The organism is Pseudomonas fluorescens group sp. (assembly GCF_020093335.1).
Lineage (GTDB): Bacteria > Pseudomonadota > Gammaproteobacteria > Pseudomonadales > Pseudomonadaceae > Aquipseudomonas > Aquipseudomonas petroselini.
In genome coordinates, this window is record NZ_JAIOKW010000005.1 from 55,696 (window position 1) to 171,038 (window position 115,343).

Sequence of the window (115,343 nt, forward strand, 5' to 3'; positions counted from 1 at the left end):
GACAGACTCTCGACATGCCTCAGCCCTCTAAAACCACATGCCCAACCCGGCATGGGTTGGCCGCTTAATCTCTCAGTCATTTGGCGCCAGGCGCCGCGTTTCTTTAGGGTCTTACCGGCTACACCTACAAGCGAAGGAACCGGGCCCCTAGAAAAGAGCGCTGCTTTATACCAGAAAGACCCCAGTGCAACAACAGCCCGCGTGTTTTTACTGGCGTAAATCTTGGCGACAGACGCCTGAACCGCTGCCAGGAGGGGCCGCTGTCATAGCCGACCGCTCGTCGCACAGAATGATTTACAGCGCGCGCGAACACCGTGAAGTGCTCGACGAAACGCGATGAGGCGCCATCAAAACAGCATTTGGGGCAAAAGCACAGCCAAAAATGGGCTAGTCATTTACCTATCAGACCACTACGGTAGGACTTTTCCAGACTGCACTCGCAGATGGGCCTTCGATCTGCAAAGGAAACCGAACATGCGCCTCGCTGCCCTACCGCTATTGCTAGCCCCTCTATTCATCGCCCCGCTGGCCTCTGCCGCCAGCAATTTGAGCGTCTGCACCGAGGCCAGCCCCGAAGGGTTCGATGTGGTGCAATACAACTCGCTGACCACCACCAACGCCTCGGCCGATGTGCTGATGAACCGCTTGGTGGACTATGACGCGACCAGCGGCAAACTGGTGCCCAGCCTGGCAGACAGTTGGGACGTCTCGCCAGATGGCCTGACCTATACCTTCAAGCTGCACCCGGATGTGAAATTCCATCGCACCGATTACTTCACCCCAAGCCGCACCCTGACCGCCGAAGACGTGCGCTTCAGCTTCGAGCGCATGCTCGACCCGGCCAACCCATGGCACAAGATCGCCCAGAGTGGCTTCCCCCACGCGCAGTCGCTGCAACTGCCGACGCTGGTGAAGAAAATCGACGCCCTCGACCCGCTCACCGTGCGCTTCACCCTGGACCATGCCGACTCCACCTTCCTCGCCGCCCTGAGCATGGGTTTTGCCTCGATCTACCCGGCGGAATACGCCGATAAACTGCTCAAGGCTGGCACGCCGGAAAAGCTCAACAGCCAACCGATCGGCACCGGTCCGTTCATCTTCAGCCGTTTCCAGAAAGACGCCGTGGTGCGTTACAGAGCCAACCCGGACTACTTCGCCGGCAAACCGGCTGTGGATAACTTGATCTTCGCCATCACCCCGGACGCCAACGTGCGCCTGCAGAAGCTGCACCGTGATGAATGCCAGATTGCCCTGTCGCCCAAGCCGCTGGACGTGGGCGAGGCCGAAAAAGACCCGGCGCTCAAGGTCGAGAAAACCGCTGCCTTCATGACCGCCTTCGTGGCCATCAACAGCCAGCACCCGCCCCTGGACAAACCTGAAGTGCGCCAGGCGATCAACCTGGCCTTCGACAAGGGCAGCTACCTCAAAGCCGTGTTTGAAGGGACCGCCGAGGCCGCCAATGGCCCTTACCCGCCCAACACCTGGAGCTACGCCAAGGACTTGCCCGGTTACCCGCAGAACCTTGCCAAGGCCAAGGCACTGCTGGACCGCGCCGGTCTGAAGGAGGGTTTCAAGACCACCCTCTGGACCCGCCCCACCGGCAGCCTGCTGAACCCCAACCCGAACCTCGGTGCCCAACTGCTGCAGGCTGACCTGGCCAAGGTCGGCATCCAGGCCGAGATCCGTGTGATCGAATGGGGCGAGCTGATCCGCCGCGCCAAAGCCGGCGAACACGACCTGCTGTTCATGGGCTGGGCCGGCGACAACGGTGACCCGGATAACTTCCTGACCCCGCAGTTCTCGTGCGCGGCAGTGAAATCCGGCACCAACTTCGCCCGCTACTGCGACCCAACGCTGGACAAGCTGATCAGCGCCGGCAAGACCACCAGCGAGCAAGGGGTGCGCAGCAAGCTCTACCACCAGGCCCAGGCGCAGATCCAGCAGCAGGCACTGTGGCTGCCGCTCGCGCACCCTACGGCGTTTGCCCTGGCCCGCAAGAATGTCGAGGGCTACCAGGTGAGCCCATTCGGGCGCCAGGATTTCTCGAAGGTCAGCGTCAAGCCCTAAGCTGCACGCTGCAAGCCCACTTGAGGCTTGCAGCTTCACCCGTTCATTTGCTGCCTCTAAAGCCACCCATATTCCGCCATCGACAACGGGTCGCCGTCCCCTACGATGATGTGATCGAGGACTCGCACATCCACCACTTCCAAGGCCTTTTGCAGCAACTTGGTCAATTTTCGATCAGCTGCGCTCGGCTCAAGGCTGCCGGAAGGATGGTTATGGCAAAGGATCAGCGCCGCCGCGTTATAGGCCAGGGCGCGCTTGACCACCTGCCGGGGATAAACCATCGCCGCGTCGATGGTGCCTTGGGACAAGGCCTCGAAACCGAGCACCCTGTGCCTTGAATCAAGGAACAGACAGCCGAAGATCTCGTGGGGCTCATGCCGCAGCATGGCCTTGAGGTAATCGCGCACGGCCTTCGGGCTCTCCAGCACCGAGTCATGTCGCAGGCGTTCGGCCATGTGCCGCTTGGCCATTTCCAGTACCGCCTGCAACTGGGCAAACTTCGCCGGCCCCAAGCCCAATTGTTGGTTGAACAGTGCCTGACTGGCCTCCAACAACGGGCGCAAGCCGCCGAATTGCGCCAACAGATGGCGCGCCAGGTCCACTGCGCTCCTGCCGGAAACCCCTGTACGCAAGAAGATCGCCAGCAGCTCGGCATCCGACAGACTCGCCGCGCCCCATTCCAACAGCTTTTCTCGCGGCCGCTCCGCCGCCGGCCAATCGCGAATACTCATCCCTGCTCCCTCTCCCTATACGCCATGTGCACCGCTGTTGACTCGCGGACGCTGTGTTATCGTAGGCCCTCTTTTTTGCATGTGATTTCCCCTGGGGAGGGGGCATCGCAGGCGTCACTGAACTGGCATCACTGAACTGGAAAGGCAAACCAATGCAGCGTCTGTATCGGAAACGCATCGTTCTCGGCGTTGGCGGCGGCATTGCCGCCTACAAGAGCGCAGAGCTGGTCCGCAGGCTCCTGGACCAGGGCGCCGAAGTGCGCGTGGTCATGACGCGCGGCGGCAGTGAGTTCATTACTCCACTGACCATGCAGGCGTTGTCCGGGCACCCGGTTCACCTGGACCTGCTGGACCCCGCGGCCGAAGCCGCCATGGGCCATATCGAGCTGGCCAAATGGGCCGACCTGGTGCTGATCGCCCCCGCCACCGCCGACCTGATCGCGCGACTGGCCCAAGGCATTGCCGATGACCTGCTGACCACCCTGGTACTGGCCACCGACGCCACCGTCGCCATCGCCCCGGCCATGAACCAGGCCATGTGGCGCGACCCGGCCACCCAGGCCAACACTCAACTCCTGCAAAGCCGTGGCCTCAAGGTGTTCGGCCCGGCATCCGGCAGCCAAGCCTGCGGCGACGTCGGCATGGGCCGGATGCTCGAAGCCACCGACCTGGCGCTGTGCGCCGCCGAGTGCTTCCAGCACCTGGCCCTGACCGGCAAGCACGTGCTGATTACGGCTGGCCCGACCCAGGAAAACATCGACCCGGTGCGCTACATCACCAACCATAGCTCAGGAAAAATGGGCTTCGCCTTGGCCGAAGCGGCGGTCGAGGCAGGCGCACGTGTCACCTTGATCACCGGCCCGGTGCATTTGCCGACCCCTGATCGGGTCACGCGAATCGACGTAGTCAGCGCCCGCGACATGCTGGCGGCCTGTGAGGCCGCTATTCCGTGCGACCTGTTTATCGCCTCGGCAGCGGTTGCGGACTACCGCCCGGAAGTCGTCGCCCCGCAAAAACTCAAGAAAGACCCTACAAGCGGTGATGGCCTGCTCCTGCAAATGGTGCGCAACCCAGACATCCTGGCCACCATCGCCACGCGTCCGGACCGTCCGTTCAGTGTCGGCTTCGCCGCCGAGACCGAGCATTTGCTGGATTACGCCGCACGCAAATTGAAAGACAAAAACCTCGACCTGATCGTGGCCAATGATGTCGCCAACCCGAGCATCGGCTTCAACAGCGAGGAAAATGCCTGCAGCGTGATCGACCGCGAGCTGCACGCCACCCTTTTCGCCCAGACCAGCAAGGGCAAGATTGCCCGCCAACTGATCTCTTTTATCGCCCAACGGCTGAACCAGGTTTAATTTCCATGCACGCTTTGCAAGCCAAGATCCTCGACCCACGCATCGGCAACGAATTCCCACTGCCGGCCTACGCCACACCGGGCTCCGCCGGCCTCGACCTGCGCGCCATGCTCAAGGAAGACACCGTGCTTGAGCCGGGCCAGACCCTGCTGATTCCGACCGGCCTGTCGATCTACGTTGGCGACCCTGGCTTGGCGGCGCTGATCCTGCCGCGCTCCGGCCTGGGCCACAAACACGGCATCGTGCTGGGCAACCTGGTGGGCCTGATCGACTCGGACTACCAAGGCGAGCTGATGGTGTCGTGCTGGAACCGTGGCCAGACCGCGTTCAACATCGCCGTCGGCGAGCGAATCGCCCAGCTGGTACTGGTACCGGTGGTGCAGGCGCACTTTGAACTGGTAGAAGAGTTTGATGAGACCCAGCGTGGCGCGGGCGGCTTTGGGCATTCCGGCAGTCACTGACTAAGCTGAATCTGGCCGGGCGTCGTTGCCCGGCCCGACGCCACCGCAAGGCTTTTCAGGACGAAGAATGCGCGGACTTTATCAGCGAGATTTCCCCATAGAAATCAATGGATTACGTAAACAGCAGGACGAAGCCAGCACGCTGCTGGCACTTTTGCACCACGAACTCTCTGCCGAAAACACCGTCATACCCTTCAGTTTGAGCCTGCCGGTCAGCCACATTAAGGCCAGCCTTGCCCCCTTCAGATGGAGTTTCCCCCCGCGATGAGTACCGCAGCCCGAGTAGCCCCGACATTCCCCGACAGCATCTTTCGCGCCTACGACATCCGTGGCGTGGTGCCTAAGACGCTGACTGCCGAAACCGCCTACTGGATTGGCCGCGCCATCGGCTCACAGAGCCTGGCCCAGGATGAGCCCAACGTGTCGGTCGGCCGTGACGGTCGCCTGTCCGGCCCGGAGTTGGTGGAACAACTGATCCAGGGCCTGGCCGACAGCGGTTGCCATGTGAGTGATGTCGGCCTGGTGCCGACCCCAGCGCTGTACTACGCAGCCAACGTACTGGCCGGCAAGTCCGGGGTGATGCTCACCGGCAGCCATAACCCGTCGGACTACAACGGTTTCAAGATCGTCATCGCTGGCGACACCCTGGCCAACGAACAGATCCAGGCCCTACACAACCGCCTGAAAACCAACGACCTGACCAGCGGTAAGGGCACCATCAGTAAAGTCGACATCTTGCAGCGCTACTCTGACGAAATCACCCGTGACGTCAAACTTGAGCGCCGTCTGAAAGTGGTGGTGGACTGCGGCAACGGCGCGGCCGGCGTGATCGCCCCGCAGCTGCTCGAAGCCCTGAACTGCGAAGTGATCCCCTTGTTCTGCGAGGTCGACGGCAACTTCCCCAACCACCACCCGGACCCGGGCAAGCCTGAAAACCTGGTTGACCTGATCGCCAAGGTCAAGGAAACCGGGGCTGACGTCGGCCTGGCCTTTGACGGCGACGGCGACCGCGTGGGGGTGGTGACTGAAACCGGTGAAATCGTATTCCCGGACCGCCTGCTGATGCTGTTCGCCCGCGACGTGGTTGCACGTAACCCAGGCGCCGAGATCATTTTCGACGTGAAGTGCACCCGCCGCCTCACGCCGCTGATCAAGGAATACGGCGGTCGCCCGCTAATGTGGAAGACCGGTCACTCGTTGATCAAAAAGAAAATGAAAGAAACCGGCGCGCTGTTGGCCGGCGAAATGAGTGGTCACGTGTTCTTCAAGGAGCGCTGGTTCGGCTTTGACGACGGCATTTACAGTGCCGCACGCCTGCTGGAGATCCTCAGCAAGGAAAAATCCACCGCCGAAGAGCTGTTCCAGACCTTCCCGAACGATATTTCTACGCCAGAGATCAATATCCATGTGACCGAGGAGAGCAAATTCAGCATCATTGACGCACTGCACGATGCGCAATGGGGCGAAGGCGCCAACCTGACCACCATTGATGGTGTGCGAGTCGATTACGCCAAAGGCTGGGGCCTGGTTCGCGCGTCCAACACCACACCGGTGCTGGTCCTGCGTTTCGAGGCGGATACCGAGGCTGAGTTGCAGCGCATCAAGGACGTGTTCCACGCCCAGTTGAAACGTGTTGCCCCTGATCTCCAATTACCGTTCTGATTTTTTACCGGAGCCCTGAATGACCCTCGAACGCGAAGCCGCTGCCAATACCGCCAAGGTCCTTTCCGAAGCGTTGCCTTACATTCGACGCTACGTCGGCAAGACGCTGGTGATCAAGTACGGCGGCAATGCCATGGAAAGCGACGAGCTGAAAACCGGCTTTGCCCGCGACATCGTGTTGATGAAAGCCGTGGGGATCAACCCAGTAGTGGTCCACGGTGGCGGCCCGCAAATCGGCGACCTGCTCAAGCGTTTGTCGATCGAGAGTCACTTCATCGATGGCATGCGCGTCACTGACGCGCAGACCATGGACGTGGTGGAGATGGTCCTCGGCGGCCAGGTCAACAAGGACATCGTCAACCTGATCAACCGCCACGGCGGCAGCGCCATCGGCCTGACCGGCAAGGATGCGGAGCTGATCCGTGCGAAAAAACTGACCGTGACCCGTCAGACGCCGGAAATGACCCAGCCGGAAATCATCGACATCGGCCAGGTAGGCGAAGTGATCGGTATCAATACCGACCTGCTGAACCTGCTGGTCAAGGGCGACTTCATTCCCGTGATCGCACCGATCGGCGTGGGCGCCAATGGCGAGTCCTACAACATTAACGCCGACTTGGTGGCCGGCAAGGTGGCTGAAGCGCTGAAGGCTGAAAAGCTGATGCTGCTGACCAACATCGCCGGCTTGATGGACAAGGAAGGCAAGGTATTGACCGGCCTGACGACCCAACAGGTCGACGAGCTGATCGCCGACGGCACCATCTACGGTGGCATGCTGCCGAAGATCCGTTGCGCGCTGGAAGCGGTGCAAGGCGGCGTGGGCAGCTCGCTGATCCTCGACGGCCGGGTGCCGAATGCGATCCTGCTGGAAATCTTCACCGATACCGGTGTGGGCACCCTGATCAGTAACCGCAAGCGTCCTTAAACGCCACACACAAAAAGGCCCTGCTCAATCTGATTGAGCGGGGCCTTTTTGTTTTTTGGCGTTTAACTTGAGCCTTGCGGTGATCCAAATGTGGGAGGGGGCTTGCTCCCTCCCACACTAGCCCTCACACACAAGGGGGCTCTGTGTCAGACGCCGAATTGCTCACGGTACGCGCGAACAGCAGGCAAATGCTGCTTGAGCTGCGGGTCATCTTCCAGGAACTGCAGCACCTGGTTCAGCGAAACGATGCTCACCACCGGAATACCGAAATCACGCTCCACTTCCTGGATCGCCGACAACTCACCGTTGCCACGCTCCTGGCGGTTCAGCGCGATCAACACGCCGGCAGCCTTGGCGCCATCCTGGGAGGCGATGATCTGCATCACCTCACGGATGGCGGTGCCAGCGGTGATCACGTCGTCGATGATCAGCACGTCGCCGGTCAGCGGTGCGCCCACCAGGCTCCCGCCTTCGCCATGGGCCTTGGCCTCCTTGCGGTTGAAGCACCACGGCAGGTCCTGCCCGTGATGTTCAGCCAGGGCCACGGCTGTCGCGGCGGCCAGGGGAATGCCCTTGTAGGCTGGGCCAAACAACACATCAAAGGAAATACCGCTTTCAACGATGGCTGCCGCATAGAAACGACCCAGCTGAGCCAGGGCCGAACCGGAGTTGAACAAGCCCGCATTGAAGAAGTACGGGCTGGTGCGCCCGGACTTGAGGGTGAACTCACCGAAGCGCAAAACGCCGCGATCGATGGCAAAACGAATGAAATCGCGTTGATACGCCTGCATGAAAAAAGCCTCAGATACCACGGATTTAGCTAATTAGGTAGACGGCGTGTATCATACACGCACGCGATTTTTGGGGCCATTTATGCGGATCATCAGTGTGAACGTTAATGGTATTCAGGCTGCAGTCGAGCGTGGTTTGCTCAGTTGGCTGCAAGCCCAGAATGCCGACGTCATCTGCCTGCAGGATACCCGCGCCTCCGCCTTTGAACTGGACGACCCAGCCTTCCAACTGGATGGCTACTTCCTTTATGCCTGCGATGCCGAAGTGCCCACCCAAGGTGGCGTGGCTTTGTATTCGCGGTTGCAACCCAAGGCGGTCATCAGCGGCCTCGGCTTCGAGACAGCCGACCGCTACGGGCGCTACCTGCAAGCCGATTTCGATAAGGTCAGCATCGCGACCTTGCTGCTCCCTTCGGGGCAGAACGGCGATGAAGACTTGAACCAGAAGTTCAAGCTAATGGACGATTTCGCCCGTTACCTGGACAAACAGCGGCGCAAACGTCGCGAGTACATTTATTGTGGCTCGCTGTACGTGGCGCAACAGAAGCTGGATATCAAGAACTGGCGCGACAGCCAGCAATCTCCAGGCTTCCTGGCGCCGGAACGCGCCTGGATGGACGAGATTGTCGGCAACATGGGCTATGTCGACGCACTGCGCGAAGTCAGCCGCGAAGGCGACCAGTACAGCTGGTGGCCGGATAACGAACAGGCTGAGATGCTCAACCTGGGCTGGCGTTTCGACTACCAGTTGCTGACCCCCGGCCTGCGCCGGTTCGTTCGCAGCGCACGCCTGCCGCGCCAGCCACGCTTCTCGCAGCACGCGCCGCTGATCGTGGACTACGACTGGACATTGACCATCTGAGGTCTTTTTCCAGGCACAAAAAAACCGACATCGCTGTCGGTTTTTTTGTGCCTGTTCATTATTTGATCACGCGCCAGGTCAGCGGATAGCGATAGGCGATCCCCTTGTTGGCCTTGATGCTACCAATGATGGTCAGCACCACCGTGGCGATCGCCAGGGCGAACATCAGGAAAAAGCCAATCACCGCGAAGGCCAGCACGATGCAAGCTATCCAGGCGATGGCCACGGTGATCTGGAAGTTCAGGGCTTCCTTGCCCTGATCATCAATGAACGGGTCCACTTCTTTCTTCATCTGCCACAGGATCAGCGGCCCCACGACACTGCCGAAGGGGAACACAAACCCCAGAAACGCCGCGAGATGGCACAACATTGCCCCCTGGCGCACTTCGTAGGAAGGCGTAGGCACTGGCGTCTGGTTGTCATTCATGGCGTTTCTCCTTGAGGCCGACTCAGTCAGCCAGGGCGGCGTTCTGCAGTTCGAAAATCTCGGTCATGCCTTTCTGGGCCAGGGCCAGCATGGCGTTCAGGTCGGCCGGCTGGAATGGCGCACCTTCGGCAGTGCCCTGCACTTCGATGAAACCACCGGTGCTGGTCATGACCACGTTCAGGTCGGTCTCGGCGGCCGAGTCTTCCAGGTAGTCCAGGTCCAGCACTGGCTCGCCCTGGTACATGCCTACCGATACGGCAGCGATCATCTGCTTGAGCGGGTCGCCCGCTTTCAGGCCGCCGCGCTTCTTGATCACTTTCAGTGCGTCGACCAAGGCCACCATGGCGCCGGTGATTGACGCGGTACGGGTGCCGCCGTCGGCCTGGATCACATCGCAGTCGACGTAGAGGGTCACGTCGCCCAGCTTGGACATGTCCAGGGCTGCGCGCAGGGAACGGCCGATCAAACGCTGGATTTCCAGGGTGCGACCGCCTTGCTTGCCACGGCTGGCTTCACGCTGGTTACGCTCGCCGGTGGCGCGCGGCAGCATGCCGTACTCGGCGGTCAACCAACCCTGGCCCTGGCCTTTAAGGAACCGCGGCACGCCGTTTTCAACGCTGACGGTGCAGATAACCTTGGTATCGCCAAACTCGACCAGTACAGACCCCTCGGCGTGTTTGGTGTAGTTGCGGGTGATGCGGATCGAGCGGAGCTGATCGGCAGCGCGACCACTTGGACGTTTCATAGGGAGACACCTGTACTGAGGACGAAAAACTGCCGAGCATTATAGAGCCGTGAACCGGTTCGGGGCACTGCTAAAAAATCCGGTTACGAATGCTCGGTTTGGGCGCGCTCCTCCCACTGCGCTACAATCCTGCGCCTTCTTAACCATCAGCCCGTGTTTGCGGGACTGCAACGCGAGGTACCTCCATGGTGCACAGCATGACCGCCTTCGCCCGCGTCGAAAAAGCCGGCGTACAAGGCACCCTGAGCTGGGAACTGCGCTCGGTCAACAGCCGCTACCTGGAGCCGCACCTGCGCCTGCCGGAGTCATTCCGCGACCTCGAAGGCGCCGTGCGTGAAGGGCTGCGCCAGGGCATTTCCCGCGGCAAGCTGGAATGCACCCTGCGCTTTACCGAAGAAACCACCGGCAAGCCGCTGCAGGTCGACCGCGACCGTGCCGCGCAACTGGTGGCCGCCGCTGAAACCATCGCTGGCCTGATCAAGCAGCCGGCCGCGCTCAACCCTCTGGAAGTGCTGGCCTGGCCCGGTGTACTGGTGGCCGACGCCACCGACCCGCAGGCCCTCAATGCCGAAGCCCTGGCCCTGTTCAACCAGGGCCTCAAGGAGCTCAAGGCCGGCCGCGAGCGCGAAGGCGCCGAGCTGGCACGCCTGATCAACGAGCGCCTGACCTCCATCGAAGAAGACGTGGTCACCCTGCGTGAGCTGGTCCCGCAGATGCTTGCCACCCAGCGCCAGAAGGTGCTCGACCGCTTCGCCGACATGAAGGCCGACCTTGACCCGACACGCCTGGAGCAGGAAATGGTCCTACTGGCGCAGAAGAGCGACGTCGCCGAAGAACTCGACCGCCTGAGCACCCACATCCTTGAAGTGCGCCGCGTGCTCAAGTCCGGCGGTGCCGCCGGTCGGCGCCTGGACTTCCTGATGCAGGAACTCAACCGCGAAGCCAATACACTGGGCTCCAAGGCTTTCGATCCGCGCAGCACCACGGCGGCGGTCAACCTCAAAGTGTTGATCGAGCAGATGCGCGAACAAGTACAGAATATTGAGTAAGGCAACCTCCATGACCCACAGCACCGGCACCCTTTACATCATTTCCGCCCCTTCGGGCGCGGGCAAGAGCAGCCTGGTCAAGGCCCTGACCGACGCTGACGAGCAGATCCGCATCTCGGTCTCCCACACCACTCGCGCCATGCGCCCGGGTGAGGTGAACGGCGTGCACTATCACTTCGTCGAGCGCACCGAGTTCGTCAAGATGATTGAACATGGCGACTTCCTCGAGCGCGCCGAAGTGTTCGGCAACCTCTACGGCACGTCGCAGAGCCACTTGCAGCAGACCCTCGACGAAGGCCACGACCTGATCCTGGAAATCGACTGGCAGGGCGCCGAGCAAGTGCGCCAGTTGATGCCCAAGGCGCGTTCGATCTTCATCCTGCCGCCGTCCCTGGAGGCGTTGCACCAGCGCTTGACCAACCGTGGCCAGGACAGTGACGAGATCATCGAAGGCCGCATGCGTGAAGCCGTCAGCGAAATGAGCCACTACGTCGACTACGACTACCTGATCATCAACGACGATTTTGCCCATGCACTGGATGATTTGAAGGCGATTTTCCGCACCAATCAGCTCCAGCAAAAACGCCAACAGCAGCGTTTCGGCAAATTACTCGCCGAATTGCTCGGCTGATTGGCTCTTCCCAAAACCGCTGCAAGGGCTTTACATTGGCGCCTGTAGCGGTTTTGCGAGGGCCTGCGAAAAATCAGCGCTTCCCTAAACGCTGGTGATTTTTTAAACTGTTTAGTCCGCTCGCCCAACCGGGCAGCGCGCATCTTGCATTCGCTCCGAGGAATACCATGGCCCGCGTAACCGTTGAAGACTGCCTAGAACACGTGGATAACCGCTTTGAGCTGGTCATGCTCTCTACCAAGCGTGCCCGTCAACTGGCCACTGGCGGCAAAGAGCCGTTGGTCCAGTGGGAAAACGACAAGCCTACCGTTGTAGCCCTGCGTGAAATCGCTGAAGGCCTGATGAGCTACGAGTTCATCGCCAACGCTGAAATCGTTGAAGACGAACCGCTGTTTGCAGCGTTCGAGGACGAGTCCAACGAGGCCGTCTAAGCCTATGCCTGGTCGACGTAGCACGGCGCGGGGTCACAGCCAACGGCAGGAGTTCATCCTTTGCCGAGCATAGACGCCCTCGCCGATCGCTTATCGACCTACCTCGGCCCAGACCAGGTCAACCTGGTCCGCCGAGCGTATTTCTACGCCGAACAAGCCCACGACGGCCAACGCCGCCGCAGTGGCGAGGCGTATGTCACCCATCCTCTTGCGGTGGCAAATATTCTGGCCGACATGCACATGGACCATCAGAGCCTGATGGCCGCGATGCTGCATGACGTGATCGAAGACACCGGCATCGCAAAGGAAGCGCTCAGCGCGCAATTTGGCGAAACCGTGGCCGAACTGGTCGACGGGGTCAGCAAACTGACCCAGATGAACTTCGAGACCAAGGCCGAAGCCCAGGCGGAAAACTTCCAGAAGATGGCCATGGCCATGGCACGCGACATCCGCGTGATCCTGGTCAAGCTGGCCGACCGGCTGCACAACATGCGCACGCTGGAAGTGCTGTCCGGCGAAAAACGTCGGCGCATCGCCAAGGAAACCCTGGAAATCTACGCGCCCATCGCCAACCGGCTGGGCATGCACGCCATTCGTATCGAATTCGAAGACCTCGGTTTCAAGGCCATGCACCCGATGCGTTCGGCGCGCATCTACCAGGCGGTCAAGCGCGCACGGGGCAACCGCAAGGAAATCGTCAACAAGATCGAAGAGTCGCTGAGCCATTGCCTGGCGATCGACGAGATCGAGGGCGAAGTCAGCGGCCGACAAAAACACATCTACGGCATCTACAAAAAGATGCGCGGCAAGCGCCGGGCCTTCAACGAGATCATGGACGTGTACGCGTTCCGGATCATCGTCGACAAGGTCGACACCTGCTACCGCGTGCTGGGCGCTGTGCATAATTTGTACAAACCCCTGCCGGGCCGCTTCAAGGACTACATCGCGATTCCCAAGGCCAACGGCTACCAATCGCTGCATACCACGCTGTTCGGTATGCACGGGGTGCCGATCGAGATCCAGATCCGCACCCGCGAAATGGAAGAGATGGCCAACAATGGCATCGCCGCCCATTGGCTGTACAAATCCAGCGGCGACGAGCAGCCCAAGGGCACTCATGCTCGCGCCCGCCAGTGGGTCAAGGGCGTGCTGGAAATGCAGCAACGTGCCGGCAACTCCCTGGAATTCATCGAAAGCGTGAAGATCGACCTGTTCCCGGACGAGGTCTACGTGTTCACGCCCAAAGGTCGGATCATGGAGCTGCCCAAAGGCTCCACCGCTGTCGACTTTGCCTACGCCGTGCACACCGACGTGGGCAACAGCTGCATCGCCTGTCGGATCAATCGCCGTCTCGCACCGCTGTCCGAACCGCTGCAAAGCGGCTCCACGGTCGAGATCGTCAGCGCTCCAGGCGCTCGCCCGAACCCGGCGTGGCTCAACTTTGTGGTTACCGGCAAGGCGCGCACGCACATCCGTCACGCCTTGAAACTGCAGCGCCGTTCCGAGTCCATCAGCCTGGGCGAACGCCTGCTGAACAAGGTGCTCAACGGTTTCGACAGTGCCTTGGACAAAATCCCGCAAGAGCGCGTGCAAGCGATGCTCCACGAGTACCGCCAGGAAACCATCGAGGACCTGCTGGAAGATATCGGCCTGGGCAACCGCATGGCTTATGTCGTCGCACGCCGCCTGCTCGGCGAAGGCGAACAGCTGCCAAGCCCGGAAGGCCCGCTGGCGATTCGCGGCACCGAGGGCCTGGTGCTCAGCTACGCCAAGTGCTGCACGCCGATCCCTGGCGACCCGATTGTCGGCCACTTGTCGGCGGGCAAAGGCATGGTGGTGCACCTGGACAACTGCCGCAACATCACCGAAATCCGTCACAACCCGGAAAAATGCATCCAGCTGTCCTGGGCCAAGGACGTCACCGGCGAATTCAACGTCGAGCTGCGGGTGGAGCTCGAACACCAGCGCGGCCTGATCGCCCTGCTCGCCAGCAGCGTCAATGCGGCCGACGGCAATATCGAGAAAATCAGCATGGACGAGCGCGATGGCCGCATCAGCGTGGTCCAACTTGTGGTCAGCGTCCACGACCGCGTGCACCTGGCCCGCGTGATCAAGAAACTGCGTGCCTTGACCGGGGTCATCCGCATCACCCGCATGCGCGCATAGCGCTTCAGCGAGCCCACTTATTACAAGGAGTCATTCATGACCAAGACTGTTATCACCAGCGACAAAGCCCCTGCTGCCATCGGCACTTACTCCCAGGCGATCAAGGCGGGCAACACCGTCTACATGTCCGGCCAGATCCCATTGGACCCAAAGACCATGGAACTGGTGGAAGGCTTCGAAGCACAGACCGTACAGGTCTTCGAAAACCTCAAGTCGGTTGCTGAAGCCGCTGGCGGTTCGTTCAAAGACATCGTCAAGCTGAACATCTTCCTCACCGACCTGAGCCACTTCGCCAAGGTCAACGAGATCATGGGCAAGTACTTCGAACAGCCCTACCCAGCCCGCGCCGCCATCGGTGTTGCCGCCCTGCCCAAGGGTGCACAGGTTGAGATGGACGCCATTCTGGTCATCGAGTAAAACACCCGGCGCAGCCCGCACAGGCTGCGCCGACTTCGTTTCGAAAGGATTTCATGATGCGCAAAGCGCTTGTAGCCTCATCAATGCTCGCCCTGTTGCTTAGCGGCTGCGCCAGCAACCCTGCGGACCTGGATGTGAGCGGCACCTGGATCAACCAGGCCGCCATCGATGCGGCAGCCAAGGGCGGCCCTTTGCGTGAAGCCTTGCAGAGCTTTGGCCCGAACCTCGAGTGGGAGGTCAATTCCAAGGCCTCGCAAGCGCGCTATTACAACGGTTTTGAAGTGGCCGAAGGCAAGTTGCTGGGTGAAAAATCCGGCGCCTGGAGCGTGGACTTCTACGGCAGTTCCGCCACCGAACTCAAGCGCAAAGGCAAGCAACTGCTGCAAGTGGCCAACGACAACGAGCCTGAACAGCTGTTTGCCCGCGCCAAAGACCCAGCTCCCGAAGGCGCGCCGCTGGGTGCCAACTTCGAGCAGGCACTGTACGCGGCCTACCTGGGCGGCGACTGGAAGATCAGCGACGGCTTCGGCAGCGGCGCCATCGTGCAGTTCCAGGCTGACGGCAAGGTCGCCGGCCTGCCTAATGTTGATCGGTACTCGCTGTGCCTGGCCGGTGATTGCGCCTCAATGAGCGGTGGCTACGACAGCATCTGGCTGCAACTCAATGGCCAGGGCAACCCGTGGATCTTTGTGCGCAAGGGCAAGCAACTGGAGATTTTCCAGGCGGTGAATACCGCGCAGGCCGACGAAGTACCGCAGTTCACCCCCGGCCCCCGTCAATGGCTGCTGGTAAAACAATAGCCGCCATGCCGCAAATCCAAATGTGGGAGGGGGCTTGCCCCCGATTGCAGTACATCAGCTAATACAACTGTGGCTGACACTCCGCTATCGGGGGCAAGCCCCCTCCCACATTTTTTGACTGCGTTTCAGCCCTTGAGGATCGCAGCATAGCCTTCGCGATAAGTCGGGTAGGTCGGCGTCCAACCCAACGCTTTCGCCCGGGCATTGCTGCACTGCTTGCTGCCCGCCCGCCGCACACTGGCGTCCTCAGCCCACTCGGTCACCCCAAGGAATTCGCGCAACCAGCCCACCACTTCGGCCAGTGGCGCGGGCGCATCGTCAACGCCGATGTAGACCTTGTCCAACGCGCCGCCGCTTTCCACGTGCCGCAACAAAAACGCCAGCAAACCCGCTGCGTCCTCCGCGTGAATGCGGTTGCCATATAAAGGTGGGTCGACTGCTACACGGTAGCCTTGGCGGACCTGGGTCAACAGCCATTCGCGGCCCGGACCGTAGATGCCGGTCAGGCGGACAATGCTGGCCGGGATGCCGCTGTTAAGCGCCACTTGCTCGGCCTCCAACATCACTTGCCCGGAATACCCCTTCGCCTGAGTCTCCGACGTTTCGTCGACCCACTCGCCATTCTGCTGCCCGTAGACGCTGCTGCTGGAGACAAACAGCAGGTGCTTGGGCTCCTGGCCATAGTCGCCCAACCACTCCAGTACATGTTTCAGCCCTTGTACGTAAGCGGCGCGATAACCGGCTTCGTCGTGATCCGTCGCGGCGGCGCAGTACACCAGGTAATCCACCCCGCCGATCGGCCAGGTGTCAGGGCAATCTTTCTTGAACAGGTCGCCGGCGATGCCGATCACGCCGTCGGGAAGCCGCGAAACATCGCGGCGCAGGCCATGCACCTCCCAGCCGGAGGCGAGCAACTGGCTGGCCAGCCGACTCCCCACATCGCCACAACCCGCAATCACAACCGAAGGCGCTGACATCACAAAACTCCCTACTGAAAGGTCTAGGTTAGCCTTCGCAGATGACCGTCGGCCAGAAAAAGGGCAAATAAAGTTACTGTATTACTTCTGTTAACAAGAATTACTTGCAATAATAACCGCCCATTTGTCCTCGACCCCTGGGTCTGGAAGGACGATCACTCATTTTTTTACTCAGGTCCGGCCAGCATGACACGTAATACAACCCCCGCTTCGCCAACCAAGCGTCACAGCCCATCCCGCGCCTGGCGCGCGATTGCTGCGCTGCTGTTCAGCGTACTGCTGGCACCGACCGCCGCCTTCGCTGATGCCACCGCACCCGCTACCCCGCCTGCAGCCGCAGCACCGGCAGCGCCTGCTACAGCGCCCGCTGCCACCGACCCGGCCCAGGCTGCTGATCCAGCCTCCACCGACGACACCGGTGTGGTGCTGGAAGAAGATAACACCCTGGGCATGGCCCACGACCTGTCGCCATGGGGCATGTACCAGAACGCTGACGTGGTGGTGAAAGCCGTCATGATCGGCCTGGCGATCGCCTCGATCATCACCTGGACCATCTGGATCGCCAAAGGCTTCGAGCTGCTGGGCGCCAAACGCCGTCTGCGTAACGAAATCGTCCATCTGAAAAAGGCCACCACCCTCAAGGAAGCCAGCGAAAGCGCGACCAAGAAAGGCACCCTGGCCAACACGCTGGTGCACGACGCGCTGGAAGAGATGCGCCTGTCGGCCAACGCCCGCGAAAAAGAAGGCATCAAGGAACGTGTGGCCTTCCGCCTGGAGCGCCTGGTGGCGGCCTGCGGTCGTAACATGAGCAGCGGCACCGGCGTGCTGGCGACCATTGGTTCCACTGCGCCCTTCGTCGGCCTGTTCGGTACCGTGTGGGGCATCATGAACAGCTTCATCGGCATCGCTAAAACCCAGACCACCAACCTCGCCGTCGTTGCCCCCGGCATCGCCGAAGCCCTGCTGGCGACCGCCCTGGGCCTGGTTGCCGCGATTCCTGCGGTGGTGATCTACAACGTCTTCGCCCGTTCGATTGCCGGCTACAAGGCTCAGGTATCGGACGCGTCGGCGGAAGTCCTGCTGCTGGTCAGCCGCGACCTCGATCACCTGCCTACCGAGCGCAGCTCGCAACCGCACATGGTGAAAGTGGGGTAATCGGCCATGGGCCTGCATTTGAATCAAGGCGACGACGAACTCGTCGAGAACCACGAAATCAACGTCACGCCGTTTATCGACGTGATGCTGGTGCTGCTGATCATCTTCATGGTGGCGGCACCGTTGGCCACCGTGGACATCAAGGTTGACCTGCCCGCGTCCAGCGCCAAGCCGGCACCGCGACCAGAGAAACCGATCTTCCTCAGCGTCAAGGCGGACCAACGCCTGTTCCTGGGCGAAGAGGAGGTCAAGGCTGAAACCTTGGGGCCGGTGCTCGACGCCAAGACCCAAGGCAAAAAAGACACGACGATCTTCTTCCAGGCCGACAAGGGCGTGGACTACGGCGACCTGATGAGCGTGATGGATGCCCTGCGGGCAGCCGGCTACCTCAAGGTAGGCCTGGTCGGACTTGAGACGGCAGCCAAGAAATGATCACGACGCGCCACAAACTGACGCGTTATGGCACCAGCCTCGCCGTCGTACTGGGCGTGCATGCCATCGCGATTGCTATCGCGCTTCATTGGTCGGCGCCGCGCACGGTGCAGTTGCCACCGGCCGCCATGGTCATCGACCTGGCCCCGATGCCAGCGCCACCACCGCCGGCACCGCCCAAAGTGGTAACGCCGCCGCAACCGCCTGCACCGGTAGAAGAGCTGCCCCTGCCGAAACTGGCCGAGGCCCCCAAGCCGACAATCCAGGTGCCCAAGCCGGTCAAGCCCAAGCCTAAACCGCAGCCGCCCAAGCCGGTGGAGAAGAAGATCGAGCCGCCCAAGGAGAAACCCTCCGAGGACCCGCCGAGCGACGCTCCGCCGACCCAAGCGCCGGCTGAAAAATCGGCCCAACCGGTACCTGGCCCGTCGCCACAACAGATCGCCGCCAAAGCGTCCTGGGAAGGCACCCTGCTGGCACACTTGCAGAAGTACAAGAAATACCCGCCAGGTGCCCAGGCCCGTGGCAAGGAAGGCTTGAACCGCCTGAAGTTCGTGGTGGATGCCGACGGTAACGTGCTGTCCTACGAGTTGGTCGGCCGCTCCGGCAACGCCGACCTGGACCGTGCCACGCTGGACATGATTCGTCGTGCCCAGCCGCTGCCCAAGCCGCCGGCGGACATGCTCAAAGGTGGCAGCATCGAGATCGTTGCACCGTTCGTGTACAACATCGAGAAACGCCGCCGCTAAAGGCACACAGGAAGCAATGTGGGAAGGGGCTTGCCCCTCCCACATTTTGGTTTCATCGCACAAGAAAATTCCCGACTACTCTCCGCTCAATCCCTACCAAACTTCTGATAACGTGCGTCTATCGATTGCAGCCGGTATGCTTGGCCCGCAACCTCATGGACGCCCGCTATGACTCTTACAGAATTACGCTACATCGTTACCCTCGCCCAAGAGCAGCATTTCGGCCACGCGGCCGAGCGTTGCCACGTCAGCCAGCCGACGCTGTCGGTGGGCGTGAAAAAGCTTGAAGACGAACTCGGTGTGCTGATTTTCGAGCGCAGCAAGAGCGCCGTGCGCCTCACCCCGGTGGGTGAAGGTATTGTGGCCCAGGCACAGAAGGTGCTGGAGCAAGCACAGAGCATTCGCGAGCTGGCCCAGGCCGGCAAGAACCAGCTGACCGCACCGTTGAAAGTCGGCGCCATCTACACCGTCGGCCCGTACCTGTTCCCGCACCTGATTCCGCAACTGCACCGCGTCGCGCCGCAGATGCCGCTGTATATCGAAGAAAACTTCACCCACGTGCTGCGCGACAAACTGCGCAACGGCGAGCTGGACGCAATCATCATCGCCCTGCCGTTCAATGAAGCCGACGTGCTGACCCTGCCGCTCTACGACGAGCCGTTCTACGTGCTGATGCCGGCCTCCCACCCGTGGACGCAGAAAGACACCATCGACGCCGGCCTGCTCAACGACAAGAGCCTGCTGCTGCTCGGCGAAGGTCATTGCTTCCGCGACCAGGTCCTCGAAGCCTGCCCGACCCTGACCAAAGGCAACGACGGCGCCAAGCACACCACCGTGGAATCCAGCTCCCTGGAAACCATTCGGCACATGGTCGCGTCGGGCCTGGGCATCTCGATCCTGCCGCTGTCGGCGGTGGACAGCCATCACTATGCCCCCGGCGTGATCGAAGTGCGCCCACTCACGCCGCCAGTGCCGTTCCGCACCGTGGCGATCGCCTGGCGCGCCAGCTTCCCACGGCCAAAAGCCATTGAGATCCTCGCCGACTCGATCCGCCTGTGTTCGGTGGCCAAGCCGCCTGCTGCGAGTTAAGCAAGGGTATGACTGAGCTGTCGCAGGTGTCGGTGACGGCACTCAAGGGTGTCGGTGAAGCCATGGCCGAGAAGCTGGCCAAGGTCGGCCTGGAGAACCTCCAGGACGTGCTGTTCCACCTGCCCTTGCGCTATCAGGACCGCACCCGCGTAGTGCCCATCGGCCAGTTACGCCCTGGGCAGGATGCGGTGGTCGAAGGCACCGTCAGCGGTGCCGACGTGGTCATGGGCAAACGCCGCAGCTTGGTCGTGCGGCTTCAGGACGGTACCGGCGGCCTCAGCCTGCGTTTCTACCATTTCAGCAACGCGCAGAAGGAAGGCCTCAAGCGCGGCACCCGTGTGCGCTGCTACGGCGAAGCGCGGCCCGGTGCGTCAGGCCTGGAGATCTATCACCCGGAATACCGCGCCATCACCGGGGATGAACCGCCTCCGGTCGACACCACGCTCACCCCGATCTACCCGCTCACCGAAGGCCTGACCCAGCAACGCCTGCGCCAGCTGTGCATGCAGACGCTGACGATGCTCGGCCCGAAAAGCCTGCCCGACTGGCTGCCTGAGGAACTGGCTCGCGACTATCAATTGGCGCCGCTGGACGATGCGATTCGCTACCTGCATCACCCGCCCGCCGACGCCGATGTCGACGAACTGGCCCTCGGTCATCACTGGGCCCAGCACCGCCTGGCCTTCGAAGAGCTGCTGACCCATCAACTGTCCCAGCAACGCCTGCGCGAAAGCATGCGTTCCCTGCGCGCGCCGGCGATGCCCAAGGCCACGCGGCTGCCCGCGCAGTACCTGGCCAACCTCGGTTTTGCCCCGACCGGCGCCCAGCAGCGCGTGGGTAACGAGATCGCCTATGACCTCAGCCAGAAAGAACCGATGCTGCGCCTGATCCAGGGCGACGTCGGCGCGGGCAAAACCGTGGTCGCCGCCCTCGCCGCGCTGCAAGCGCTGGAAGCCGGTTACCAGGTGGCGCTGATGGCGCCGACCGAGATCCTGGCCGAGCAACACTTCATCACCTTCAAGCGTTGGCTCGAGCCGCTGGGCCTGGAAGTCGCCTGGTTGGCCGGCAAGCTCAAAGGCAAGAACCGCGCATCCGCACTCGAACAGATCGCCGGCGGCGCACCGATGGTGGTGGGCACCCACGCGCTGTTCCAGGACGAGGTGCAGTTCAAGAACCTGGCCCTGGTGATCATCGACGAACAGCACCGCTTCGGCGTGCAGCAGCGCCTGGCCCTGCGCCAGAAAGGCGTGGGCGGGCGCATGAACCCGCACCAGTTGATCATGACCGCCACACCGATCCCGCGCACGCTGGCCATGAGCGCCTACGCCGACCTCGACACCTCGATCCTCGACGAACTGCCGCCTGGCCGTACGCCCGTCAACACCGTACTGGTCACCGACACCCGGCGTGTCGAAGTGATCGAACGCGTGCGCGGCGCCTGTGCCGAAGGTCGCCAGGCCTACTGGGTCTGTACGCTGATCGAAGAGTCCGAAGAGCTGACCTGCCAGGCCGCCGAAACCACCTACGAAGACCTGACCAGCGCCCTCGGCGAGCTTAAGGTCGGGCTGATCCACGGGCGCATGAAGCCTGCGGAAAAGGCCGCGGTAATGGCCGAGTTCAAGGCCGGCAATCTGCAACTGCTGGTGGCCACCACGGTGATCGAAGTAGGCGTGGACGTGCCCAACGCCAGCCTGATGATCATCGAAAACCCCGAGCGCCTCGGCCTGGCGCAGTTGCACCAGTTGCGCGGACGTGTCGGCCGGGGCAGCGCGGCCAGCCATTGTGTGCTGCTCTACCACCCGCCACTGTCGCAGATCGGTCGTCAGCGCCTGGGCATCATGCGCGAAACCAACGACGGTTTTGTCATCGCCGAAAAGGACCTCGAACTGCGCGGGCCCGGCGAAATGCTCGGCACCCGCCAGACCGGCCTGCTGCAATTCAAGGTCGCCGACCTGATGCGCGACGCCGATTTGCTGCCCGCCGTACGCGATGCCGCGCAAGCCTTGCTCGAACGTTGGCCGGAGCATGTCAGCCCGTTGCTGAATCGCTGGTTGCGCCATGGGCAGCAATACGGCCAAGTGTGACGCCTGACTCACTTAACCGACCAACATAGGTAGCAAGCTGGTTATACTCCAATGACTGTAAGAAATTGGATCAGGCCATGTCAGAAGTTGCCCTCGCCACAGCCCCACTGACCGCCCCGCCGGTCATTCGGGCTCTGCTCGCAAAACTCGCCATCCCCTATACGGAAGTCGCGGATCTACCGGGCCTGAATCCTGCGCGAAAGGTCCAGGCCGTGTTGCTGGAAGATGCGGTGGGCGCACTGATGGTGCTGTTCCCGCAGAACCAGTTGCTCGACCTCAACCGCCTCACCGAACTGACCGGTCGCCGCCTCATTGCCGTGTCGCCGGAGCGTGTCGCGCGCATGCTGGGCAAGCATGACCTGAGCCTGCTGCCAGGCCTGCCGCCCCTCACCAGCTCACCGTGCCTGTACGAAGGCAGCCTGCTCAATGAGCCGAACCTGCTGGTGCATTCGGGCGAAGCCGGGCTGCTGCTGGAAATTGCCAGCGACGACTTCAAGACCATGCTGACCAAGGCCAGCGCCGCTCAATTCGGCGAGCCGCTGAGCAACATTCGCCCGAACCTCGACCGCCCAAACGACGACCGCGAGGAAATCACCCAGGCGATGCAAGCGTTCACCGCGCGCCGCATCCAGCAACGCCTGGAAGCGACCATCGAGATTCCACCGCTGGCCGACACCGCGCAGAAGATCATCAAGTTGCGCGTCGACCCCAATGCCACCATCGATGACATCACCGGCGTGGTCGAGACCGACCCGTCCCTGGCCGCGCAAGTGGTGAGCTGGGCCGCGTCGCCCTACTACGCGTCGCCGGGCAAGATCCGCTCGGTGGAAGATGCCATCGTGCGCGTGCTGGGCTTTGACCTGGTGATCAACCTGGCGCTGGGCCTGGCCCTGGGCAAAACCCTGAGCCTGCCCAAGGACCACCCACACCAGGCCACGCCATACTGGCACCAGTCCATCTACACCGCCGCCGTGATCGAAGGCCTGACCCGCGCCATGCCCCGCGCCCAGCGCCCGGAAGCCGGCCTGACCTACCTGGCCGGTCTGCTGCACAACTTCGGTTACCTGCTGCTGGCCCACGTGTTCCCGCCGCACTTCTCGCTGATCTGCCGCCACCTGGAGGTCAACCCGCACCTGTGCCACAGCTATGTCGAGCAACACTTGCTGGGCATCAGCCGCGAGCAGATCGGTGCCTGGTTGATGCGCTACTGGGACATGCCGGACGAATTGTCCACCGCCCTGCGCTTCCAGCACGACCCGACCTACGACGGGCAATATGCTGAGTATCCGAACCTGGTGTGCTTGGCGGTGCGCTTGTTGCGCAGCCGGGGGATTGGCTCCGGGCCGGACGAGGCGATTCCGGACGCGCTGCTTGAGCGCCTGGGCTTGAGCCGTGACAAGGCTGAGGAAGTGGTGGGCAAAGTGCTGGATGCTGAAGTGCTGTTGCGCGAGTTGGCGTCCCAGTTCAGCCAGGGCTGAATCGGTAGTGTGTTAGACCACTGTCGGGGGCAAGCCCCCTCCCACAGGTTGATCTGCGAGCACAGTCAAGTGTGGGAGGGGGCTTGCCCCCGATGAATCCACCTCGGTCTACTTCTTTTTCTTCGGCTTCAAATACTTGGTCAACCCCTGGAACCAGATCACCAGCGCCGGGTTGCCCTTGATCTGGATCGACTTGTCCTGAATCCCCGTCATGAACGCCAGTTGCTTGTTCTTCGCCTGCATCGTGGCGAAGCCGTAGGCGGCGTCCTTGAACGCGATAGCAAACGCCGGCGCCGGGTGAACACCCGAGCGACTGCTGATGCGCTGGTCTTTGACGATGAAGTGACGGGCAACCTTGCCGTCGAGGGTCTGCAGCTGGAAGGCCAGGTCTTTGTCACCCAGTTGCTGCTGGAAGGCGGGATTGGTGCGGCTGGCTTTGCCCATCATCAGGCCCAGCACCCACAGGAGAAGACGAAATTTCATGCACACGGCCTCGGTGTAATTATTGAGTGGCCGCAGCAGTTTAACGATTTGCAAAAAGAACGCCACCGATCTAGCGCATTAGCGGAAGATCGGCTGGCGTTTGACGCTTATAGCAGCATTTTACTTAAACGTTTGGGCAAGGTACCGGCGCCCAGTCGGCCAGGTTCGGATCGCGGCAGCTGCCTTCGAGCTGAGCTTTACCGGCGCTGGCGACCTTCTTGCTTTCATCTTGCTTGGTTTGGGCGGTCTGGAAGGTCTTCTCGGTGCTCACCGCTTCTGTTGGTACGGTTGGAAGAACCGGCTTTTTAGGCGGTTTGGTGCCTGTGCCTTTCTTCTTGCCCGATGTCACAGCGGGTGTTACATCGGCCTTGGCCACGGTGACCACGTCGGTACGCTGTACGCCAACCTGTTGCAGGTCTTTCTCGTAGGCCTGGGTGTAGTTGTTCAGGTCTTCGGCGGCTTTACCGTTGACCGCAACGATCAGGTCATTGGATTCCTTCAGGCCCGAGACGATTTCCGCCAGGCGCTTGCGGCCTTCGGTGTCGTTGACGGTCTTGGCTTTGCGATCAGCCACCAACTTGGTGAACGCGCTCTGGTAGCACTGCTGGGACGCCTTGGCGTACGCAGTGCTGCGGTCGATGTCAGAGGCGCTTTTGTTCACGTCAGCCGCATACGAGGCAATACGCTGGTTGTCATCGGCGATCTGCTTCTGACGTTCGGTGTAGTAACCCGCCGCGCCGCCGGCCAACGCGCCGCCTGCAGCACCGATGGCGGCGTTACGGCCACGTTTTTCCTTGTCGCCTGTGAGGGCGCCCAGCAGTGCACCGCCGGCAGCGCCGATGGCCGCACCGGTCACGACCGACTTGGTCATGTCCGAATCAGTCGCGCGCAGGTGCTGCACCGGCTCGTAGCAGTTCGGGTAGTACTCGACCTTGGTGCTCGACGTGACCTTGGAGGCCGGCGACGTGGCGCAACCGGTCAGCACAGTGCTGAAACCGGCTGCGATCAGCAGCAAGTGACGCTTGGAAACCGCCTTACGGGAAAAAAGCATAAGTGTGTTCTCGTTTAAGTTTGACTTGCCCAGCACGGCTCACCGCCGCCTGAGTCCCTTCCAAGCTCGCCATACAGCCAGCGATCATCGCTGACCGCTCGCTGCGAGCAATTCCTTCAAGATCGTCGCCGGGTCGGCCCGCTGTTGCTTGCGGTAGTTGCCGACATGGCGAACGAACAGTGTTGCGCGCGTCACCAGGCTCTTGCCGAGCACGGGCTTGCGATCCAACTCTTCCTTGATCCGTTGAAACTGCGCCTGGATCACCGCATCGGTGTAACGCGTGCCGGTGGCCAGGTTGTCGATATAAATCGCCACCGCGCCATCAAGCGCACTGCGACCATTGGCGATGGCCATGTCGAACAGCTGCGCGCTGGCCTCGTCCTTGTTGTCCAGGGCCTGCTGGCGACTCTTCTGCAGGTTGGCCAGGCGGATGTTGTAGTTGGCGATGGTCTCGGCCACCAGCGCGGCCGACTGAATCAGGTTGCCCGCCGCTTCTTCACGTTGCTGGGCGATCAGCGAGACATTGCGCTTGAGCTCTTCGTTGACCAGCCCCAGCTCAGCTTGCAGCTTGGGATCGACACTGGCGGCGATGATGCTGTCCAGGCGCTTGGTCGGGTCCTGGGCGTCGTCGATGGCGTCGGTCAGCGAGGCCAGGCGGCCCTCTTTCTGCCACTGCGCGAACAGCTCCTTGTAGCGCGAACGCGGTGCCGACAGCGCACCAATCGCCACGCGGAAACCCGTGGTCTCGTTGCTTTGCTCGGTGCCGTCGGCGGCAAACAGCGGGTACTCGCGGCGCATGCCGGTGAACAGCGTGCCCTCGCCTTCCAGGTAGTTGCCGCCCTTGACCACAAAGCCGCCGTAGGTGCCCTGACGGCGCCCCGCGTGGACCAATTGGAAGGACTCCTGGACCATTTCGGCCGCGTTGCCGATCACATCGAACAGGCCGATCGGGTTGGGCAATTTGGTGCCGATGGGCATCAGGCGCGCAGCCTGGCCAGTGCCGCCGGCCACTTGGTTGAACACGGCGTAATCGCCGAGCGGGCCGTCACTGTCACTGCCTTCGACGCGGCGGGGGAACAGGCGCCCTTCCAGGTCCTGGCGGCTGACCGCATGGCCACCGCGCGCGGCGAACTCCCACTCCACTTCGGTGGGCAGGCGCACAAAGCCCAAGCCGCCGTCATCCGCCGACGAGCCACGACCGCTGACCGGCAGCAACTCACGGTGGTATTTCATCAACCAGGCGCTGTACACCGCCGAAAAGCGCTCGGCTTCAAAGCGCGACAGCTTGACCTTGGGCAAGCGCCCGGCCATGCCGGTCGGCGCATCGCACGCCGGTGCCGGTTCGCCGCTGGCCAGCGACTGTGCCTGCGACATCACTTGGGCGTACTGGCGGGCGGTCACTTCGTACTTGCCGATGAAGTACAGCATCGGCTTGAGCGGGGTCTTGGCGTCGGTCTTCGGCATCAGCGGCGCGATGACTTTGTTCCAGTCTTTGGGCAAGTCCTTGAGGGTGAACTGGCCGTTGATGAAGTCACGGCGGTAGCCGGAAATAAACGACTGCTGATAGCCCGCCTCGCCTTCGGCAAAGGGGTAGCCGAGGCTGATCTCGCGGTCATCCAGGGTGCCCTGGGCCAACACGTAGGCGTAGCGGAACACCATGTTGCCTTCGCACGGCAGCGGCAGGCTGACGTCGCCTTCCAACGGTTTGGGGTTGTCGAGCTTGTCATGCTTCTCTAATAAAGAGTCCTCATCGGCCCAGGCCATCGAGGCCAGGGTCAGCGCCACGCAGGCGCCCAGTAACTTATACATCTCTGATTCCTTCAGAAGCCTGGATCCGCGCCACTCGCCAACCACCACAGGCCGCCGCCACGGCGCTGACGCCCATGACTGCAACCAGGGCCAGGCCGTAATGACGCGCCAACAGATGGCTGGCGTATTCGCCCGGCACCTGCACAAATAACTGATTCAACGCCGCCTCGGCCACGCCATACAGGCCGGCACTGAGCACGGCAGCAAAACCTGCGCTGTACAGCGCCTGCACCACCACAAACAGCAACAGCCCACCCGTCGAGAACCCCAACAGGCGCAACACCGACAATTCCCGACGCTTGCGCGCCACAGCCGCGAGGGCCCCGGCAAAGATCGCCGCAAACGCACCCGCCACCGCCAAACCGCCAATCATCCAAAACACGATCGACAGGTTGCGGCTCAACGACTGCACCTGGGCGATGGTCTGGGCCTGGGTCGACACCAACAGGTTCTGACCGGCGAAAAACACCCGCAGCGGTTCCACATCGACGAGGCGACGGGCGTACAGGCGGAACGCCGGGTACACACGCTGCTCGGTCACACCAACCGCCTCCCCGACCCAGCCCAGCGCCGGTACTGCGCGACCATCACGGTAATCTTCTGCTGCTTCCAGCAATTTCAAATCGGCAAACAACCCGTCACGGGCGAAGGCCTCCAGCGGCAGTACCGCCAGCACCTGCAAGCGCGTGCGCTGGGCTTCCACGCGCCCCGCCACTTGCCGGGCAAAACTGGTTTCCAGCCAATCCCCGGGCCGCGCCGCCAGCTTCTCGGCGGCGGTATGACTCAGCACGATCTGGTCCAGGCCCCGAGGCAACGGCAAGCCGTTCAACAACGGATCGCCCGACGCCGTCGGCAGCATCTCCAAGCTCAACGAGCCCACCTGCGCTGTCGCCGCAATCTGCCGCGTGCGCGGTACCGCAAACGCTACATCGCTGCGCTGGCCGAGCTGCTCGATAAAGGCGCTGCTGAATCGACCACCGCCCAGCGGAATAATTTCACGGGTGGCGGGGTCAGTCTCCAAACGTTCGGTCAAACTGCTAACCAGTCCAAATTTCAGGCCGAATAACACCAGCAACGGGGCGATCACAGCGACCAATGCCAGCACCGAACAGGCCGACAGCCACGCGTCGTTGCGGTAATCCTGCCAGGCGAGCGACGCGACCAAGCCGATGCGCATCAGCACGCCTCCCCGAGGGTCGCGGTGACGCCGCCGTCGGTGTCGCGACGGCAACTGATGCGCCGCACCTGCAAGCCACTGGCGCGGGCCAATGGTTCGTCATGGGTGGCGATCACACACGCGGCGCGGTGCTCACGAGCCTGGGCCAGCAGCGCCTGCATCACGCGCTCGGCGTTCAGCGGGTCAAGGGACGCGGTGGGTTCATCCGCCAGCACCAGCTGCGGCGCATGGGCCAGGGCGCGGGCGCAGCTGACGCGCTGGCGCTGCCCCACCGACAACGCTGCCGGTTTCTTGGCCAACTGGTCACTGATTTCCAGTTGCTCGGCCAGGCGCAACACGCTGCCGTCGTCCGTCAAGCCCAGCAGTTGGCGGGACAAGGCGATGTTGTCGCGCACGTCGAGAAACCCCAGCAGGCCACCGGTCTGCAGCACATACCCCAGATGCTGGCTACGCAGCGCGGCCAACGTGGACTGCTGCTCGCCGCGCCACAACCCGGCGATGTCGTGCTGATGGAAATCGAACTGCCCGACCTGGTCCGGCGCCAAGACCAGCGCCAGCAGGTCCAGCAACGTGCTTTTGCCGCAACCGCTGGGCCCGACAATCGCCAATTGCTCACCCACGCGCAGCGTCAACGCCGGGATCACCAAGCGATAGCGCTGGCTACCGACGCCCCGGCTCTTGTGCACCGCGCTCAGGTTCAGCATCACGGCAACGTCGACAGCGGCACGCGGTACAACGCGTCGCCCGGCTCGGCATCGCCGAAACGGACCCAGTTGGCCACGTCATTGTGGAAGGTTTCATAGAGGCGGATCTTCGAATCCAGCTCGTCGATAAAGTCTTCCTGCTCGGCCACGCTCAACGACAACCACAAGTCCTGGGTCATGTTCAGCGACTTGCTGCGGTACGGCAGGCCTTCCAGGTATTCGCCAAGAATGCCGCCGTCGGCCAGGTTGCCGCCCTTGCGCAGGGCCTGCGGGTCGCGGCTCATGTAGGCAGAGGCGCTGGCGATTTCCTGGAAGAAGTCCTTGGGCGAAGTCTGGGTCTTGCGCGCCGCGTCGACGATCAGTTTCAACGACTGTTGCAGGTCGTTGAGCTGCAATTTGGTCAGCATCACGCAGACCTGGAACGCCGGCAGTGCCGGGTTGGTCAGGTCGCGGTCGGCGGTCCAGGCGCTGACCAGTTGCGGCGCCTGGCTCGCGGCTTTGCGACCGAGGAAATCCATGTGCATGGCGTAGCCGACGGCTGCGGATTTATCCGCCAAGGTTGGCGCGGAACTCAACAACGGCACTGGCTGCGGCGTATTGCTGCGTACCTGATGAACAAGGTTGGCGAACACCGTGCCGATTTCGTCCACACGCTCGCCCAATTTACGCACGTCGCCACCCGGCACCGGCGTGTAGAGGTCGCCGATCTGCGGGTTGGCGTCGGCGGTAAGGATGCGGTACTGGCTCTCGGCACCGGCATGGGTTTTCTTGCCGGCGTCGGTGCGCAGGTGCAGGGCGTAGATCTTGATCTGCTTGCCCAGCGCCGCCTGGCGCACTTCGGCTTCGTTCATCTGGGTGGCGGCAAACGGGTCGTTCTTGCGCAGCGCGCCAGCGTCGGTAACCAGCAGGATAATGCGCCCGCCGTAGCCGGACCAATCCATGCCATCCACCGCCTGCATCACCCCGGCGAACGCGTCTTCGTTGAACGAGTGGCTGGACACCGTGGACGCCTTGACCTGGCGCGCCATGTCGAGGAAGCGTTGCGGGTCGCGGCCCTGGTCGAGGCTGATCAGGGTCTTGGCCACGTACTCCAGGCCTGGGGTTTTCTTGATACTGCTGCGAAAGCCCACCATGCCGAAACTGACACTGTCCAACTCGCCACGCTCGGCGATGCGGGTTTGCAGTTCGTGCACCACGTCGCGAATCTGGTCGATGTAGGGCTGCATCGACACGGTGGTGTCGACCACCAACACCACGGCGGTACGGAAGGCATCGGCGTTGGCCTTGATCACCGGCGTCGAGGGCTTGGCGGCTGCGCTGCTGCCGGGGTCGATGGAGGCCACATTGAGCAACTGCACCGGCTGGCCGTTTTCGTCAAAGGTCTCTTTGGAATCGAAGATCGGCAACAGGTAGAACTGATTCTGCGGCACCGCGCTGGCCGTCGGTTCCAGGGCCAGTATCTGGCTGTTGTCTTCGCTGTTTTTCTGCGCCTTGGCCAGCACGCCTTTGGCGGCGGCTGGGTCGGCCAACAACTTCTCTACTTCGCCGGATTGGCGCAGGAACATCACGGGCGCCCGGCCCGAACGTTCGGTGAACTTGAGCACCAGGCTCTGTTTCCAGTCGCTGACGTGTGACGCCGGCAACCAACCGTCGCTGCGCCCATCGGTGGCGGCACCGACGCGTACCCACGGGCTGCCGTCGACGTCCTTGCGTTGGTAGACATAGAGCACGGAAAACGCCGGCAGGGCTTTGCCCGGCGCGCTGCCTGCGTCAGAGGAAAGCTTGGCGCCCGGCTTACTCAGGACGCGCTGGAACAGTGTCTTCTTACCTGCCATCAATAACGGACGCTGGCCGCCGTCGACGTCGGGAACAGGCGGCGCCACCGTCGGCACCACCGCAGCCGGCGGCTTGGCGACGGGCTTATCGCTACCGCTCAACCACCAGTAACTGGCACCACCGATGGCCAAGGCCACCGCCACCGCAACCGCCGCCAGCGCCATCACCGGCCCACGGCGCTGCTCGGACACGGCGTTGTGTTGCGTCGGTGTCACCACCGGCTGGCGCGCGACAGGTTGCGGCTGTGGTTTATCGGTCGGAATATCGATAGTGACCGGGGTCATGCCCGCCAGGTCGAAGCTCAGCGGGATGGGCAGCGGCCGCACCAAGGTGGCCTCCGGCGACTCCGCCGGCAGGTTATCCAGGGCCTGCAACAACGCCGCTGCATCCGGGAACCGTTCCGCCGGGTCCTTGGCCAACAGCTTGCGCAGCACCTCCTGGTAGCGACCGTGGTGCACCGGCAGTTCCGGCAATGGCTCAGTCAGGTGCGCCAATGCCGTGGACAGCGCGTCGGTGCCGCTATACGGCAGCTTGCCGACGAGAATTTCATACAGCACCACACCCAACGCGTACAGGTCGGCACGGCCGTCGATCTCCTGGCCCCGCGCCTGTTCCGGGCTCATGTAGCTCGGCGTGCCCACGGCAAACCCGGCCTGGGTGAACTGGGTGCGGTCGTCCAGCGACTTGGCGATACCAAAGTCGGACAGCACCGCCGTGCCATCAGCGCGAAACAGAATGTTCGCCGGTTTCACATCGCGGTGCACCAGCCCTTGGGCATGGGCATAGCCCAGCGCCGAGGCGATCTGGCGAATCAGCGTCACACCCTGCTCCGGCGTCAACCCTGCGGCGATGCGCTCCTTGAGCGTACCGTTGGGCAGGTATTCCATGGCCATGTAATACAGCTCACCGACGTTGCCGATGTCATGGATGGTCACCGTGTGCGGGTGCGACAAGCGCGCCAGGGTCTTACCCTCGCGCAGGAAGCGTTCGCAGAAGCTCGGGTCGGCCGCCAGCGCCGCCGCCATCACCTTCAACGCCACCTTGCGCTCCAGCGAGCGCTGGGTCGCCAGGTACACGCTGGCCATGGCGCCTTCGCCGATCTCGCCTTCGATGTCGTAGCCGGGGATGACGATGTTCATGGCGATACCTTCACGACGATGGCGGTGATGTTGTCCGGCGCGCCCCGGTTGAGCCCCAGGTGCACCAGGCTGCGCACGATTTCATCCGGTGCGTCATGGCTGAGCACTTCGCGGATCTCATGGTCTTCGACGGTCTTGTTCAAGCCGTCGCTGCACAGCAGGTAGCTGTCACCGGGGGCGATCAGCAGGTCGACCACCGCCAGGTCCAAGTGCGCCTCCACGCCAATGGCGCGGGTGACGATATTGGCGCGTGGGTGGACGCGGGCGTCGGCTTCGCTGAGCAGGCCGCTGTCTTGCAGGTCCTGGACGTAGCTGTGGTCGCGTGAGATGCCTTCGAGCACACCGTCGCGCAAGCGGTACAAGCGACTGTCGCCGGCCCACAGGCACACGCCGCGCAGGCCTCGGGCGGCCAACAACACTACGGTACTGCCCATCATGGACACGCCACGGTGGGCGGTTTCTTCGCGCACGGCTGCGTTGATGCGGATCAGGTCGTTGCGCAGCGCCGCCGTGTATTCATCCAGCGAGCGCCCCACCGGCACGCTGCGCAGGCTGTCGACGATCAGGCTGCTCACATAGTCCCCCGCCGCATGCCCGCCCATGCCGTCGGCCACCACCCACAGACGATTTTCCGGCAGGTCCAGGCAGGCGTCTTCGTTGACCTGGCGGACCATGCCCACATGGCTTTTGCTTGCGGATTTGTACGTCGACCCCATCTACACCACACCTTCTTGTCCGAGCAAAAACTGCGCAAAATCGCTGGCGGCGGGTAGGCCCTGACACCGCAACAAACCTGGGGAAATCGCCTGCGAGCCCCGGCCCCACCACAGGCTCGCGCCGTCGCAGGCCAGTTCGGCGAGCGCGGTCATGCGCTGGTGCGGTTCGGTGGCGGCCACCCGCTGCAGACCGGCGAAACGGCTGTCCTGCGCGCGTAGCTCGCTCGCCGGGAAACCCAGGCTATCGAGACCGTCATTGAAGCGTTCGAAGGTGGCACCGGTATCCAGGGTGCTGAGCAACAGCGCTTCGGCCTGCTCGAACCAGCTGTCCGGCCCGCCCACCAGCGAGGCCGGGTTGGTGGCGTGATCGAGCAACGCCACCACCGCCAGCGGAAAGTAGCGGCCGACCCGATCGATGCTCGGCATCACCACGCCCGCCGCCGCGTCCGGCCCACACACGCCGGGCGCCAGCACAAAGCGCCACAGCGGGCTGACCAAGTACGTGTTGAGCCAATCACCGCCGAGGCTGTTTTGGCTGGCAAGCAAACCCGCCGCCAGCCAGCTGTCCCACGGGCCGATAAAACTCTGGGGCAAGGCGCGGCTGACAAAATCACCGCGGCTGGCCAACTTGCCGTAGAAACCCAGCGCCGTCATAGCCGCTCCGGCAGGCTGAAGCCGCTGAGCACGCGGCTCTTGAACGGGTTGAAGGCACTGTTGGCGCGCAGCTCGTAGGCGATGCTCGCACCGTCGACGCGCAGGCGCAGGTTGAAACGGTCCGGCGAATTACCGGCGGTGAGGTCCGATTGCTCGAGCAAGCGGAACCAGGCCCACGGCCCGTCCAGAGTCACGCCCGAACGGCCACTGGCCGATGGCGGCATGATCGAAATGCGCACCACGCCAATACTGCCAGGGTTCGGCCATTGCATCGCCACCGGGCGGCTGGGGCCGTGGTCGTAGCTCAATTGCTGGCCGTCGAGGTCAAGCAAAAACTGCGTGATAGTCGGGTCCATCGACACCGGCTTGAGTTCGAACCGCACAATCGGCTGGGTCCCCCCGGCGCGGAAGAACGCATCGCGGATCGTCGCCGCACGCTGGAAGGTTTGCAGCACACCCGGTGCAATCCCGAGTTTCTGTGCGGCGCCCGGTTGCCAGCGCCAGGTCTGCGCGGAGGTGTCCACGTAGGGCTGCAGGTATTTGCGGAAGTAGTTGTCCATCACCCCGCCCACCCCAAAGAACTGGCCGAAGTCATCCAGGGTGGCATCCCGCGCACTGCCCGGCGACATCGGGTAACGCCCGGCCAGCGACTGGCGATACACGTTGACCACTTCACTGACCCAGGCCGCGTTCAACTGGTTACGCACGCCGCCCATCATGCTGTTGGTGGTGGAGTTGACCACCGACTTGACCATGCCCTGCACCAACGGCGGCTGGCGCTCGGCATTCAGGCTGACCCGTGTGGCCGCAGCCGCCGCCTGGTTCTTTGCTTCGCCGAGCAACGCATCGCCGCTGGCGCCTACCATGGCGCTGACCTGCACATACAGCGCATTCATGTCGGTGAGCAGGCCATCGATGGCCGCCGGCTCGCCTTCGTTCTTGCTGACGATGCTGTTGAGTTCGGCGAAGTGCGCGGTCACCGGATCATCCGCAGCGACGGGCGTATTGGCGGTCGGTTGCTCCTGGCCGAGCAGGCTGCCCAGGCGCTCCTTGAGTTTGTCGACGCCCCCTTCCACCGGCACACCTTTGGCGGCCAGCTGGCGTTCTTCGGCTTGCAGATCGGTTTCCTTGGCCACGGCCACCAGCAGTTTTTTCAGCGGCGAGGTCGGGCCGGAAATCACCCGCAGCACGTCGGCCGCCTGGGCCACGCTGGTGATCGGCACGAAGTCGATGTCCGCGAGCAAGGCATCCCACTGGCGCTGGTAATCCTGGAAATACAGGCGGCGCACGTCGGCGGCCAGGCTCACCACGTTCTGTTGGTCGGCCTGTTCGTGGCCCAACACCCACTGCTCTTCGGCGAGGGTGCCGGTCTGGTTCAGGCTGCTCAGCAGGAACGCCTGGCGATAGCCTTTGGCGGTGAAGAAACCACTCAACGGCTCGCCCAGCGGCTTGCCGCTTTTGCGGCTGAACACCAGCGCTGCGTCACGACCGGCGGCTTCGTTGATGCGAAAGTCCGGGATGCCCTCGGGCAGTTTCTGGCGCTTGACCCGGTCGTAGACGCGCTGGGCCACCGGCAGTTGTTGCAACTGGCGACGCAGGTCATCAATCAAACGTGGGTCGAGGCGTGCGCTCGGCGGATGACGTTCGAACAGCGCCTGCAAATGCCCGGCCAGGGCCTGCCGTTGGTCCGCCGGCAGATCGCGGGGCAGGTTGCGGTCCCAGTCGAGGGCGATCCAGGCCTTGATAAAGTCCGGGTCGTAATGCTCGGTGTCAGCGAGCATCAGGTAAGCCTTGAGGCCTTCGTAGAGGAAGTCGGAATTGCCACCACCGTGCAGTTGTTCTTCGATGCGCGTCACCAGGCGTGGCGCGAACACCGCGATCAACAGCTTGCGGTAAACACTGGCGGACTCGGCTTCAAGCATGTCGCCCTGGTACAGCCCGAGGCCTTCGGACCAGCTGGGCGAGTCGCCCGCCAGGTTCTTAACGGCGTTGAGCAACGGCAGCACGGCGAGGACGTCGCGCTGCGCCGGGCTCAGGTTCTGCACGGTCTGGCCCAGTGGCGCGACCTTTTGGTCGACCTGGGCGATATACGCCTGGTTGGCGCGGTAACTCACCCACCACAGGCCGCTGACCACCACGACCAGCGCCACGGTGGCGGCCAGCACACCGCGCGCAATCCATTTGCGCCGACGCTCGACCTTCGGGTTCACCCCGACCAGGCCACGCTCGGCAAACGCTACCGCAGTGAAGAGTTTTTCGATGAAATAACTGCGCCCGGTGCCACTCTGTCGCGCCAGGTGCTGGCGGTCCAGGTTCATGCTCTGGGCCATCGCACCGATCAGACGGTCAATCGGGCTGCCTTCCTGGGTACCGCTGGTAAAGTACACGCCGCGCAGCAACACGCGCTCTTCAAAGGCATTGGGTTTGAACACGCCTTCGAGGAAGCTTTGCAGGCAATCCTTCAACGCACCGAACTGCTGCGGGAAGCCGTAGATCAGGTCGCGCCGCGCGGGGTCGCGTTCCTGTTGCAGGCGCTCCACCAGGCGTTCGTTGAGGCGCTGCTCCAAGCCGGCGAACTCGCTTTGCAGATGCGCCAGCGGGCTGTCGGTGTTTTTGCCGTCGTCCAGGGCAAAGGTCATGCCCCACACCTGGGCGCGCTCTTCCTTGCTGAGGTTGTCGAAGAACTCCATGAAGCCCGGCACCAGGTCGAGCTTGGTCAGCATCAGGTAGATCGGGAAGCGCACGCCCAGTTGGGTGTACAGCTCCTGAATACGCAAGCGGATGGCGGCGGCATGGGCGGCGCGTTCGGGGTCGGTGCCCAGCAACAGGTCCGACAGGCTGATGGCGATAAAGGCGCCATCGATCGGGCGGCGCGAGCGCTGCTTTTTCAGCAGGTCGAGGAAGCCCAGCCACGCGGCTTTATCCACCGTGGAGTTGCTGTCCTGAGTGGTGTAGCGGCCGGCGGTGTCGAGCAACACGGCTTGATCGGTGAACCACCAGTCGCAGTTGCGCGTACCGCCGACGCCGCGCACGGCACCGGCGCCCAGCTGCGCAGCCAGCGGAAAATGCAGCCCGGAGTTGACCAGCGCCGTGGTCTTGCCCGAACCCGGCGGGCCGATGATCACGTACCACGGCAGCTCGTAGAGGTTGCGGCGTTCATCGCCACCCAGCTTGGCCTTTTTCAGCAGCGCCAGGGCCTCGTCCATGCGCTGGCGCAGGGTGGTGAGTTCTTCGGCGGTAGCGGTGCTGTTGGGGTCGGCCGGGGTTTGCGCGGCCAGGCTGCGCATCACTTCGGCGGCCTGGCGGCGGGCCTGGATGATGCGGAACACGCGGTAGGCAATCCATACCGCAAACACCAGAATGATCAGCGCCCAACGGCGCCCTTCCGGCACCAGCACATCGAGCAACGGCCCGACAAACCAGATGATCAGGCTCAGGGCGATCAGGCCCAGCACGGGGATCACCCAGCGAATCATGAAACTGAAAAACGCCTTCACTCGACGCCCTCCGCCAATACGGTGATTTCAACCCGACGATTGCGGGCACGGCCTTCGGCGGTGGCGTTGGTCGCCACCGGCTCGGTGTCGCTGCGGCCCTCGGCGCTGAAGCGGTCTGCCTGGCCGGTCTTGGCCGCGAGGATGTCCAGCACCGACTTGGCCCGCGCTTCGGACAGCGCCCAGTTGGACGGGAAACGCAGCGTGGCAATCGGGCGGTTGTCACTGTGCCCGGTCACCCGCACCTGGCCCTTGACCTTGCGGATGGCGTCGGCGATGCGCAGCATCAGCGGCTGGTAGTCATCGACGATGCTGGAGCTGGCGGACGCAAACAGCTCATCGCCACGGATGGTGACCACCGAACGGTCGACCGCATCTTCCACGGCAACGCGCCCCGCCTTTATGTCTTCCACCAGGAAGCCGGCCAGACGTGGGCGCTCGATGACTTTAGGCTGCGCCACCGGACGGTCGATGGCCTGCACCGGGATCTCACCCAGGGCATGGATATTCTTGAACACCGGCTCAGCATCCGACGCCAGCTTCAAACGCAAACCAAACAGCAACGCCAGCAGGAGCGCGACGCCGATGGCCACGGCGATCCACGGCGGCATGAATTGCGCCAGGCGATCACGGGCCACGGTCACGCCGCGCCAGTGCGGCGACAGCTCACGCTCGTGTTCACCACGCGCACTGCGAATGGCCGCGGCGGTGCGCTCGCGCAGGGCTTCCAAGTGGCTGCGACCGTCGTTCATCACGCGGTAGCGGCCTTCGAAACCCAGGCACATGCACAGGTACAACAACTCCAGCAGGTACAGGCGTTCCCGCGGGCTTTGCAGGCAGTGGTCGAGCAACTGGAAGACTTTTTCGCCACCCCAGGCTTCGTTGTGCACGGTGATCAGCAGGCTCTGCTTGCCCCAATCACTGGTGCTGCCCCAAGGCGTGCTCAATACCGCTTCATCCAGCGCGGTGCACAGCGCGTAACGGGCCAGCAGCACTTCGTTGCGGGCGATACCGGCCGCTTCGGCGCGCTCTTCGAACTGGCGCAAGTAAGCCAACAACTGTGCGCGCAGACTGGCCGGTGCCGGGTGGGCGATGGTGTTGCGCAGGCGCGTCAGCAGCGCCAGCAAGGGGCCGGCGGCGCTTTCCAGCGGGTTGAGGCCCTGGCTCTTGCCGGTGAGCATCGGCGCGGCCGGCATGGCCAGCGGCGAAGGTTCGGCACGCACCGGTTCCGGCGCCCGGCCACCCGGACGCGGCATGAACTGAGTGCGGTCATCATCATTGGGATGCATCGCGGATTATCCTCGGATCGCCCAGAAGGCCAGGTTCAAGCCCGGGAACTGCCCGGCGATATGGAAGGCAAAACCGCCGGAGTTGCCCAACTGTTGCCAGGCCTCGCTGCCGCGATCCAGCTCGTAATAGGTCGAGCCGGCGTGGTACGGCAGTTGGCGTGGCGCCACCGGCAGAGGCAACAGGCTGATGCCCGGCAGTTGCAGGTTGACCAGGTCGCGGATGTGCTCCACCGAGCCGACTTTGCTCTGCTGGCCGAAGCGCGCACGCAGGGTTTCACCGGGCACGTCGGCCCGCACCACGAGGATGAAGCTGGCGTTGTCGAGCAGGGTCTTGTCGGCCAGCATCGCCACGTGCACGCCGTAGGCTTTCTCGACAATCGGGATCGGCGTGGCCTTGCTGTCGATCAGCATCGACAGCGCTTCACGCAACGCCGCCATCACCGGGGCAAAGCTCAGGGCCAAGTCGTCGTGCTGGTACTGCGGGTATTCCTGCGGGCGACGGCCCGAGGTGGAGAAGGTCGAGAACTCGCCGGCCAGGCTGACCAACTCACTGAAGAAACGCTCCGGGTGCAGCGGGCTCAACTGGCTCAAATGCTGGATCAGCGGTTGGGCACGGTTGACCAGTTGCAGCAGCATGAAGTCGGCAATCTCCGACGCGCCACCGGCGCCCGAGGCAACTACGCGGCCAGCCAAGGCCTCGCCGCGCTGGTGCAGCAGGCCGAGCAGTTCACTGCGAAACGCCGTCAGCGGCTTGCTCGCGGCGACGTCCAGCACCGGCGGAATGTAAGTGTCGTCGAGCACCAGCGCACGGTCGGCGCGCTTTTCCTTGATGCGCACCAAGCCCACGGCGGCGTAATCGCTGATGCCATCCTGGGCAGTCAGCAGACGTAGGGCGCGGGAACCCACGGCCACCGGGGCGCGATTTTCGAACGGGGCGTTGTCGTCGCGCACTTCGCGGACCTGGCTCACGTAACGCGCCGCTTCCAGGGCTTCGCCTTCATCCACGGTATCGCGGGCGCCGGCACGCTTGAGCGGCAGCGCCAGGTACACCAGGCCGTCGCGCAGGTTGTCGTCAATATTCAACGGGCTCGGTGCCAGGTCGTCCTGGGGGATGTTGAACGGCGTACCGTCCGGCAGCAGGCCGCGCGCCGATACGATCGCCAGCTTGCCCTGGGCCAGCAGGCCCTGGTCGATCAGCAGCTCGGAAAACCCCCAGGCGCCGGCGGACAACGGGCGGCTGCGGGCGTCGATCAGGTTTTCCAGGTAACGGTCATGCTGCTGGAAGTGCTGCGTTCCGATGAACATGCCTTCCGACCAGACCACGCGATTGTTCCAGGACATGGGGGCTCCGATTGCTTCTTATTGGGCAGGGCTGGATGGGGTGACCACGACGTCGGCGCGCACGGCGCGTACATCGAGGCTGATCTGGTATTCGGTGTATTGGCGCGCGGGCACGTTGATCACCGTGCGCCATTGCGCACGGTCCAACTCGCGATAGCCCACCAAGAGCCCGATCTGGCGCGTGGACGGGTCGAGGTCGCGCTGGATGCTCAGTTGCTCGCCGGGTTGCACCATCACTTCGTCCTGGTCCAGCAGGTCCAGGCCCAGGGTCGATTGCGCCCGGTCAGCCAGGGCGAAGTAATCGGAACGGGCGAAGGTGGCGGCGTTTTTCAGTTCGAAGATGCGCACCCGCACCGGCGCGGCCTGGCCGTTGGCGCCGGGGTTAAGCCCGCTGATCGCGTGGAAGTGCAGCTCGACGGCGGCCGTATCCGCTTCAGCCTCGGCGGCGGTTTCGGGTTTGGCGGCGTCTTTGGCACACGCCGTCAGCAAAAGCAGTGTGGCAATTGCGAGTAAAAACCTGGGAATCATCCTGCGTCCTCAATGACGTACTTAGCTATCCGTTGATCCATGTGTCGCGGCGCGGTGTTACCGACGCTGTCGTGCGCTGTGCTCTTCGTAGGCTCGGCTGAATTCGCGGCCGAACAGGTCCTGGAAGTCTTCCTGGGCCTCGCGGGAAATATTGCTGTAGAGCTCGGTGAACTGCTGCCAGTACTGGGCCTGGCGCGAGCCATTGAAAATGCTCGACAGCCCGCCGGGCTTGCCCATGCGTTCCTCCAGCTGGGCCGGCTCAAAGCGACTGAGCAAGTGCTTGATCGCCGCTTCCACACCGGCCATCACCGCCAACTGGTGGGCACGCAGGTCGTTGAAACTGTCGCGCACGGCGAGATCCGGCGCCATAAACGCCTGGTTGCCGTGACGAAGCAAGAGCAGTAACGCTTCGTCGGCGTTCGGGGCGAATTTCAACGGGTTGTTTTCCGCTGGCTGGATCATCGTCTGCTGCATGCGGAACTCGCCCTTGAGGCTGGCGCGGGCACGCAACACGTCGATCAGGCCTTCGACCATCAGGCGGTAGCTGCGGCCGATGCTTTCCATCTGTGCCTCGGCCTGGGCTTTGTCCAGGCGCAGTTGGTCCAGGCCCGCGCCACGCAGGAAGGCTTGCAGCAGGTCGGGTTGTTGGCTGTCTGCCACGGGGAGCACGGGCTCGACCACGGGAGGCGGCTGGATGATCGGCGGTGGAGGTGGCGCCGGCGGCGCAGCGCTGGCAACAGGCGCAGGCGTATCGCCAAACAGGTCCCAGTCTTCGGGAATCACCGAGCCCGACACCGCGGGCGGCTCGGCCACGGGCACCACGACCGGCGCCGGTGGGCGAAAGTCGTGCTGCTCGGAAGGCACATGGTCCGGCACGGTCGGTGGCGGTACGGCGGTGGGGCTGAGGAAATCAAACAGGTCCGGCAGCGTGTCCATCGACGAAGCGCCCTGGAACTGCGGTGCAATCGCTGGCGTGGGGACTGGCGTGGGCTTGCTCACCACGGCGCCCATCAGCGCTTCAAAGCTGTTCGGTGAATCGCCGGCAAAGGCCTGGCTATCAACGGCTTGCACATTGAAGTCGATACGCGCCTGGATCTCGTAATCGCCGATACGGATCAGCTCGCCGTCTTGCAGTGGCTCGCTATTACCCCGGCGCATACGAATACCGGCGTTCACCAACTCCACACCGTTAGTGCTGTTATCGGTTAAATAATAACGGCCATCTTTGTATTGAATAACGCAGTGTTGCGAAGACACCAACCGCTCAGGATCAGGCAATACCCAGTCATTATCCGAGCTGCGGCCGATAGCCATCGCGCCCTGATTCATGGACTTTTCCGAGCACTGCCCAGGGGTAATCTTGTGATAACTAGTGATAGTCAAACACAGCGACATCTTGCCTCCTTGCTGATACTTCGCGCGCGGTCGACTCCCAGGACAACGGTTCCCGAGAATCCCCATCAGGTCGTGCAATCGACCCTCTACAACCTGCTTTTCCAGCATGATCGCTGATCTTAACTGGGCTCTATGACAAAAATCCTGTCCCGGTGCGTCGTTCGACCCACCAGTCGCGCAGGTTGTTAAGCACCGCACATCTGTCACAGAGGGCGAATAGCTTACCTTGACAAGGCCTAACTACTACACCAAAAATGCACAACTTCTTGAATACCAGTGATGGCACATTAGTGGCATCTTGCATATATGACCAAGAAAACATGCAAAGTTCCTCGCGCAACTAATGCATGAATTGCCCGCCATCTAACGGGCCGATAGGGAGATCGATTTCAGTGGATGTGCCGTTGCTGCTCACCGCCGTTTCCGCGACTTCGCCATGTGGCGAAGACATGGAATATGACGCGCAATTTTTGCAATTGGAGCGTGATGCCAAGGGCCAACCCGAGCGCAGCATGGGCGACGCCATCCTGCCCGCCGAGCCGCCGGAATGGCGCAGCATCCAGCAGCAAAGCCTCGATCTGCTGGCGCGCAGCAAAGACCTGCGCATCACCCATTTCCTGCTGCAAAGCGCCCTCGCCCTCCAAGGCGTGACCGGCCTGGCCGAAGCGCTGACGCTGATCGACGCCCTGCTGCGCGATTACTGGGCCGACCTGCATCCGCGCCTGGACGCCGACGACGATAACGACCCCACCGTACGTATCAACGCCCTCACCGGCCTGACCTGCGACACCAACATTCGCTTGCTGCGCGAAAGCATCCTCACCCGCTCACGCACCTTCGGCCCCGTGACCCTGCGCGCGGCGCTCAACGCCAGCGGCCTGTTGAGCTTCCCCGACGAACAACTCGGCGCCCAGCAACTCACCGCCGCGTTCCTCGACAGCGACCCCGAGCAACTGCAAGCCACCCGTGACGCCCTGATTGCGGCGCGTGCGGCGTGTGAAGCCATCGAACAACACGTCAACGACCAGGTCGGTTCCGCCCAGGGCGTGGACCTGAGTGCCTTGAAGCAACCGCTCAAGCAGGCGTTGCAGATACTCAATCAAGCGGTGCCAGGCACCGCCGGCAGCAGCGAACCCGAGGCCGTCAGTGACGACAATGCCCCCTCGGTCGACTTCGCCGCCGCCCCCGCAGCACCGCGCCCCGTTGGCGATATCGCCAGCCGCGACGATGTGCTGCGCAGCCTCGACAAGATCCTTGCGTACTACACCCGGCACGAGCCTTCGAGCCCGCTGCCGGTGCTGTTGAACCGGGCGAAGAATCTGGTGCACGCCGACTTTGCGGCCATCGTGCGCAATCTGATTCCCGACGGCATGTCCCAATTTGAAAACCTGCGTGGCCCGGACGGCGAGTAAGCCGCCCGACTGTGCAGTAACAACACCGTCGCTCAAGCGACCAGGAGCAGCAACGTGGCGAAGCAAAGTTCTCAGAAATTCATCGCGCGCAACCGCGCGCCTCGAGTGCAGATCGAGTACGACGTCGAGCTCTACGGCGCCGAGAAAAAGGTCCAGCTGCCCTTCGTGATGGGTGTGATGGCCGACCTCGCCGGCAAGCCTGCCGAGCCGTTGGCGCCGGTGGCCGACCGCAAGTTCCTTGAAGTGGACGTCGATAACTTCGACTCGCGCCTCAAGGCCATGCAGCCGCGCGTAGCGTTCCACGTACCGAACGAACTGACCGGCGAAGGCAACCTGAGCCTGGACATCACCTTCGAAAGCATGGACGACTTCAGCCCGGCCGCCGTGGCCCGCAAGGTCGATTCGCTGAACCAACTGCTCGAAGCCCGCACCCAGCTGGCCAACCTGCTGACCTACATGGACGGCAAGACGGGCGCTGAAGAAATTATCATGAAGGCGATCAAGGACCCGGCACTGCTCCAGGCACTTGCCAGCGCGCCCAAGCCTGCAGGGGACCAGTAATCATGACTGACAATACCGCCCGCGAAGGCACCCAGATCCTGGGTACCCAGACCGAAGAAGCCAGCGAGTTCGCGAACCTGCTGCTGCAAGAATTCAAGCCCAAGACCGAGCGTGCCCGCGAAGCCGTGGAAACCGCCGTGCGCACCTTGGCCGAACAGGCCCTGGCGCAAACCGACCTGGTGTCCAATGACGCGATCAAGTCGATCGAATCGATCATTGCCGCCATCGACGCCAAGCTGACCGCCCAGGTCAACCAGATCATCCACCACCCGGATTTCCAGCAGCTGGAAAGCGCCTGGCGTGGCCTGCACTACTTGGTCAACAACACCGAAAGCGATGAGCAGCTGAAGATCCGCGTGCTCAACATCTCCAAGCCGGACCTGCACAAGACCCTGAAGAAATTCAAGGGCACCGCGTGGGACCAGAGCCCGATCTTCAAGAAGATGTACGAAGAAGAATACGGCCAGTTCGGCGGCGAGCCGTACGGCTGCCTGGTGGGCGACTACTACTTCGACCAGTCGCCACCCGACGTGGAGCTGCTGGGCGAGCTGTCGAAAGTCTGCGCCGCCATGCACTCCCCGTTCATCGCTGCGGCATCGCCGACCGTGATGGGCATGGGCTCGTGGCAGGAGCTGTCGAACCCGCGCGACCTGACCAAGATCTTCACCACCCCGGAATACGCAGGCTGGCGCTCGCTGCGTGAATCGGAAGACTCGCGCTACATCGGCCTGACCATGCCGCGCTTCCTCGCGCGCCTGCCGTACGGCGCCAAGACTGACCCGGTGGAAGCCTTCGCCTTCGAAGAAAACACCGACGGTGCCGACAGCTCCAAGTACACCTGGGCCAACGCCGCGTACGCGATGGCTGTGAACATCAACCGTTCGTTCAAGCACTACGGCTGGTGCTCGCGCATCCGTGGTATCGAGTCCGGCGGCGAAGTGGAAAACCTGCCGGCGCACACGTTCCCTACCGATGACGGTGGCGTGGACATGAAGTGCCCGACCGAAATCGCCATCAGCGACCGCCGTGAAGCGGAACTGGCGAAGAACGGTTTCATGCCTCTGCTGCACAAGAAAAACACCGACTTCGCCGCGTTCATTGGCGCGCAGTCGCTGCAGAAACCGGCCGAATACGATGACCCGGACGCCACCGCCAACGCCAACCTGGCCGCGCGCCTGCCGTACCTGTTCGCCACCTGCCGTTTCGCCCACTACTTGAAGTGCATCGTGCGCGACAAGATCGGCTCCTTCAAAGAGAAGGACGAGATGCAGCGCTGGTTGCAGGACTGGATCCTCAACTACGTGGACGGTGACCCGGCGCACTCCACCGAAACCACCAAGGCCCAGCACCCATTGGCGGCTGCCGAAGTGATCGTGGAAGAAGTCGAAGGCAACCCGGGGTACTACAACTCCAAGTTCTACCTGCGCCCGCACTACCAGCTCGAAGGGCTGACCGTGTCGCTGCGCCTGGTATCGAAACTGCCTTCGGCGAAAAGCGCGTAAGTAACTCGCTCTTCTGTGGGAAGGGTCTTGCCCGCTCCCACAGAGAAGCACTGCCCTTTTGGGCATAACCAAATTCAGTGGCTGAGTCCACACAGGGAGAAAACATGGCTGTTGATATTTTCATCAAGATCGGCGACATCAAGGGCGAGTCCATGGACAAGGCCCACAAAGACGAGATCGACGTGCTGAACTGGAGCTGGGGCATGGCCCAGTCCGGCAACATGCACGTGGGCGGTGGCGGCGGCGCGGGCAAGGTGAATATCCAGGACCTGTCGCTGACCAAGTACGTCGACAAGGCTTCGCCGAACCTGATGATGCACTGCGCCAGCGGCAAGCACATCGACAAGGTCAAGCTGACCGTGCGCAAGGCCGGCGGTGAAAGCCAGGTCGAGTACATGGTGATCAACCTGGAAGAAGTGCTGGTCACCTCGCTGAGCACCGGCGGTTCGGGTGGCGATGACCGCCTGACCGAAAACGTCACCCTGAACTTTGCCCAAGTGATGGTCGACTACCAGCCGCAGAAAGCCGACGGCACCAAAGACGGCGGCGCGATCAAGTTTGGCTGGAACATCCGTTCCAACACCAAGCGCTGATAGCTCTGGTGGCCGTGGTTCCCCACCACGGCCCCAGAAACCTGCCCCGCTCAACAACTGTCCCTCTCACAACCCGTCCGTGGAGCTGCTTTGGTGGTAACTGAAATCGCTTCCCGCGACCGTCTGCAACCGTCCCTGCTGGACCGGCTGACCGACGACGACCCAACCAATCCCAAGGAAAGCGCCGACAAACGCGTGCTGTCCCTGACCCAATTGAAAGCCTCGGTGCTGCGTGACCTGGCGTGGCTGCTCAACACCACGTCGTTGCTCGATGCCGATGCCACGCTGCACACCCCGGCCGGTACGTCGGTGGTCAATTACGGCCTGCCGGCGCTGGCGGGCAACAGTGTTTCCAGTGTCGACATCAAGGCCCTGGAAGCGCTGATCTACCAGGCCATCGCCACCTTTGAACCGCGCATCCTGCGCCATACCCTGCGGGTCAAAGCCCGTGTCGGCCATGGCGAGATGAATCACAACGCCCTGAGCTTCGAGATCGAAGGCGACCTGTGGGCGCAGCCGGTGCCGTTGCGCCTATTGCTGCAAACCGACCTCGACCTGGAATCCGGCCATGTGCGTGTGGTGAATGCCGACCAGCGGAGGCGCCCATGAACCCGCGCCTGCTGGAGCTGTACAACCAGGAACTGCACCACGTGCGCGAAAGCGCCGCCGAGTTCGCCAAGGAATACCCGAAGATCGCCAGTCGGCTGACCCTGTCCGGTATGGACTGCGCCGACCCGTACGTCGAACGCCTGCTTGAAGGGTTTGCCTACCTCACGGCCCGCGTGCAGCTCAAGCTCGATGCCGAGTACCCGACCTTCACCCATAACCTGCTGGAAATCGCCTACCCGCACTACCTGGCGCCGACGCCGTCGATGACCGTGGTGCAATTGCAGACCGACCCGGATGAAGGCTCCCTGGCCAGCGGTTTCCCGCTGCCCCGCGACACGGTATTGCGTGCCGCCCTCGGTCGTGAAACCCAGACCTGCTGCGAGTACCGCACCGCGCACCCGGTGACGTTGTGGCCGTTGCAGGTCAGCAGCGCCGAGTATTTCGGCAACCCCGCCGCCGTGCTGGGCCGCCTGGCCGCCAGTGAACCGAAAGCCAAGGCCGGCCTGCGCCTGACCCTGCGCACCGGCGCCGAATTGCCTTTCAACAGCCTCGACCTGGATAACCTGCCGCTGTACCTCAGCGGTGCCGACGAGCAACCGTTCCGCCTTTACGAGCAGTTGTTGGGCAACGCCTGCGCGGTGTTTGCACGCAAGCCCGGCGGTGACTGGGTAGAACGCCTGCCGCAGGACGCATTGCGCTCCCGTGGTTTTGACGATGCCGACGCCGCCATGCCGGTTGTCGCGCGGGCCTTCCAGGGCTATCGCCTGTTGCAGGAATACTTCGCCCTGCCCCACCGCTACCTGTTCGTCGAGTTCGCCGAGCTGAGCCGTGCGGTCAAGCGTTGCGACGGTCAGGAGTTGGAACTGATCGTGTTGTTCGACCGCCACGAACCGAGCTTGGAAGGCAGCGTCGGCGCCGCGCAGTTCCTGCCGTTCTGCACGCCGGCGATCAACCTGTTTCCCAAGCGCGTAGACCGTATTCACCTGTCCGACCGGGTCAGCGAGCACCATGTGATCGCCGACCGCACGCGGCCGATGGATTTCGAGATTCATTCGTTGAGCGGCATCACGGGCCATGGCACCGGGCCGGAACAACCCTTTTTACCGTTTTATGCGGTGCGCGACCCGTCGCGCTATGGCCGCGACCAGGCCTATTACACCGTGCGCCGTGAACCACGCGTGCTGTCCAGCGACCAGCGCCGCAACGGCCCGCGCTCCACGTACGTGGGCAGTGAAACCTTTGTCAACCTGGTGGACAGCGGGCAAGCGCCCTACCGCCACGACCTGCGCCAGCTCGGCGTGACCGCGCTGTGCACCAACCGCGACCTGCCCTTGTTCATGAGCGTGGGCAACGGCAAGACCGACTTCACCCTGGCCGACAGCGCGCCGGTATTGGCCGTGCGCTGCGTCGCCGGCCCGAGTCGCCCGCGCCCCAGCCATGCCCATGACGCCAAGGCGTGGCGCTTGATCAGCCAACTGTCGCTCAACTACCTGTCGTTGAGCGAACAGGGCCAGGGCGCCGGCGCCTTGCGTGAATTGCTGCGCCTGTACGGCGACAGCAACGACGCGGCGCTGCAATTGCAGATCGAAGGCTTGCGCGAGGTCAGCAGCAAAGCGGTGACCCGCCGCCTGCCGATGCCCGGCCCGATCGTGTTTGGGCGCGGCCTGGAGATCACACTGGAATTCGATGAAAACGCGTTTCGCGGCACCGGCGTATTCCTGCTCGGTGCGGTGCTGGAACGCTTCCTGGCACGCTACGTGTCGATCAACAGTTTTACCGAGACGGTGATCCGTACCACCGAACGCGGCGAGATCATGCGATGGAAAGCCAAGCCCGGACGTCGTCCGACCCTGTGAGTACCCTGGATGCGATGCATCAGGCACCCTGGGAATACGATTTCTTCCAGGCGTTGCGGCGTATCGAGTGCGAATCGCCGGAACTGCCGCGCCTGGGCCATTCCCTGCGCCTGGCGGATGACCCGCTGCGCCTGGGTCAGCAGGCGGATTGCACCTTTGCCCCGGCCACGTTGGCGTCGGTCGACCCCGGTGGCGACGGCAAGCCGGCGCGGCTGGAGCAGTTCTTCTTCGGCCTTGGCGGCCCCAACGGCCCGCTGCCGCTGCATATCACCGAATATGTACGCGAGCGCCAGCGCAACAATGCCGACAGCACCAGCAAACACTTCCTGGATGTGTTCCACCATCGCCTACTGAGCCTGTTTTACCGAGCCTGGGCCGAGGCGCGGCCGACGGTCAGCCATGACCGCCCGGACGATGACTATTGGTCTGCGCGCCTCGCCGCACTGAGTGGTCGCGGCATGCCGAGCCTGCTGAATCAGGGGCTCATCCCGGATGCCGCGAAGCTGCATTACAGCGGCCACCTCTCGGCGCAAACCCGCTACCCGGACGGCTTGAAAGCCATTCTCGGCGAGTACTTCGGCCTGCCGGTGGCGATCGAAGAGTACGTCGGCCAATGGCTCGGGCTGCCCGAACGCAGCCGCGTGGGCGTGAGCGCCAACCGCCTCGGCGTGGACTTTTGCCTGGGCAGCTTCGTGTGGGATCGCCAGCACAAATTCCGTATCCGCCTGGGCCCCCTCACGCTGGATGACTACATGGGCATGCTGCCCGGCCACCAACCGTTCAACGAGCTGGTGGCGTGGGTGGCCGAGTACCTGGGCCATGAACTGGACTGGGACTTGAACCTGGTTCTGCAACAAGCCGAAGTGCCAGCGCTGCAACTCAACGGCCAGTTCCGCCTGGGCTTCAACACCTGGCTCGGTAAACCCGAGCATGACGCCAACGACCTAATCCTGGCCCGGCACTACGCCGACCACGCCACCACCTCAAGGAATCCAGAGCATGGGTGAAATCAGTCGCGCCGCACTGTTCGGCAAACTCAACAGCGTGGCCTACAAGGCCATCGAAGCCGCCACGGTGTTCTGCAAACTGCGGGGCAACCCGTATGTGGAGCTTGCCCACTGGTTTCACCAGTTGCTGCAACTGCAGGACTCGGACCTGCACCGCATCATCCGCCAGTTCAACGTCGAGCCGGCGCGCCTGGCCCGCGACCTGACTGAAGCCCTGGACCGCCTGCCACGCGGCTCGACCTCGATCACCGACCTGTCCTCCCATGTGGAAGAAGCGGTGGAGCGCGGCTGGGTCTACGGCAGCCTGATGTTCGGCGAAAGCCAAGTACGCACCGGTTATCTGGTGCTCGGCATTCTCAAGACCCCGAGCCTGCGCCATGCGCTGCTGGGCTTGTCTTCCGAGTTCGACAAGATCAAGGCCGAGGCCCTGAGCGAGCGCTTTGATGAATACGTGGGCGACTCGCCGGAAAACGCGCTGAGCGCCAGCGACGGTTTCAACGCCGGCGCCGTGCCGGGCGAAGCCAGCGGTGCCATGGCGCCCAGTGCGATGGGCAAACAGGAAGCGCTCAAGCGCTTCACCGTTGACCTGACCGAACAGGCCCGCAGCGGCAAGCTCGACCCGATCGTGGGTCGTGATGAGGAGATCCGCCAACTGGTCGACATCCTCATGCGCCGCCGCCAGAACAACCCGATCCTCACCGGTGAAGCCGGGGTGGGCAAGACCGCCGTGGTCGAAGGTTTCGCCCTGCGTATCGTCGCCGGTGACGTGCCACCCGCGCTCAAAGATGTGGAACTGCGCAGCCTCGACGTGGGCCTGCTGCAAGCCGGCGCCAGCATGAAAGGCGAATTCGAACAGCGCCTGCGCCAGGTCATTGAAGACGTCCAGGCCTCACCCAAGCCGATCATCCTGTTTATCGACGAAGCCCACACCCTGGTGGGTGCCGGTGGCGCCGCCGGCACCGGTGACGCAGCCAACCTGCTCAAGCCTGCATTGGCGCGTGGCACCCTGCGTACTGTGGCCGCCACCACCTGGGCCGAGTACAAGAAGCACATCGAGAAAGACCCGGCCCTGACGCGCCGTTTCCAGGTGGTGCAAGTCGCCGAACCGTCGGAAGACAAAGCGCTGCTGATGATGCGTGGCGTGGCGTCGACCATGGAAAAACACCACCAGGTGCAGATCCTCGACGAAGCCCTGGAAGCCTCGGTGAAGCTGTCCCACCGCTACATCCCGGCGCGCCAGTTGCCGGACAAATCCGTAAGCCTGCTGGACACCGCTTGCGCCCGCGTCGCCATCAGCCTGCACGCGGTGCCGGCCGAAGTGGACGACAGCCGCCGCCGCATCGAAGCCCTGGAAACCGAGCTGCAGATCATCGCTCGCGAGCATGCCATTGGTATCGCGATTGGCGCGCGTCAAACCAATAGCGAAGCACTGTTGAGCGCTGAACGTGAGCGCCTGGCGACGCTGGAAAGCCGCTGGGCCGAAGAGAAAGCGCTGGTGGACGAACTGCTCGCTACCCGCGCGACCTTGCGCGAAAAAGCCGGCGCCGTAGACAGTGGCGACGACGCTTTGCGCGAGCAACTGGTCGACCTGCAACAACGCCTCAGCGCGCTGCAAGGTGAAACCCCGCTGATCCTGCCGACGGTGGACTACCAGGCCGTGGCCTCGGTGGTCGCCGACTGGACCGGCATCCCGGTGGGCCGCATGGCGCGCAATGAGCTGGAGACGGTGCTCAACCTCGACCAGCACCTGAAGAAACGCATCATCGGCCAGGACCACGCCCTGCAGATGATCGCCAAGCGCATCCAGACGTCCCGCGCCGGTCTCGACAACCCGAGCAAGCCGATTGGCGTGTTCATGCTGGCCGGCACCTCGGGCGTGGGCAAGACCGAAACCGCCCTGGCCCTGGCCGAAGCCATGTACGGCGGCGAGCAGAACGTCATCACCATCAACATGAGCGAATTCCAGGAAGCCCACACGGTGTCGACCCTCAAGGGCGCGCCTCCGGGCTATATCGGCTACGGCGAAGGCGGCGTGCTGACCGAAGCCGTGCGGCGCAAACCCTACAGCGTGGTACTGCTGGACGAGGTGGAGAAAGCCCACCCGGACGTGCATGAAATCTTCTTCCAGGTGTTCGACAAGGGCGTGATGGAAGACGGCGAAGGCCGGGTGATCGACTTCAAGAACACCCTGATCCTGCTGACCACCAACGCCGGTACCGAGCTGATTTCCCAGGTGTGCAAAGACCCGGCGAACATCCCTGAGCCGGAAGAAATCGCCAAGGCCCTGCGCCAGCCGCTGCTGGAGATCTTTCCGCCGGCACTGCTCGGCCGCCTAGTGACCATTCCGTACTACCCGCTGAGCGATGAGATGCTCAAGGCGATCACCCGCCTGCAACTGGGTCGCATCAAGAAGCGCGTGGAGACGACCCACAAGGTTGCCTTCGACTACGACGACGCGGTGGTCGACCTGATCGTCTCGCGTTGCACCGAAACCGAAAGCGGCGGGCGCATGATCGACACCATTCTTACCAACAGCCTGCTGCCGGACATGAGCCGTGAGTTCCTCACGCGCATGCTCGAAGGCAAGGCGATGGCGGGTGTACGCATCAGCAGCCGGGATAATGAATTGCACTACGACTTCAGCGACGCAGATTGACCTGACGGAACACAATCAAAATGTGGGAGGGGGCTTGCCCCCGATAGCAGTGTGTCAGTTGATGCATTCGGTGACTGATTCACCGCCATCGGGGGCAAGTCCCCTCCCACACTTGAACCGGTTCCTTCAGTTACTTAGTCATTTACGGGACAACCGATGCTTTTTAACCAAGCCTCACGCCTGGCCAAGATCACCAGCCCCCTGGGGCCGGATGTGCTGCTGCTCAATGAAATGGGCGGCGGCGAAGAGCTGGGGCGGCTGTTCAACTATGAGCTGCAACTGACGTCCCTGGACGCCAACATCGACCTCAACCAGTTGCTCGGCAAACCCATGAGCGTGGGCCTGCAACTGGCGGACGGCGGTGAGCGGCACTTCCACGGTATCGTCGCGCGCTGCAGCCAGAACATCGACCAGGGCCAGTTCGCCAGTTACCAGGTGACGTTGCGCCCGTGGCTGTGGCTGCTCAGCCGTACCTCGGACTGCCGGATTTTCCAGAACCTGAGCATCCCGCAGATCATCAAGCAGGTGTTCCGCGACCTGGGGTTTTCCGACTTCGAAGACGCCCTGAGCCGGCCGTACCGCGAGTGGGAATACTGCGTGCAGTACCGCGAGACCAGTTTCGACTTCGTCAGCCGCTTGATGGAACAGGAAGGCATCTACTACTTCTTCCGCCATGAACAGGACCGCCATGTGCTGGTGCTGGCTGACGCCTACGGTGCCCACACCACCGTGCCGGGCTACGCATCCATCCCGTATTACCCCAAGGACGAGCAGCAGCGCGAACGCGACCACATGCACAACTGGCACCTGGCGCAAGAGGTGCAGCCCGGCTCGCTGGAGCTCAACGACTACGACTTCCAGCGCCCCAGCGCGAGCATCGACGTGCGCTCGGCCATGCCGCGCCCGCACACCGCCGGCGACTACCCGCTGTACGACTACCCCGGCACCTACGTGCAAAGCGCCGACGGCGAACACTACGCCCGCACCCGCATCGAAGCCCTGCAGACCCTGCATGAACAGATCGAGTTCAGCGGCAACGCGCGTGGCCTGGGTTCGGGGCATTTGTTCAGCCTCACCGGCTTCAGCCGCCAGGACCAGAACCGCGAATACCTGATCGTCGGCATTCGCTATTACATCGTCCAGGAAAGCCTGGAAAGCGGCGGCGGTTCGGGCGGCGCGCAGTTCGAAAGCAGCCTGACCTGCATCGACGCCCAGCAGAGCTTCCGCCCGTTGGCCAGCACCCACCGCCCTATCGTCAAAGGCCCGCAGACCGCGCTGGTGGTCGGGCCCAAGGGCGAGGAAATCTGGACCGACCAGTATGGCCGCGTGAAGGTGCACTTCTACTGGGACCGCCACGACCAATCCAACGAGAACAGCTCCTGCTGGATTCGTGTGTCGCAATCCTGGGCCGGCAAGAACTGGGGCTCGATGCAGATTCCCCGGATCGGCCAGGAAGTGATTGTGAGCTTCCTTGAAGGTGACCCCGACCGGCCGATCGTCACCGGGCGGGTCTACAACGCCGAGCAGACGGTGCCCTACGACCTGCCGGAGAACGCTACCCAGAGCGGTATGAAGAGTCGATCCAGCAAGGGCGGCACGCCGGCCAACTTCAATGAAATCCGCATGGAGGACAAGAAGGGGTTGGAGCAGTTGTATATCCATGCTGAGCGGAATCAGGACATTGTCGTCGAAGTCGACGAAAGCCATTCCGTGGGGCATGACCGGAATAAGAGCATTGGGCATGACGAGACGGTGACCATCGGCAATAACCGTACGCGCATCGTCAAACAGGAGGATGTGCTCGTAGTAGGCCAGCGCAAGACCGACAGCATCAGCCAGAGCTATGTGATCGAAGTGGGTGAAAACCTGCGACTGGTGTGCGGCGAAAGCATCCTGGAGTTGAACGCCAGCGGGCAGATCAACCTCACCGGGGTGAACATCAGTTTTTATGCCAGCGGTGATGCCGAGTTCAACACCAAGGGCGTACTGCATCTGAACAATGGCAACGGCCCGGGTGCCAGCCCCGAGGGCCAAGGCATCAAAAAAAGCATCGACGCGAATGTCAAAGCCTCCTTCCCCCCGCCTAAAAGCTCCTGACGAGACCTGTTTGCCATGACGTACCGGATCAACGAATTCCAGTTTCAACTGCCGGCCGGCGAGTTGCAGGACGCAACGATCAATATCCTCAAGTTCCCTGAATTGGGCACGTCCCTGATCGTCAGCCGCAGCCTGCTCGCCGAGGGTGAAACCCTGCACAGCAACTTCAATGACCAACTCCAGCGCCTGGAAAAACAGGTGCAGGATTTGCGCTATCAACCGGGTGTGGACGTGCGCCTAGGCGCGGCTCAAGAAGTGGAAGGCATTGAGCTGCGCAGCCAGTTCAACAAGGGCAATGACAAGGTGTTCCAGTATCAATTGGCGCTGGTGCTGCCGGGTACGCGCAAGATGCTTGCGTTGAGTTATGTGAAGGCTGACAAGCTTGGGGACGCCGAGGCGGCGCACTGGTCGACGATCAAGAGCTCGCTCGTGTTCGACGTCCTCCAGTGAAGCGGCCTTTGCATGTCTGACGCACTGCTCTGGGCCGCGCGCCTGGGCGATGGGCTGTCCCACACCTCTGTCATGGCGGACATCCTCGGCGGCGTGCTGGAAGTGGCGGCTAACGTGGCGATTACCGCGCTGGCAACCGCCGCGGTGGTGGCGGCTACCGGCATTACCGTCGCGACTGGTGGACTGGGGGCCTGCGTGCTGGGGGCGGTAGTCGGCGTTATCGTCGGCATCGCCATGAGCAAGACCGGGGCCGACAAGGGGTTGAGCGCCATGTGCGAGGGAATCGGCAACGCGCTGTTCCCTCCCTCGGTCATGGCCACAATCCTCAGCGGGTCCACCGACACACTGATCAACGCCTTGCCCGCTGCGCGCGCGGCCGGCGTCGTGCCCTCCCACGTTGCACCTGCGGGCACCGAAACCGAAACAACGCCGCCAGCACCGGAACACAGCGAAGAGCCCGGCTACCTGGACATGGCCAAAGGGTTCTTTACGCAAATGTGGCGCCCCACCGTCGCCACGCCAGCGCCCGGTGCAGTCCCTAAACCGCTGGACGTGGTGACCTGCACAAAACACCCGCCGATGCCGCCGCAGTTTCTGGCCGAAGGCTCGGAAAAGGTCACGGTCAACGGTCAACCGGCGGTACGCAGCGGTGACCGGAGCACCTGCGACGCCACCGTGGTGTCGTCGGGGCTGATTTCGCCCAATGTGACGATCGGCGGGGGCTCAGTGGTGGTGCGCGAGATCCGCAGCGGCAAGACGCCGGGCGTTGGCCTGGCCGTCACCGCGCTGATGATGCTCAAGGGGGGTAAAGGCAAGTTCCTCAGCAACCTTCCCTGCATGCTGCTGGCAGGCGTCAATTCGTTTGTGGTCAGTCAGGCCATGGGCGCGCTGGCCAACGCCGCCATGGGCTCTTCCAACCCGGTGCACGCGAGCACGGGGGCCAAAGTGCTGGGCGGCCCCGAGGAGCTGGATTTCGCCTTGCCCGGGATCATGCCCATCGACTGGCAGCGCTTCTACAACAGCCGGGACGAACGCCGCGATGGCTTGTTTGGTGCCGGCTGGAGTGTGCCCTATGAAGTCAGCGTGCAGCTGCTGCCTCACCCTGAAGGGGGCGACTACGCGTTGTACACCGACGAGCAGGGTCGACGTATCGACATGGGTTCGATCCCTTTGGGGGGTGCCGTGTTCAGCGCTGGCGAAGGCCTCAGCGTCAAGCGTCATTTGAGTGGCCAGTGGCTGATCGAAAGCGCAGACGGCTTGTACCGGCTATTCGATCCGGCGCCACAGGACGCATCGTTGCTACGCCTGAGCCAACTGGGAGATCGCAACGACAACCGAATCCACCTCGACTATGACGACGATGGTCGCCTGCTGGGCCTGCGTGACACCTTTGGCCTGGTCAGGGTCGAGCTGACGTACGACAACACTTGGCCCCATCGCATCAGCCGAATCGAACGCCTGTACCCCGACCAACACCGTGAAGTCCTGATGCATTACGCCTACGACGCCCGTGGCGACCTGGCCTCTGTACGCCAGTCCGACGGGCACGTGAAGCGCCGTTTTGCCTATGATGCCGGGCAGCGCATGGTCGAGCATCAATTGCCCACCGGCCTGCGTTGCTTCTATCAGTGGGCCAAGGTTGACGACCTTGAATGGCGTGTTGTCCGGCATTGGACGGAGGCCGGGGACACCTACACATTCGACTATGCGTTGGATACAGGCATCACCCGTATCACCGACGGGCTGGCGCGCGTCAGCATTCGACACTGGGATGAGCGACACCAGATCATCGCGTCCACCGATGCACTGGGGCGAACCTGGGCCTTCCGGTGGAATGATGATAGCCAACTGCTGGGCGCAACCGACCCTCTCGGTGGGCATTATCAGTTCAGCTACGACGATGCCGGCAACCTGACTGAGACCCTCGACCCCCTGGGGCGCAGTGAATCGACCTTGTGGCTGGAGCACTGGGCGCTGCCACTGGCGGAGACCGATGCCGCTGGCAATACCTGGCAGTACGATTACGACTCGCGGGGCAACTGCATTCGCGAAACCGACCCACTGGGCAACCGCACGGTCTATCACTATGACGGACACGGCCAAGTCAGGGAGATCATCGACGCCAGCGGCAAGCGCAAGACCTTGCGCTGGTCCCCACTGGGTCAATTGAGCGAGCACACCGACTGTACGGGCCTTATCACCCGTTTGAGCTACTGCAAGCGAGGCTTGCTGCTGGTCAGTACCGACGCGCTCGGGGAACGCACCACCTTCAAGTATGACGACCAGGGCCGACTGATCAGCAAGCAGTTGCCCGATGGGCGCAGCGAGCACTATCAGCGTGACGCCAGCGGCCAGTTGATCGGCTACAGCGACCCTGCCGGCCACACCACGCGCTTCGAGCATTCGTCGAACGGCCAGTTGCGCCAGCGCATCGACGCCCATGGCCGCCGTGTGGAGCTGAGCCATGACGTCTATGGCCGCCTGCACAGCCTGACCAACGAAAATGGTGAGCACTACCGATTCGACTGGGACGACGGTGATCGCCTGACCCTCGAACAGCGCCTGGACGGCTGTCGAAAACGGTACACGTACGACCCGCTGGACAATGTCACACAGGTAGAAACCCTCGCATCGTCCGACGCCGAGCCCGCCATCATTCATGATCTGGAGCGGGATGCAGCAGGCCGGCTGATCGCCAAGCGCACCGTAGATGGTTGCACGACGTACCGCTACGATGAACTCGACCAAGTCACAGCCATCACCTTTACAGGGCACGATGGCGAGCAGCAAACCCTGGGCTTCGGTTATGACGCCCTCGGTCAGCTGACCCTCGAACAAAGCGCCGCCGGTTGCCTGGAGCATCTCTACGACGAATTGGGCAACCTGACCCAGACCCGACTTCCCGACGGCCGCTGGCTCAACCGCCTGCGCTACGGTAGCGGGCACTTGCATCAGGTCAACCTGGATGGGCAGGTCATCAGTGACTTCGAGCGGGACCGTCTGCACCGCGAAGTGCTGCGCACCCAGGGCCGTATCAGTACGCGTAGCGAATATGACCGCAGTGGACGTCTGCGTGCCCGCCAGCGCCGCCAACCGGACCACTCGCTGTTACATCCGCCGGCGCAGACACGCTTGGGCTATGACGACAGCGACCAACTGGTCGAACGCTACGACAGCCAGCCCGGCGCGGCACACCGCCAACTGCTGCATTACGACGCTACCGGCCGCATTCTGGCTAGCCAGGACAACCTCCTGGGCCAACGGGAAGTCTTCCGCTACGACCCGGCGGCTAACCTGCTGGACGGCTCAGGACAGGTCGCCAACAACCGATTGCTGACCTACCAGGACAAACATTACCGCTATGACGGTTTTGGCCGGATGGTTGAAAAGCGCAGCCTTCGGCGCGGCACCCAACGCTTCAGCTACGACGCGGAGCAACGGCTGGCACAGGTGCACAACGATGACGGTTCCTGGGTCATCATGACCTATGACCCGCTGGGCCGGCGCACCGCCAAGACCACCTACGACCGCAACGGTGTGCAGCGGAGCCAGACACGTTTCACTTGGGACGCGCTGCAACTCGTGCAGGAGCACTGCAATCAGCAGACCAGCCTCTATATCTATGCCGACGAGGGCTACGAACCACTGGCCCGTATCGATGGCACAGGTGACCTGCAAAAAATCCGCTACTACCACAACGACCTCAACGGTTTGCCCGAACGCCTCACCGAGAGCGACGGCCATACGGTATGGCAAGCGCGCTATGAAGTCTGGGGCAATACCGTCGAGGAAAGCCGAGAACCCTATTTCATCGAAGAACAGAACCTGCGCTTCCAGGGCCAGTATCTGGACCGGGAAACGGGGCTGCACTACAACACTCTGCGCTTTTATGACCCGGATATCGGGCGCTTCACCACACCCGACCCCATCGGTCTGGCCGGCGGCCTGAATCTCTATCAATATGCGCCCAACCCGCTGAGCTGGATTGACCCGCTGGGCCTGATGAAATGCTCCAGCCCACCCAAGGGGCGCAAAGTCAGTCGCACCGTGTATCGGTTCGAGGAACCGGGGCGCATCGGGACCACTTGGCAGGCGCACAAGTGGAATGTGGAGTCCACACACCGCTACACCACCAAAGGCGTCGGTGGGGTGTATGGCGCGAACTCACGGAAAACCGCGCTGGGCGAGGTCACGCACTGGAAGGTCGACCTGTCCAAACGGGTGTTGGTCAGCAAGAAAGTGCAGCTCAATAATGTCTTGGACCTGACCCGCGCCGATGTGCGCAAACAGCTAGGGGTCAGCCTTAAAAGCATCACCGGCTCGAAGTACACCGAGACCCATCAGATCGGCAACTGGGCCAAGGCCAACGGCTATGATGGAATCCTGGCGCCATCGGCACGCAACCCGACCGGCAGCAACTTGATCTCCTTTGCAGGTTTTTGAACATGGAACGACTGGAAAACGAATACCCGGGTGACGCGGACTGGCAGAGCACAGTGGCCTTGTATGAAGAAGACTACCTTGACGACGATGCGCGTGAACTGGCCAAGGCCTTGGGCGGCCATCTCGACATGGCAGTGATACTGCGCGGGAAACGGGGTCTTGAGGAAGGGTTGTGGTGGATCGGGCAAAAGGTTCCGGCACTGGACAACATCACCCCGCTGGAATGCCTGGAAAGTCCCACGCTGATAAAACGGTTGAAGACAGCACTGATGCGTATGCCATGACACTCAAGGACACGGCGACTATGGAAAGTTGTGCGTTCAATTCAATCAGGCACGGAAGTGCAGTCCTTGTCTGATGCACTCTGGGCTGCCCGGATGGGCGATGCGCTCTCCCACACCTCGATGATGGCGGACATCCTTGGCGGGGTGCTGGAGGTGGCGGCCAATATCGCGATCACCGCCGTGGCAACCGCTGCGGTGGTTGCCGCCACTGGCATTACCGTTGCGACCGGTGGGCTTGGCTGTTTCCTGCTGGGTGCCGTGGTGGGCACGATTGTCGGCTTGGCCATGAGCAAGACCGGGGCCGACAAAGGCCTGACGAATTTATGCGACACGTTCGCCAACGCGCTGTTTCCGCCCACGGTGCAGGCCAATATTCTTACCGGCTCCACCAACACCCTGACCAACAACATCCCCGCCGCCCGCGCCGCCGGGGCGATCAGTTCCCATGTCGCACCGGCTGGGACCGAGTTGGAGGAACCTGCGCCCGAGCCAGAAGCCAGTTACCTGGACATGGCCGAGAGCTTCTTCTCGCAGATGTGGCGCCCTACGGTTGCAACGCCCGCCCCCGGCGCCGTGCCCAAGCCGCTGGATCTGGTGGTGTGCATGAAGCACCCGCCGATGCCGCCGCAGTTTCTAGCCGAAGGGTCGGAAAAGGTCACAGTCAACGGCCAGCCGGCGGTGCGCAGTGGTGATCGCAGTACCTGCGATGCAACCGTGGTGTCGTCGGGACTGATTTCTTCCAACGTGACCATTGGCGGTGGTTCGGTGGTGGTGCGGGAAATTCGCAGCGGCAAGACCCCGGGTGTGGGGTTGGCGGTCACGGCGTTGTTGATGCTCAAGGGTGGCAAGGGCAAGTTCTTCAGCAAGTTGCCGTGCATGCTGATCGGCGGAGCCACTTCGATGGCGGTCAGCAGTGCGATGGGGGCGATGGCCAACGCGGCGATGGGTTCGTCGAATCCGGTGCATGCGGCGACAGGCGCAAAGGTACTGGGCGATGTCGAGGAGCTGGATTTTGTGTTGCCCGGTATCCTGCCGATTGAGTGGCAGCGCTTCTACAACAGCCGCGACGAACGCTCGGGGAGCCTGTTCGGCTCAGGCTGGAGCGTGCAGTATGAAGTGTGCGTAGAGATCCGTCCGCATCCCGAAGGCGGCGAGACGCTGATCTATACCGACGAGCAGGGACGCCCGATTGACATGGGTTCGATCCCGTTGGGCGGCGCAGTATTCAGCGCCGGTGAAGGGCTCGCCGTGCGTCGACACCTCAATGGGCAGTTGTTGATTGAAAGCGACGACGGCCTATACCGCTTGTTCGAACCCACTCCGGCCAATCCCTCACTGCTGCGTCTGAGCCAACTGGGCGATCGCAACGACAACCGCATCCATATTGACTATGACGAAGTAGGGCGCCTGGTACGTCTGCGCGATACTTTCGACTTGGTGCAGGTTGAGCTGATACGTGACCAAGACCATCTGACCCAAATTGAGCGCCTGTACCCCGACCAACGCCGCGAAGTGCTCGTCAGTTACGGCTACGACGCGGCCGGCAATCTGGCTGAGGTGCGTGACGCAACCGGCCAGGTGCAACGGCGTTTTGCCTACGACACGGGGCGTCGAATGGTGGAGCATCAACTGCCCACCGGACTGCGCTGCTTCTATGAATGGGCCTTGATTGAGGACTTGGAATGGCGTGTGGTCCGGCACTGGACCGATGAGGGTGACACTTACCAGTTCGACTATGACTTGAAGGTCGGCCTCACTCGTATCACCGATGGTTTGCAGCGCGTCAGCACTCGCCATTGGAACACTCAGCACCAGATCATTCAGTACAGCGATAACCTCGGTCAGACATGGCGGTTCGAGTGGAACGACGAACGCCAATTGCTCAGCGCCACCGACCCCCTGGGTGGACGCTATGAATACAGCTACGATGAGAGCGGCAACCTGATCGGCGAGACCGACCCGCTGGGCCGCAGCGACTCGACCTTGTGGCTTGAGCACTGGGCACTGCCGCTGGTGGAGACCGACGCCGCCGACAATAGCTGGGCGTACCGCTACGATCAGCGCGGCAACTGCATCGCCGAAACCGATCCGCTGGGCTATGTCACCCGGTATCGCTATGACGACCACGGCCAGGTCGTGGAAATCATCGATGCCACCGGTAAAAGCAAGAAACTACGCTGGAATCCGTTCGGGCAACTGGCCGAGCACATCGACTGCTCAGGTTATCCAACGCGCTTCAGCTACGACAAGCGAGGGTATTTGCAGGTCATCACCGACGCCCTTGGCGAGCGCACTCAATTTAGCTACGACGCTCAGGGGCGCTTGCTCAGTACCCAACTGCCGGACGGCCGCACCGAGCACTATCAGCGCGATGTCAGCGGTCAGCTGGCGGGTTACACCGACCCAGCCGGACACACCACGCTTTACCAACACAACCGCCGTGGCCAAGTGCGCCAACGCACCGACGCACATGGGCGGCAGGTGCAGTTCGGCTATGACAGCTATGGACGGCTGCAAGCGCTGATCAACGAGAACGGCGAACGCTATCGCTTTGCGTGGGACGCCGGGGATCGGCTGACTGAACAGCAAGACCTCGACGGCAGCGCCAAGCACTACAGCTATGACCCGCTGGATAATGTCACGGCGGTGACTACTGTGCCGGCGCCTTACGGAAACGGTTTGGCCCTGGTGCCCGAAACACCGCCCGCGCCCATCATTCATCGGCTGGAACGTGATGCGGTTGGCCGGCTCGTCGCCAAGACCACCGACGATGGCCGTACCGATTACAGCTACGATGCGGTGGACCAGCTCACGACTGTCACCTTCACCGATTCGCAGGGCAACGCCCAAGCCCTGGGCTTTGCTTACGACGCCCTCGGCCAACTGCTTTGCGAGCAGAGTTCGGCGGGTAACCTGCAACACCACTACGACGAACTCGGCAACCTGATCCAAACCCAACTGCCGGACGGCCGCTGGCTCAACCGCCTGTACTACGGCAGCGGCCACCTGCACCAGGTCAACCTGGACGGCCAGGTCATCAGCGACTTCGAGCGTGACCGCCTGCACCGCGAAGTGCTGCGCACTCAAGGCCAGCTCAGCACCCGCAGCGAATACGACCGCAGCGGCCGCCTGCGTTCACGCCAGCGCCGTCACGCCAGTCAGTCAACCTTGCTGCCCGCTGCGGCGCAAAAACAGTTTGAATACGACCCCGCCGACAACTTGATCGGCAAACTCGACCAACAACCCGCTGCGCAACACCGCCAGCTGCTGCACTACGACGCCACCGGCCGCATCATCGCCAGCCAGGACAGCCTGCACGGCCAGCGTGAAACCTTCGCCTACGACGCCGCCGCCAACCTGCTGGATGGCCCGCAGGCGGGTGCCGGATTGGTGGTGCATAACAAGCTGTTGACCTATCAGGACAAGCGTTATCGCTACGATGCGTTTGGACGGATGATTGAAAAGCGCAGTGCCAAACGGGGCGTGCAGCGGTTTGCCTACGACGCTGAAAGTCGGTTGGTTGAAGTGCGCAGTGACAACGGCAGCGTGGTCAGGATGGTCTATGACCCGCTGGGGCGGCGAATTGAAAAGACCGAGCATGGCAGTGACGGGTATCCGCTGGGAGAAACGCGGTTTGTGTGGGACGGACTGCGGTTGTTGCAGGAGCATAAACACAGCCAGACCAGCCTCTATGTTTACGACGATGACGGCTATGAACCGCTGGCCCGCGTCGACGGCCTTGGCCCGTTGCAGAAGATTCGCTACTACCACAACGACCTGAACGGGTTGCCGGAACAGCTCACCGAAGCGGATGGGCACGCGGTTTGGCAAGCAACGTATCGGGTGTGGGGCAACACGCTGGAGGAAGTGCGCGAGCCTTATTACATTGAGGAGCAGAACCTGCGGTTCCAGGGGCAGTACCTGGATCGGGAGACGGGGCTGCATTTCAATACGTTCAGGTTTTATGATCCAGATGTGGGGCGGTTTACTACGCCGGATCCGATTGGGTTGGATGGAGAGCTCAACCTCTACCAATACGCACCAAATCCGATTGCATGGATAGACCCATGGGGGTGGAAAACCTGCGGCGCTGCAAACGGAAACTCCAAACAAAATAACAAGATGAACCACGTCTACGTTATTCGTAATAAAACGACTGGCCAAGTATACAAGTACGGTATCAGCGGTGGGAAAATTTCAAAAGCCGGGAAGTCTTATCGAGCCCAGTCTCAAGTACGCTGGCTCAACAGGAAAGGCTCTGATAAGTACGAGTCCGCCATAATCAGAAAAAATGTCACAAGGTCTAAGGCTCTCAAAGTAGAACAGGGTAGAGTCAATGGCTATTCAGTGGCCGCTCAGAGAGCCGGTCAGACTCCTTCGTTTCCAAAAGTCGGGATTAACCCAGTGGGCAATTCACTGCCAAACGCGACGAGATAGAGATTCTAATGAGCAAATATCTGACAACACTGGAAATCGTGCCCTCCACGGAAAGCCTACAGGCTCACCGCGTTCGAGAGGCCGCGGTACTTTACATTTATCTGCTTACCACCAAGTGCAAGCTGCTTACCGGTGGAATTGCCAAAGTGATTCTCCAGCAAGCGCCCTTGGAAGCAGAGCAAACACACACAAATGTTTGCTCCTACGCTCATCCGTTCAAGCGCTTGCAGAGCCTTCCTGCGGGGGCCACAGACGCCACTATCCGCGAGTGCTTAATCGATGACATCAATGAATCGCTCATATCACTGGCGACGCTCAAGGGTTGGGATACCGATCCAATACATAAGCTTCACGCAGAAATCGTCAAACGTGAGTATCAGTTTTCAGGTACGTCAGGACGCCCACTGAAAAACCCGTCTAACACGCTCACCGCGTCGGCAGCCTGGAACACCGACCAATACATCAATATAGGCGTGCTGGTCCAACGCTCCAAAGACACCCCTCACGAATTTTTCACTGCTACACGCATCGGCATCTCCCTCGGACTTTTCGAGTCCCTGTTAGGCCCAGTTGAATGGGTCAACGAAAAAACTGTCCGTCTCTATCAGACAAACAAGCGCGACTACTGGGAAATTGATACAAGCTCTCGAGAAGTGATATTTCACTATCCTAGAGCTGAGTCCAATGACGCTCATGGTCAGTTTGATTTGGCAAAAATGTACATTGATGGATGGATAGTCGAGCAAGACTTTGAACAAGCCCGACTGTGGCTGGAGCGCGCTGCCGCTCAAGGCTTCTCGCGGGCGGTCAAGCTTTTGCAACGTATGATTAACGGTGATGAAAACCTGGCTGATCCTGTTATGAACAGCAAGAAATAGCAAAAAGATGAGCTTTCCAGCAAGTTCGTGAAGCTACTCAACAAGGAAGTCAGCCCGTTGTTGGGCGCGGAAAGTTACGAACGCTTTTTTGACTATTTCTACGGCTGAGACCCAAGCCCGTGGTCAGCTCCAACAAAAATGGGCACCCGATCTAATCGGCGTGCCCATTTTCCTACCACCCCGCCCCCTTCGAGACGGTAACGCCATTACGCGTTGACAGTGTCTTTCAGCGATTTGCCTGGCTTGAACGCAACCGTGTTGCTGGCCTTGATTTTCACCGGCTCACCGGTTTGAGGGTTTTTGCCAGTGCGGGCGCCGCGGTGGCGTTGCAGGAAGGTGCCGAAGCCGACCAGGGTGACGCTGTCCTTGCGGTGCAGGGCGCCGGTGATTTCTTCGAGAACGGCGTTGAGGACGCGGTTGGCCTGTTCTTTGGTGAGATCCGCTTTTTCAGCGATGGCGGCTGCGAGTTCTGGTTTACGCATAAGTGAAGCCTCTTTGACGGTTTTTTGTTGTTATGTCCGTGCTGCTCTCTTCTGGAGCAGCGCCCAAAGCGCCGCAGGCTCTACTCTGCGGCAGACGGGAGTGAGGATGGCATGCCCTCGCACGCTCCGCCAGTCTCGCGACGACCTTTCTAAGGGGAAAAACGTGCTTATTCCGACAGAACGACCGGTATTTACGCCAGCAATGGCGGAAGTTCTTTATTGAGGGCCAGTTTTTCCATCACCGCAGTGCCGGTCAGTGCATACCCCAGCAGGCGGCCACTGGCGTCGCGGCACAGGGCCTTGATGTCGGCGCCCTCACCTTCCACGCTCCACACGCCTTCGGTGCCGCGTGGCGGGGGCGAGACCACCAACGGGCAGACCGGCGTCTTGACGGTCACCGGCATCGGCCCGTAGCTGACCGCCGTGGCGTTGCCGGCCAGGGTCTGGGCCAGGGCGCGGGCGCAGCTCATCAGTGGCATCACGTACAGCAGGTTCAAGCCGTCGACCTCGGCGCAGTCGCCCAGGGCGTAGATGTTGGCGTGGGAGGTCTTGAGGTGGCGGTCCACCATGATCCCCCGGTTGGTCTGCAGGCCTGCAGCAGCGGCCAAGTCGACACGTGGACGCAGGCCGATGGCGGAGACCACCAGGTCGCAGGCGATCACTTCACCGTCCGACAGATGCGCTTCCAGGCCGTCATCGGTGCGCTGTAGCCGATTGAGCACCGGGCCCAGGTGGAAGCGCGCGCCGAGGCCTTCCAGACCGGCCTGTACTGCGGCGGCGGCCGCCGGGTGCAGCAGGGTCGGCATGACCTGCTCGCACGGCGCCACCAGGTCGATTTCATAACCGCCAAGGATCAGGTCGTTGGCGAACTCGCAGCCGATCAGGCCGGCACCGAGCAGCAGCACGCGGCGCTTACCGGCAGCGGCGGCACGAAAGCGGGCGTAGTCTTCGAGGTCGTTGATCGGGAAAATCAGTTCAGCCGCATCGCCTTCAACCGGCACGCGCACGGTTTCTGCGCCCCAGGCCAGGATCAGGTCACGGTAAACCACCGCCTCCTCGCCGATCCACAGGCGCTTATGGCCGGGGTCGATGCCGCTGACGCGGGTGTGAGTACGCACTTCGGCCTTGAGTTGCTCAGCCATGGCGCCGGGTTCAGCCATGCTCAGGCCATCGGCTTCCTTGTTCTTGCCAAAGCCGGTGGAGAGCATGGGCTTGGAGTAGGAGCGCCCGTCATCCGCGGTGATCAGCAGCAATGGGGTCTCGCTGTCGAGCTTGCGAAACTCCCGGGCCACGTTGTAACCGGCCAATCCTGTGCCGATGATCACGACAGGTGCGTTCATTCCTTTCTCCTTGTAGTACTTATCTGAAAACCAAAATTAGCCGATTTCGATCATTTCGAAATCCATTTTGCCCACGCCGCAGTCCGGGCACAGCCAGTCTTCCGGGACGTCCTCCCAACGAGTACCAGGCAGAATTCCGTCATCCGGCCAGCCGTCTTTTTCGTCATAGATCAGGCCACAGACTACACATTGCCACTTCTTCATTACTTGCTTCCTCAGGGTCCAGGCATCTTGGCCGACGGTCGATAGACACGCGTTGCCGTACGGCTCAGGGCGTTTTGTACTGATCAGGGCCGGCAGATGCAAGCACGATCGACGCAAGCAGCCGGTTCAGTCCGGCAAACACCCAGGACGCCATGGTAAGCTCGCCGCCTCTTTTGCTGCCAATACTGACTCACCGTGCCGCACTCAATCGTCCCTCCCGATGCTTGCCAATGGCTGATCCAGAGCCTTCTGACCCCTGCGCCCGCGCCGTTGACCCTCAATTGGCTGTTCAACGAAGACTCGCTGACGCGGCGGCTGACGTGGCTGTCCAACGACGGTTTCAGCGTGACGCCACTGTTCGAAGGCTGGCAGCCGCTGCGCGATGACGAATGTGCTGCCCTGGCACTGGCGCCGTCCAGCATCGGTTGGGTGCGCGAGGTGTATTTGCGCGGCAATGGCCAACCGTGGGTGTTCGCGCGCAGTGTCGCGGCGCGCAGCGCCTTGCAGGGCGACGGCTTGCATATGGATGAACTGGGCAGCCGCTCGCTGGGCGAGTTGCTGTTCTGCGACCAAGCCTTCACGCGCCAGGCCATCGAGGTGTGCCATTACCCACGGCACTGGTTGCCCACGGCCGATCAGGTCGACGGGCTGTGGGGGCGCCGCTCACGCTTCGATCGCGGGCCGCTGAGCGTGCTGGTCGCGGAGATCTTTTTGCCCAGCTTCTGGCACGCACTGCACGCCCATCCGGAGAACTGCTGATGTACCAACGTCTGCTCAAATCCCTTAACCACCTGAACCCCAGGGCCTGGGATTTCGTTCAGTTGACCCGCATGGACAAGCCCATCGGCATCTACCTGCTGCTGTGGCCGACGCTGTGGGCGCTGTGGATCGCGGGCAAGGGGTCGCCCTCTTTAATCAATATCGTGATTTTTGTGCTGGGCGTGGTGCTGACCCGGGCCGGCGGCTGCGTGATCAATGACTGGGCCGACCGTAAGGTCGACGGCCACGTAAAACGCACCGAACAGCGCCCGCTGGTGAGCGGCAAGATCAGTTCGAAAGAGGCGCTGGTGTTTTTCGCAGTGCTGATGGGCATCAGCTTCCTGCTGGTATTGTTGACCAACGCCACGACTATCCTGCTGTCCCTCGGTGGTCTGGCCCTGGCGGCAAGCTACCCGTTCATGAAGCGCTACACCTATTACCCGCAGGTGGTGTTGGGGGCGGCATTCTCGTGGGGCATGCCGATGGCGTTCACCGCCGAGACCGGTGATTTGCCCGCGACCGCATGGCTGCTATACATCGCCAACCTGCTGTGGACGGTGGGCTACGACACCTATTACGCCATGACCGACCGCGATGACGACTTGAAGATCGGCGTGAAGTCCACGGCCATTCTGTTTGGCGATGCCGATCGCGTGATCATTCTTACCCTGCAAGGCCTGTCGCTGGTGTGCCTGCTATTGGCGGGGGCGCGATTTGAGCTGGGCGGGTGGTTCCACCTGGGGTTGCTGGCGGCGGCGGGCTGTTTTGCCTGGGAGTTCTGGTACACCCGGGACAAGGATCGGATGAAGTGCTTCAAGGCGTTTTTGCACAACCACTGGGCCGGGTTGGCGATATTTGTCGGGATTGTGGCGGATTACGCATTTCGCTAGGTGCCGTTATTTGGGGTGACTGGGCTGACGCCATCGGGGGCAAGCCCCCTCCCACATTTGGAATGCATTCAAATGTGGGCGCGGGCTTGCTCGCCAGGATCTCAGCGGCGCCGCAGGCTCAAGGCTTGATCACATGCCAAACGCCACCCTTGCCATCACCGGTCTTGTCACCGGCCTTTTTATCATCCTTGTAGGTGTAGACCGGCTTGCCGCCATAGGCCCACTGACTGGTCTGGTCGTCGCGGGTGATAACCGTCCATTTGCCCATCGACTTGTCGGTGGACTCCGCCTTCAACGGCGGCCAGTTGGTCGCGCACTGGTCCTTGCACACTGACTTGCCGTCGGCATCCTTATCGAAGGTATAAAGGGTCATGCCCTTGTGGTCGACCAGCATCCCGTCTTGAGTCATCGCCGGCTCTGCCGCGAACGCCAGGGTCGGCAGCGTCAACGCCGCCGTTACCAGCAGGGCTTTCCAGGAAATTGTGCTGTACGTCATCGGAACCTTCCTTTTGTGGTTGTCAGGATTCGGACCCAAAGCGTAGCCCAGAGAGGCGCAAATTGCCCGAGCGACTAAATTACTGTCACACGACTGCAATAATTCCGTTATCTAATGCGGCGCAAGACAGTTAAATGACAAGAGGATTTTTGAGCATGGTTGGCAGGAGCATTCTGATTGTTGACGACGAAGCGCCCATCCGCGAGATGATCGCCGTTGCGTTGGAAATGGCCGGCTATGACTGCCTGGAGGCGGAGAACTCCCAGCAGGCCCATGCCATTATCGTCGACCGCAAGCCGGACCTGATCCTGCTGGACTGGATGCTGCCCGGCACCTCCGGCATCGAGCTGGCCCGCCGTCTCAAGCGGGACGAGCTGACGGGGGACATCCCGATCATCATGCTCACCGCCAAGGGCGAAGAGGACAACAAGATCCAGGGCCTGGAAGTCGGCGCGGATGACTACATCACCAAGCCGTTTTCCCCACGGGAGCTGGTTGCGCGTCTGAAGGCCGTACTGCGCCGTGCCGGGCCGACCGATGGCGAAGCCCCCATCGAAGTCGGCGGCCTGCTGCTGGACCCGATCAGCCACCGCGTGACCATCGATGGCAAGCCGGCCGAGATGGGCCCGACCGAATACCGCCTGCTGCAATTCTTCATGACCCACCAAGAGCGCGCCTATACCCGCGGCCAATTGCTGGACCAGGTGTGGGGCGGCAACGTGTATGTGGAAGAACGCACCGTCGACGTGCATATCCGTCGTCTGCGCAAAGCCTTGGGCGATGCCTACGAGAATCTGGTACAAACCGTGCGCGGCACTGGCTACCGCTTCTCCACCAAAGGCTGAGAGCCTGACTTAAACGCTGACAAGGACGCATGTTCAAGTGAATCAAAACTGGCATGGCACCCTGATCCGCCACATGCTTTTGCTGATCACCGGCTGCTTGTTGGTCGGCTTGGTAAGTGGTTACTACGGCTGGAGCCTGGCCGTCGGTATCGCCGTGTACCTGGGCTGGACCCTCAAGCAATTGCTGCGCCTGCATGAATGGCTGCGCCAGCACAAACCCGACGAAGCACCTCCCGACGGCTACGGCCTGTGGGGCGAGGTGTTCGACAGCATCTACCACCTGCAACGCCGCGACCAACGGGTGCGCGGGCGCCTGCAAGCGGTGATCGACCGGGTGCAGGAGTCGACCGCCGCGCTCAAGGACGCGGTGATCATGCTCGACAGCGACGGCAACCTGGAATGGTGGAACCGCGCCGCCGAGACCCTGCTGGGCCTCAAGACGCCCCAGGACAGCGGCCAGCCGGTGACCAACCTGGTGCGCCACCCACGCTTCAAGGAGTACTTCGAACAGGAGAACTACGAAGAGGCCCTGGAAATCCCCTCGCCCACCAATGACCGCGTACGCATCCAGCTGTACCTGACGCGCTACGGCAACAATGAACACCTGATGCTGGTACGCGACGTCACCCGCATTCACCAGCTGGAACAGATGCGCAAGGACTTCGTCGCCAACGTTTCCCACGAACTGCGTACGCCCTTGACGGTGATCTGCGGTTACCTGGAGACGCTGCTGGACAACGTCGACGAGATCAACCCGCGCTGGAGCCGCGCCCTGCAGCAAATGCAGCAGCAAGGCTCACGCATGCAGACACTGCTCAACGACCTGCTGTTGCTGGCCAAGCTGGAGGCCACCGACTACCCGTCGGATAACCATCCGGTGGCGGTGCAGAGCCTGTTGCAGACGATCAAGAACGACGCCCAGGCCCTCTCCGGCCAACGTGGGCAGCAGATCACCCTGGAAGCCGACCCGACCGTCCTGCTCAAAGGCAGCGAAGGTGAGTTGCGCAGCGCGTTTTCCAACCTGGTGTTCAACGCGGTCAAGTACACCCAGGACAAAGGCAATATCCGCATCCGCTGGTGGGCCGATGAACAGGGCGCACACTTGAGCGTGCAAGACTCCGGCATCGGCATCGACGCCAAGCACCTGCCGCGCCTGACCGAGCGGTTCTACCGCGTCGACTCCAGCCGCAACTCCAACACCGGCGGCACCGGGCTTGGCCTGGCGATCGTCAAGCATGTGCTGCTACGCCACCGTGCACGCCTGGAAATCAGCAGCGTGCTGGGGCATGGCAGTACGTTCACCTGCCATTTTCCTCCGGGGCAGATGACGCGTTCGCGGGTGATCGGAAATGATGAATAACCCGACGTCGATACAAATCTAATGTGGCAGGGGGCTTGCCTCCGATAGCGGCGGGTCAGTGATAGATGAATCAACTGACACACCGTCATCGGGGGCAAGCCCCCTCCCACATTGGATTTGTATGGTTTTGAAGTAGGCATTCCAGGCCCCACCCGGCAGTGGGCACTAGGCAAGCGCCCCGTCAGCCGCTACATTGGCCGACTTGCGCCTGTCTTTCAGGCCCTTTCGTCACCTCTTATTGAACACACGGAACCTGCAAAACCCCATCATGGACCCTTCCCCTGGCATCACCCTCGCTACACTCTTCGCCGACTTCGGCATGATTCTTTTTGCACTGGTCCTGGTACTGCTCAACGGTTTCTTCGTTGCGGCGGAATTTGCCATGGTCAAACTGCGTTCCACGCGGGTCGAGGCCATCGCCCATACCAACGGCTGGCGCGGGCAGATCCTGCGCACCGTGCACAGCCAGCTCGACGCTTACCTGTCGGCCTGCCAGCTGGGTATCACCCTCGCCTCCCTGGGCCTGGGCTGGGTCGGTGAGCCGGCGTTTGCGCACATCCTCGAGCCGCTGCTGGGCGCCGCGGGTGTCGAGTCGCCGGAAGTGATCAAGGGCGTGTCGTTCTTCGCCGCGTTCTTCGTGATTTCCTACCTGCACATCGTGGTCGGTGAACTGGCGCCCAAGTCCTGGGCCATTCGCAAGCCCGAACTGCTGTCGCTGTGGACGGCGGTGCCGCTGTACCTGTTCTACTGGGCCATGTACCCGGCGATCTACCTGCTCAACGCCAGCGCCAACGCCATCCTGCGCATCGCCGGCCAAGGCGAGCCTGGCCCGCACCACGAACACCATTACAGCCGCGAAGAACTCAAGCTGATCCTGCACTCCAGCCGGGGCCAGGACCCGAGCGACCAAGGCATGCGCGTACTCGCCTCCGCCGTGGAAATGGGCGAGCTGGAAGTGGTGGACTGGGCCAACTCCCGGGAAGACCTGGTCACCCTGGACTTCAACGCCCCGCTCAAGGAAATCCTCGCGCTGTTCCGTCGCCATAAATTCAGCCGTTACCCGGTGTATGACGCAGTACGCAACGAGTTCGTGGGCCTTTTGCACATCAAGGACCTGCTGCTGGAACTGGCGGCCCTGGACCATATTCCTGAGTCGTTCAACTTGGCCGAGCTGACTCGCCCGCTTGAGCGTGTGTCGCGGCACATGCCGTTGTCGCAATTGCTGGAGCAGTTCCGCAAAGGCGGCGCGCATTTCGCCCTGGTGGAAGAAGCCGACGGCAAGATCATTGGCTACCTCACCATGGAAGACGTGTTGGAAGTCCTGGTGGGCGATATCCAGGACGAACACCGCAAGGCCGAGCGCGGCATCCTGGCCTACCAGCCGGGCAAGCTGCTGGTGCGGGGCGACACCCCGCTGTTCAAGGTCGAACGCCTGCTGGGAGTGGACCTGGACCACATCGAGGCCGAAACCCTGGCCGGCCTGATCTACGACACCCTCAAGCGCGTGCCGGAAGAGGAAGAGGTGCTGGAGGTTGAAGGTTTGCGGATCATCATCAAAAAGATGAAAGGGCCGAAGATCGTATTGGCCAAGGTCCTGCTGCTGGATTGACCGTCAATTGCCCAATGCAAAATTGGGCAATGCGCCGACGGGTTGGTTGAACTCGTACGGGATCGACACCAATCCCGCCTCAGTGGCGCGCTGCACCACAAAATGCAGATGCGGCCCGCTGCTGTTGCCGGTATTGCCCGACAACGCCAGCGGGCTTCCTACCGCAACACGCTGCCCAACCCTGACACTGACCGAGCCTTGCTTGAGGTGCAGGTACACGCCCTCGGTACCGTCATCGTGACGTACCCGCACAAAATTCCCTGACGCATCGTTGCCCCGCCCGGCTTGCTCGTTTTCGGTTTTCACCACCATGCCGCTGCGTGCGGCGATGATCGGCGTGCCTTCGGGCATGGCGATGTCCATGGCGTAGCGGCTTTTGGCGTCGGTATGGCTGAAGGTGCCGTTGGGGCCCTGTGTCATGCGGAACGGGCCGCCGCGCCAGGGCAAGGGGTAGCGGTAGGCCTGGGGTACGTAACGGGATTTCGGCCTATCGAGTATCGGCCGTTCGACCTTGCGCTCTTGGATCACGAACGCCTGGGCGCCAGGGGTTTGCCGGTCGCTGAAAAACACCACGCCATTGGCATCGGTGGATTTGTAGAGGGTCATGGCCTGGGTCGAAGTGGCGACCGTTGCCAGCCCGCAACACAGCAATAAGCGCATGAGCATGGCGTAAACCTGCCGATATGACTGGACGGAAGATTAGCAAGCGATCGTTACAGTCTGTAGTGAGCGGGCTTGCCCCGCGCGGGGCAAGCCCGCTCACGACAAATCAGGCACCCGGCACAAAATGCTTCTGCGCCGTACCCCGCGCGATCAGGCGGGAGATGTAATCGAGCTTCTGCGCATCCTGGTCGATAAACCGGAAGGTCAGTTGCAGCCAATCGCTGTCAGGCTTGGGTTCGAAGGCAACGATGGCGTGCAGGTAGCCGTTGAGACGGGCCACTTCGGCGTTATCGCCTTGTTCCAGGTCGAGCACGGCGCTTTCCAGTACCTGAGGCAGGACTTCGCCGCGACGCACCACCAGCAGCGCTTCCTTGATGCTCAGCGCCTTGATCACGCATTGCTGGGTACCGCTGGACAGGCGCAATTGGCCTTGGCCACGCCCTCCTGCCGGCGCCGCCGTCGCCGCCGCTTGCACCGGCGGGCTGTTGAGCAAGCCTTTGTTGAGCGCAGGCGCGGCTGCCGCAACCGGCGCTGCACGTGCCACTTCGGGCTTGCCGCCAGTCAGGGCGCTGAGGGAATCGTTGCCAAAGGCCGAATTCATTTTGGTCGGTGCGCTGGCGACCAGGGCGTCGAGGCGGCCGATCTTGTGCAGGGCCTGCTTGACCTTGTTCAGCAACTGCTCGTTGGTGAACGGTTTGCTGACGTAGCCGGAAACCCCGGCCTGGATGGCCTGGACCACGTTTTCCTTGTCGCCACGGCTGGTCACCATCACGAACGGCATGGCTTTGAGGTGAGGTTGCTCGCGGCACCAGGTCAACAGCTCAAGCCCGGACATCTCCGGCATTTCCCAGTCGCACAGCACCAGGTCGAAGGTCTCGCGCATCAGGATGGCCTGGGCCTTTTTGCCGTTCACCGCGTCTTCAAGCTTGATCCCTGGGAAGTAGTTGCGCAGGCACTTCTTCACCAGGTCGCGGATAAACGAGGCGTCATCCACCACCAATACACTGACTTTACTCATCGACCCTTCATCCTATAAAAACTTCGGCACGCAAAACGCCTGACTGATGGCATTTTGCCAAAAACTCTGCAGTCACGTTCGGACTTTCTTTTACCCGACTTGAAAAAGTCAGGCACCACAAACGAAAACGCCCGGCCAGAGGCCGGGCGTTAATTTCTCGGGCAACTTACTTATCGTCAGATTCGCCCGGAACATTAGGGATTTGATCAACCGAACCTTCAACTTCAGCCTTCATGCGCTTGAGGCCCATGTGCCGTACGTCGGTGCCGCGCACCAGGTAGATCACCAGTTCCGAGATATTACGCGCGTGGTCGCCGATCCGCTCCAAGGAGCGCAGCACCCAGATGATGCTCAAGACCCGCGAGATAGAGCGCGGGTCTTCCATCATGTAGGTCGCCAGCTCACGCAGGGCGGTCTTGTATTCGCGGTCGATGACCTTATCGTACTGGGCCACCGACAACGCCAGTTCGGCGTCAAAACGCGCGAATGCATCGAGGGCATCGCGCACCATGTTGCGCACCTGATCGCCGATATGGCGCACTTCCACGTAACCGCGCGGCGCTTCGCCTTCTTCGCACAGCTGAATGGCACGGCGGGCGATCTTGGTGGCTTCGTCGCCGATGCGCTCCAGGTCAATCACCGACTTGGAGATGCTGATGATCAACCGCAGGTCGGACGCCGCCGGCTGGCGACGCGCAAGAATGCGCAGGCATTCTTCGTCGATGTTGCGTTCCATCTGGTTGATCTGGTCGTCGATCTCGCGCACTTGCTGGGCCAGGCCCGAGTCGGCCTCGATCAGCGCAGTCACAGCGTCGTTGACTTGCTTCTCCACCAGCCCGCCCATCGCCAGGAGGTGGCTGCGCACTTCCTCGAGCTCGGCGTTGAACTGCGCGGAGATGTGGTGGGTAAGGCCTTCTTTGCTAATCATGTTGGCGTCCTTGGAGCGTCCGGTAAGGTGCGGAGAACCGCAGCGTCAGTGCAATCAGAACCACAGCTTCCTAGCCGTAGCGACCGGTGATGTAGTCTTCGGTCTGCTTCTTCGCCGGATTGGTGAACAGGGTATCGGTGTCGCCGAATTCCACCAGCTTGCCCATGTACATGAACGCGGTGTAGTCGGAAACCCGCGCCGCCTGTTGCATGTTGTGGGTCACGATGACGATGGTGAACTTGGACTTGAGCTCGTAGATCAGCTCTTCGACTTTCAGCGTCGAGATCGGATCGAGGGCCGAGCAGGGCTCGTCGAGCAACAGCACTTCCGGTTCCACCGCGATGGTACGGGCGATCACCAGACGCTGCTGCTGGCCGCCAGACAGGCCGAGCGCCGATTCGTGCAGGCGGTCCTTGACCTCGTCCCACAGGGCCGCGCCCTTGAGGGCCCACTCCACCGCTTCGTCGAGGATGCGTTTTTTGTTGATGCCCTGGATACGCAGGCCATAGACCACGTTTTCGTAGATGGTCTTGGGGAACGGGTTGGGCTTCTGGAACACCATGCCCACCCGGCGACGCAGCTCAGCCACGTCTTCGCCCTTGCGGTAGATGTTGGTGCCGTAGAGGTTGATGGCACCGTCGACGCGGCAACCGTCCACCAGGTCGTTCATGCGGTTGAAGGTGCGCAGCAGCGTGGACTTGCCGCAGCCCGACGGGCCGATAAAGGCGGTCACGCGCTGCTTGGGGATGTTCATGCTGACGTCGAACAGCGCCTGCTTTTCACCGTAGTACAGGCTCAGGCCCGGCACTTCGATGGCCACGGTTTCCTGGGCCAGGCTCAGGCTCTGCTTGTCGCGACCCAGGGCAGACATGTTGATGCCGTGGGAATGGGTGTCATGTTGCATGGGAGGCTCCCTGTGCTACCAATTTTGTGTGTGGGAGGGGGCAAGCCCCCCTCCCACATTGAAAAGCTTTAGCTGTCTAGCGCTTTGTATTTTTCGCGCAGGTGGTTACGGATCCACACCGCCGACAAGTTGAGCGTGGCGATCACCAGCACCAGCAGCAAGGCAGTGGCGTACACCAGCGGCCGTGCGGCTTCGACGTTGGGGCTCTGGAAGCCGACGTCATAAATATGGAAGCCCAGGTGCATGATCTTCTGGTCCAGGTGCAGGTACGGGTAGTTACCGTCCAGCGGCAGCGACGGCGCCAGTTTCACCACGCCCACCAACATCAGCGGCGCCACTTCACCGGCGGCGCGGGCCACGGCGAGGATCATGCCGGTCATCATCGCCGGGCTGGCCATCGGCAGCACGATCTTCCACAACGTTTCCGCCTTGGTCGCGCCGAGTGCCAGGGAACCTTCACGCACGGTGCGGGGAATCCGCGCCAGGCCTTCTTCGGTGGCCACGATCACCACCGGCACCGCCAGCAGTGCCAGGGTCAGCGAGGCCCACAGCAGGCCCGGGGTACCGAAGGTCGGGGCCGGCAGGGCCTCGGCGAAGAACAGGCGGTCAACCGAGCCACCCAATACATACACGAAGAAACCCAGGCCGAACACGCCGTAGACGATAGCCGGTACGCCGGCCAGGTTGTTCACGGCGATACGGATGATGCGTGTCAGGGTGTTCTGCTTGGCGTATTCACGCAGGTAAACCGCTGCCAGCACGCCGAACGGGGTCACGATCATCGCCATGATCAGGGTCATCATCACGGTGCCAAAGATGGCCGGGAAGATCCCGCCTTCAGTGTTGGCTTCGCGTGGGTCGTCGCTGAGGAATTCCCAGACCTTGCTGACGTAGAAACCAATCTTGGTCATCGTGCCCATGGCGTTAGGCTGGTAGGCGTGCACCACTTTGCCGATGCCGATTTCAATTTCCTTGCCGTTGCCATCGCGAGCGGTCAAAGCGTCACGGTTGAACTGGGCGTGCAGGTCGGCCAGGCGCGCTTCGATGTCCTGGTAACGGGCATTCAATTCGGCGCGGTCAGCGTCCATGTCGGCCTGGGCGGCGGCGTCGAGCTTGCCTTCCAGTTCCAGTTTGCGGCCATGCAGGCGGATACGCTCCAGGCCGGCGTTGATCGCGCCGATGTCGGATTTTTCCAGGGTCTTGAGCTGGGCGGCCAGCTTGTTCACACGGTCGACACGGGCCTGCAGTTCCGGCCACGCGGCCTCACCTTCGGCGATCACCTTGCCGTCCTGCTTCACGTTGACCAGGGTGCCGTAGAAATTGCCCCACTCACGCCGCTCGATGGTCATCAGGTTCGCAGGCGTGGTCTGGTCCTTGAGCCACTCGCCGACGATCCAGGTGAAGTCGTTGCCGTTCAGGTCGCGGTTACCGACCTTGATCAGCTCGCGCGTCATGAACTCCGGGCCTTGGTCCGGCACCGGCAGGCCAGCGCTTTTCAGGCGCTCGCGCGGCACTTCTTCTTTCTGCACCACTTCGCCGATGACGATATGGTTTTCCTGGCCCGGTACGTTGTAGTTGGCCTGGATCAGGTCGGCCGGCCAGAAGTGGCCCAGGCCACGTACCGCAATCACGGCCAGCAAACCAATGGTCATGATGACCGCGATGGACACCGCGCCACCGCTGATCCAGACGCCGGGGGCGCCGCTCTTGAACCATCCATTCAGGGAGTTCTGTTTCACAGACTTCTACCTTTCTTAAAGCGACGAGTATTTCTTGCGCAGACGCTGACGGATCAGCTCGGCGAGGGTGTTCATGATGAAGGTGAACAGCAGCAGCACCAGCGCCGAAAGGAACAGCACACGATAGTGGCTGCCACCGACTTCCGATTCCGGCATTTCCACCGCGACGTTCGCCGCCAGCGTGCGCAGGCCCTCGAACAGGTTCATCTCCATCACCGGGGTGTTACCGGTGGCCATCAACACGATCATGGTCTCGCCGACGGCGCGCCCCATGCCGATCATCAGCGCCGAGAAAATCCCCGGGCTGGCGGTGAGGATGACCACGCGGGTCATGGTCTGCCACGGCGTGGCGCCGAGGGCCAGGGAGCCCAGGGTCAGGCCACGCGGCACGCTGAACACGGCGTCTTCGGCGATGGAGTAGATGTTCGGGATCACCGCAAAACCCATGGCCAAACCGACCACCAGAGCATTGCGCTGGTCGTAGGTGATGCCGAGGTCGTGGGAGATCCACATGCGCATGTCGCCGCCGAAGAACCAGGTTTCCAGGTACGGGCTCATGTACAGCGAGAGCCAACCCACGAACAGGATCACCGGGATCAGGATCGCGCTTTCCCAGCCATCCGGCACCCGCAAGCGGATCGACTCAGGCAAACGGCTGAACACAAAGCCGGCCACCAGGATGCCAATCGGCAACAGCATCAGCAGGCTGAAAATACCCGGTAGATGCCCCTCGACATACGGCGCCAGGAACAGCCCGGCGAAGAAGCCGAGGATGACCGTCGGCATCGCTTCCATCAATTCGATCACCGGCTTGACCTTGCGGCGCAGGCTCGGGGCCATGAAGTAGGCGGTGTAGATCGCGGCGGCAACGGCCAGTGGCGCAGCCAGCAGCATGGCGTAGAACGCGGCCTTCAGGGTGCCGAAGGTCAGCGGGGCCAGGCTCATCTTGGGTTCGAAGTCGGTGTTGGCGGCGGTCGATTGCCAGACGTACTTGGGCTCGTCGTAGTTTTCGTACCAGACCTTGCTCCACAGCGCGCTCCAGGACACTTCCGGGTGCGGGTTGTCGAGCAGCAACGGTTGCAGCTTGCCGCCGGCTTCCACAATCACACGGTTGGCCCGCGGCGACATGCCGTACACGCCCTGGCCGTCGACCACCGGGTCCACCAGCAGGGTGCGGTGGGCGGTGCTGTGGAACACGCCGAACTTGCCGGAAGCGTCGAGGGCGGTGAAGCCTTTGCGGCGCTCTTCGGCGGAGATTTCAATGATGGGCGTAGTGCCCATCTGGAAAGTACGGATCTGTTTGAAGCGCTGCTCGCCATCCGGATCACGGGCCATGAACCACTGGGCCAGGCCGCCTTTGGAGTTACCAATGATCAACGAGATACCGCCCACCAATTGCGTACTGGCGGTGACTTCGGCGTTACCGTCTTCCAGCAGTTTGTAGCGACCGTTGAGGCTCTTGTCGCGCAGGCTGAACACATCGGCGAGGGCGCGGCCGTTGATCACATACAGCCATTGCTGGCGCGGGTCGATAAAGATCGCCTTCACCGGCTCGGTCATTTGCGGCAGTTCGACACGCTTCTGCTCGCTGGTGACTTCGCCGGTCATCATGTTTTCTTCGCGGCTCAGGGTCAGCACGTTCAGGTACGAACCGGCCGAGCCTGCAATCACCAGCGAGGTGTCAGTGGCGTTGAGGGCGACGTGCTCCAGAGGGCGGCCAGCGTCATCCAGCACGATCGGTGTTTCACCGTAGGGGTATTCGATCGCCGGAGAGATGGTTTTCTTGCCGTCCGGGTAGGACACCTTATAGGTATGGCGGAACACCAGGGACTGGCCGTTGGACAAGCCGAGGATCACCAGCGGGCTGCCCGGCTGGTCTTCACCTATGGAGACGACAGTCACGCCAGCCGGGAGCGGCAGGTCGACACGCTTGAGTTCGGCACCAGTCGTCACATCAAAGAACAACGCCTGGCCCTTGTCGGAAACCCGCATGGCGACTTGGTTCTGTTCTTCGAGCGAGATCAATAGCGGCTTGCCGGCGTCCTGCATCCAGGCGGGCGTCAGCGCATCTTCCTTGGTGAGCGAGGCGCCCTGGAACAACGGCGCGACGACATAGGCCAGGAAGAAGAAAATCAGAGTGATGGCGCCGAGGACGGCGAGGCCGCCGACCAGCACATACCAACGGGTGAGGCGATCCTTGAGCGCGCGAATGCGGCGCTTGCGTTGCAGCTCAGGCGTATTGAAGTCAATGCGCTTGGGGGGAGAAGTCGTCGTCATGGTGGAATTGGCCAGATCATTCATGCGCACACCCTAGCGATCCTGTATGACAGAAAGATGACAGTGCAGTGACGCAACAAATCCGCCGCGAAGCAGGGCTGGCAGCGGACTAGAAAATTCGGGTGCGGAGCCGGCAGGCCGGCTCCGCAAAGGCAATCAGTTGCCTTCTTTCAGGCCCAGGTCAGCCAGCGCCTTGGCGGCGACTTTGGCTGGCAGTGGGATGTAGCCGTCTTTCACCACAACTTCTTGGCCCTGCTTCGACAGCACAAGCTTCACGAACTCAGCTTCCAGTGGGGCCAGCGGCTTGTTCGGGGCTTTGTTGACGTACACGTAGAGGAAACGCGACAGCGGGTATTTGCCGTTCAGGGCGTTTTCTTCGGTGTCTTCGATGAAGTCAGTGCTGCCTTTCTTGGCCAGGGCCACGGTCTTCACGCTGGCGGTCTTGTAGCCGATGCCCGAGTAACCGATGCCGTTCAGCGAGGAGCTGATCGACTGCACGACCGAAGCCGAGCCTGGTTGTTCGTTCACGTTTGGCTTGTAGTCGCCTTTGCACAGGGCTTCTTCTTTGAAGTAGCCGTAGGTGCCGGATACCGAGTTACGACCGAACAACTGCACCGGCTTGTTGGCCAGGTCGCCGGTCACACCCAGGTCGCCCCAGGTTTTCACGTCGGCTTTAGCGCCGCACAGACGAGTCGAAGAGAAGATCGCGTCGACTTGTTCCATGGTCAGGTGCTGGATCGGGTTGTCCTTGTGCACGAATACCGCCAGGGCATCCACGGCGACCGGGATAGCGGTTGGCTTGTAGCCGTACTTCTGCTCGAAGGCCGCCAGTTCGGTGTCCTTCATCTTGCGGCTCATCGGGCCCAGGTTGGAGGTGCCTTCAGTCAGCGCAGGTGGCGCGGTAGCGGAGCCGGCAGCTTGAATCTGAATGTTGACGTTCGGGTATTCCTTTTTGTAACCCTCGGCCCACAGGGTCATCAGGTTAGCCAAGGTATCGGAACCGACGCTGGACAAGTTGCCCGACACACCAGTGGTCTTAACGTAAGCCGGGATTGCCGGATCAACACCAGCGGCCACCGCGTTGGCGGTCGCAACGCCAGCAGCGACAAAAGTCATTGCCGCCATCAAACGTTTCAGTTTCATGCCTTGCTCCTAGCAGATAGGGATAGTTGGATCGGGGCCAAGTATCGGGAGGCCGTGTGAACACTCTATGTCCGCAATGTGACAATTAGATGAAAGGCCACTACTGAGAAGCGCAGGCTTATGAGGCGCAAAATATTGAATGAACACCGTCACTGTGGCGAGGGAGCTTGCTCCCGCTGGACTGCGCAGCAGTCCCATTCTTTTGAACAAAGACCAGGGCCGCTTCGCGACCCAGCGGGAGCAAGCTCCCTCGCCACAGGGGATCGGGTTGGTGTCAGCGTCCGCGCTTCCACAGATACCCGCCCACTGCCATCCCCATCACACACAGGGCAGCTACGTAGTAGGCCGGGCCCATCGGGCTTTCCTTCATCAGCAGCGACACCGCCAACGGCGTCAGGCCGCCGAACACGGCGTAGGCCACGTTGTAGGAGAACGACAAGCCACTGAAACGCACTACCGGCGGGAAGGCCTTGACCATTACATACGGCACCACACCGATGGTGCCCACGAACAAGCCGGTCAAGGTGTACAGCGGGAACAACCAGTCAGGATGCGCAAAGAGGCTGTGGTAAAGCGTCCAGGAAGTCGCGAGCAACAGCGCGCAACCGGCCACCAGCACGCGGCCAGCACCAAAGCGGTCGGCCAATGCGCCGGAGGCGATGCAGCCCAGGCTCAAGGTGACGATGGCCAGGCTGTTGGCCTGCAGTGCAACGGTTGGGCTGAAGTGATAAACCGTCTGCAGCACGGTCGGGGTCATCAGGATGACCACGACGACGCCGGCCGACAGCAGCCAGGTCAGCAGCATCGACAACACGATGGCGCCGCGGTGATCACGCAGCACGGCGCGCAATGGCAGCTCGGCGGCCAGGGTCTTGCGCTGCTGCATCTCGGCGAAGATCGGGGTTTCATGCAGCCAGCGGCGCAGGTACACCGACAGCAGGCCGAACACACCACCCAGCAGGAACGGGATACGCCAGGCGTAATCCGAGACCTGCTCCGGGCTATAAAGCGTGTTGATCGCAGTGGCCACCAGCGATCCCAGCAGGATCCCGGCAGTCAGGCCGCTGGTCAGCGTGCCGCAGGCGTAGCCGATGTGGCGTGGCGGTACGTGCTCTGAAACAAACACCCAGGCGCCCGGGACTTCACCACCGATGGCCGCGCCCTGGATGATGCGCATCAGCAGCAACAGGACTGGCGCCCACAGGCCGATCTGCGCGTAGGTTGGCAGCAGGCCCATGATCAGGGTCGGCACGGCCATCATGAAGATGCTCAGGGTAAACATCTTCTTGCGGCCCAGCAGGTCACCGAAGTGCGCCATGATGATGCCGCCCAGCGGGCGTGCCAGGTAACCGGCGGCGAAGATGCCAAAGGTCTGCATCATGCGCAGCCATTCGGGCATGTCGACGGGGAAGAAGAGTTTTCCGACCACGGTGGCGAAAAACACGAAAATGATGAAATCATAAAACTCCAGCGCCCCGCCCAAGGCAGACAGCGACAGGGTTTTGTAGTCGTTGCGGGTCAGCGGGCGCGACGGTTGCGCACTGCTTGCGGGCACGGAGGACATGGCAAGGCTTCTCTTATAGTAGTCAGCTTGATAAGGACGGCACGCCCGGGACTTGCGGCGGTCTGGCAAGATAGCAAATCGCTTGTAAAAGCACAGCGCCAGGAGAACAGTTGCGCGCAAAAGCCGCGATACAGCGCCTATTTACCGACCAAATGAGCGCCGGGAGGTCGTCGTGGCGCCAGGGTCTCGATATACTCGGCCCTTGCAAGCGCAAGACCCGCAGTCTTGAGGGGCTGCTGTGCCAAAACGTCGTTGGGTGCCGTCCAGCCGATTTGGCAGAGTTTCCCTTTAGTACGCCTTACGAGAAACGCATCACGCGGTGTATGTTGGTGCTGAAACGTTTTTTTCGAAGACGGCTATCCACTTGAAATACCCATGAAGCGTCACGGGTCAGAGGCCCCTCGGCATGATCGAACTCGAACAAGAAGATCCTATCCCGCAAGGCGACCTCGCCCTGCAAATCACCGCACTGCCGCGTGAAACCAACGGTTTCGGCGATATCTTCGGCGGCTGGCTGGTCGCCCAGATGGACTTGGCCGGCACCGCCATGGCCAGCAAGGTGGCAGGTGGTCGCGTGGCCACCGTGGCTATTGATCGAATGGCGTTCCTGGTACCGGTCGCGGTCGGTGCGCAGCTGTCCTTCTATACCCAGGCCCTGGAAATCGGCCGCAGCTCGATCCAGATGATGGTCGAAGTGTGGAGCGACGACCCGCTGTCCAGCGAATGGCGCAAGGTGACAGAGGCGGTGTTTGTATTCGTCGCTATCGATGGCAGCGGCCGCACGCGTTCCGTGCCTTCACGCGCGCGTTAAACCTCGCGGGTTTTTGACGGTCAATTGCCCCATTGCCTGCCATTAAGAGTGTCTGTTATGCCTACGCCCCACGTTGAGACCGTAAAGATCGACGAACTGGACTGCTGGCGCATCCGCCACAACGGCGCCGAGCTGATGATTGCCCAGCAGGGCGCACATATATTCAGTTACGGGCGCGAGGGCGAGCAGCCGCTGATTTGGCCGAACCCTGAGGCAATGTTCAAGAAAGGCAAAGGCATTCGTACCGGCGTACCGGTGTGCTGGCCGTGGTTTGGCGTGTTTGACCGTAACCCGCAGAGCGTTAAGGCCATGCGCCAGAGCGAGCAGCCGGCCGGTGCTCACGGCTTTGTGCGTACAGCACTGTGGGAATTAGCCGACACCACACTCGAAGGCGAAGCGCTGCGGGTGGATCTGCAACTACCGGTTCCCGCAGGCGGCTTCCCCGGCTGGCCTCATCAGGTCGACCTGACCCTGAGCCTGCTGCTGGACGACCAACTGCATATCCGCCTGACCAGCCATAACCGTGGTACCGAGACAGTGACACTCAGCCAGGCGCTGCACACTTACTTCGCCGTCAGCGATGTGCGTAACGTGCAGGTCGAAGGGCTGGACGGTGGGGCCTATATCGACACCGCCGACGGTTGGACCGAGAAGACGCAATCCGGTCTGCTGCACTTCACCGCCGAAACCGACCGCATCTACCTCGACACGCCGTCCCAGCTGAATATTGTCGATAAAGACTGGCAGCGCCGCATTCAGCTCACTGCCGAGGGCTCGAAATCGACCGTGATCTGGAACCCCTGGACCGAACGCGCCAAGGCGTTCGACGACATGGCCGACGATGGCTGGCAGGGCATGCTGTGCATCGAGACGGCGAATGTGCTGGATGATGTGGTGAGCCTGGCCCCAGGTGAAAGCCACACCTTGGGCGTGAGCATCACCGCTGTCGCCCTGTAGGAACGCCGATCAAAATGTGGGAGGGGGCTTGCCCCCGATCGCTGTCTATCAGTAGCAAATGTGCTGACTGATCCACTGCTATCGGGGGCAAGCCCCCTCCCACATTGGTTATATGTTGCCCTTTAAAGATCGGATTCCTTTACCACCCGCACTTTCCCCGCATCCAGCGCATACGCCGCATCCGCCAGGTCGTTATTCACCTTCTCCACCTTCAACGTGCCCGTGACCCACAGCGGCGTGTAGATGTCGTCCAGCTTCAACCCCTTGGGATAGCGCACCAGCACCAACTGGTTAGGTGGCGGAGGCGGCACGTGGATGCAGGCGCCTGGGTACGGCACCAGGAAAAACAGGGTGCTGCGACCCTTGGCGTCGGTCTCCAACGGTACTGGATAGCCGCCAATTCGGATGTTCTTGCCATTCATGGCGGCCACGGTCTTGGTGGAGTACATCACCGCCGGCAAGCCTTTGCTCTGCTTCAGGCCACCTTTGTCGGTGAACGTGCCTTGGGCTTCGGGGGAGTTGTGGTCGATCTCGGGCATGGCTTCGAGGGCTTTTTGATCTGACAGCGGCATCAGGTCAAGCCAATCGGTTTCCGGCAGTTCGCCGGCGTGGGCCAGGCCAGAGCCTAGTAATAGGAGCGTAAACAGAAGACGGCGCATGGAGAGGCTCGACAAGGTTAACAGTGTCGGCATTCTAGCCCCCTGCGCCTGCGCAGCGCAGAGGGCCGTGACGCTAAATCATTTTTTTCGCAGCAGGCCGTAGATCACCAGCAGCACGATGGCGCCGATCAGCGCACCGAGGAAGCCTGCGCCTTGACCTGCCTGGTAGATGCCCAGGGCCTGCCCACCGTAGGTGGCGACCAAGGAACCTGCGATACCCAGCAGGATGGTCATGATCCAGCCCATGCTGTCGTCGCCTGGCTTCAGGAAACGCGCCAGCAGGCCGACGATCAAGCCGATAAAGATGGTTCCGATGATACCCATGGCATTTCCCTCTGATTGAATTGAGCTATGCCAAAGCCTAGTCAGGCTTTGGCATCCTGCAATCAGAGGATGGCGGTCACCGAATGGTTCCCGCCGAGTCCAGGCTTATTGCTCGGCGATCAGCGCCTCGACCTTGAGGATCTGCGCTTGCAGGGTCGCGCGGTCCTTGCAACGCAGGTTGGCGTGGCCGACCTTGCGCCCGGCCTTGAAGGCCTTGCCGTAGTGATGCAGATGGCAGTCGTCGATGGCGATGACTTTTTCCACTGGCGGTACCACACCGATGAAATTGAGCATGGCGCTCTCGCCGACCTTGGCCGTGGAGCCCAATGGCAAGCCCGCCACCGCCCGCAGGTGGTTTTCGAACTGGCTGCACTCGGCGCCTTCGGTGGTCCAATGCCCGGAGTTGTGCACGCGCGGGGCGATTTCGTTGGCCTTGAGGCCACCGTCGACCTCAAAGAATTCGAACGCCATCACGCCGACGTAATCCAGTTGCTTGAGCACACGGCTGGAATAGTCTTCGGCCAAGGCCTGCAGCGGGTGGTCGGTGCTGGCCACGGACAGCTTGAGGATGCCGCTGTCGTGGGTGTTGTGCACCAACGGGTAGAAGCGGGTTTCGCCATCACGAGCACGCACGGCGATCAGCGAGACTTCACCGGTGAACGGCACGAAGCCTTCCAACAGGCAGGCGACGCTGCCCAGCTCGGCGAAGGTGCCGACCACATCGGCAGCCGTACGCAGGACTTTCTGGCCCTTGCCGTCATAACCCAAGGTGCGGGTTTTCAGCACGGCCGGCAGGCCGATGCTGGCGACTGCAGCGTCCAGGTCTGCCTGGGACTGGATATCGGCGAAGGCCGGGGTCGGGATGCCCAGGTCCTTGAACATGCTCTTTTCGAACCAGCGGTCGCGGGCGATGCGCAAGGCTTCGGCGCTTGGGTACACCGGTACGAACTGCGACAGGAACGCAACGGTTTCGGCCGGGACGCTTTCGAACTCGAAGGTGACCAGGTCGACTTCGTCGGCCAGTTGGCGCAGGTGGTCCGGGTCACTGTAGTCAGCGCGCAGATGCTCACCCAGCGCGGCCGCGCAGGCGTCCGGCGCCGGGTCCAGGAAAGCGAAGTTCATTCCCAGCGGGGTTCCGGCCAGGGCCAGCATGCGACCCAGTTGGCCGCCACCGATTACACCGATTTTCATCGTCAACAACCTCAGGCGATACGTGGGTCTGGATTGTCCAGCACGCTGTCTGTCTGTTCAGCACGGAATTTTTTCAGCACCGCGTGGAACTGCGGGTGCTTGGCGCCCAGGATGCTGGCGGACAGCAAAGCTGCGTTAATAGCACCGGCCTTGCCGATCGCCAGGGTGGCCACCGGAATGCCAGCCGGCATCTGCACGATGGACAACAGCGAGTCCACGCCCGAGAGCATCGCCGACTGCACCGGCACGCCGAGCACCGGCAGGTGGGTCTTGGCCGCACACATGCCTGGCAGGTGCGCTGCACCACCGGCACCGGCGATGATCACCTCGATGCCACGGGATTCTGCTTCATCGGCATACTGGAACAGCAAATCCGGAGTGCGGTGGGCGGAGACCACTTTCACTTCGTAGGGAATGCCGAGTTTTTCCAGCATATCGGCGGTGTGGCTAAGGGTGGACCAATCGGACTTGGAGCCCATGATCACGCCAACCAATGCACTCATCGTCGTGCCTCTTCTCTCTGGGCGCCCACAGGCGCGTCAAAAAACAACAAGCCACGCGGGAAATCCGGCGTGGCTTGGTGTACGAATTAAGGCCGGTTGGACCGGCCGAAGGCCGCGCAGTATACCGTAATAATGCAGATAAACAGCCCCTGGAATGACCATCTGTCCAGTGGCGCAAAGCGGCGGTTTTATTGACTTAAGAGTCAGCCAAATCACCAAAAAACCCTGTGGGAGGGGGCTTGCTCCCGATGACGGTGTATCAGGCACTTATCTGTCACTGATACACCGCTATCGGGGGCAAGCCCCCTCCCACATTTGCCCGGTGTTCGGCTCAGGTGGTTTGCGCCGCCCCACCTTCCAGCTTTCGCCACAACAACCGTACATTCGCTTTGCGCACCAACGCGCAGCGATACAAGCGGATTTCCAGCGGCACATGCCATTGCGGACCGCCGCAGACAACCAGTTCTCCGCGAGCGAGTTCGGCGCGCACGCTCAACTGCGGCACCCAGGCGATGCCCAGGCCTTCAAGGGCCATGCTCTTGAGGCTATCGGCCATGGCGGTTTCGTAAACCGTCGTAAAACGCAGGGCGCGTTGGCGCAACAGTAAATGCACCGAGCGGCCGAGGAACGCGCCAGCGCTGTATGCCAGCAGCGGCACACTGCCCTCGCCTTCCAGGTCAAACAACGGTTTACCGTCGGCATCAGCGGCGCACACTGGGAGCATTTCGGTGTTGCCCAAGTGCAGGGACGGGAAGATTTCGGCGTCCATCTGCATGGCGGCGTCCGGGTCGTAGAACGCCAGCATCAGGTCACACCCCCCTTCGCGCAGGGCGTGCACGGCGTCACCGACGTTGGTGGCGACCAAGCGGGTGGCAATGTTCAGGCCCTCGTTGCGCAGTTGTGCGATCCAGCGAGGGAAGAAGCCCAGCGCCAACGAGTGAGCCGCCGCCACTTGCATGACTTCGCCCTGCCCGCCTTCCAAGTGGTGCAAATGGCGCAGCACTTCACCGAGCTGTTCCACCACGGTGCGCGCCGTGACTAAAAACAACTGCCCCGCCGCCGTCAGCTCTACCGGCGTACGCGAGCGGTTGACCAGGGTCAGGCCCAACGCGGCTTCCAGGCTGCGGATACGTCGACTGAACGCCGGCTGGGTGACGAAGCGTCGCTCGGCGGCCTGGGAAAAGCTGCGGGTCGCTGCCAGGGCACTGAAGTCTTCCAGCCATTTGCTCTCAAGGTTCATCACGTCCTCCCACGGGTACGCACCATTTTGGCACACACGCCCGCCATCATAGCTGGGTCACACTCACATTATGCCGTTTGTGCATAGGCCAGTGTTTAACAGCATTGGCCCAAAAACTTCCACAAGCCTAGCATTCGCAGCGTTCCGGCCAGTTCCGGGTCCATATCGAGATGATTTCCGTCATGTCCTCCGCTGCATCATTCCGCACAGAAAAAGACCTGCTTGGCGTACTCGAAGTACCTGCCCAAGCGTATTACGGCATCCAGACCCTGCGAGCGGTGAATAACTTCCGCCTCTCGGGCGTTCCGATTTCGCATTACCCGAAATTGGTGGTCGGCCTGGCAATGGTCAAGCAAGCGGCGGCAGATGCCAACCGCGAGCTCGGTCAGCTCAGCGAAGCCAAGCACGCTGCCATCAGCGAAGCCTGTGCCCGCTTGATCCGCGGCGACTTCCACGAAGAGTTCGTGGTGGACATGATTCAAGGCGGCGCCGGCACTTCAACCAACATGAATGCCAACGAAGTCATCGCCAACATCGCGTTGGAGGCCATGGGCCACAACAAGGGCGAGTACCAGTACCTGCACCCCAACAACGACGTGAACATGGCGCAGTCGACCAACGACGCCTACCCGACCGCGATCCGCTTGGGTCTGCTGCTGGGCCATGACGCGCTGCTGGCCAGCCTCGACAGCCTGATCCAGGCATTCGCCGCCAAGGGCGTCGAGTTCAGCCACGTACTGAAAATGGGCCGCACCCAATTGCAAGACGCCGTGCCGATGACCCTCGGCCAGGAATTCCGCGCCTTTGCCACCACCCTCGGGGAAGACCTGGCGCGCTTGAAAACCCTGGCGCCAGAGCTGCTGACCGAAGTGAACCTAGGCGGCACCGCCATCGGTACCGGCATCAACGCCGACCCGCGTTATCAAGCCCTGGCGGTACAACGCCTGGCGGTGATCAGCGGCCAGCCGGTTGTGCCTGCCGCCGACCTGATCGAAGCCACCTCCGACATGGGCGCCTTCGTGCTGTTCTCCGGCATGCTCAAGCGCACCGCAGTGAAGCTGTCGAAGATCTGCAACGACCTGCGCCTGCTGTCCAGCGGCCCACGCACCGGCATCAATGAGATCAACCTGCCGGCGCGCCAGCCAGGCAGCTCGATCATGCCCGGCAAGGTCAACCCGGTAATCCCGGAAGCGGTTAACCAAGTCGCGTTCCAAGTGATCGGTAACGACCTGGCCCTGACCATGGCAGCCGAAGGCGGCCAACTGCAGCTGAACGTGATGGAGCCGCTGATCGCCTTCAAGATCTTCGACTCGATCCGCCTGCTGCAACGCGCCATGGACATGCTGCGCGAACACTGCATCGTCGGCATCACCGCCAACGAAGCGCGCTGCCGCGAACTGGTGGAGCACTCCATCGGCCTGGTCACCGCGCTGAACCCGTACATCGGCTATGAAAACGCCACCCGCATCGCCCGCATCGCCCTCGAAAGCGGCCGCGGCGTGCTGGAACTGGTGCGCGAAGAAGGCTTGCTCGACGACGCCATGCTCGACGACATCCTGCGCCCCGAAAACATGATCGCTCCACGCTTGGTCCCGTTGAAGGCCTAAGCGTCTGTTGCACTGCTCACCAGGCTGAGGGACTAGACACCTCTCACCTTTTGAGGGCCTGAAGGCTCGTTCTTCAGGCCCTTTTTTTTGCCCCAAGGTTGTGAAATGACGCCCATAAAAACTCCAATATCGCCCTGCAAATCCACCGCCCCCTCAGTCGCATGGCTGAAACCTTTAATCAGCCCGAGCAGACGGATCTCGTTCGCCTAGGTATAGTGCCGCCCCTCTTCGCGTGTGCGGCCGTCGGTAACGAGGCCCAGGTACAACGCGAAACCGCATGAATAACAACCCGCAAAAGGATTGGGGTCGAACTGTCGCGCACTGCCTGGTGCGATGCGATGGCGTCGAACCGTCCTGCGTTTGCCATTAGAAAAATCAGCGAGGAACACTCCATGCTCGAAGTCATCAACGACTTCCTCTCAGGGAAAGTACTGATCGTGCTCATTGTCGGGCTCGGCGGTTATTTCACGATTCGCTCGCGTTTCGTACAGTTGCGCCACTTTTTCCACATGTTCTCAGTGTTCAAAGACAGCCTGAAGAGCAGCTCCGGCCAGCTCAGTTCGTTCCAGGCGCTGATGCTCAGCCTGGCCGGCCGCGTCGGTGCCGGTAACATCGCCGGTGTCGGCATTGCCGTGACATTGGGTGGCCCAGGTGCCGTGTTCTGGATGTGGGTCACCGCGCTGGTGGGCATGTCTTCGAGCTTTATCGAGTGCTCCCTCGGCCAGCTGTACAAACGCACTGACGCCGAAGGCACCTACCGTGGCGGCCCCGCGTATTACATCCAGCACGGCCTGCACAAGCGCTGGCTGGGTATGGTCATGGCGTTCCTGCTGCTGGTGACCTTCGGCTTTGCCTTCAACGGCCTGCAAGCCCATGCCGTGACGCACTCGCTGAACAACGCTTTCGGCCTGGACACCACCTACACCGGCCTGGCCCTCGCAGTATTGCTGGGCTTGGTGTTCATCGGCGGGATTAAGCGCATCGCTTCGATCGCCGACCTGCTGGTGCCGGTCAAGACCCTGGTCTACATCGCCGTGACCCTGTACGTGATCGTGCTGCAGTTCGACCACGTACCCGCCATGCTCGCAACCATCGTCAAGAGCGCGTTCGGCCTCGACCAGGCCTTCGGCGGCCTGGTGGGCAGCGCGATCATCATGGGTGTTAAGCGCGGCGTGTTCGCCAACGAAGCCGGTTTGGGCAGTGCGCCTAACGTGGCGGCGGTGGCGTCGGTAGAACACCCGATCGCCCAAGGCGTGGTGCAAGCGTTCAGCGTGTTCCTCGACACGTTCGTGATCTGTACCTGCACCGCCTTGCTGATCCTGCTCTCCGGTTTCTACACTCCAGGCTTCGAAGGCGACGGCATTGCCCTGACCCAGAACTCCCTGGCGGCCGTGGTCGGTGATTGGGGCCGCATGTTCATCTCGGTGGCCCTGGCGTTGTTCGTGTTCACCTCGATCATGTACAACTACTACCTCGGTGAGAGCAACCTGCGCTTCCTGGTGGGTAACAACCGCAAAGTGTTGATGGGCTACCGCGCACTGGTGCTGGTGCTGATTTTCTGGGGTTCCATCGAAAACCTGGGCACCGTGTTCGCCTTCGCCGACATCACCATGACGATGCTGGCGTTCGTTAACCTGTTCGCCCTGGCGTTCCTGTTCAAGATCGCCATGCGCATCCTGAACGACTACGACAACCAGCGCGCCGCCGGCATCAAGACCCCGGTGTTCGACTCCAGCCAGTTCCCAGACCTGGACCTGGACCGCAAGGCCTGGCCGGCCAATCCGGCAAAACCGGACGTTGCCGTCTCGGCTGAACTGAACGCTCAAGCGCAACGCTGAGCGTAGATAGATGACACGCCGCCTGGCCTTGGGCATGCTCTGGGCCCGGCGGCGTTTTTCGTTCAGGAGAGTGTTCAGATGACCCAACCAGCCCAAAACGTCATGGTGCTCTACACCGGCGGCACCATCGGCATGCAGGCCAGCGCCAACGGCCTGGCACCCGCATCCGGTTTCGAAGCGCGCATGCGCGAGCAACTGGCCCATCAGCCAGTGCCTGCGTGGCGATTCCGCGAAATGGCCCCGCTGATCGACAGCGCCAACATGACCCCGGCCTACTGGCAACAATTGCGCATCGCGGTCGTCGAGGCCGTGGAAGGCGGCTGCGACGCAGTACTGATCCTGCACGGCACCGACACCTTGGCCTACAGCGCGGCAGCCATGAGCTTTCAATTGCTGGGCTTGCCGGCGCCGGTGGTGTTCACCGGTTCCATGCTGCCCGCCGGCGTGCCCGACAGCGACGCCTGGGAAAACGTCAGCGGTGCCCTGGCAGCATTGGGCCAAGGCCTGGCGCCCGGTGTGCAGTTGTACTTCCATGGCGCACTGATGGCGCCGACCCGTTGCGCGAAGATCCGCAGCTTTGGTCGCCATCCGTTTGCAGCCTTGCAGCGCAACGGCGGCGTGGCCAAGGCCGAGGCCATTCCTGCAGCGCTGGATTATCGCCAAGCCAAAGCCCTGGCCAACGTCGGCGTGCTGCCGTTGGTGCCGGGCATCGGCGCCGGGCAACTGGATGCGCTGATCGACAGCGGCCTCCAGGCGCTGGTCCTCGAATGCTTCGGCAGCGGCACCGGGCCAAGCGATAACCCGGCGTTCCTGGTCAGCCTCCAGCGTGCCCGCGATCAAGGTGTGGTGGTGGTCGCGATCACCCAATGCCATGAAGGCGGCGTGGAGCTGGACGTGTACGAAGCCGGCAGCCGGTTACGCGGCGTCGGCGTACTGTCCGGTGGTGGCATGACCCGCGAAGCGGTGTTCGGCAAGCTGCAGGCCCTGCTCGGTGCGAGTCTTGCAACGCCTGAGGTCCGCCGCCTGGTGGAACTGGACCTGTGCGGCGAACTGAGCTGACCGGCATATAACTTGCTCCCCTTCCAGCCATCTCTTGGCTGGAAGCCCCCCATGCTGCACTCCCACCTCACGACCCTCAACGCGGTCTCGCTGGTGCTCAGTACCTTCAAGGCCGAAGGCTGGCCCGCCGAGACGCTGCTGGCCGGCAGCGGTATCTGCGCGGCGGACTTGAGCCGCGCCGACACGCGCATCGCCACGCATCAGGAGATGCAGGTGTGCGCCAATGCCGTGGCCCTGCAGCGCGATATCGGCCTGATCGTGGGGCGCCGCATGCATGTATCGTCCTACGGCATGCTCGGCTATGCCCTGCTCACGAGTGCCACTTTCGGTGACGCTTTGCGCCTGGCCCTGCGTTATCCGGCGCTGTTGGGAACACTGTTCGAGCTGAGCCTGGAGGAGGACGGCGGACGTATCTGGTTCACCGCGGGCGATTATCGCGATAACCCGGCCCTGACCGCCTTCAATGTCGAGCTGTGCCTCGGGTCGCTGAAGGTCATTTGCGACGACCTGCTCGGCCATCCACTGCCCTTGCTGGGCGCGCGCTTCGAGCACGATGCACCGGATTATCAAGCGCGCTACGCCGAGAGTTTCGACTGCCCGTTGCAGTTCCAGGCCACCGCCAATGCGTTCGCCTTTGACACACGCTGGCTCGCCCAGCCTTTGCCGCTGGCCGACAGCGTGACCCACCAGGCCATGGCCGAGCGCTGCCGTAAACAGAACACCGAATTCACCGGGCGCGAAGCCTGGCTGGGGCGAATCCGCCAATTGCTCGCGGCGCAACTGCACGCCGCACCCGGGCTGGATGGCCTGGCCCAACAGATGAACTGTTCGCCACGCACCCTGCGCCGACACCTGCATGACCTGGGCTGCAGCTATCAGGAACTGCTGGATGAGCTGCGTTTCGAACGCGCCAAGCAATTGCTGGCGCAAGACCAATGCCCCATCTACCGGATTGCCGAGCAGTTGGGCTTCAGCGAGACCGCCAGCTTCCGGCATGCCTTCGTGCGCTGGAGCGGCGTGGCGCCGAGCCAATTTCGCGCATGACGCGCTATTGAGGGGCGAATTACGGACAGAAAATCTGGCCATATTTATCCCCTTTTGGCCGCTCTTGCCGTTCTCATAACCTCCGCCGCCAGCAAGACTGCAGGCACCGATACCGCCTGCGGAGAACAACAATATGCTGACGATCTACTCAGACGATCACCACCTGCACCACGGCCGTTGTGAACTGATGGACGGGCAACTGATGCCCTGCTTTGAAATGCCCTCGCGCGCCGACCATGTGCTGCAGCGGGTCAAGGACCGTGAGCTGGGCGCCGTCCAAGCCCCGCAGGACTTTGGCCTGGCGCCGCTGCAACGCATCCACAGCCGTGACTACCTCGATTTCTTCAAAGGTGCATGGCAACGCTGGACCGAGTTCGGCCAGGACGGCGACCTGCTGCCCTACACCTGGCCGGCCCGCACCTTGCGCCGCGTATTGCCCACAAGCCTGCACGGCCAACTCGGTTATTACAGCTTCGACGGCGGCGCCCCGATTACCGCCGGCACCTGGCAAGCCGCCTATAGCGCGGCCCAAGTGGCGCTGACGGCGCAACAGGCAATCCAGCAAGGCGCCCGCAGTGCCTTCGCCCTTTGCCGGCCACCGGGCCACCACGCCGCCAGTGACTTGATGGGCGGCTATTGCTACCTCAACAACGCCGCCATTGCGGCCCAGGCGTTTCTCGACCAGGGCCACCGAAAGGTCGCGATCCTGGACGTGGACTACCACCACGGCAACGGCACCCAATCGATCTTTTATGCGCGCAATGACGTGCTGTTCACCTCGATCCACGGTGACCCGGCGGCGGAGTTTCCGTTTTTTCTCGGCTATGCCGACGAACTGGGCGAGGGCGCGGGGGCAGGCTTCAATGTCAACTACCCGTTGCCTGCCGGTTCCGGCTGGGAGCGCTGGAGCGCAGCGCTGGAACAGGCCTGCAACGAGATTGAACGTTATGGGGCCGACATCATTGTGGTGTCCCTGGGGGTGGACACCTTCAAGGACGACCCTATCTCGCAATTCAAACTCGACAGCCCGGATTACCTGGCAATGGGCGCACGCATCGCCCACTTGGGCAGACCCACGCTGTTTGTGATGGAAGGCGGCTACGCGGTGGAAGAAATCGGCATCAATGCCGTCAATGTTCTCGAAGGTTTTGAAGGGGCTGCCCAATGAACATGCTCAAGTCACTTATCCTCTGCGCCACCGTTATCAGCGGCGTGGCCCACGCCGAAGAAAAAACCCTGCGCGTCTATAACTGGTTCGACTACATCACGCCCAAGGCGCTGGAGGACTTCAAGGCGCAGAACCCCGCCATCAAATTGGTGTACGACATTTTCGACACCAACGAGGCGCTGGAAGCCAAGCTGCTCACCGGCAACTCCGGGTATGACGTGGTGGTGCCGTCCAACGTGTTCCTGGCCAAGCAGATCGAGGCCGGCGTATTCCAGCCGTTGGACCGCAGCCAGTTACCGAACTGGAACCACCTCGACCCCAAGCTGATGAAGCTGATCGAAGCCAACGACCCCGGTAACAAATTCGCCGTGCCCTACATGTACGGCACCATCCTGATCGGCTTTAACCCGGACAAGGTCAAGGCCGCGCTGGGCGCCGATGCGCCGGTGGACAGCTGGGACCTGATCTTCAAGGAAGAAAACATCAGCAAGCTCAAGCAATGTGGCGTCGCGCTGCTGGACTCCCCCTCGGAAATCCTGCCCCTGGCCTTGCAGCACCTGGGGCTGGACCCCAACAGCAGCAACCCCAAGGATTATGACAAAGCCGAAGCGTTGCTGCTGAAGATCCGCCCCTCTGTCACCTACTTCCATTCCTCCAAGTACATGGCCGACATCGCCAACGGCGACATCTGCGTAGCCGTCGGTTACTCAGGCAGCTTCTCCCAGGCCGCCAACCGCGCCAAAGAGGCCAAGAACGGTGTCACCGTGGACATGCGCCTGCCCAAGGAAGGGGCACCGATCTGGTTCGACATGCTCGCCATTCCAAAAGGCGCAAAAAACCCGCAGGACGCCTACACCTTCATCAACTACTTACTGCAACCGGCCGTGATCGCGCCCATCAGCGACTTCGTCGGTTACCCCAACCCGAACAAGGACGCCACCGAGCAGGTCGACCCGTCGATTCGCAACAACCCCAACCTGTACCCGACCGAGGCGGCCATGGCCACGCTGTACACCTTGAAACCGCTGACCCGAGATGCCGAGCGCGCCAGGACCAGGGCCTGGACCAAAATCAAGTCGGGTACCTGATCGCCGATTCCACCGCAAGGCCTGAGGGGTTGGCCTTGACTTAACTACCGCTCGCCGAGTGGGCAACATCCTTACTGTGAGAAAAACGCCGCTACGCACCCTAGCGGCCCCTTTCTTGCGGCCAGGATGCCCTTATGAATGACACTGCACTGTCCCCCAGCGCCAACGATCTGCTGACTCAACTGGCCACCGGCCCCTCCCTGCGGGAGGTCGCGGCGGCGACTTTACGATCGGCGCTGGCCGAGCTGTACCCGGACCTCGATATCGACCCCAACCTGGCCATCCTGGTCACACCTCGCTGGCAAAGCGTCAGCGGTGAGGTGGTGCCCGACCTTCCGCACCTTCAATCGCTGGCCGGCGCACTGGCGCGCAGTGCGTTGACCAACGTCGCGCTGACCTGGATCGACGGTGAGCACTATCTGATCAATCAAACCCAGGAGCAGGCAAACACCCACGTTTCCGTCCAGGTTGACCGTATCGCGCAGTTGATCAACGAGTTGGCCCCCCTGCTGTTTGTCTCCTACCAGGAACAACAGCTCGATTTCTGGAACCAAAGCGGCGGCCAGAACGGGCCACGCTGGAAGACCTTGGCCCGCACACTGCGCAACCTCTGGAATGTACACACCGTCGATGACTGGGACGACGATGAGTGCGCCATGGCCAGGAACGTTTTTCATTACCCCGAATACGCACAGCGCCAGCCCCATGACAACTATGACGCCCACGTCTACCTGATTGATATGGATGAGCAAGCGGGTAGCGTCAGCAAACACCTCAATGTGACCTCTATGGCGCTGGTGGTCGGGCAGTTGGGCACACGGGAGCTCATCCTCGGTTACTCGATTGCCACCGGCTATAAAAAATTCAGCTCGATGAAGGCGTTTGGTGAATACCTGGCGCCCCATCCCCATTTATTCGCGGGGCGCGAAATCCATTGGCGACTGTTCGAGCCATCGGGCAATTTCTTTGAGTATCAGGCCAGCAGCCTGATCAGCCTGCAAATCGAAGCGCTGCGGCACATTGCCTTTGACGATGAGGACATCAAGCCACTTTCCCCGGCGGACAGTGCGAAGAAAGAACTCCACGCGTTCACGCAACAGGATCAATCCCGGCTTGGCTGGGCTCGCGACTCCCTGCCAGGATGGTTGCAGCAGGCCTCGTCACCCGACCAGTCGGCCTATGGTCGTTACATGATGGACTTGGCGGCCTTGAACCTGCAGGAGAACGGCAAGACCTATATGGATGACATTCCCGCCGTGGGTGATTTTGCCCGCGACGCCTTGCGCGCACAGATGATCAAGGACCACCCGGAGGCTGCCAACGTCAACCTGGAAAACGTGCAAATCGCCGTGACCAGCGCAGTGATCTGGGGCACGCTGGCCGTACCCGGCCAAACCCAGACGCAAACCTTCACGCTGACCGAGTTGGCCCTGGAAAACCTGATTGCCCTGCCGTTGGGTAACAAGGTCGTGATTTACCGTAACGGGACGGTGACGCCCATCTGGATGACGGCGCAATACTTGGAAAAACTGATTACCCAGGTCGATATCGGCAAACATTATCCCGCCCTGATCAAAAGCAAATTGCTGGAGGACCCTGCGCAGTCCTTGCGCCGGCAAAAACTCTACACCGAACAATTGCGCCTGCAACTGCCCTTGCTGGCCTTGCAGTACAAGATTCGCGGTCTTCACGGCCTGACCGAACAGGGTTATCGCTACGTGTGTGCCGTGATGAACACGGAGACTGAAAAGCAGCGGGTAGACGGTTACCCGGTGGTGATCCGCCCCCTGGCCCTGTACCCCAAGCGGCGCTTGACGACAGCCGTGGATACGGTCGACAACATGTTCATCATTGGCCCCCAAGCCCCAAAAAACGGCCCTTGCCTGCTCTATCGACCACTGAGCAATGAGCCGTTGATGGAGTTCGCCTCTGAAGCCAACCTGCTCTATGAAATCAAGCAATCAGCGACCTTGCGCCAGTCGATCCTCGCCTGGTTGCCCGACAAGGAGCGCACCGCTTACGGCCAGTTCGTATTCACCGGCACCCTGCCGTCCCCCTGGGTGTTTACCAGCCTGCTCAATGACCCTCTCAATGCGCTGGTGATGACAGGGCCGATCCGTTTCGGCAATGAGGTGTTGCGCAATGACTATTTCGCGACGCTGTTCAAAACTCACGCGATGGCATTGGCAAACCTGGCCGACCGCCAGTCTGTCTCCAATGCCGAGGGCCGCTGGGAAAGCTTGAAGCACATGGGCTGGCAGATCTTTACCGCGGCACTGCCATTCATGGGGAAAACCGTCGGCGCAGCGTCCTGGATCTGGCAATTGATGGATGACCTGCAACATGTCGTGGATGCCAGAGAAATAAACGAGCGACCTGCCGAGCTCTCCGCCTGGGTGGATATATTGCTGACGCTGGGCATGGTGTTGACGATGCACATCAGTACACAACGACGCCCCAGCGCGGCGATCGAAAAAGAAACCCGCGCCTCTTCCGAGCCGGGTGAGTCGTCCGCGCCCTCCAAGCATCCCAAGCATCCCAAGCCGTCAGAACCCGCCGAACCGTCCAAGCCCCCACCCGCCATGGTCCTGATACAAAAACCGACGATCACGGCAGGTGAGCTGCCGGCGGACCATCAAGGTACGCTGCATGCCAGCGGCGCGCTGACTCAGTCCCGGCGCAATCTCGGAGCGATCCTGGATGCCCTCATGGTCGAGAAGCCATCATCCCTGAGCGAACAGTACAAGGAGGACACCGCCTACAAGCACCTCTACAGCGCAGGGGAACACTGGTATGCGCCGGTTGGGACTCGATGGTTTGAGGTTGATGTGGACGAAAACGATTCAGTCCTGATTGTTGATCCAAAACAGTCACAGCGAACGGGCTTTCCGCTGACCAGCAACCGTGCTGGCCAGTGGTTTATCGACATCCGGTTCCGATTGAAAGCCAGCGGGCTGCGCCGCCTGCGGCAAAAGGGTCAGCGCCTCAAGCCGCCGAAAATAAAAGACCTGCGCGAGCAGTTAAATAGCTTTGACAAGCAATTGATGCAACGGCACAGCGAGCTTGAGGCACTGCGCGAGGCCATCGCCGCAACGCCGGAGGACGCCCAGGAAGCGGCTCGAACCTCCTACCTTGCCCAGGCGGACAATCACATCAAGGAACTCGACGTAACGATCTCCCAACTCAAATCGCTGAAGATCATCGACACCGTTCCCAATTACCTGGACGGGATGTACGAATACCTGACCAACCAGATTTTCGTGGCCCGCTCAGCCATCAACGAACAGTTGGACGGGTTCCAACAACAGCTACGTTCTGTCGAAGGGCACATGGACCCCGATGACGATACGCTGGCGACACTCCCCCTCAGTACCTATCAAAAAGTCTATGAGGTCACCCAGGATATGATTGAACGCCTGACGTTCATCGAGACCCCTTTAAGGGAGATGCGGGAGCTCGGTGAAAGGGGTGTCAGGTTCGCCACTACTCATGGGCTCGGCCTGGCGAATGTGAGCCTCACTGACCTCAAAGCGTTCAAGATCAGCCTGAGTACCTTCCTATGCCTCAATGAGACCAAAACCGAGAGCTTGCCGGCGGCCAGGGAAGCGGTTGCGCGCATTATCGAAACCGCCGAGCTGGCAGTGCAAAGCCTGCGAGTCGCCCTGGACCCGGAGAATGAAGCCACTCAAGACCAGTTGATCGAAACCCTCGACAGCCTGGTAGACCAGTTTGCAAGCGTGGATCAGAACCTGGTGGAGTTGCCGGCCGACTTCCCCGACGACCTGCAAAAAACCCCATTGGCCAATCTGCGCAAACAAATCGATGAGTTCGCCCAAAACGCCACGCGAGAACTGACCGGCCTACTGCGCGAACGCAAAGCCCAAACCCTGGAACCCATGCCTGGACCTTCCCGCCCCTCGTCCAGGGTCACGAAGAGAGTCATCAAGACGCATCTCAAGGGGATTGTCATCGGCGAAGAACGCCTGCCGGACGCCGAAGGCAGCACAGCGCTGGTGGAGGTAAAGGAGCCGCTGACAGGCAAGGTAATCGCCACGTTCCATGAAAAAGAGCCGGGCGTGTGGGTTGAACAACTACCCGCGGCGCGATCAACCAGCCGCACCCAGGCCCGCAACCTTAAACAGAGCACGACCCACGGCCAGGCCCTGCTGGACACGCTTGAGGCCTTTATCACTCGCACGGAAGTGCTGTCCAACGAGGCGGGATGGCTGCCAGTAACCATTGAAGAGCGTATCAGCAACCGGATCGAACAGCTGATGCACGCCAGCCAGGAGATCGAAGAAGCACTGACCCTGAGCAATCTGACAGAAAGCACGACACACCCCTCAGCAATGCTCAACAAACGACTGTCCGCCGCGATCAGCAAGCTCCAGGGCGAACGCAAGCGCCTCCACATTCATATGCTCAAGACACGGCAACCCACCGCGGCTCATGTCGAGCTATTGCTCAAGGAAGGGGTGGTTACCATCAAACCGCCCACCGGTGCGCGCATCAAGCTCACCGGACGTCACTCAGGTTTCCTGCAGGAGTATCCCGTGGTGGATATCCAAACCAAGAAAACGTTGTGGTATGCCCACTTTCACTACACCGCGCTGACAGGATCAGAGGAGAACTTCACCGCTGCCCACCTGAAAACCCCAGACCAACGCGGCCTGGGCGGAAAATACGAGCGCAGGAACGACGCCAGCCGCAACAATATCAGTATCTACCGCAGTGAGATCAGCCCCCAACTGGCGCGCATGCTGTTCTTTAAAAGCAAGCCACCTCAGCCGGCGGTGGAAGAGCCCCAGGCCTGACGCAAGCGCGCCAAGGCCTGGCCGATGGCAACCTCTGGCACCGCGGCAAACCCCAGCACGAGGCCCGCACGCTGGTCCGGCGGTGTGCTGGAGCCTGCCAGCCAGTAACTGCTCAGGCCGTTGATTTCGACACCAGCAGCCTTGGCCTGCTCGAGCAATTGTTGCTCACGGGCCAGGCTGGCCACGCGTACCGTAAGGTGCAGCCCTGCGGCAACGCTGGGCAGGCTGGCGACCCCGTCGAGGTCACTCGGCCACCCGGCCAGGAGTGCGTTGCGTCGGCTCAACGCCGCGCGGCGCATGCGCCGGATATGTCGCTGGAAGTGCCCGGCGGCCATGAATTCGGCCATCACGGCCTGGGTGCTGACTTCTGAATGGCGCATATCCACCGCGCGCCGCCGGGAAAAGGCGTCGACCAGGCCCGGCGGTAATACCAGGTAACCCAGGCGCAAGGCCGGAAAGGCCACCTTGCCGAACGTGCCGACGTACAGCACGCGCCCGCTGCGGTCCAGTGCCGCCAATGGCGACAGCGGAGCGCCGCTGTAGCGGTATTCACCGTCGTAATCGTCCTCTATGATCCATCCGCCTGTGCGCTCGGCCCAGGCCAGCAGTTCGAGGCGCCGCGCCAGGCTCATCACCACACCCAACGGGTACTGATGAGAGGGCGTGACATACGCCACTCGGCAATCGCCCAGGCTGTTGAGCACCTGGCAATCGATGCCTTCACTGTCCACCGGTACACCGTGCAACCGTCCGCCTGCCAAAGCGAACGCATGCCCAGCCGCACGGTAGCCAGGGTTTTCCACCGCTACCCCATCTCCCGGCTCTACCAGCAACTGTGCACAAAGGCTGATTGCCTGCTGCGCCCCACTGGTGATCACTATTTGTTCAGCGGTGCATTGCATGCCCCGTGAGCTGCGCAAGTAAGCGGCGATCAGACCGCGCAGGCGACCGTCACCCGCCGGGTCGCCATAGCACAGCAGTTCCAGGTCCGGCTTGCGCCAGAATGCCCCATTCAGCTTGGCCCATACCTCAAAGGGGAACAGATCAAAGGCCGGCACGCCCACGCGGAATGCCCGAGGCGGACCCGAGGGAGGTAAGGCCAGGTGGTTGTTTTTGACCCTGGCCAAGCCCGCGCTGTGGATAACTTCATCGTCCAGATCTTCCGGCAAATCAGCCCATTTTGTGGATAAGGCTGGGGATAAGCCTGTTGACAACCCTGTGGATACTTTTGTGGATAGTTTTTTTGCCGTAGGCAATTGAGCGACATAAGTGCCATCGCCGACCCGGCTTTCAATAAACCCCTCCGCATACAGCTGATCGTAGGCGCGTACCACACTGTTGCGGGAAATCGACAACGCCGCCGCCAGGTCACGGGTGGCGGGCAGGCGCGTGCCACTGACCAGTCGTCCGTCCAGCACCCGCTGGCGCAAGGCGTCATACAGTTGGCGAGTCAGACCCTGACGGCGATCCAGCTCAATACCGGCGGGGTTGAATGACAGCGGCGCAGAGATGGGCGACATATTGGACCTATGAAATTGGTGCCAGATGGCTCTTACAACGAGCCATTAGCCTGCCTAGGATGCAGGCATTCGCCAAGGAATATTTCCATGTACACACCTCGCGCCTTCGCCCTCGACGATTTGCCCGAACTGCACCAATTGATCCAGCACACCCGCCTGGCGCAGTTAGTGACCGTGGGTGAACAAGGCCTGCAAGCCAGCCACTTGCCACTGCTGCTCAACCCCGATGAAGGTGCCAATGGCACGCTCTACGGACACCTGGCCAGAGCCAATCCTCAGTGGCGGGACCTGCAGAACGGCAGCGAAGCGCTGGTGATCTTTGCAGGCGCCGAGGCCTACATCAGCCCGGCCTTTTACCCAGCCAAAGCCGAGCACGGCAAAGTGGTGCCCACCTGGAATTACCTGGCGGTGCACGCCTATGGCAAGGCCGAGGTGTTTACCGACGCCGAGCGTTTGCTCAACGTGGTCAGCGCTCTCACTGATCGCCATGAGGGCAACCGCTCCCAGCCCTGGAAAGTCAGCGACGCCCCGGCCGATTACATTGAAAGCATGCTCAACGCCATCGTCGGCTTTGCCCTGCCGATCGAACGCCTGATCGGCAAACGCAAACTCAGCCAGAACCGCAGCCCGGCCGATATCGCCGGCGTGCGCGAAGGCCTGGCCGCCAGTAGCGACGTGCGTGACCAGACCCTCGCCCGCTTTATGCCCCAAGGAGCCTCAGAATGAGCCAGATCGACATCCGCCCAGTCACCGCCGCCGACCACGCCGCCTGGCTGCCGCTGTGGCAAGCGTATCTGACGTTCTACAACACCGAGTTGCCCGACGCCGTCACCCAAAGCACCTGGCTGCGCCTGATCGACGCCACCGAGCCCACCCATTCGGCCCTGGCCTGGCAGGACGACAAAGCGGTGGGCATGGTCAACTTCATCTACCACCGCTCCAACTGGAGCATCGAGAACTCGTGCTACCTGCAGGACTTGCTGGTCGTCCCGACCCAACGTGGCACCGGCGTGGGCCGCAAGCTGATCGAATTCGTCTACACCACCGCCAAGGCTGACGGTTGCTGCAAGGTCCATTGGCTGACCCACGAGACCAACGCCACGGCGATCCAACTCTACGAACGCATTGCCGAACGTCCAGGCTTTATCCAATTTCGCAAAGGTCTTTAAGGAGCGCAGCATGACGACTTCTCTCGCCGACTGGAAAGGCGTCCCGGCGCCCACCATTCAACGGCTGGAAGGACGGTTTATCCGTCTGGAAAAACTCGACCCCGCCCGCCATGGCGATGAGCTGTTCAACGCCCTGCAAGGCCCCGGTGCCGACCCCAAGCTGTGGGACTACCTACCTTACGGCCCATTCCCCGAACGCAGCGTCTTCAATGACTGGCTGAACAATCACGCCGCGCACAGCGACCCGTATCTTTTCAGCGTCATCGACCGCGCAACCGGCCAGGTACAGGGCATCCTCAGCCTGATGTCGATCGTCCCGGACCACGGTCGCATCGAAATCGGCCACGTTACCTTCGGCGCCGCCATGCAGCGCTCGCCAAAAAGCACCGAAGCGGTCTACCTGCTGGCCAAGCACGCGTTCGACCAGGGTTACCGTCGCCTGGAATGGAAGTGCAACAACGCCAACGGCCGCTCCAAATACGCGGCCGAGCGGTTGGGTTTCAGTCTTGAAGGCGTGTTCCGCCAGCACACCGTGGTCAAGGGCAAGAACCGGGATACCGCGTGGTACTCGATCATCGACGCCGAATGGCCACAGGTTGCAGCGGGCTTTGAGGCGTGGTTGTCGGAAGCGAACCAGCAGGGTGATGGGCAGGTGAAGTCACTGGCGCAGTGCCGGTCCCAACACCTCTGATCAATGAGGGAGCCACGCGTTGATCGCCCGCTGGCCGATGCGTTTTTAATCGCGCCGCACTAGAGAAAACTCCCGCAAACTGGGGGTCGATGACCTGACAGTTATCGCCCCGTCATCTCGCTAAATTCCCGGCCTCATTCATCAGAGGTTGGGATTTCATGCCTTTTACACCCCACAGATTCGCACTCGTCATTGCCCTTGCTCTCAGCACTGCCAGCCTTCAACCCGCGCATGCGCGTGGCGATATTGAATACAAGCCGTACCCGCATCCGTACTACGATGCACAGCCCGATCCGTGGCCTCCTGTAGAACCCGAGATCGAATCAACGCCCCTCGACGGTTATCTCACCCAGAAAGCGACCTCGCGCAATGGCTTGCAAGTGGCCAAGGTGCTGGAGCCGGGATTGATTCGGTTACTGGAGTCCGGGGAACTGACGTCCGAGCAAATCAAAGCCCTTGAAAAGCTCGGTGATGGCCTCGAGAAACAACCCGGCGGCATCGGTGCCAGCCTTGAGCAACTGGCCGGCAGCCAGAACGCCAACCTCGCCGGCGCAACGCAAAACACCACACAGCACCTCAGCAACCAATTGCTCTCGACCCTGCGCACACTGCCCGCTGACGACGAAGGCCACTTCTGGATTCAAGGTGTGGGCAACGACGGCAGCCTCGACAAGCAAGGCGGCAGCGCCGGTCTGAAATATGGCATCGACGGCCTGTTGCTGGGCGCCGACTGGGCACTGGATCACGCCTGGCGCGTTGGCATCATGGGTGCAAAATCCACCAGCCATTTGAATACCCAACGCTTCTCTGGCGACCTCGACAGCTGGCACCTGGGGGGTTACGCCGTACGCCAGGACGGCCCGATAGGCCTGCGCCTGGGGGCGATCTACAGCGACCACGCGGGGCAGAACAAACGCGACGTCAACCTGCTGGACTACAAGGAGCAACTCAAGGCAAATACAACGCCCAAAGCCAAACCCTGTTTTCCGAACTGGGCTATCAACTGGGCAGCGCGGACCTCAGCGTCGAACCCTTCGCCGGCCTCGGTTTCCAGCGCTACCACCGCGACAGTTTCAAGGAAACGGGTGGCTTGACCGCGCTGAACGTCGGCGCACAAACCCAACAAAACCTCAGCACCACCTTGGGCCTGCGCCTGGCAACGGTGTATCGGTTCGATAACCAGATCAGCCTCACCCCCCACCTCAGCACCGGCTGGAAACACCTCTACGGCGGAGTCGACAGCCAGGTCCGCCAATCCTACCGCGCCCTGCCGGGGCTGGTTGACGGCTTCACCGTCACCGGCACCTCGCTGGACCGCAATAGCCTCGACCTTCAAGCCGGGCTCGACCTCGCCTTGTCGGCACAACACACCGTCGGCCTGACCTACAGCGCGCGGGCCGGTACAAACAGTCGCAACCAGGGTTTGATGGGGCAGTGGAAGATCAGCTTCTAACCCCACCAAATTGCGCACGAAAAAAAAGGGGGGCACCTGCCCCCCCGAGGATTAAACGGTCGTGTCGAAGGCTGGATCAGCCTTCGATTTCAATCAGGATTTCGCCAGGGTTGACCCGGTCGCCCTTGGCCACATGAACGGCAGTCACCTTGCCGGCAATCGCTGCCTGCACTTCGGTTTCCATTTTCATGGCTTCGGTAATCAGCACGGCCTGGCCGGCCTTGACCACGTCACCTTCCTTGACCAGCACGTCGACGATATTGCCCGGCATCGCGGTGCTGACATGGCCAGGCTCGGTGGCGTGCTTGCGCTTGCTGCCGCCACTGCTGACGAATTCGTTGAGCGGCTCGAACACCACTTCTTCCGGCATGCCGTCGATGGACAGGTAGAAGTGACGCTTGCCTTCGGCCTTCACGCCGACACCGGTGATGTCCACGCGGTAGCTTTCGCCGTGTACGTCGATGACGAACTCGGTCGGTACGCCTTCGCCACCGGCACGCGCCACGCCGCCGGCTTCTGGGATCGGCAACAGCACTTCAGGGGCCAGGGTGCCGGCGTCGCGCTCTTCGAGGAACTTGCGCCCGATGTCCGGGAACATGGCGTAGGTCAGCACGTCTTCTTCGGACTTGGCCAACGCGCCGATTTCACCGCGCAGTTTGGTCATTTCCGGCTTGAGCAGGTCGGCCGGACGTACGTCGATCACTTCTTCGCTGCCGATAGCCTGGCGACGCAATTTCTCGTTCACGGTGCCCGGCGCCTTGCCGTAGCCGCCTTGCAGGTACAGCTTCACTTCGTTGGTGATGGTCTTGTAGCGCTCGCCGGCCAACACGTTGAAAAACGCCTGGGTGCCAACGATCTGCGAGGTCGGGGTGACCAGCGGCGGGAAGCCGAGGTCTTCGCGTACTCGCGGGATTTCGGCCAGCACTTCGCCCATGCGGTTGAGCGCGCCTTGCTCTTTCAATTGGTTGGCCAGGTTGGAAATCATCCCGCCCGGTACCTGGTTGACTTGCACGCGGGTGTCGACGGCGGTGAATTCGCTTTCGAACTGGTGGTACTTCTTGCGCACGGCGTAGAAGTACAGGCCAATCTCTTGCAGCAGTTCCAGGCTCAGGCCGGTATCGAACTCGCTGCCTTTAAGGGCGGCGACCATCGACTCGGTACCGGGGTGGCTGGTGCCCCAGGCGAAGCTGGAGATCGCCGTGTCGATGTGGTCGGCACCGTTCTCGATGGCCTTGAGTTGGCACATCGCGGCCAAGCCCGCCGTGTCGTGCGAGTGGATAAAGATCGGCAGGTTTTGCTCGGCTTTGAGTGCCTTGACCAGCTCGCCGGTGGCGTACGGGGTCAGCAGGCCGGCCATGTCCTTGATCGCAATCGAGTCGCAACCCATGGATTCCAACTGCTTGGCCTGGGCCACGAACGCCTCGACGGTGTGCACCGGGCTGGTGGTGTAGGCGATGGTGCCTTGGGCATGTTTGCCGGCGGCCTTCACCGCTTCGATGGCCACGCGCAGGTTACGCACGTCGTTCATGGCGTCGAAGATGCGGAATACGTCGATACCGTTGACGGCAGCCTTGGCTACGAACGCCTTGACCACGTCATCGCTGTAATGGCGATAGCCCAGCAGGTTCTGGCCACGCAGCAGCATCTGCAAGCGGGTGTTGGGCAACGCGGCGCGCAGTTTGCGCAGACGCTCCCACGGGTCCTCCTTGAGGAAGCGCACGCAGGCGTCGAAGGTCGCGCCGCCCCAGACTTCCAAGGACCAGTAGCCGACTTTGTCGAGCTTGTCGCAGATCGGCAGCATGTCGTCGGTGCGCATGCGGGTCGCCAGCAACGATTGGTGGGCGTCGCGCAGGATGGTGTCGGTTACGAAGATTTTTTTAGACATTGGAATGTTCCTCACAGGCCTGCGTGGGCGGCGATGGCGGCGGCGATGGCCAGGGCCAGCTCTTCGGGTTTGCGCTTGATCGAGTAGTTGGTCAGCTCAGGGTGGCTTTCCACGAAACTGGTGTTGAACTGGCCGCTGCGGAATTCCGGATTGCGCAGGATTTCCTGGTAGTAGGCGGCGGTGGTCTTCACGCCTTGCAGGCGCATGTCGTCCAGGGCACGCAGGCCGCGGTCCATGGCTTCCTCCCAGGTCAACGCCCACACCACCAGTTTCAGGCACATGGAGTCGTAGAACGGCGGGATGGTGTAGCCGGTATAGATCGCCGTGTCGGTACGCACGCCGGGGCCGCCAGGTGCGTAGTAACGGGTGATCTTGCCGAAGCTGGGCAGGAAGTTGTTCTTCGGGTCTTCGGCGTTGATACGGAACTGCAACGCGAAGCCACGGTGCTGGATATCTTCCTGTTTCACCGACAGCGGCAGGCCGGAGGCGATGCGGATCTGTTCGCGGACGATGTCGATCCCGGTGATTTCTTCAGTGATGGTGTGTTCCACCTGCACCCGGGTGTTCATCTCCATGAAGTACACCTCGCCCTCGGCGAGCAGGAACTCCACGGTACCGGCGTTCTCGTAGCCCACGGCCTTGGCGGCTCGCACCGACAGGTCGCCGATGTAGGCGCGCTGTTCCGGGGTCAGTTGCGGGCTTGGGGCAATTTCGATGAGCTTTTGGTTACGGCGCTGGATCGAGCAATCGCGCTCGAACAGGTGCACCACGTTGCCGAAGCTGTCACCGAGGATCTGCGCCTCGATGTGCTTGGGATTGACGATGCATTTTTCCAGGAACACTTCCGCCGAACCGAACGCCTTGGTAGCCTCGGAAATCACACGGGGGAAGGCTTGTTCAAGTTCTTCACGGCTGTTGCAACGACGAATGCCGCGACCGCCACCACCGGAGGTGGCCTTGAGCATCACCGGGTAACCAATACGGTCGCCTTCGGTGAGGGCCTCAGCGATGTCGGCGACGTTGCCTTCGGTGCCCGGCGTGACCGGCACACCGGCCTTGATCATGCTGCGGCGCGCTTCGGTCTTGTCGCCCATGCGGCGGATGACTTCGGCCGAGGGACCGATGAATTTGATCCCGCGTTCGGCGCAGATGTCCGCCAGTTCGGCGTTTTCCGACAGGAAACCGTAACCGGGGTGCAGTGCATCACAGCCGGTTTCCACGGCGAGGTTCACCAGCTTGCGCGGGTTCAAGTAACCGGCCAGGGGCTCGGCACCGATGCTGTGGGCTTCGTCGGCACGCTTGACGTGCAACGCGTGACGGTCGGCGTCGGAGTAGACCGCGACCGAGCGAATGCCCATCTCGGCGCAGGCACGCACGATTCGTACGGCAATTTCACCACGGTTGGCGATCAGGATCTTTTTTATCACTTGGAAATTCCCTTGAGCCGATTGCTGCGTTCTTCGACCCTATGAACCGGGTCGGCGCGTGACCAAATGTTTCATGACAGTCGCGAGACACACACTAAGCCCGCCAAGGGATTAACAAAAATCAATAATTATTGGGTCGTGCATAAGTAAAGACTTATAGTTGGCCGCACAGCCTGGGGCGAGAGGATTAAAAAATGCGTAAGTCATTGATGCGACTGACATTGCGTCAGTTGCAGATCTTCCATGAGGTGTGTGACTTGCGCTCCTACAGCCGCGCAGCCGAGGAAATGTCTCTCACACAACCGGCCGTTAGCTTACAAATTCGCCAGCTGGAAGAGCTGATCGGCCAGCCATTGTTCGATTACGTCGGCAAAAAGCTCTACATGACCGAGGCCGCCGAAGCCCTGCAAAGGGCCAGCCGGGATATTTTCGGGCGCCTGGAAAACCTCGATATGCAGCTCTCGGACATGCAGGGCTCGTTGCAAGGCCAACTGAAACTGGCGATTGAGTCCAGCGCCAAGTATTTCGTGCCGCACCTGTTTGCCGCCTTCAAGCGCCAGCATCCGGAAGTGCAATTGCACCTCACGGTGGTTAACCGTGCCCAGGTGATCCGCCGGCTTTCGGATAATCGCGACGACCTGGTGATCATGTCGATGGTGCCCCAGGACATGGGCTTGGAGTTCCTGCCGTTCCTTAACAACCCAATCGTTGCCGTGGCACCGCCCGACCACCCGCTCAGCCTTCAGGGACCGCTGCGCCTGCAGGACCTGGAACCTTACACACTGCTGCTGCGCGAACCGGGTTCCGGCACTCGGCTGGCTTGTGAGGAATATTTCAAGGAAAAACGCGTGCACTTCACCCAGACGGTGGAAGTCGCCTCAGCCGAGGCGCAGCGTGAATGCGTATGCGCCGGGCTGGGCGTGGCCTTGTTGACGCGTCACGCGGTCAACATGGAATTGGCCACCGGCGGGCTCAAAGAGCTGCCGGTGGAAGAGCTGCCGCTGTACCGCAGTTGGTGCCTGGTGCAGGCCAAGGCCAAGCGCCTGTCACCGGTGGCCCATGCGTTCCTGGGCTTTATCCGCAGCGAGCGGGTGCAGATCAGCGCGCTGGCTGAGCGCTTCGCTGGGCAGCCGCGGGTGCCTGCCAGTGGAGTTCCGGGTAGTCCGTGATGCTCTGGAGCAGTTGGCGCTGATCACAGCGGTCTTCGATTGCGCGACGGAACGCCATGCGGCGCTGGTCTTCCTGTTGACGACGGGTCTTGACGGAGCTGTTGCTGTCTTCGTAGGGCCGGGCCATTTGGAGTCTCCCAATGCGAGTACGGGGAGTACAGGATGGCCTTGGGCGATGACGGTTTAGCGGCGCGCGCATTACAAGACGATGAACATTGCTGATCTGTAGGAAATCCAAATGTGGGAGGGGGCTTGCCCCGATTGCGGTGTATCAGTCACCAGATTTACTGACTGACTCACTGCAATCGGGGGCAAGCCCCCTCCCACATTTTGCTCTGCATACAGCGCTAGTCGTCGAGGGCTTTGACGGATTTGGGCGACAGACGCAGGCTGCGCAAGCTGCGCTTGACGCTCTTGAGGTGGTTGACCAGGCTCGGCCCGCGCGCCATGGCCACGCCCATGGCCAGCACGTCGATCACCACCAAGTGAGCGATGCGCGAGGTCAGTGGCGTGTAGATCTCGGTGTCTTCATGCACATCGATGGCCAGGTTGACCGTGGACAGTTCCGCCAAGGGCGTCTGGCTGGGGCAAAGGGTGATCAACGAAGCGCCGCTCTCACGCACCAGGTTGGCGGTGATCAGCAGGTCTTTGGAGCGGCCGGACTGGGAGATGCAGATGGCAACATCGGTGGGCTTCAAGGTCACCGCCGACATGGCCTGCATGTGCGGGTCACTGTAGGCCGCTGCGGTGAGCAGCAGGCGGAAGAATTTGTGCTGGGCGTCGGCCGCCACTGCGCCGGATGCACCGAAGCCATAGAACTCAACGCGCTGGGCCTGGGACATGGCCGTCACGGCCTTCTGCAGCTCCACCGGGTCGAGCTTCTCGCGCACTTCCATCAGGGTGTGCAGGGTGGTGTCGAAGATTTTCAGGCTGTAATCGGCAACGGAATCGTCTTCATGGATAGCAAATTGCCCGAAGCTCGCACCGGCGGCCAGGCTTTGGGCCAGCTTGAGTTTCAAGTCCTGGAACCCGGAGCAACCGATGGCGCGGCAGAAACGCACGATGGTCGGCTCGCTGATGCCCACGCTGTGGGCCAAATCGGCCATGGAACTGTGCATCACAGCCGCAGGGTCAAGCAGCACGTGATCGGCAACCTTGAGTTCCGATTTGCGTAACAGGTGGCGCGACTGGGCGATATGTTGCAACAGGTTCAAAGGACAGGACTCTTGTTATGGGCAGGGCCAAGGATGTAGCAAGCTTGTAGTTATACTACAAGAATTGCCGTTTTGCCCGTCCGACGCGTCACTAAATCGCCCTGCCCGCCTTTGAATTTAAGGGCAGCCAAGTTGTAGCCACAGGGGCGACCTTGGCATCACTCAGGAAAATCTGCATTTTTCCGTAACAAATCTGCCAACCCTTCGGCCTGCATTGGCCGGCTGATCAAATAGCCCTGCACTTCGTCACACCGCTCACCGCGCAGGAAATCCAGCTGCTGCTGGTCTTCCACACCTTCTGCCACCACCTTGAGTGCCAGCCCATGGGCCATGGCGATAATTGCGCGGGTGATGGCCGCGTCTTCACGCCCCTGCCCGAGTCCACGAATAAAGGTCTGGTCGATCTTCACGTAGTCCACGGGGATACGCTTGAGGTAGCTGAGGGACGAATAACCGGTGCCGAAATCGTCGATGGCCAGCTTCACGCCCAGGTCGCGCAGTTGCTGGAACGTGGCGATGATGTGTTCGACGCTGTCGAGTAATTGGCTTTCGGTCAGCTCCAGCTCGAGGTATTGCGGGTCCAGGCCGGTTTCTTCAAGCACTTGGCGCACCAGGCTGACCAACTTGCCTTGACGCAGTTGGTGCACCGAGAGGTTCACCGACACGCGAATCGGCGCCAGCCCCTGACGCTGCCATTCACACGCCTGCCAGCACGCCTCGCGCAGCACGAATTCGCCCAGCGGCACGATGAGGCCAGTCTCTTCGGCCAGGCCGATAAAATCCCCCGGCGGCACCATGCCCCATTGCGGATGCTCCCAGCGGATCAACGCCTCGGCCGCATTCAGCTTGCCGGTGGCCAGGCATAGCTTCGGTTGGTAGAACACTGAGAGCTGACGTTCTTCGATGGCCTTGCGCAGGTGGTTTTCCAGCTGCAAGCGCTCCAGGGTGCTGGCTTGCAAGCTGTCGGTGTAGAACTGAAAGTTATTGCCGCCCAAGTGCTTGGCGTGCTGCATGGCCATGTTCGATTGACTGACCAGCGCGGAAATCTCCCGCGCATTGTCCGGTAACAGGCTGACACCCATTGAGGCACTGACCACCAACTCATGCCCTTCCACCGTCACCGGCACCCGCAGTTTGGCCAGCAGCCGCGTGGCCACGCGCGCCAGGCTCGACAGGTTGCCATAGGCGTCGAACAACACAGCGAATTCATCCCCGGACAAACGCGCAATGGTGTCGGCCTCGGGCAAAGCGTTAATCAGGCGACGCGCCATTTTTTGCAGCAATTGGTCGGCAACTTCATGGCCGAGGCTGTCATTGAGTAACTTGAAGCGATCGAGATTGATGTGCAGCAGCGCCAGGCTGCGCCCACCTTGGCGTACACGCTGGTGAGCCTCGCGCAGCCGTTCGCGGAACAGCGAGCGGTTGGCCAGCCCGGTCAACTCGTCGTAATGAGTGAGGTAACGCATACGTTCTTCGGACTCACGCCGCGCCGAGAGATCGGCGAAGAACCCCACGATATGACTGACTTTTCCTCGAACATCGCGCACCACATTCAATTGCAGCCACTGCGGGTACAGCTCGCCGTTCTTGCGCGTCTCCACCAACTCGCCCTGCCACGTACCGTGGCTTAGCAACGCCTGGCGGATCACCGGAAAGTGGCGGCGGGCATCGCGGCTGCTGGGCAGCTCCACCACATTGCGGCCAATCATGTCGTCAGTTTCAAAGCCCGTGACACGGCTGAAGGCCTGGTTGACGGCAATCAGCACGTAGTCCGGGTCGAGGATCACAATGCCCTCGCTGGCGGCTTCAAAGACGGTCGACGCCAAACGCTGCTGTTCCTCCAGGGCCTTGCTGGCGCTGATATCACGGCGTGTACCGAGCATGCGCGTGACGCGGCCGCTGGGCGCACGCTCCACGGCACGGCCACGGTCTTCGATCCACACCCAATGCCCATCGCCATGACGCACGCGGTATTCCACTTGGTAGTCCTCGCTGCGGCCCTTGAGGTGCTCCACCAGGGCACGCTTGAGCAGCGGCAGGTCTTCGGGGTGCAGGCGTGGCTTGAGGTGACCGAGCATCGCCGTGACGTACTCAGGCTCCAGGCCGAACAGCTCCTTGAGCTGGGTGTGGTGGACTTCGTCGGTTTGCAGGTTCCAGTCCCACAGGCCCAGCTCGCTGGCTTGCAGGGCCATGGCCAGGCGCGCCTCGCTTTTATTCAGCGCCAGGCTGGCAGCGTCCAGCTCCTGGCTGCGCTGTGCCACGCGGTCCTGCAGGCCGACCTGAGCTTCGCGCAGTTCCTGCTCGACCTGGCGGCGTTGTTCGACTTCGCGCACCAACTCCTGATTGAGTTGCTCGCTGCGCTGCTGTGCCTGTTGCAGATGCTCGATCAACGCCTGGTTCTGGAAGCGTCGCAGCAGCCCGCGCTGGATCAGGCGATTGACCTGCCACGCCACCAGGCTCAAGGACGCCAGCAGGATCAGGCCGAGTACGCCCCAGCCACGCTGCTGCGGGTCACCGCTCCAGAACAGATAAATGATGGACGGCACCAGGCACGGCAAGGCGAACGACAAAAAGGCCGGCACGCTCACGGCGTAGGCCACGCTGGCCGACAGTGTCGCGGCGCCGATCAGGCCGAACACCCAGGCCTGCTGCATAAAGCTGTCCGCCGGCACCAGGGCGATGGCGGCGGTGGCCAGGGTCAGGCCGCTGACCGCCGAACCGAGCATGAACATGCGCCGCCACACCGGCTGGGCCTGGCGACTGGGCATAGCCGAATCAAACGCGGCCACTTGGATCACGCGCATCGCCACCAGGGCCAGCAGCCAGACCAACCAGATGCTGTCCAACAGGTATTGCTTGGGATTCCAGAGCAGCCAGGCGCAGACCAGGCCATTGACCAACATCAACAGGGTCGGCAGCAGCGAGCCCTGATACAGCAGGCGTGTGCGCTCGACCGCCATCTCAGTGGCGTAGTGTTTGCGAAGAACCTGCGCGGGCGCCGCCGAGGGGCCAAACAGGTCGGTGCTGAGGGTCATAGGCAGTGTTCTTATAATGGTGAGCCCGAAACGTCGACGGAGCATACACAAGCAAACGCTTGGGCCAAACTGCTCTACGTCATAAAAACGGCATGCTCATGCGCCGCAAACTTCGGGGCCAGACGGCTTGAGCGAGACACTGCGCGGGCTGTGGCCATTGACCAACCGGTCATCACCCTGATTGTTTTCCGTCGACCACCCGGCATTGGTATTTGCCCCACTCCCCCGTGGGCCATAGAATGCGCCGATGCGCGATGATCTCTCTCTTTTGCTGAACTCCCTCAACGATGCCCAACGCCAGGCCGTAGCCGCCCCCGTTGGCCGTCAGTTGGTCCTGGCCGGTGCTGGCTCCGGTAAAACCCGAGTGCTGGTGCACCGTATCGCCTGGTTGATCCAGGTCGAGAACGCGTCCCCGCATTCCATCCTGTCGGTGACCTTCACCAACAAGGCCGCTGCCGAGATGCGCCACCGCATCGAGCAGTTGATGGGCATCAGCCCGGCCGGCATGTGGGTAGGCACCTTCCACGGCCTGGCGCACCGCCTGTTGCGGGCGCACTGGCAGGAAGCGGGCCTGAGCCAGACCTTCCAGATTCTCGACAGCGATGACCAGCAACGCTTGGTCAAGCGGGTGATCCGCGAACTGGGGCTCGACGAACAGCGCTGGCCGGCGCGCCAGGCCCAATGGTTTATCAACGGCCAGAAAGACGAAGGCCTGCGCCCGCAGCACATCCAGGCCAGCGGCGATTTGTTCCTGGCCACCATGCGCAGCATTTATGAAGCCTACGAGGCCGCGTGCGTACGCGCCGGGGTGATCGACTTCTCCGAGCTGCTGCTGCGCGCCCTCGACCTGTGGCGCGACAACCCGGGTTTGCTGGCCCATTACCAGAAACGCTTCCGCCACATTCTGGTGGACGAGTTCCAGGACACCAACGCCGTGCAGTACGCCTGGTTGCGCCTGCTGGCCAAAGGTGGCGACAGCCTGATGGTGGTGGGCGACGACGACCAGTCGATCTACGGCTGGCGTGGCGCGAAAATCGAGAACATCTACCAGTATTCCGAAGACTTCCCGGACGCCGTCACCATCCGCCTGGAGCAGAACTACCGCTCCACCGCCGGTATCCTCAAGGCGGCCAACGCCTTGATCGCCAACAACACCGGGCGCCTGGGCAAAGAGCTGTGGACCGACGGTGGCGAAGGCGAAGCCATCAACTTGTACGCCGCGTTCAACGAGCACGATGAAGCGCGCTACGTAGTGGAAACCATCGAAAGTGCACTGAAAACCGGCCTGGCGCGCAGCGATATCGCCATTTTGTATCGCTCCAACGCCCAATCGCGGGTCTTGGAAGAAGCCTTGCTGCGCGAACGCAT

General features: G+C 61.9%; 93 protein-coding genes and 2 pseudogenes (2 of these 95 only partly in view). 53 read left to right on the forward strand and 42 right to left on the reverse strand.

Translation table 11 applies throughout. The annotated features are described in order from the left end of the window. Positions 1–16: the 5' end (the start) of a 50S ribosomal protein L28 gene (rpmB, locus tag K7431_RS07690; protein WP_003176907.1), read on the reverse strand. It extends 218 nt beyond the left edge of the window; the window shows 16 of its 234 coding nt (coding positions 1–16); the start codon lies at positions 14–16; the stop codon falls past the left edge of the window. A gap of 458 nt (positions 17–474) precedes the next feature. Between rpmB and K7431_RS07695 the strand changes: the two genes are divergently transcribed. Continuing rightward, positions 475–2,067 carry an ABC transporter substrate-binding protein gene (locus K7431_RS07695; protein ID WP_015886528.1) on the forward strand — a complete coding sequence of 531 codons (1,593 nt, stop codon included), beginning with the start codon at positions 475–477 and terminating at the stop codon, positions 2,065–2,067. Between the two features lie 56 nt (positions 2,068–2,123). Here the strand turns inward: K7431_RS07695 and radC are convergent, their stop codons facing one another. After that, positions 2,124–2,798 (reverse strand): RadC family protein, encoded by a 675-nt coding sequence (gene radC, locus K7431_RS07700; protein WP_015886529.1) that lies wholly within the window; start codon positions 2,796–2,798, stop codon positions 2,124–2,126. A 152-nt stretch (positions 2,799–2,950) separates the two neighbouring features. Between radC and coaBC the strand changes: the two genes are divergently transcribed. From coaBC to argB, 5 genes and pseudogenes are all read left to right on the forward strand, one after another. Next, a complete protein-coding gene (gene coaBC / locus K7431_RS07705) occupies positions 2,951–4,159 on the forward strand; it encodes a bifunctional phosphopantothenoylcysteine decarboxylase/phosphopantothenate--cysteine ligase CoaBC (protein WP_015886530.1) in 1,209 nt (402 codons plus the stop codon). Positions 4,160–4,164: 5 nt separating this feature from the next. Continuing rightward, positions 4,165–4,620 (forward strand): dUTP diphosphatase, encoded by a 456-nt coding sequence (gene dut, locus K7431_RS07710; protein ID WP_010207501.1) that lies wholly within the window; start codon positions 4,165–4,167, stop codon positions 4,618–4,620. Positions 4,621–4,687: 67 nt separating this feature from the next. Further along, the gene (locus K7431_RS07715; protein WP_043206060.1) at positions 4,688–4,888 is read left to right on the forward strand and encodes a hypothetical protein; all 201 of its coding nucleotides are present in this window, start codon (positions 4,688–4,690) and stop codon (positions 4,886–4,888) included. Continuing rightward, a pseudogene (locus tag K7431_RS07720) lies at positions 4,861–6,282 on the forward strand (phosphomannomutase/phosphoglucomutase); the annotation flags it as partial. The gene K7431_RS07715 and the pseudogene K7431_RS07720, both read left to right, overlap by 28 nt. A 19-nt stretch (positions 6,283–6,301) precedes the next feature. Next, positions 6,302–7,207 (forward strand): acetylglutamate kinase, encoded by a 906-nt coding sequence (gene argB, locus K7431_RS07725; protein WP_015886532.1) that lies wholly within the window; start codon positions 6,302–6,304, stop codon positions 7,205–7,207. Positions 7,208–7,353: 146 nt separating this feature from the next. Here the strand turns inward: argB and pyrE are convergent, their stop codons facing one another. Continuing rightward, positions 7,354–7,998: an orotate phosphoribosyltransferase gene (gene pyrE, locus K7431_RS07730; protein ID WP_003195489.1), complete on the reverse strand. Its 645-nt coding sequence runs from the start codon at positions 7,996–7,998 to the stop codon at positions 7,354–7,356. An 82-nt stretch (positions 7,999–8,080) separates the two neighbouring features. On the opposite strand from pyrE, the gene K7431_RS07735 reads away from it, so the two are divergent. Then, positions 8,081–8,860: an exodeoxyribonuclease III gene (locus tag K7431_RS07735; RefSeq protein ID WP_003195493.1), complete on the forward strand. Its 780-nt coding sequence runs from the start codon at positions 8,081–8,083 to the stop codon at positions 8,858–8,860. Positions 8,861–8,918: 58 nt separating this feature from the next. On the opposite strand, the gene K7431_RS07740 is transcribed toward K7431_RS07735, so the two are convergent. Next, positions 8,919–9,287 carry a DUF4870 domain-containing protein gene (locus K7431_RS07740; protein WP_015886533.1) on the reverse strand — a complete coding sequence of 123 codons (369 nt, stop codon included), beginning with the start codon at positions 9,285–9,287 and terminating at the stop codon, positions 8,919–8,921. A gap of 22 nt (positions 9,288–9,309) precedes the next feature. Beyond that, on the reverse strand, positions 9,310–10,032 hold the full coding sequence (gene rph / locus K7431_RS07745; protein WP_010207511.1) for a ribonuclease PH: 723 nt from the start codon (positions 10,030–10,032) through the stop codon (positions 9,310–9,312). A 185-nt stretch (positions 10,033–10,217) separates the two neighbouring features. Here rph and K7431_RS07750 point away from each other — a divergent pair, with 185 nt between their 5' ends. From K7431_RS07750 to K7431_RS07775, 6 genes are all read left to right on the forward strand, one after another. Continuing rightward, positions 10,218–11,081, forward strand: coding sequence for a YicC/YloC family endoribonuclease (locus tag K7431_RS07750; protein ID WP_015886534.1), 864 nt, complete (start codon positions 10,218–10,220; stop codon positions 11,079–11,081). A 10-nt stretch (positions 11,082–11,091) separates the two neighbouring features. Further along, positions 11,092–11,712 carry a guanylate kinase gene (gmk, locus tag K7431_RS07755; protein WP_010168203.1) on the forward strand — a complete coding sequence of 207 codons (621 nt, stop codon included), beginning with the start codon at positions 11,092–11,094 and terminating at the stop codon, positions 11,710–11,712. 167 nt (positions 11,713–11,879) lie between these two features. After that, positions 11,880–12,143: a DNA-directed RNA polymerase subunit omega gene (gene rpoZ, locus K7431_RS07760; RefSeq protein WP_003176920.1), complete on the forward strand. Its 264-nt coding sequence runs from the start codon at positions 11,880–11,882 to the stop codon at positions 12,141–12,143. A 60-nt stretch (positions 12,144–12,203) separates the two neighbouring features. Next, positions 12,204–14,309: a bifunctional GTP diphosphokinase/guanosine-3',5'-bis pyrophosphate 3'-pyrophosphohydrolase gene (spoT, locus tag K7431_RS07765; RefSeq protein ID WP_015886535.1), complete on the forward strand. Its 2,106-nt coding sequence runs from the start codon at positions 12,204–12,206 to the stop codon at positions 14,307–14,309. A 36-nt stretch (positions 14,310–14,345) separates the two neighbouring features. Continuing rightward, positions 14,346–14,726 carry a RidA family protein gene (locus K7431_RS07770; protein WP_003176922.1) on the forward strand — a complete coding sequence of 127 codons (381 nt, stop codon included), beginning with the start codon at positions 14,346–14,348 and terminating at the stop codon, positions 14,724–14,726. A 56-nt stretch (positions 14,727–14,782) separates the two neighbouring features. Continuing rightward, positions 14,783–15,526, forward strand: a complete 744-nt coding sequence (locus K7431_RS07775) for a hypothetical protein (RefSeq protein WP_043206061.1) — start codon at positions 14,783–14,785, stop codon at positions 15,524–15,526. Between the two features lie 125 nt (positions 15,527–15,651). On the opposite strand, the gene K7431_RS07780 is transcribed toward K7431_RS07775, so the two are convergent. Next, on the reverse strand, positions 15,652–16,503 hold the full coding sequence (locus K7431_RS07780; RefSeq protein ID WP_043206063.1) for an SDR family oxidoreductase: 852 nt from the start codon (positions 16,501–16,503) through the stop codon (positions 15,652–15,654). Positions 16,504–16,689: 186 nt separating this feature from the next. On the opposite strand from K7431_RS07780, the gene exbB reads away from it, so the two are divergent. From exbB to K7431_RS07810, 6 genes are all read left to right on the forward strand, one after another. Continuing rightward, a complete protein-coding gene (gene exbB, locus K7431_RS07785) occupies positions 16,690–17,658 on the forward strand; it encodes a tonB-system energizer ExbB (RefSeq protein WP_015886538.1) in 969 nt (322 codons plus the stop codon). Between the two features lie 6 nt (positions 17,659–17,664). After that, positions 17,665–18,090 (forward strand): TonB system transport protein ExbD, encoded by a 426-nt coding sequence (gene exbD / locus K7431_RS07790; protein ID WP_003195519.1) that lies wholly within the window; start codon positions 17,665–17,667, stop codon positions 18,088–18,090. Then, complete coding sequence (locus K7431_RS07795) at positions 18,087–18,836, forward strand: TonB family protein (RefSeq protein WP_015886539.1); 750 nt, start codon at positions 18,087–18,089, stop codon at positions 18,834–18,836. Before exbD ends, K7431_RS07795 begins: the two co-directional genes overlap by 4 nt. 168 nt (positions 18,837–19,004) lie before the next feature. Next, a complete protein-coding gene (locus K7431_RS07800) occupies positions 19,005–19,925 on the forward strand; it encodes a hydrogen peroxide-inducible genes activator (protein ID WP_015886540.1) in 921 nt (306 codons plus the stop codon). A gap of 8 nt (positions 19,926–19,933) precedes the next feature. Continuing rightward, positions 19,934–22,009 (forward strand): ATP-dependent DNA helicase RecG, encoded by a 2,076-nt coding sequence (gene recG, locus K7431_RS07805; RefSeq protein ID WP_015886541.1) that lies wholly within the window; start codon positions 19,934–19,936, stop codon positions 22,007–22,009. Between the two features lie 77 nt (positions 22,010–22,086). After that, positions 22,087–23,487: an aminoacyl-tRNA deacylase and HDOD domain-containing protein gene (locus K7431_RS07810; RefSeq protein ID WP_015886542.1), complete on the forward strand. Its 1,401-nt coding sequence runs from the start codon at positions 22,087–22,089 to the stop codon at positions 23,485–23,487. A 108-nt stretch (positions 23,488–23,595) separates the two neighbouring features. Here the strand turns inward: K7431_RS07810 and K7431_RS07815 are convergent, their stop codons facing one another. The 13 genes from K7431_RS07815 to tagH all read right to left on the reverse strand — a co-directional run bounded on the left by K7431_RS07815 (position 23,596) and on the right by tagH (position 41,103). Next, on the reverse strand, positions 23,596–23,970 hold the full coding sequence (locus tag K7431_RS07815; protein ID WP_043206343.1) for a hypothetical protein: 375 nt from the start codon (positions 23,968–23,970) through the stop codon (positions 23,596–23,598). A 124-nt stretch (positions 23,971–24,094) separates the two neighbouring features. Then, entirely contained in the window at positions 24,095–25,021 is a 927-nt protein-coding gene (gene tagQ / locus K7431_RS07820; RefSeq protein ID WP_043206064.1) for a type VI secretion system-associated lipoprotein TagQ, read from the reverse strand. A gap of 84 nt (positions 25,022–25,105) precedes the next feature. Beyond that, positions 25,106–26,830, reverse strand: a complete 1,725-nt coding sequence (locus K7431_RS07825) for a formylglycine-generating enzyme family protein (protein ID WP_015886545.1) — start codon at positions 26,828–26,830, stop codon at positions 25,106–25,108. After that, a complete protein-coding gene (locus K7431_RS07830) occupies positions 26,823–28,007 on the reverse strand; it encodes an ABC transporter permease (RefSeq protein ID WP_015886546.1) in 1,185 nt (394 codons plus the stop codon). The genes K7431_RS07825 and K7431_RS07830 overlap by 8 nt, the downstream gene beginning before the upstream one ends. Next, positions 28,007–28,711, reverse strand: coding sequence for an ABC transporter ATP-binding protein (locus K7431_RS07835; RefSeq protein WP_015886547.1), 705 nt, complete (start codon positions 28,709–28,711; stop codon positions 28,007–28,009). The genes K7431_RS07830 and K7431_RS07835 overlap by 1 nt, the downstream gene beginning before the upstream one ends. Then, positions 28,711–31,686, reverse strand: coding sequence for a serine/threonine-protein kinase (locus K7431_RS07840; RefSeq protein WP_015886548.1), 2,976 nt, complete (start codon positions 31,684–31,686; stop codon positions 28,711–28,713). Before K7431_RS07840 ends, K7431_RS07835 begins: the two co-directional genes overlap by 1 nt. Then, a complete protein-coding gene (locus tag K7431_RS07845; protein WP_015886549.1) occupies positions 31,683–32,402 on the reverse strand; it encodes a PP2C family protein-serine/threonine phosphatase in 720 nt (239 codons plus the stop codon). The genes K7431_RS07840 and K7431_RS07845 overlap by 4 nt, the downstream gene beginning before the upstream one ends. Further along, positions 32,403–33,056: a type VI secretion system-associated protein TagF gene (tagF, locus tag K7431_RS07850; protein ID WP_015886550.1), complete on the reverse strand. Its 654-nt coding sequence runs from the start codon at positions 33,054–33,056 to the stop codon at positions 32,403–32,405. Further along, on the reverse strand, positions 33,053–36,553 hold the full coding sequence (gene tssM / locus K7431_RS07855; RefSeq protein ID WP_015886551.1) for a type VI secretion system membrane subunit TssM: 3,501 nt from the start codon (positions 36,551–36,553) through the stop codon (positions 33,053–33,055). The genes tagF and tssM overlap by 4 nt, the downstream gene beginning before the upstream one ends. Continuing rightward, complete coding sequence (locus tag K7431_RS07860; protein WP_015886552.1) at positions 36,550–37,839, reverse strand: DotU family type VI secretion system protein; 1,290 nt, start codon at positions 37,837–37,839, stop codon at positions 36,550–36,552. Before K7431_RS07860 ends, tssM begins: the two co-directional genes overlap by 4 nt. A 6-nt stretch (positions 37,840–37,845) precedes the next feature. Then, positions 37,846–39,180 carry a type VI secretion system baseplate subunit TssK gene (gene tssK / locus K7431_RS07865; protein ID WP_015886553.1) on the reverse strand — a complete coding sequence of 445 codons (1,335 nt, stop codon included), beginning with the start codon at positions 39,178–39,180 and terminating at the stop codon, positions 37,846–37,848. Between the two features lie 18 nt (positions 39,181–39,198). After that, positions 39,199–39,708 carry a type VI secretion system lipoprotein TssJ gene (gene tssJ, locus K7431_RS07870; protein ID WP_015886554.1) on the reverse strand — a complete coding sequence of 170 codons (510 nt, stop codon included), beginning with the start codon at positions 39,706–39,708 and terminating at the stop codon, positions 39,199–39,201. 57 nt (positions 39,709–39,765) lie between these two features. Continuing rightward, the gene (gene tagH / locus K7431_RS07875) at positions 39,766–41,103 is read right to left on the reverse strand and encodes a type VI secretion system-associated FHA domain protein TagH (RefSeq protein WP_015886555.1); all 1,338 of its coding nucleotides are present in this window, start codon (positions 41,101–41,103) and stop codon (positions 39,766–39,768) included. 392 nt (positions 41,104–41,495) lie between these two features. Here tagH and tssA point away from each other — a divergent pair, with 392 nt between their 5' ends. The 14 genes from tssA (at position 41,496) to K7431_RS07945 (ending at position 63,888) form a co-directional block, all read left to right on the forward strand. Further along, entirely contained in the window at positions 41,496–42,515 is a 1,020-nt protein-coding gene (gene tssA / locus K7431_RS07880) for a type VI secretion system protein TssA (protein WP_015886556.1), read from the forward strand. A gap of 54 nt (positions 42,516–42,569) precedes the next feature. Next, a complete protein-coding gene (gene tssB / locus K7431_RS07885) occupies positions 42,570–43,076 on the forward strand; it encodes a type VI secretion system contractile sheath small subunit (RefSeq protein WP_010207547.1) in 507 nt (168 codons plus the stop codon). A gap of 2 nt (positions 43,077–43,078) precedes the next feature. Further along, the gene (gene tssC, locus K7431_RS07890; protein ID WP_015886557.1) at positions 43,079–44,578 is read left to right on the forward strand and encodes a type VI secretion system contractile sheath large subunit; all 1,500 of its coding nucleotides are present in this window, start codon (positions 43,079–43,081) and stop codon (positions 44,576–44,578) included. A 104-nt stretch (positions 44,579–44,682) separates the two neighbouring features. After that, on the forward strand, positions 44,683–45,171 hold the full coding sequence (locus K7431_RS07895) for an Hcp family type VI secretion system effector (protein ID WP_015886558.1): 489 nt from the start codon (positions 44,683–44,685) through the stop codon (positions 45,169–45,171). Positions 45,172–45,264: 93 nt separating this feature from the next. After that, entirely contained in the window at positions 45,265–45,780 is a 516-nt protein-coding gene (gene tssE / locus K7431_RS07900; RefSeq protein ID WP_005792513.1) for a type VI secretion system baseplate subunit TssE, read from the forward strand. Next, positions 45,777–47,636: a type VI secretion system baseplate subunit TssF gene (gene tssF / locus K7431_RS07905; RefSeq protein ID WP_015886559.1), complete on the forward strand. Its 1,860-nt coding sequence runs from the start codon at positions 45,777–45,779 to the stop codon at positions 47,634–47,636. The genes tssE and tssF overlap by 4 nt, the downstream gene beginning before the upstream one ends. Continuing rightward, positions 47,600–48,643, forward strand: coding sequence for a type VI secretion system baseplate subunit TssG (gene tssG / locus K7431_RS07910; RefSeq protein ID WP_015886560.1), 1,044 nt, complete (start codon positions 47,600–47,602; stop codon positions 48,641–48,643). Before tssF ends, tssG begins: the two co-directional genes overlap by 37 nt. Beyond that, positions 48,636–51,299 (forward strand): type VI secretion system ATPase TssH, encoded by a 2,664-nt coding sequence (gene tssH / locus K7431_RS07915; protein WP_015886561.1) that lies wholly within the window; start codon positions 48,636–48,638, stop codon positions 51,297–51,299. The genes tssG and tssH overlap by 8 nt, the downstream gene beginning before the upstream one ends. 156 nt (positions 51,300–51,455) lie before the next feature. Then, positions 51,456–53,396, forward strand: coding sequence for a type VI secretion system Vgr family protein (locus K7431_RS07920; RefSeq protein WP_015886562.1), 1,941 nt, complete (start codon positions 51,456–51,458; stop codon positions 53,394–53,396). A 15-nt stretch (positions 53,397–53,411) separates the two neighbouring features. Beyond that, positions 53,412–53,846 (forward strand): DcrB-related protein, encoded by a 435-nt coding sequence (locus K7431_RS07925; RefSeq protein ID WP_015886563.1) that lies wholly within the window; start codon positions 53,412–53,414, stop codon positions 53,844–53,846. Positions 53,847–53,858: 12 nt separating this feature from the next. Next, complete coding sequence (locus K7431_RS07930) at positions 53,859–58,289, forward strand: RHS repeat-associated core domain-containing protein (RefSeq protein WP_015886564.1); 4,431 nt, start codon at positions 53,859–53,861, stop codon at positions 58,287–58,289. Positions 58,290–58,291: 2 nt separating this feature from the next. Next, entirely contained in the window at positions 58,292–58,573 is a 282-nt protein-coding gene (locus tag K7431_RS07935) for a hypothetical protein (protein ID WP_043206066.1), read from the forward strand. Positions 58,574–58,639: 66 nt separating this feature from the next. Continuing rightward, positions 58,640–63,010 (forward strand): RHS repeat-associated core domain-containing protein, encoded by a 4,371-nt coding sequence (locus K7431_RS07940; RefSeq protein ID WP_043206344.1) that lies wholly within the window; start codon positions 58,640–58,642, stop codon positions 63,008–63,010. Between the two features lie 8 nt (positions 63,011–63,018). After that, the gene (locus tag K7431_RS07945) at positions 63,019–63,888 is read left to right on the forward strand and encodes a tetratricopeptide repeat protein (protein ID WP_015886567.1); all 870 of its coding nucleotides are present in this window, start codon (positions 63,019–63,021) and stop codon (positions 63,886–63,888) included. Between the two features lie 206 nt (positions 63,889–64,094). Here K7431_RS07945 and K7431_RS07950 read toward each other — a convergent pair whose 3' ends face one another. The 3 genes from K7431_RS07950 to K7431_RS07960 all read right to left on the reverse strand — a co-directional run bounded on the left by K7431_RS07950 (position 64,095) and on the right by K7431_RS07960 (position 65,914). Beyond that, entirely contained in the window at positions 64,095–64,370 is a 276-nt protein-coding gene (locus K7431_RS07950) for an HU family DNA-binding protein (protein ID WP_003176958.1), read from the reverse strand. Between the two features lie 191 nt (positions 64,371–64,561). Further along, a complete protein-coding gene (locus K7431_RS07955) occupies positions 64,562–65,710 on the reverse strand; it encodes an NAD(P)/FAD-dependent oxidoreductase (RefSeq protein WP_015886568.1) in 1,149 nt (382 codons plus the stop codon). A gap of 36 nt (positions 65,711–65,746) precedes the next feature. Continuing rightward, positions 65,747–65,914, reverse strand: coding sequence for a rubredoxin (locus K7431_RS07960; protein ID WP_015886569.1), 168 nt, complete (start codon positions 65,912–65,914; stop codon positions 65,747–65,749). A 195-nt stretch (positions 65,915–66,109) separates the two neighbouring features. Here K7431_RS07960 and K7431_RS07965 point away from each other — a divergent pair, with 195 nt between their 5' ends. Continuing rightward, a complete protein-coding gene (locus K7431_RS07965; RefSeq protein WP_015886570.1) occupies positions 66,110–66,673 on the forward strand; it encodes a chorismate--pyruvate lyase family protein in 564 nt (187 codons plus the stop codon). Continuing rightward, the gene (gene ubiA, locus K7431_RS07970) at positions 66,673–67,563 is read left to right on the forward strand and encodes a 4-hydroxybenzoate octaprenyltransferase (protein ID WP_015886571.1); all 891 of its coding nucleotides are present in this window, start codon (positions 66,673–66,675) and stop codon (positions 67,561–67,563) included. The genes K7431_RS07965 and ubiA overlap by 1 nt, the downstream gene beginning before the upstream one ends. A 118-nt stretch (positions 67,564–67,681) precedes the next feature. Here ubiA and K7431_RS07975 read toward each other — a convergent pair whose 3' ends face one another. Next, positions 67,682–68,059, reverse strand: a complete 378-nt coding sequence (locus K7431_RS07975) for a COG4315 family predicted lipoprotein (RefSeq protein WP_015886572.1) — start codon at positions 68,057–68,059, stop codon at positions 67,682–67,684. 155 nt (positions 68,060–68,214) lie between these two features. Between K7431_RS07975 and phoB the strand changes: the two genes are divergently transcribed. The 3 genes from phoB (at position 68,215) to K7431_RS07990 (ending at position 71,873) form a co-directional block, all read left to right on the forward strand. Continuing rightward, positions 68,215–68,904: a phosphate regulon transcriptional regulator PhoB gene (phoB, locus tag K7431_RS07980; protein ID WP_003176964.1), complete on the forward strand. Its 690-nt coding sequence runs from the start codon at positions 68,215–68,217 to the stop codon at positions 68,902–68,904. A gap of 73 nt (positions 68,905–68,977) precedes the next feature. After that, entirely contained in the window at positions 68,978–70,264 is a 1,287-nt protein-coding gene (phoR, locus tag K7431_RS07985; protein ID WP_232504885.1) for a phosphate regulon sensor histidine kinase PhoR, read from the forward strand. Between the two features lie 268 nt (positions 70,265–70,532). Continuing rightward, complete coding sequence (locus tag K7431_RS07990) at positions 70,533–71,873, forward strand: hemolysin family protein (protein WP_015886574.1); 1,341 nt, start codon at positions 70,533–70,535, stop codon at positions 71,871–71,873. A 3-nt stretch (positions 71,874–71,876) separates the two neighbouring features. On the opposite strand, the gene K7431_RS07995 is transcribed toward K7431_RS07990, so the two are convergent. From K7431_RS07995 to K7431_RS08030, 8 genes are all read right to left on the reverse strand, one after another. Next, on the reverse strand, positions 71,877–72,539 hold the full coding sequence (locus K7431_RS07995; RefSeq protein WP_015886575.1) for a peptidoglycan DD-metalloendopeptidase family protein: 663 nt from the start codon (positions 72,537–72,539) through the stop codon (positions 71,877–71,879). 103 nt (positions 72,540–72,642) lie between these two features. Then, entirely contained in the window at positions 72,643–73,554 is a 912-nt protein-coding gene (locus K7431_RS08000) for a response regulator (protein ID WP_015886576.1), read from the reverse strand. 166 nt (positions 73,555–73,720) lie between these two features. After that, entirely contained in the window at positions 73,721–74,482 is a 762-nt protein-coding gene (gene phoU, locus K7431_RS08005; protein WP_015886577.1) for a phosphate signaling complex protein PhoU, read from the reverse strand. 70 nt (positions 74,483–74,552) lie between these two features. After that, positions 74,553–75,386 carry a phosphate ABC transporter ATP-binding protein PstB gene (pstB, locus tag K7431_RS08010; protein ID WP_015886578.1) on the reverse strand — a complete coding sequence of 278 codons (834 nt, stop codon included), beginning with the start codon at positions 75,384–75,386 and terminating at the stop codon, positions 74,553–74,555. Positions 75,387–75,454: 68 nt separating this feature from the next. Beyond that, positions 75,455–77,125: a phosphate ABC transporter permease PstA gene (pstA, locus tag K7431_RS08015; protein WP_015886579.1), complete on the reverse strand. Its 1,671-nt coding sequence runs from the start codon at positions 77,123–77,125 to the stop codon at positions 75,455–75,457. Positions 77,126–77,140: 15 nt separating this feature from the next. Beyond that, the gene (locus K7431_RS08020) at positions 77,141–79,174 is read right to left on the reverse strand and encodes an ABC transporter permease subunit (protein ID WP_173390418.1); all 2,034 of its coding nucleotides are present in this window, start codon (positions 79,172–79,174) and stop codon (positions 77,141–77,143) included. Positions 79,175–79,558: 384 nt separating this feature from the next. Continuing rightward, the gene (locus tag K7431_RS08025) at positions 79,559–80,545 is read right to left on the reverse strand and encodes a phosphate ABC transporter substrate-binding protein PstS (RefSeq protein ID WP_015886581.1); all 987 of its coding nucleotides are present in this window, start codon (positions 80,543–80,545) and stop codon (positions 79,559–79,561) included. A gap of 274 nt (positions 80,546–80,819) precedes the next feature. Then, positions 80,820–82,109: an MFS transporter gene (locus tag K7431_RS08030; protein WP_015886582.1), complete on the reverse strand. Its 1,290-nt coding sequence runs from the start codon at positions 82,107–82,109 to the stop codon at positions 80,820–80,822. A 406-nt stretch (positions 82,110–82,515) separates the two neighbouring features. On the opposite strand from K7431_RS08030, the gene K7431_RS08035 reads away from it, so the two are divergent. Both K7431_RS08035 and K7431_RS08040 read left to right on the forward strand, forming a co-directional pair. Then, positions 82,516–82,920, forward strand: a complete 405-nt coding sequence (locus K7431_RS08035; RefSeq protein WP_003176975.1) for an acyl-CoA thioesterase — start codon at positions 82,516–82,518, stop codon at positions 82,918–82,920. Between the two features lie 57 nt (positions 82,921–82,977). Next, complete coding sequence (locus K7431_RS08040; RefSeq protein ID WP_043206069.1) at positions 82,978–83,877, forward strand: D-hexose-6-phosphate mutarotase; 900 nt, start codon at positions 82,978–82,980, stop codon at positions 83,875–83,877. A 122-nt stretch (positions 83,878–83,999) separates the two neighbouring features. Here the strand turns inward: K7431_RS08040 and K7431_RS08045 are convergent, their stop codons facing one another. The 5 genes from K7431_RS08045 to K7431_RS08065 all read right to left on the reverse strand — a co-directional run bounded on the left by K7431_RS08045 (position 84,000) and on the right by K7431_RS08065 (position 87,794). Beyond that, positions 84,000–84,536: a DUF3299 domain-containing protein gene (locus K7431_RS08045; RefSeq protein ID WP_017135795.1), complete on the reverse strand. Its 537-nt coding sequence runs from the start codon at positions 84,534–84,536 to the stop codon at positions 84,000–84,002. A gap of 78 nt (positions 84,537–84,614) precedes the next feature. Continuing rightward, a complete protein-coding gene (locus tag K7431_RS08050; protein ID WP_015886585.1) occupies positions 84,615–84,860 on the reverse strand; it encodes a GlsB/YeaQ/YmgE family stress response membrane protein in 246 nt (81 codons plus the stop codon). Positions 84,861–84,965: 105 nt separating this feature from the next. Continuing rightward, on the reverse strand, positions 84,966–86,051 hold the full coding sequence (locus K7431_RS08055) for a 5-(carboxyamino)imidazole ribonucleotide synthase (protein ID WP_015886586.1): 1,086 nt from the start codon (positions 86,049–86,051) through the stop codon (positions 84,966–84,968). A gap of 11 nt (positions 86,052–86,062) precedes the next feature. After that, positions 86,063–86,554, reverse strand: a complete 492-nt coding sequence (gene purE, locus K7431_RS08060) for a 5-(carboxyamino)imidazole ribonucleotide mutase (protein ID WP_003176980.1) — start codon at positions 86,552–86,554, stop codon at positions 86,063–86,065. A 331-nt stretch (positions 86,555–86,885) separates the two neighbouring features. Beyond that, positions 86,886–87,794, reverse strand: coding sequence for a LysR substrate-binding domain-containing protein (locus K7431_RS08065; RefSeq protein WP_015886587.1), 909 nt, complete (start codon positions 87,792–87,794; stop codon positions 86,886–86,888). Positions 87,795–87,976: 182 nt separating this feature from the next. On the opposite strand from K7431_RS08065, the gene aspA reads away from it, so the two are divergent. From aspA to K7431_RS08100, 7 genes are all read left to right on the forward strand, one after another. Then, positions 87,977–89,401 carry an aspartate ammonia-lyase gene (gene aspA, locus K7431_RS08070; protein ID WP_025854459.1) on the forward strand — a complete coding sequence of 475 codons (1,425 nt, stop codon included), beginning with the start codon at positions 87,977–87,979 and terminating at the stop codon, positions 89,399–89,401. 392 nt (positions 89,402–89,793) lie between these two features. Further along, entirely contained in the window at positions 89,794–91,239 is a 1,446-nt protein-coding gene (locus K7431_RS08075; protein ID WP_015886589.1) for an alanine/glycine:cation symporter family protein, read from the forward strand. A gap of 78 nt (positions 91,240–91,317) precedes the next feature. Further along, on the forward strand, positions 91,318–92,298 hold the full coding sequence (locus K7431_RS08080) for an asparaginase (RefSeq protein WP_015886590.1): 981 nt from the start codon (positions 91,318–91,320) through the stop codon (positions 92,296–92,298). A gap of 51 nt (positions 92,299–92,349) precedes the next feature. Beyond that, a complete protein-coding gene (locus K7431_RS08085; protein WP_043206075.1) occupies positions 92,350–93,342 on the forward strand; it encodes an AraC family transcriptional regulator in 993 nt (330 codons plus the stop codon). Between the two features lie 133 nt (positions 93,343–93,475). Continuing rightward, positions 93,476–94,510, forward strand: coding sequence for a histone deacetylase family protein (locus K7431_RS08090; RefSeq protein WP_015886592.1), 1,035 nt, complete (start codon positions 93,476–93,478; stop codon positions 94,508–94,510). After that, positions 94,507–95,598: a polyamine ABC transporter substrate-binding protein gene (locus K7431_RS08095; protein ID WP_015886593.1), complete on the forward strand. Its 1,092-nt coding sequence runs from the start codon at positions 94,507–94,509 to the stop codon at positions 95,596–95,598. Before K7431_RS08090 ends, K7431_RS08095 begins: the two co-directional genes overlap by 4 nt. A 134-nt stretch (positions 95,599–95,732) precedes the next feature. Beyond that, positions 95,733–100,412 carry a dermonecrotic toxin domain-containing protein gene (locus K7431_RS08100; protein ID WP_015886594.1) on the forward strand — a complete coding sequence of 1,560 codons (4,680 nt, stop codon included), beginning with the start codon at positions 95,733–95,735 and terminating at the stop codon, positions 100,410–100,412. On the opposite strand, the gene pdxR is transcribed toward K7431_RS08100, so the two are convergent. After that, a complete protein-coding gene (gene pdxR, locus K7431_RS08105; RefSeq protein WP_015886595.1) occupies positions 100,382–101,932 on the reverse strand; it encodes a MocR-like pyridoxine biosynthesis transcription factor PdxR in 1,551 nt (516 codons plus the stop codon). The two genes, K7431_RS08100 and pdxR, sit on opposite strands and share 31 nt — an antisense overlap. A gap of 87 nt (positions 101,933–102,019) precedes the next feature. Between pdxR and K7431_RS08110 the strand changes: the two genes are divergently transcribed. The 4 genes and pseudogenes from K7431_RS08110 to K7431_RS08125 all read left to right on the forward strand — a co-directional run. Continuing rightward, a complete protein-coding gene (locus K7431_RS08110; protein WP_015886596.1) occupies positions 102,020–102,658 on the forward strand; it encodes an FMN-binding negative transcriptional regulator in 639 nt (212 codons plus the stop codon). Beyond that, on the forward strand, positions 102,655–103,101 hold the full coding sequence (locus K7431_RS08115; protein WP_015886597.1) for a GNAT family N-acetyltransferase: 447 nt from the start codon (positions 102,655–102,657) through the stop codon (positions 103,099–103,101). Before K7431_RS08110 ends, K7431_RS08115 begins: the two co-directional genes overlap by 4 nt. A 10-nt stretch (positions 103,102–103,111) precedes the next feature. Then, positions 103,112–103,792: a GNAT family N-acetyltransferase gene (locus K7431_RS08120; RefSeq protein ID WP_015886598.1), complete on the forward strand. Its 681-nt coding sequence runs from the start codon at positions 103,112–103,114 to the stop codon at positions 103,790–103,792. Between the two features lie 548 nt (positions 103,793–104,340). Further along, positions 104,341–105,242: pseudogene (locus tag K7431_RS08125) on the forward strand (autotransporter domain-containing protein); the annotation flags it as partial. 79 nt (positions 105,243–105,321) lie between these two features. Here the strand turns inward: K7431_RS08125 and oadA are convergent. Beyond that, positions 105,322–107,130: a sodium-extruding oxaloacetate decarboxylase subunit alpha gene (gene oadA / locus K7431_RS08130; protein ID WP_015886599.1), complete on the reverse strand. Its 1,809-nt coding sequence runs from the start codon at positions 107,128–107,130 to the stop codon at positions 105,322–105,324. An 11-nt stretch (positions 107,131–107,141) separates the two neighbouring features. Further along, positions 107,142–108,557: an acetyl-CoA carboxylase biotin carboxylase subunit gene (locus K7431_RS08135; RefSeq protein WP_003213442.1), complete on the reverse strand. Its 1,416-nt coding sequence runs from the start codon at positions 108,555–108,557 to the stop codon at positions 107,142–107,144. A 194-nt stretch (positions 108,558–108,751) separates the two neighbouring features. Here K7431_RS08135 and K7431_RS08140 point away from each other — a divergent pair, with 194 nt between their 5' ends. Then, complete coding sequence (locus K7431_RS08140; RefSeq protein ID WP_015886600.1) at positions 108,752–109,726, forward strand: LysR family transcriptional regulator; 975 nt, start codon at positions 108,752–108,754, stop codon at positions 109,724–109,726. Here K7431_RS08140 and K7431_RS08145 read toward each other — a convergent pair. From K7431_RS08145 to K7431_RS08155, 3 genes are all read right to left on the reverse strand, one after another. Then, positions 109,656–109,853, reverse strand: coding sequence for a PA3496 family putative envelope integrity protein (locus tag K7431_RS08145; RefSeq protein ID WP_079444958.1), 198 nt, complete (start codon positions 109,851–109,853; stop codon positions 109,656–109,658). The genes K7431_RS08140 and K7431_RS08145 overlap by 71 nt on opposite strands. A 220-nt stretch (positions 109,854–110,073) precedes the next feature. Next, positions 110,074–110,940 (reverse strand): transcriptional regulator HexR, encoded by an 867-nt coding sequence (gene hexR / locus K7431_RS08150; RefSeq protein ID WP_003177007.1) that lies wholly within the window; start codon positions 110,938–110,940, stop codon positions 110,074–110,076. A 158-nt stretch (positions 110,941–111,098) separates the two neighbouring features. Next, positions 111,099–113,975 carry an EAL domain-containing protein gene (locus tag K7431_RS08155; protein WP_043206077.1) on the reverse strand — a complete coding sequence of 959 codons (2,877 nt, stop codon included), beginning with the start codon at positions 113,973–113,975 and terminating at the stop codon, positions 111,099–111,101. A 247-nt stretch (positions 113,976–114,222) separates the two neighbouring features. Between K7431_RS08155 and uvrD the strand changes: the two genes are divergently transcribed. Beyond that, a protein-coding gene (uvrD, locus tag K7431_RS08160; protein WP_015886602.1) for a DNA helicase II crosses the window boundary here: on the forward strand, positions 114,223–115,343 show its 5' portion. It continues 1,063 nt past the right edge of the window; 1,121 of the gene's 2,184 nt are visible here — the first part of the coding sequence; its start codon is at positions 114,223–114,225; its stop codon lies off the right edge, out of view.

Bases quoted from the DNA above. Each gene is read 5' to 3' on its own strand.
- K7431_RS07695 (WP_015886528.1), top strand. From the start codon at position 475: ATGCGCCTCGCTGCCCTACCGCTATTGCTAGCCCCTCTATTCATCGCC.
- radC (WP_015886529.1), bottom strand. From the start codon at position 2,798: ATGAGTATTCGCGATTGGCCGGCGGCGGAGCGGCCGCGAGAAAAGCTG.
- coaBC (WP_015886530.1), top strand. From the start codon at position 2,951: ATGCAGCGTCTGTATCGGAAACGCATCGTTCTCGGCGTTGGCGGCGGC.
- dut (WP_010207501.1), top strand. From the start codon at position 4,165: ATGCACGCTTTGCAAGCCAAGATCCTCGACCCACGCATCGGCAACGAA.
- K7431_RS07715 (WP_043206060.1), top strand. From the start codon at position 4,688: ATGCGCGGACTTTATCAGCGAGATTTCCCCATAGAAATCAATGGATTA.
- argB (WP_015886532.1), top strand. From the start codon at position 6,302: ATGACCCTCGAACGCGAAGCCGCTGCCAATACCGCCAAGGTCCTTTCC.
- pyrE (WP_003195489.1), bottom strand. From the start codon at position 7,998: ATGCAGGCGTATCAACGCGATTTCATTCGTTTTGCCATCGATCGCGGC.
- K7431_RS07735 (WP_003195493.1), top strand. From the start codon at position 8,081: ATGCGGATCATCAGTGTGAACGTTAATGGTATTCAGGCTGCAGTCGAG.
- K7431_RS07740 (WP_015886533.1), bottom strand. From the start codon at position 9,287: ATGAATGACAACCAGACGCCAGTGCCTACGCCTTCCTACGAAGTGCGC.
- rph (WP_010207511.1), bottom strand. From the start codon at position 10,032: ATGAAACGTCCAAGTGGTCGCGCTGCCGATCAGCTCCGCTCGATCCGC.
- K7431_RS07750 (WP_015886534.1), top strand. From the start codon at position 10,218: ATGGTGCACAGCATGACCGCCTTCGCCCGCGTCGAAAAAGCCGGCGTA.
- gmk (WP_010168203.1), top strand. From the start codon at position 11,092: ATGACCCACAGCACCGGCACCCTTTACATCATTTCCGCCCCTTCGGGC.
- rpoZ (WP_003176920.1), top strand. From the start codon at position 11,880: ATGGCCCGCGTAACCGTTGAAGACTGCCTAGAACACGTGGATAACCGC.
- K7431_RS07770 (WP_003176922.1), top strand. From the start codon at position 14,346: ATGACCAAGACTGTTATCACCAGCGACAAAGCCCCTGCTGCCATCGGC.
- K7431_RS07775 (WP_043206061.1), top strand. From the start codon at position 14,783: ATGCGCAAAGCGCTTGTAGCCTCATCAATGCTCGCCCTGTTGCTTAGC.
- K7431_RS07780 (WP_043206063.1), bottom strand. From the start codon at position 16,503: ATGTCAGCGCCTTCGGTTGTGATTGCGGGTTGTGGCGATGTGGGGAGT.
- exbB (WP_015886538.1), top strand. From the start codon at position 16,690: ATGACACGTAATACAACCCCCGCTTCGCCAACCAAGCGTCACAGCCCA.
- exbD (WP_003195519.1), top strand. From the start codon at position 17,665: ATGGGCCTGCATTTGAATCAAGGCGACGACGAACTCGTCGAGAACCAC.
- K7431_RS07795 (WP_015886539.1), top strand. From the start codon at position 18,087: ATGATCACGACGCGCCACAAACTGACGCGTTATGGCACCAGCCTCGCC.
- K7431_RS07800 (WP_015886540.1), top strand. From the start codon at position 19,005: ATGACTCTTACAGAATTACGCTACATCGTTACCCTCGCCCAAGAGCAG.
- recG (WP_015886541.1), top strand. From the start codon at position 19,934: ATGACTGAGCTGTCGCAGGTGTCGGTGACGGCACTCAAGGGTGTCGGT.
- K7431_RS07810 (WP_015886542.1), top strand. From the start codon at position 22,087: ATGTCAGAAGTTGCCCTCGCCACAGCCCCACTGACCGCCCCGCCGGTC.
- K7431_RS07815 (WP_043206343.1), bottom strand. From the start codon at position 23,970: ATGAAATTTCGTCTTCTCCTGTGGGTGCTGGGCCTGATGATGGGCAAA.
- tagQ (WP_043206064.1), bottom strand. From the start codon at position 25,021: ATGCTTTTTTCCCGTAAGGCGGTTTCCAAGCGTCACTTGCTGCTGATC.
- K7431_RS07825 (WP_015886545.1), bottom strand. From the start codon at position 26,830: ATGTATAAGTTACTGGGCGCCTGCGTGGCGCTGACCCTGGCCTCGATG.
- K7431_RS07830 (WP_015886546.1), bottom strand. From the start codon at position 28,007: ATGCGCATCGGCTTGGTCGCGTCGCTCGCCTGGCAGGATTACCGCAAC.
- K7431_RS07835 (WP_015886547.1), bottom strand. From the start codon at position 28,711: ATGCTGAACCTGAGCGCGGTGCACAAGAGCCGGGGCGTCGGTAGCCAG.
- K7431_RS07840 (WP_015886548.1), bottom strand. From the start codon at position 31,686: ATGAACATCGTCATCCCCGGCTACGACATCGAAGGCGAGATCGGCGAA.
- K7431_RS07845 (WP_015886549.1), bottom strand. From the start codon at position 32,402: ATGGGGTCGACGTACAAATCCGCAAGCAAAAGCCATGTGGGCATGGTC.
- tagF (WP_015886550.1), bottom strand. From the start codon at position 33,056: ATGACGGCGCTGGGTTTCTACGGCAAGTTGGCCAGCCGCGGTGATTTT.
- K7431_RS07860 (WP_015886552.1), bottom strand. From the start codon at position 37,839: ATGCATCCCAATGATGATGACCGCACTCAGTTCATGCCGCGTCCGGGT.
- tssK (WP_015886553.1), bottom strand. From the start codon at position 39,180: ATGTCCTGGAACAATCGCGTGGTCTGGTCGGAAGGCATGTTCATCGGA.
- tssJ (WP_015886554.1), bottom strand. From the start codon at position 39,708: ATGATTCCCAGGTTTTTACTCGCAATTGCCACACTGCTTTTGCTGACG.
- tagH (WP_015886555.1), bottom strand. From the start codon at position 41,103: ATGTCGCTGTGTTTGACTATCACTAGTTATCACAAGATTACCCCTGGG.
- tssC (WP_015886557.1), top strand. From the start codon at position 43,079: ATGACTGACAATACCGCCCGCGAAGGCACCCAGATCCTGGGTACCCAG.
- K7431_RS07895 (WP_015886558.1), top strand. From the start codon at position 44,683: ATGGCTGTTGATATTTTCATCAAGATCGGCGACATCAAGGGCGAGTCC.
- tssF (WP_015886559.1), top strand. From the start codon at position 45,777: ATGAACCCGCGCCTGCTGGAGCTGTACAACCAGGAACTGCACCACGTG.
- tssG (WP_015886560.1), top strand. From the start codon at position 47,600: ATGGAAAGCCAAGCCCGGACGTCGTCCGACCCTGTGAGTACCCTGGAT.
- tssH (WP_015886561.1), top strand. From the start codon at position 48,636: ATGGGTGAAATCAGTCGCGCCGCACTGTTCGGCAAACTCAACAGCGTG.
- K7431_RS07920 (WP_015886562.1), top strand. From the start codon at position 51,456: ATGCTTTTTAACCAAGCCTCACGCCTGGCCAAGATCACCAGCCCCCTG.
- K7431_RS07925 (WP_015886563.1), top strand. From the start codon at position 53,412: ATGACGTACCGGATCAACGAATTCCAGTTTCAACTGCCGGCCGGCGAG.
- K7431_RS07930 (WP_015886564.1), top strand. From the start codon at position 53,859: ATGTCTGACGCACTGCTCTGGGCCGCGCGCCTGGGCGATGGGCTGTCC.
- K7431_RS07935 (WP_043206066.1), top strand. From the start codon at position 58,292: ATGGAACGACTGGAAAACGAATACCCGGGTGACGCGGACTGGCAGAGC.
- K7431_RS07945 (WP_015886567.1), top strand. From the start codon at position 63,019: ATGAGCAAATATCTGACAACACTGGAAATCGTGCCCTCCACGGAAAGC.
- K7431_RS07950 (WP_003176958.1), bottom strand. From the start codon at position 64,370: ATGCGTAAACCAGAACTCGCAGCCGCCATCGCTGAAAAAGCGGATCTC.
- K7431_RS07955 (WP_015886568.1), bottom strand. From the start codon at position 65,710: ATGAACGCACCTGTCGTGATCATCGGCACAGGATTGGCCGGTTACAAC.
- K7431_RS07960 (WP_015886569.1), bottom strand. From the start codon at position 65,914: ATGAAGAAGTGGCAATGTGTAGTCTGTGGCCTGATCTATGACGAAAAA.
- ubiA (WP_015886571.1), top strand. From the start codon at position 66,673: ATGTACCAACGTCTGCTCAAATCCCTTAACCACCTGAACCCCAGGGCC.
- K7431_RS07975 (WP_015886572.1), bottom strand. From the start codon at position 68,059: ATGACGTACAGCACAATTTCCTGGAAAGCCCTGCTGGTAACGGCGGCG.
- phoB (WP_003176964.1), top strand. From the start codon at position 68,215: ATGGTTGGCAGGAGCATTCTGATTGTTGACGACGAAGCGCCCATCCGC.
- phoR (WP_232504885.1), top strand. From the start codon at position 68,978: ATGCTTTTGCTGATCACCGGCTGCTTGTTGGTCGGCTTGGTAAGTGGT.
- K7431_RS07990 (WP_015886574.1), top strand. From the start codon at position 70,533: ATGGACCCTTCCCCTGGCATCACCCTCGCTACACTCTTCGCCGACTTC.
- K7431_RS07995 (WP_015886575.1), bottom strand. From the start codon at position 72,539: ATGCTCATGCGCTTATTGCTGTGTTGCGGGCTGGCAACGGTCGCCACT.
- K7431_RS08000 (WP_015886576.1), bottom strand. From the start codon at position 73,554: ATGAGTAAAGTCAGTGTATTGGTGGTGGATGACGCCTCGTTTATCCGC.
- phoU (WP_015886577.1), bottom strand. From the start codon at position 74,482: ATGATTAGCAAAGAAGGCCTTACCCACCACATCTCCGCGCAGTTCAAC.
- pstB (WP_015886578.1), bottom strand. From the start codon at position 75,386: ATGCAACATGACACCCATTCCCACGGCATCAACATGTCTGCCCTGGGT.
- K7431_RS08020 (WP_173390418.1), bottom strand. From the start codon at position 79,174: ATGCAGGACGCCGGCAAGCCGCTATTGATCTCGCTCGAAGAACAGAAC.
- K7431_RS08025 (WP_015886581.1), bottom strand. From the start codon at position 80,545: ATGAAACTGAAACGTTTGATGGCGGCAATGACTTTTGTCGCTGCTGGC.
- K7431_RS08030 (WP_015886582.1), bottom strand. From the start codon at position 82,109: ATGTCCTCCGTGCCCGCAAGCAGTGCGCAACCGTCGCGCCCGCTGACC.
- K7431_RS08035 (WP_003176975.1), top strand. From the start codon at position 82,516: ATGATCGAACTCGAACAAGAAGATCCTATCCCGCAAGGCGACCTCGCC.
- K7431_RS08040 (WP_043206069.1), top strand. From the start codon at position 82,978: ATGCCTACGCCCCACGTTGAGACCGTAAAGATCGACGAACTGGACTGC.
- K7431_RS08045 (WP_017135795.1), bottom strand. From the start codon at position 84,536: ATGCGCCGTCTTCTGTTTACGCTCCTATTACTAGGCTCTGGCCTGGCC.
- K7431_RS08050 (WP_015886585.1), bottom strand. From the start codon at position 84,860: ATGGGTATCATCGGAACCATCTTTATCGGCTTGATCGTCGGCCTGCTG.
- K7431_RS08055 (WP_015886586.1), bottom strand. From the start codon at position 86,051: ATGAAAATCGGTGTAATCGGTGGCGGCCAACTGGGTCGCATGCTGGCC.
- purE (WP_003176980.1), bottom strand. From the start codon at position 86,554: ATGAGTGCATTGGTTGGCGTGATCATGGGCTCCAAGTCCGATTGGTCC.
- K7431_RS08065 (WP_015886587.1), bottom strand. From the start codon at position 87,794: ATGAACCTTGAGAGCAAATGGCTGGAAGACTTCAGTGCCCTGGCAGCG.
- aspA (WP_025854459.1), top strand. From the start codon at position 87,977: ATGTCCTCCGCTGCATCATTCCGCACAGAAAAAGACCTGCTTGGCGTA.
- K7431_RS08075 (WP_015886589.1), top strand. From the start codon at position 89,794: ATGCTCGAAGTCATCAACGACTTCCTCTCAGGGAAAGTACTGATCGTG.
- K7431_RS08080 (WP_015886590.1), top strand. From the start codon at position 91,318: ATGACCCAACCAGCCCAAAACGTCATGGTGCTCTACACCGGCGGCACC.
- K7431_RS08085 (WP_043206075.1), top strand. From the start codon at position 92,350: ATGCTGCACTCCCACCTCACGACCCTCAACGCGGTCTCGCTGGTGCTC.
- K7431_RS08090 (WP_015886592.1), top strand. From the start codon at position 93,476: ATGCTGACGATCTACTCAGACGATCACCACCTGCACCACGGCCGTTGT.
- K7431_RS08095 (WP_015886593.1), top strand. From the start codon at position 94,507: ATGAACATGCTCAAGTCACTTATCCTCTGCGCCACCGTTATCAGCGGC.
- K7431_RS08100 (WP_015886594.1), top strand. From the start codon at position 95,733: ATGAATGACACTGCACTGTCCCCCAGCGCCAACGATCTGCTGACTCAA.
- pdxR (WP_015886595.1), bottom strand. From the start codon at position 101,932: ATGTCGCCCATCTCTGCGCCGCTGTCATTCAACCCCGCCGGTATTGAG.
- K7431_RS08110 (WP_015886596.1), top strand. From the start codon at position 102,020: ATGTACACACCTCGCGCCTTCGCCCTCGACGATTTGCCCGAACTGCAC.
- K7431_RS08115 (WP_015886597.1), top strand. From the start codon at position 102,655: ATGAGCCAGATCGACATCCGCCCAGTCACCGCCGCCGACCACGCCGCC.
- K7431_RS08120 (WP_015886598.1), top strand. From the start codon at position 103,112: ATGACGACTTCTCTCGCCGACTGGAAAGGCGTCCCGGCGCCCACCATT.
- oadA (WP_015886599.1), bottom strand. From the start codon at position 107,130: ATGTCTAAAAAAATCTTCGTAACCGACACCATCCTGCGCGACGCCCAC.
- K7431_RS08140 (WP_015886600.1), top strand. From the start codon at position 108,752: ATGCGTAAGTCATTGATGCGACTGACATTGCGTCAGTTGCAGATCTTC.
- K7431_RS08145 (WP_079444958.1), bottom strand. From the start codon at position 109,853: ATGGCCCGGCCCTACGAAGACAGCAACAGCTCCGTCAAGACCCGTCGT.
- K7431_RS08155 (WP_043206077.1), bottom strand. From the start codon at position 113,975: ATGACCCTCAGCACCGACCTGTTTGGCCCCTCGGCGGCGCCCGCGCAG.